General features: G+C 35.4%; 68 protein-coding genes and 1 tRNA gene. 55 read left to right on the top strand and 14 right to left on the bottom strand.

Annotated features, from left to right (window positions below; genetic code table 11):
* Window positions 1-731: 731 nt before the first annotated feature.
* The 3 genes from A8B35_RS21190 to A8B35_RS21200 form a co-directional block, all read right to left on the bottom strand.
* The gene (locus A8B35_RS21190; RefSeq protein ID WP_075603965.1) at window positions 732-1,862 is read right to left on the bottom strand and encodes an ATP-binding protein; all 1,131 of its coding nucleotides are present in this window, start codon (window positions 1,860-1,862) and stop codon (window positions 732-734) included.
* A gap of 264 nt (window positions 1,863-2,126) precedes the next feature.
* The gene (locus tag A8B35_RS21195; RefSeq protein ID WP_075603966.1) at window positions 2,127-2,555 is read right to left on the bottom strand and encodes a VOC family protein; all 429 of its coding nucleotides are present in this window, start codon (window positions 2,553-2,555) and stop codon (window positions 2,127-2,129) included.
* A 261-nt stretch (window positions 2,556-2,816) separates the two neighbouring features.
* Window positions 2,817-3,404, bottom strand: a complete 588-nt coding sequence (locus A8B35_RS21200) for a hypothetical protein (RefSeq protein WP_075603967.1) — start codon at window positions 3,402-3,404, stop codon at window positions 2,817-2,819.
* A 626-nt stretch (window positions 3,405-4,030) separates the two neighbouring features.
* Between A8B35_RS21200 and A8B35_RS21205 the strand changes: the two genes are divergently transcribed.
* Genes A8B35_RS21205 through A8B35_RS21215 form a run of 3 tightly spaced genes read left to right on the top strand, consistent with a single transcriptional unit; the run spans window position 4,031 to window position 6,587 of the window.
* Entirely contained in the window at window positions 4,031-4,828 is a 798-nt protein-coding gene (locus A8B35_RS21205) for a phosphocholine cytidylyltransferase family protein (protein ID WP_075603968.1), read from the top strand.
* On the top strand, window positions 4,829-5,968 hold the full coding sequence (locus A8B35_RS21210; RefSeq protein ID WP_222844201.1) for a pyridoxal phosphate-dependent aminotransferase: 1,140 nt from the start codon (window positions 4,829-4,831) through the stop codon (window positions 5,966-5,968).
* Window positions 5,961-6,587 carry a CDP-alcohol phosphatidyltransferase family protein gene (locus tag A8B35_RS21215; RefSeq protein ID WP_075603969.1) on the top strand — a complete coding sequence of 209 codons (627 nt, stop codon included), beginning with the start codon at window positions 5,961-5,963 and terminating at the stop codon, window positions 6,585-6,587. The genes A8B35_RS21210 and A8B35_RS21215 overlap by 8 nt, the downstream gene beginning before the upstream one ends.
* A gap of 457 nt (window positions 6,588-7,044) precedes the next feature.
* Here A8B35_RS21215 and A8B35_RS21220 read toward each other — a convergent pair whose 3' ends face one another.
* Both A8B35_RS21220 and A8B35_RS21225 read right to left on the bottom strand, forming a co-directional pair.
* Window positions 7,045-7,983 (bottom strand): alpha/beta fold hydrolase, encoded by a 939-nt coding sequence (locus A8B35_RS21220; protein WP_075603970.1) that lies wholly within the window; start codon window positions 7,981-7,983, stop codon window positions 7,045-7,047.
* Window positions 7,984-8,499: 516 nt separating this feature from the next.
* Entirely contained in the window at window positions 8,500-9,924 is a 1,425-nt protein-coding gene (locus A8B35_RS21225; RefSeq protein ID WP_075603971.1) for an MATE family efflux transporter, read from the bottom strand.
* A gap of 264 nt (window positions 9,925-10,188) precedes the next feature.
* On the opposite strand from A8B35_RS21225, the gene map reads away from it, so the two are divergent.
* Window positions 10,189-10,968, top strand: a complete 780-nt coding sequence (gene map / locus A8B35_RS21230; RefSeq protein ID WP_075603972.1) for a type I methionyl aminopeptidase — start codon at window positions 10,189-10,191, stop codon at window positions 10,966-10,968.
* 131 nt (window positions 10,969-11,099) lie between these two features.
* On the opposite strand, the gene A8B35_RS21235 is transcribed toward map, so the two are convergent.
* Window positions 11,100-12,872 (bottom strand): OmpL47-type beta-barrel domain-containing protein, encoded by a 1,773-nt coding sequence (locus tag A8B35_RS21235; protein ID WP_075603973.1) that lies wholly within the window; start codon window positions 12,870-12,872, stop codon window positions 11,100-11,102.
* 545 nt (window positions 12,873-13,417) lie between these two features.
* Between A8B35_RS21235 and A8B35_RS21240 the strand changes: the two genes are divergently transcribed.
* The 46 genes from A8B35_RS21240 to A8B35_RS21465 all read left to right on the top strand — a co-directional run bounded on the left by A8B35_RS21240 (window position 13,418) and on the right by A8B35_RS21465 (window position 91,780).
* Complete coding sequence (locus A8B35_RS21240; RefSeq protein ID WP_075603974.1) at window positions 13,418-14,692, top strand: patatin-like phospholipase family protein; 1,275 nt, start codon at window positions 13,418-13,420, stop codon at window positions 14,690-14,692.
* A 193-nt stretch (window positions 14,693-14,885) separates the two neighbouring features.
* The gene (locus A8B35_RS21245; RefSeq protein ID WP_222844202.1) at window positions 14,886-15,950 is read left to right on the top strand and encodes a saccharopine dehydrogenase family protein; all 1,065 of its coding nucleotides are present in this window, start codon (window positions 14,886-14,888) and stop codon (window positions 15,948-15,950) included.
* A 2-nt stretch (window positions 15,951-15,952) separates the two neighbouring features.
* Window positions 15,953-16,846 (top strand): DUF1338 domain-containing protein, encoded by an 894-nt coding sequence (locus A8B35_RS21250; protein ID WP_075603975.1) that lies wholly within the window; start codon window positions 15,953-15,955, stop codon window positions 16,844-16,846.
* Between the two features lie 126 nt (window positions 16,847-16,972).
* Complete coding sequence (gene amaB, locus A8B35_RS21255) at window positions 16,973-18,502, top strand: L-piperidine-6-carboxylate dehydrogenase (protein ID WP_075603976.1); 1,530 nt, start codon at window positions 16,973-16,975, stop codon at window positions 18,500-18,502.
* Window positions 18,503-18,719: 217 nt separating this feature from the next.
* The gene (locus A8B35_RS21260) at window positions 18,720-19,256 is read left to right on the top strand and encodes a hypothetical protein (RefSeq protein ID WP_075603977.1); all 537 of its coding nucleotides are present in this window, start codon (window positions 18,720-18,722) and stop codon (window positions 19,254-19,256) included.
* Window positions 19,257-19,510: 254 nt separating this feature from the next.
* Window positions 19,511-20,053, top strand: a complete 543-nt coding sequence (locus A8B35_RS21265; RefSeq protein WP_075603978.1) for a hypothetical protein — start codon at window positions 19,511-19,513, stop codon at window positions 20,051-20,053.
* A gap of 663 nt (window positions 20,054-20,716) precedes the next feature.
* Window positions 20,717-24,715 (top strand): hybrid sensor histidine kinase/response regulator, encoded by a 3,999-nt coding sequence (locus A8B35_RS21270; protein ID WP_075603979.1) that lies wholly within the window; start codon window positions 20,717-20,719, stop codon window positions 24,713-24,715.
* 729 nt (window positions 24,716-25,444) lie between these two features.
* Window positions 25,445-26,329: an AraC family transcriptional regulator gene (locus tag A8B35_RS21275; protein ID WP_075603980.1), complete on the top strand. Its 885-nt coding sequence runs from the start codon at window positions 25,445-25,447 to the stop codon at window positions 26,327-26,329.
* Window positions 26,330-26,411: 82 nt separating this feature from the next.
* The gene (locus A8B35_RS21280; RefSeq protein ID WP_075603981.1) at window positions 26,412-26,981 is read left to right on the top strand and encodes a hypothetical protein; all 570 of its coding nucleotides are present in this window, start codon (window positions 26,412-26,414) and stop codon (window positions 26,979-26,981) included.
* A gap of 115 nt (window positions 26,982-27,096) precedes the next feature.
* Window positions 27,097-30,015: a sulfatase-like hydrolase/transferase gene (locus A8B35_RS23100; protein WP_083634643.1), complete on the top strand. Its 2,919-nt coding sequence runs from the start codon at window positions 27,097-27,099 to the stop codon at window positions 30,013-30,015.
* A gap of 155 nt (window positions 30,016-30,170) precedes the next feature.
* Window positions 30,171-33,287 carry a glycoside hydrolase family 2 gene (locus A8B35_RS21295; protein ID WP_075603982.1) on the top strand — a complete coding sequence of 1,039 codons (3,117 nt, stop codon included), beginning with the start codon at window positions 30,171-30,173 and terminating at the stop codon, window positions 33,285-33,287.
* Window positions 33,288-33,388: 101 nt separating this feature from the next.
* On the top strand, window positions 33,389-34,933 hold the full coding sequence (locus A8B35_RS21300; protein ID WP_075603983.1) for a sulfatase family protein: 1,545 nt from the start codon (window positions 33,389-33,391) through the stop codon (window positions 34,931-34,933).
* Between the two features lie 355 nt (window positions 34,934-35,288).
* Window positions 35,289-36,923 (top strand): right-handed parallel beta-helix repeat-containing protein, encoded by a 1,635-nt coding sequence (locus tag A8B35_RS21310; protein ID WP_075603985.1) that lies wholly within the window; start codon window positions 35,289-35,291, stop codon window positions 36,921-36,923.
* 33 nt (window positions 36,924-36,956) lie between these two features.
* Window positions 36,957-38,501, top strand: a complete 1,545-nt coding sequence (locus tag A8B35_RS21315) for a hypothetical protein (protein ID WP_139314972.1) — start codon at window positions 36,957-36,959, stop codon at window positions 38,499-38,501.
* A gap of 88 nt (window positions 38,502-38,589) precedes the next feature.
* The gene (locus A8B35_RS21320; RefSeq protein WP_075603987.1) at window positions 38,590-41,721 is read left to right on the top strand and encodes a SusC/RagA family TonB-linked outer membrane protein; all 3,132 of its coding nucleotides are present in this window, start codon (window positions 38,590-38,592) and stop codon (window positions 41,719-41,721) included.
* Between the two features lie 34 nt (window positions 41,722-41,755).
* Window positions 41,756-43,426: a RagB/SusD family nutrient uptake outer membrane protein gene (locus A8B35_RS21325; protein ID WP_083634646.1), complete on the top strand. Its 1,671-nt coding sequence runs from the start codon at window positions 41,756-41,758 to the stop codon at window positions 43,424-43,426.
* A gap of 583 nt (window positions 43,427-44,009) precedes the next feature.
* On the top strand, window positions 44,010-44,552 hold the full coding sequence (locus A8B35_RS21330; RefSeq protein WP_075603989.1) for a hypothetical protein: 543 nt from the start codon (window positions 44,010-44,012) through the stop codon (window positions 44,550-44,552).
* 288 nt (window positions 44,553-44,840) lie between these two features.
* Window positions 44,841-45,350, top strand: coding sequence for a hypothetical protein (locus A8B35_RS21335; protein WP_075603990.1), 510 nt, complete (start codon window positions 44,841-44,843; stop codon window positions 45,348-45,350).
* Window positions 45,351-45,850: 500 nt separating this feature from the next.
* Complete coding sequence (locus A8B35_RS21340; RefSeq protein ID WP_075603991.1) at window positions 45,851-46,237, top strand: DUF6686 family protein; 387 nt, start codon at window positions 45,851-45,853, stop codon at window positions 46,235-46,237.
* Between the two features lie 5 nt (window positions 46,238-46,242).
* Window positions 46,243-46,377 carry a hypothetical protein gene (locus tag A8B35_RS23795; RefSeq protein ID WP_262507012.1) on the top strand — a complete coding sequence of 45 codons (135 nt, stop codon included), beginning with the start codon at window positions 46,243-46,245 and terminating at the stop codon, window positions 46,375-46,377.
* On the top strand, window positions 46,370-46,864 hold the full coding sequence (locus A8B35_RS21345) for a flavodoxin (protein ID WP_075603992.1): 495 nt from the start codon (window positions 46,370-46,372) through the stop codon (window positions 46,862-46,864). The genes A8B35_RS23795 and A8B35_RS21345 overlap by 8 nt, the downstream gene beginning before the upstream one ends.
* Window positions 46,865-47,686: 822 nt before the next feature.
* Window positions 47,687-53,503 carry a PKD domain-containing protein gene (locus A8B35_RS21350; RefSeq protein ID WP_075603993.1) on the top strand — a complete coding sequence of 1,939 codons (5,817 nt, stop codon included), beginning with the start codon at window positions 47,687-47,689 and terminating at the stop codon, window positions 53,501-53,503.
* A gap of 63 nt (window positions 53,504-53,566) precedes the next feature.
* Window positions 53,567-54,505 (top strand): PorP/SprF family type IX secretion system membrane protein, encoded by a 939-nt coding sequence (locus A8B35_RS21355; protein ID WP_075603994.1) that lies wholly within the window; start codon window positions 53,567-53,569, stop codon window positions 54,503-54,505.
* A 29-nt stretch (window positions 54,506-54,534) separates the two neighbouring features.
* Window positions 54,535-56,463, top strand: coding sequence for an OmpA family protein (locus A8B35_RS21360; protein WP_171973252.1), 1,929 nt, complete (start codon window positions 54,535-54,537; stop codon window positions 56,461-56,463).
* A 290-nt stretch (window positions 56,464-56,753) separates the two neighbouring features.
* Complete coding sequence (locus A8B35_RS21365) at window positions 56,754-57,674, top strand: WG repeat-containing protein (protein ID WP_075603996.1); 921 nt, start codon at window positions 56,754-56,756, stop codon at window positions 57,672-57,674.
* A gap of 386 nt (window positions 57,675-58,060) precedes the next feature.
* Window positions 58,061-60,304 carry a beta-glucosidase BglX gene (gene bglX, locus A8B35_RS21370; protein WP_075603997.1) on the top strand — a complete coding sequence of 748 codons (2,244 nt, stop codon included), beginning with the start codon at window positions 58,061-58,063 and terminating at the stop codon, window positions 60,302-60,304.
* A 101-nt stretch (window positions 60,305-60,405) separates the two neighbouring features.
* A complete protein-coding gene (locus tag A8B35_RS21375) occupies window positions 60,406-60,885 on the top strand; it encodes a gluconokinase (protein ID WP_222844203.1) in 480 nt (159 codons plus the stop codon).
* A 4-nt stretch (window positions 60,886-60,889) separates the two neighbouring features.
* The gene (locus tag A8B35_RS21380; protein ID WP_075603998.1) at window positions 60,890-62,236 is read left to right on the top strand and encodes a GntP family permease; all 1,347 of its coding nucleotides are present in this window, start codon (window positions 60,890-60,892) and stop codon (window positions 62,234-62,236) included.
* Between the two features lie 771 nt (window positions 62,237-63,007).
* The gene (locus A8B35_RS21385; protein WP_075603999.1) at window positions 63,008-65,617 is read left to right on the top strand and encodes a glycoside hydrolase family 2; all 2,610 of its coding nucleotides are present in this window, start codon (window positions 63,008-63,010) and stop codon (window positions 65,615-65,617) included.
* Window positions 65,618-65,714: 97 nt separating this feature from the next.
* Window positions 65,715-66,122, top strand: a complete 408-nt coding sequence (locus tag A8B35_RS21390) for a hypothetical protein (RefSeq protein ID WP_075604000.1) — start codon at window positions 65,715-65,717, stop codon at window positions 66,120-66,122.
* Window positions 66,123-66,136: 14 nt separating this feature from the next.
* Window positions 66,137-66,628, top strand: a complete 492-nt coding sequence (locus A8B35_RS23105) for a hypothetical protein (protein WP_139314974.1) — start codon at window positions 66,137-66,139, stop codon at window positions 66,626-66,628.
* 11 nt (window positions 66,629-66,639) lie between these two features.
* Complete coding sequence (locus tag A8B35_RS23110; protein WP_222844204.1) at window positions 66,640-67,008, top strand: integrase core domain-containing protein; 369 nt, start codon at window positions 66,640-66,642, stop codon at window positions 67,006-67,008.
* 773 nt (window positions 67,009-67,781) lie between these two features.
* On the top strand, window positions 67,782-69,389 hold the full coding sequence (locus A8B35_RS21400) for a glycosyltransferase family 39 protein (protein WP_075604001.1): 1,608 nt from the start codon (window positions 67,782-67,784) through the stop codon (window positions 69,387-69,389).
* A gap of 890 nt (window positions 69,390-70,279) precedes the next feature.
* Window positions 70,280-70,364: transfer RNA gene (locus A8B35_RS21405), tRNA-Ser, on the top strand.
* A 215-nt stretch (window positions 70,365-70,579) separates the two neighbouring features.
* Window positions 70,580-71,083: a hypothetical protein gene (locus tag A8B35_RS21410; protein ID WP_075604002.1), complete on the top strand. Its 504-nt coding sequence runs from the start codon at window positions 70,580-70,582 to the stop codon at window positions 71,081-71,083.
* Window positions 71,084-71,101: 18 nt separating this feature from the next.
* Window positions 71,102-75,031, top strand: coding sequence for a DUF3859 domain-containing protein (locus tag A8B35_RS21415; RefSeq protein WP_075604003.1), 3,930 nt, complete (start codon window positions 71,102-71,104; stop codon window positions 75,029-75,031).
* A 19-nt stretch (window positions 75,032-75,050) separates the two neighbouring features.
* Complete coding sequence (locus A8B35_RS21420) at window positions 75,051-78,668, top strand: DUF4132 domain-containing protein (protein ID WP_075604004.1); 3,618 nt, start codon at window positions 75,051-75,053, stop codon at window positions 78,666-78,668.
* 45 nt (window positions 78,669-78,713) lie between these two features.
* Window positions 78,714-82,535, top strand: a complete 3,822-nt coding sequence (locus A8B35_RS21425) for a hypothetical protein (protein WP_075604005.1) — start codon at window positions 78,714-78,716, stop codon at window positions 82,533-82,535.
* Window positions 82,536-82,554: 19 nt separating this feature from the next.
* Window positions 82,555-83,070, top strand: a complete 516-nt coding sequence (locus tag A8B35_RS21430) for a hypothetical protein (protein WP_139314975.1) — start codon at window positions 82,555-82,557, stop codon at window positions 83,068-83,070.
* Window positions 83,071-83,482: 412 nt separating this feature from the next.
* On the top strand, window positions 83,483-84,988 hold the full coding sequence (locus A8B35_RS21435; protein ID WP_075604007.1) for a hypothetical protein: 1,506 nt from the start codon (window positions 83,483-83,485) through the stop codon (window positions 84,986-84,988).
* Between the two features lie 60 nt (window positions 84,989-85,048).
* Complete coding sequence (locus A8B35_RS21440) at window positions 85,049-86,707, top strand: hypothetical protein (protein WP_139314976.1); 1,659 nt, start codon at window positions 85,049-85,051, stop codon at window positions 86,705-86,707.
* A gap of 414 nt (window positions 86,708-87,121) precedes the next feature.
* Window positions 87,122-88,069: a hypothetical protein gene (locus tag A8B35_RS21445; protein WP_075604009.1), complete on the top strand. Its 948-nt coding sequence runs from the start codon at window positions 87,122-87,124 to the stop codon at window positions 88,067-88,069.
* Window positions 88,070-88,228: 159 nt separating this feature from the next.
* Complete coding sequence (locus tag A8B35_RS21450) at window positions 88,229-89,053, top strand: alpha/beta hydrolase (protein ID WP_075604010.1); 825 nt, start codon at window positions 88,229-88,231, stop codon at window positions 89,051-89,053.
* 103 nt (window positions 89,054-89,156) lie between these two features.
* Complete coding sequence (locus A8B35_RS21455; RefSeq protein WP_075604011.1) at window positions 89,157-89,831, top strand: hypothetical protein; 675 nt, start codon at window positions 89,157-89,159, stop codon at window positions 89,829-89,831.
* Window positions 89,832-89,995: 164 nt separating this feature from the next.
* Complete coding sequence (locus A8B35_RS21460) at window positions 89,996-90,487, top strand: hypothetical protein (RefSeq protein WP_075604012.1); 492 nt, start codon at window positions 89,996-89,998, stop codon at window positions 90,485-90,487.
* A 123-nt stretch (window positions 90,488-90,610) separates the two neighbouring features.
* Window positions 90,611-91,780 carry an MFS transporter gene (locus A8B35_RS21465; protein ID WP_075604026.1) on the top strand — a complete coding sequence of 390 codons (1,170 nt, stop codon included), beginning with the start codon at window positions 90,611-90,613 and terminating at the stop codon, window positions 91,778-91,780.
* A gap of 126 nt (window positions 91,781-91,906) precedes the next feature.
* On the opposite strand, the gene A8B35_RS21470 is transcribed toward A8B35_RS21465, so the two are convergent.
* From A8B35_RS21470 to A8B35_RS21480, 3 genes are all read right to left on the bottom strand, one after another.
* Window positions 91,907-92,770, bottom strand: coding sequence for a hypothetical protein (locus A8B35_RS21470; RefSeq protein WP_075604013.1), 864 nt, complete (start codon window positions 92,768-92,770; stop codon window positions 91,907-91,909).
* A gap of 57 nt (window positions 92,771-92,827) precedes the next feature.
* Window positions 92,828-93,220, bottom strand: coding sequence for a hypothetical protein (locus A8B35_RS21475; RefSeq protein ID WP_075604014.1), 393 nt, complete (start codon window positions 93,218-93,220; stop codon window positions 92,828-92,830).
* Between the two features lie 149 nt (window positions 93,221-93,369).
* A complete protein-coding gene (locus A8B35_RS21480) occupies window positions 93,370-95,514 on the bottom strand; it encodes a biotin/lipoyl-containing protein (RefSeq protein WP_075604015.1) in 2,145 nt (714 codons plus the stop codon).
* Window positions 95,515-96,070: 556 nt separating this feature from the next.
* On the opposite strand from A8B35_RS21480, the gene A8B35_RS21485 reads away from it, so the two are divergent.
* Window positions 96,071-96,865 carry a hypothetical protein gene (locus tag A8B35_RS21485; protein ID WP_075604016.1) on the top strand — a complete coding sequence of 265 codons (795 nt, stop codon included), beginning with the start codon at window positions 96,071-96,073 and terminating at the stop codon, window positions 96,863-96,865.
* Between the two features lie 46 nt (window positions 96,866-96,911).
* Here A8B35_RS21485 and A8B35_RS21490 read toward each other — a convergent pair whose 3' ends face one another.
* The 4 genes from A8B35_RS21490 to A8B35_RS21505 all read right to left on the bottom strand — a co-directional run bounded on the left by A8B35_RS21490 (window position 96,912) and on the right by A8B35_RS21505 (window position 100,166).
* On the bottom strand, window positions 96,912-97,478 hold the full coding sequence (locus A8B35_RS21490; protein ID WP_075604017.1) for a hypothetical protein: 567 nt from the start codon (window positions 97,476-97,478) through the stop codon (window positions 96,912-96,914).
* 130 nt (window positions 97,479-97,608) lie between these two features.
* Window positions 97,609-98,217: an outer membrane beta-barrel protein gene (locus tag A8B35_RS21495; protein WP_075604018.1), complete on the bottom strand. Its 609-nt coding sequence runs from the start codon at window positions 98,215-98,217 to the stop codon at window positions 97,609-97,611.
* Between the two features lie 73 nt (window positions 98,218-98,290).
* Window positions 98,291-98,773, bottom strand: a complete 483-nt coding sequence (locus A8B35_RS21500) for a hypothetical protein (protein WP_075604019.1) — start codon at window positions 98,771-98,773, stop codon at window positions 98,291-98,293.
* A gap of 118 nt (window positions 98,774-98,891) precedes the next feature.
* Window positions 98,892-100,166: a replication-associated recombination protein A gene (locus tag A8B35_RS21505; protein WP_075604020.1), complete on the bottom strand. Its 1,275-nt coding sequence runs from the start codon at window positions 100,164-100,166 to the stop codon at window positions 98,892-98,894.
* A 41-nt stretch (window positions 100,167-100,207) separates the two neighbouring features.
* Between A8B35_RS21505 and A8B35_RS23455 the strand changes: the two genes are divergently transcribed.
* The 3 genes from A8B35_RS23455 (at window position 100,208) to A8B35_RS23235 (ending at window position 101,903) form a co-directional block, all read left to right on the top strand.
* Window positions 100,208-100,378 carry a hypothetical protein gene (locus A8B35_RS23455; protein WP_171973253.1) on the top strand — a complete coding sequence of 57 codons (171 nt, stop codon included), beginning with the start codon at window positions 100,208-100,210 and terminating at the stop codon, window positions 100,376-100,378.
* A gap of 35 nt (window positions 100,379-100,413) precedes the next feature.
* On the top strand, window positions 100,414-101,004 hold the full coding sequence (gene msrA, locus A8B35_RS21510) for a peptide-methionine (S)-S-oxide reductase MsrA (RefSeq protein WP_083634653.1): 591 nt from the start codon (window positions 100,414-100,416) through the stop codon (window positions 101,002-101,004).
* Window positions 101,005-101,696: 692 nt separating this feature from the next.
* On the top strand, window positions 101,697-101,903 hold the full coding sequence (locus tag A8B35_RS23235) for a hypothetical protein (RefSeq protein WP_139314977.1): 207 nt from the start codon (window positions 101,697-101,699) through the stop codon (window positions 101,901-101,903).
* A 391-nt stretch (window positions 101,904-102,294) separates the two neighbouring features.
* Here A8B35_RS23235 and A8B35_RS21515 read toward each other — a convergent pair whose 3' ends face one another.
* On the bottom strand, window positions 102,295-102,600 hold the full coding sequence (locus A8B35_RS21515) for a hypothetical protein (protein ID WP_083634656.1): 306 nt from the start codon (window positions 102,598-102,600) through the stop codon (window positions 102,295-102,297).
* Between the two features lie 166 nt (window positions 102,601-102,766).
* Here A8B35_RS21515 and A8B35_RS23115 point away from each other — a divergent pair, with 166 nt between their 5' ends.
* A complete protein-coding gene (locus A8B35_RS23115) occupies window positions 102,767-104,191 on the top strand; it encodes a tyrosine-type recombinase/integrase (protein ID WP_083634659.1) in 1,425 nt (474 codons plus the stop codon).
* Window positions 104,192-104,480 lie beyond the last annotated feature (289 nt).

Raw genomic sequence — 104,480 nt, forward strand, 5'->3', positions numbered from 1 at the left:
AGTCACTCTCGAAATTTCCAGACAACTTTAAACAACTTCATCCGGTAAAAATGAGAAAATGTATGCGGAAGAAGAGAAAATGTATATTAAACAGGAGAAAATATATGGAAGACGAGATTATGTATTTTAAGTAAGAGTTTTTGTATGCGGAGGAGGAGGAAGTGTATTTTGAACTCGAGATAATATTTGCGGAGGACGAGCTAATATATATTAAGCAGGAGAAAATATATACGGAAGGCAAGATGATGTATATTAAGTAGGAGTTTTTATATGCGGAGAGGGAGGAGATGTATTTTGAGCTTGAGATAATGTTTGCGGAGTAGGAGCTAATATATTTTAAGCTTAAGGAAATATATATTAAGAATTAGAGGGTAGAGGACTCTTGCGGTCAATTTAATTAAGTTAAGAAAATTCACACTTCATCTGTTGTTGTCTTTCAAAATCTTGGGCTTGTAGGTCTTTATACTTATCAACAACTCGCTTATATATTCAATTTGGACGAATTGGAATAGAGTGCTTTTTAAAAAGTTTTCTTAACTCTGTTATTTATTATTGCCATCTCTTTATCAGAAAAGAATAATTCAATTCTTAATAAACCATACGAAAGATTGGTGTTTACCTTATATTGAATATTTATAGGTTTGATTCTGATTTATTGCCTGAGTCTTATATTGTGGATTGTAACAAGGGCGATTAGCTTACTGGTCATCTACTAGATTATGGGCCGCCATTTATCTTTTAATTAGAATTTTCCAGTCATCATACGCTTGTCTTATTTTCATAAGCGAGATAGGATTTATTGGATAATTATAACCATGGTTTTTCATTACTTTATCCGCTCGAACCCATAATGCACTTGGTTCTTTTTGTTTTATATCCTCCTCATTCCTTATGAAATATTCATCAAATTGTTCTTGTTCAAACTTATTTCGGAAGAATAAAAATGGGCACTTGTCTCCTCTTGCTGATTTTTCTATTTCGCCATTAGTTAAGAATGTGTGAAAAATACCCTCCAGTTCTGATAAATCAAAGTAATAGTAAAAATCTTTATTTCTGTCATTTCTGATACAATGAGAATTAGGGGCACCAATATAAAGTCGCATTTCATCGACGGTTAGATATTCAAGTTCGAAAAGTGTTGTTGAATGAAACTTAAATGTTGCAGTTCCAAGGTATGAATTAGGATTTGTATATAGGAAACTGTAGGATTCATGTATTTTTTCTAACTCTGAGAATTCAATTCTAAATTCAGGAAATTGCTTGTGATAGGAATAATTTTTATTCCCTAAATCTTTAAACCACTCATTAGGTTTTTGAAGTAAATATTTCATTCTATTAAGCGGTGATATATCTATGCCAAATCTTTCCTTCCACATTTTTTCAACATGGTATATATCAGCCGATTTATCAATTGGTGTATTTGTGTCTTGTATTCTAGTGTAAATATAATTGGCTTTTACATTTTTTTCTTTGTCTCTAAAGTCTTCGGTTAAATAGTATGGTTTATTTGGAGTATTAATGATTTTAATAACGTCGATTTCATTTTCTTCAATAATCAATGTTGTAAGTTCTATTTCAGGTCTTAAGTCTCCTGCAAATTTCTTAGTTCTTAGTAGGTCAACAAGACCTGGCTGATTCTTTCTGTTTATCTGTTGTTTTTTCAAACCAACGATTTTGCATCCTTTATCTGGGTCTGATACGCCAATAATCAAAAATCTATCCCCATTGTGATTGCAATTTGCTAATGATAAGATATCATGTAAAAGAGATGCATTGTTTTCATGTGGAATAGCTTTAAAGTCCCAATAAGAGCCTTCTCTTTTAGAATGAATTAAATTTAATATCTCATTATATAACTTCATGCTGTTTCTGTTTTTTTTGGTTGTCCATAACGTTGATTGGATGAAGCTATAAGCAATTTGAAAATCCAAACCACCAAACTACCATAGAGCCAACATTTTTATTATTGTTTAAACTTACTCCTTTCTGGATACAAATGAAAATATTGGTGGCCTGTATTAATCCACGATACTTTATAATTTAAGCTGACGTTTGTTGTTTCATAGATTGTTAGGTTTTGCTTAAGTGTTTAAGATGTGTATGCGTTTATTTGAGAAATTGTTGTACTATTCTTTGTTTGTACAAACAATCTCATATTTTATATTTTCAGTGTCTTTAAAATATAAGGCATAATAATTTTCACTGTATTCCTTATGAATTTGAGGTCTAGAAACTATTTCAGCACCTATTTCACGCAATTTAAGGTATGCATTATCCACTTCTGACCGTGAACTTGCTTTAAATGCTAAATGATGTAATGCTCCAGGTTTTCGTCTGTTTATAGAATCATTCTTAAAAGCTTCTCGAGGCGAGGTTATCGCAAATGCTAACAACTCATGAGTATATTCAATTACATGAAAGTCATTTTCTTCAATAAATGCTTTTACTTTATTCTTAATATTGAATCCTAAAATCTGTAGAAATTGGTCGTAGAATTTTTCAGCTACATTTATGTCCTTTACGGTGATCTGAATATGGTCAATTATGGGTTTCATATATAATAAAATAAGGTTTATTTTTGGTTTGACATGGAAGCTAATGTTGACTGGATGAAGCGATTGGCTATTGAACGAAACCAACCTTCCGAAATCCTGCCGAGTCAAATCTTTTATTTGTTTTTATCTTTTCATTTCTAAAGCCAAATCAAAGATTTGGCGGTATTCAATTACCAAACTTAACAACTAGGTGTTAATAAACGCCAAATGCTTTATACTGGCGTGTTGTAGGGGGTATTTTATTTAATAATGTAGATTCCCCTAACTTTTTTTAATCATTTGTTTAGCTTTCTCAATATTTCTAACATGCTCTAAATATGCTTTCTCTAAAGCTTCTAACATAATATCAAGTTTATATTCATGTTGAAATTTTATTTCTGTACTTATTAAGTCTTTCTGCACCACAACAAATTTCAACAAAGCTTTTTTAATATTTTCTTCAGTTTTATGGTCTATATAGTCATTTTCTATAGATTCAATATATTCTGGGAATTCATGCTTAAATATTGATGCAGAAAATGAATAAAGTTCAATTGCCTTAAACATTAAACTTGAATCTTGTTGAAATGGACCAATCGATTCAATCTTCTCAATATTATTCCTACAAGAGTTTTCTATTTGTTTATACTGCTTTTTTAATCTGAAATAATTTGTAGAATCAATATTTGCTGAAGAATTGAATTTTGCTTTTAGTAACTGATTACCTTCTGAAATAGCTTGTTTACGATTTGATTCAAACTCTAAATAAATCTTATTAAGGTCATTATAGTATTTTGCCGCCTCTTCTTTATCACCGTTACACGAAAGTAAAACTGTAATGAATAAAAATATGCTAATTGTTCTTCTCATGTATTGTTTTTATATGCCCTACTACTTATCTGTATCCCATCATTTATGGGGTAAATCTTTATAGTAGTCTAACTATTAATGTTATGAAATTTCGTTTGTTATTTTAGCCACTGTGCAGTATAATCATGGTTAGGGTTTTAGATATTGTTTTTCTTTAGTTAACTAAAATAGAAAAAATAAGCCTTTGGGCACTGCTTTATCGTTGCTAGTTTAAGTTGGGTGCTTAATTTATAACAATGCTAAATTATGTATAGGTGGGTGCTACCATAAGCGGCACTCAATGTGTAGTGGCAGAGGTGTAGACTTATTAGAGCATGGCCATGAGCTCGAGTTGGGAGCAACGTATGTTACGTTGCTTTATAACAGCATGATAAAATAAAAAAGTTCGAACATTAGTTACTGCTATTTAATAGAGTACCTTTACAAACGGATTACTAATCTTTTAGTATCAATCATTCACTATCATTTTTGTTGATAAGCTTAGGAAGCAGAAAATACTACATCAGCAGACTTCATACTTATAGTTGAATTATCAGTAATGGTCCCAACATTGGAGTACTAATACTTAGTGCGCTGAATGCCTTAAGGGTGTTTAGTTTATTTCGATGATATCAATACATCTTTACATGAATACTGATATAAACAATTGTTGTGGTACAGAACGTATTACCACGGCATTGCTTCTTGCTGCTGGTACTGGAAGTCGCCTTTTTCCTCTAACTAAAAGCTCTCCAAAATGCCTTACTCTTGTTAATGAAAAATCTATTCTCGCCCGACTGGTTACCAACCTAAAAAAGCAAGGGTTTAAACGATTGGTAATTGTAACAGGCCACGAACAAAAATGCATTGTTGATTATCTTGGAGATAAATCGGGAGACTTGAATATTGAATATATTCACAGTCCACTATATAAAACAACCAATAATATTTATTCGCTTTGGATGGCTAAAAATATTATCAATGAGCCCTTTGTTTTATTTGAAAGCGATTTGGTATTGAGTTCTACCTTACTTGATGATATGGTTTATCCTGATAGGATGGCTGTTGCTTTAATGCAACCTTGGTTAAACGGCACCACAGTGTCTATCGACCAAACAAATATGGTTACACAATTTCAACAAGGAACTAGCGATTCCTATTCTGATATTAGGTATAAAACCGTTAATATATATAGCTTTTCGCTTCAATCGTGGCAGGCTATTGTTAAGCGTTTAAACCAATATATAGAAGCAGGTGATGTGAACTGTTATTACGAAACCGTTTTTTCTGAAATGGTTGATAGTAAAAGCCTCTCTCTTAACTCGGTTTCCTTCGACCACAAACCGTGGTACGAAATCGACACTATTGAAGATTTGGCAAAAGCTGAATTGTTATTTCCTGTGCCAGAGCAAAAGGTTGTTAGGCACGAAAATTCAATAGTATAATTGAAAGAAGGAACACAAGAAGTAATGAAGCATAAAAATACAATGGAGAATAAATACAATACGCAAGAAGAAAAATACGAATACATATCAAAGCAGCATGGTGGCTATTATAGGCACCACTTTACCGATCATGCTTATTTGTATAACTTATATTTCCCACCCAAGGAAATTTTTAGTCATTTAAAAGATAATATTCACAACCTTGTTCTGAATTATCCAATGGCACAAGATGCACTTGCCGAACTAATTGGCTGCATTATTAACCAACAATCAGAAAGAATTATAGTAGGAAATGGCGCTGCCGAAATTATAAAAATACTTTCAGGAAGTTTAGCAAAGAAAATTATAGTTCCTGTTCCCTCATTTAATGAATATGTGAATGCAGCCCCTGAAGGCAAGGCTGTTGAATTCCCCCTTGAATTTCCATCCTTACAACTTGATGTAGATAAATTTGCCGATGAAGCAATAAAAGTTGGTGCCGATATGGCTGTTGTGGTTACGCCCAATAATCCTACATCGATGTTAGTTCCAAAAAACGATTTGATTAGATTAGCTAAAAAGCTAGAACCAAGCAATTGCATGCTTATTATTGATGAATCTTTTCTGGATTTTGCTGATAATAATGAGCAGATAAGTCTAGAGCAAGACATTGACAAATATCCTAATATGGCAATTCTAAAAAGTATGAGTAAAGCCTTTGGTATTTGTGGATTGAGAATTGGTTACATGTTAACAGCAAATGCCGATTTTGCAAAAAAGGTTAGAGATGGCATACACATTTGGAACATCAATGGTTTTGCCGAAGAATTTTTAAGGATATTACCCCAATATAAACAGGAGTTTAAGGCGAGTTGCAATAAAGTAAAAGTAGATAGAGATATTTTTTACGACCAGTTGTGTTCCATTGAAGGAATGAACGTTTTTAAACCCGATGCTAACTACATTTATTGCCGTTTGCCAGATGCGGCTATAAGTGGCCCTGAAGTGGTAAAGCGTTTATTTATTAAGCACAATATTTACATCAAAGATAGTGTTGGAAAAACCCAACCCGATGCCCACCGGTATATACGTATTGCCAGTAGAACTCAGGAAGAAAATAATAAACTAATTGCTGCACTAAAGGAGGTGATGTATGAATAGTATCAAACAAAAAAGTGTATTCAGCTTTATCATCGATTTGCCAAATATTTGTTCTCTATTAGGTTTATTAAGTGCCGTAATAGGAATTTATTTTGCCATACAAGAAAATTTTTCAGCTGCAATAGTAGCGGTTTTGTGGGCTGTGCTGTTCGATTGGTATGATGGTATTATTGCACGTAAACTGAAAGGACGAACGAAGGTACAGGGTGAATTTGGCGCTCAGCTTGATTCTATGATTGATATTGTAAGTTTTGGTATTTTGCCTGCTATCCTACTTTTAAGTTACGGAAATTACAATGTTTGGTTTATACCTGGTGCATTTATAATTGTTGCATCTAGTGCTATTCGGCTAAGCTACTTTAATGTATATGGGCTTATCGATAGCAAAACCTATAAAGGTTTCCCTCTTGATAATAATGTACTTATTTTGGCATTTGTATTCTTATTTGAGGGCTTCTTTAAAACAAGCACCTTTTCTTTAATAATATATGCACTTATGATGTTTCTATCGGCACTAAATTTATCCTCAATCCCAACGGTAAAATTAGGAGGTAAGTGGGTTTATGTTTTGGACATATATGTTTTGGCGCTTACTTGTATATATATTTGGCTTTTATAGTTTCAATTATTGATTTGAAGTATGTTCTGTATGAAAGCCAAAGGTTAGCCAAATGAAGTGTATGGCGATTTCACAAATCAGACCTTTCAAACTTTCATGAAGCCAAATCACTGATTTGTTTTAGTGTTTTATTTCTAAAGCCAAATCGGTGGTTTGGCATTGCTAGCCGAAGTTTAGTGCCAACCAATAAACACCGTACTCTATACTGTGCTTAGTAAATAAAAGTATGTGCGCCCAAACTATAGAGAGGTGCATAGCTTAGGCGTGTTCCTTGGCCAGAGGCAAAGGGGTCCTAGATTGGTCTGATAATTCTCAAACCAACCTAAAACACAATAGAGCCGAATTTGAGTTTTAAACTTTGTTCTTTCAAAACTCAAATGAAAATATTGGAGGACTGCATGAATCCACGATACTTTCTAATATTAGATGATGCTTATGCTTTATCGGATTGCTGTACTTAGTTATTGATTTCGTTCAAGAATGTTTCAACTATTTCATTAAATTCTTGAGGCTTATCAATATTAGCACAATGGCCTGCGCCACTTAATATAGATAGTTTACTATTGGTTAATTTCGAGTCCCACTCTGTCGCCATTTTTTTATTAGAATCAAGGTCGTATTCACCAGTTAATATTAACGTACGAAAACGGGTTTCAGTTCTTTCTCTATCCTGCATTATTTTTATAATTCCAGGCATAACCATAGCTGATTTTCTTTCGTAATAACTAGCAGTATTATAGAATAAGGCTTTCCCTTTTTCAGTTCCACAGCACATCTCAGCCGCTTTCTGTCTGAGCGATTTAATTGAGAATATTGTGCGTATAATCATCCCAATATTTACAGATGCACTAATGTCGCTTTTCTTATTTATATCATAACCACCAAGAGCAGTTAACGACTTTACCTTTTCGGGATTATTGAGCGCAAAATATTGAGCAATCCATGATCCTAGAGATACCCCTACAAAGTGAGCACTATCGTAACCTTCAAGTTCAATAATTTTAGCAATGTGTCTAGAAGAAGCATCTAATTTATCTTGCGACTCATTAGTCTTTGATAACCCATGACCAATTAAATCGATAGTTATTGTCCGATAATTTTCAGCAAAAAAGTCTATCTGTTGGTCAAATGCCCTATGGTCTGAATATGCAGGATGTAGAAACACAATCAGATCGCTATTTTTTTTGCCTGATACATAATAATGTATATCATATCCATCTTGATTCAGTACTTTACTATCCACCAAACTATTAATCAGCTTACCTTCCAAATTCATTTTTCCAATACTATCTTCATAAATAGCATTTTCTACTCCAAAATAGGTTTTTAATACTACTACTGGAGATATGATAATTAATAAAATGATCAGAAATCTCTTTTTACGCTTGTTTTTCATTGTTTGTTTAATTTAGGGTATAAATTGTGTGTAATGACTTTAATAATGGCCTTTTGATTGGTTTAAAAAGCAAGCCTTCAACCTATCATAGAGCCAAATCTTTGTTTTGATTGTAGATTTATTATTTATATCAGCAGAGGAAAAGCTTCTGCGAACTAAATTCAAACCATTAAGTTGTAAACTATAGTTTCCTTTTTTTTTAATACATAATATGTGTCAATTATAGTGTATAGGGTATTGAATATTTAGTACTATAGGGAGTGTGGAAACAGCTCTTTAAGTAATATTGATTACTACTAAGTATATGAAGTTGTATGTGCTCTTTTAGCCGCTGCGAAGTATAATCATGGTTAGGGTTTAACTTGTTGTTTTTCTTTAGTTAACGAAAATAGAAAAAAATAGATTTAGGGCAGAAGTTTGTCTACGTTAATTTAAGGAGGTAAGCTAATTTATAATAATACTAAATTATGTAAATATGCGTATTGAAATGTGCAATTAATGCATGATACATATTTATTACTCCTGTTCAATTCTAATTTGTTGTCGTAATCTATTCGGAATACAACTAATCAGCTTACTCTTTAAGCCCGATGAACCGGAATTATGTTTCTTCAGTACAATTAAATACCAAGTCATTAATACCAGGCCTTTAATTATACTTGACAAACTAATGGCCCACCAGATACCAAACATGCCTAATAGCTTTTCCGATGAAAGTATAAGCGCAGCAGGTACTCGGGCTCCTGTAAATATGATACCAACAAGCGATGGGGGCACGGTTTTTCCAATGCCATTAAAGGCGCCACGCGTTATTATTTCAAGAATCATGAATATTTGAGATATAGCAAGGATTTTAAGATAATGAACACCCATTGCCAAAGCAGTGGTTTCTTTTAAGAAGAGGGAGAAAATAGGCTCTCCTAAAAATAAGAAAGCAAGCGTTATTATCCCACCTAAAACCACGCCAATACCAATTGTGGTAAGATATCCTTTCTTTATTCTGTCCCAATTACCAGCTCCGTAATTCTGGCCTGTAAAACTTCCCAATGCCGTAGCAAAGCCCGATGATGTCATCCACGAAAGTGCCTCTATTTGAGCACCGACACTCTGCACTGCAATGGGCGTATCGCCCCATTGGGTAATCATGCGCGCTAGGATTAATGCAAAAATAGCAAACAGACTACTCTCGGCAGCAATCGGAGACCCTAACTTAAATATAGATTTGGTAATATCTCGGCACAACTTAAAGTGTTTCAGTTGCGGATCCATAATCTCTTTCTTCCACACAAAGCGGATCATGAAAATGATAAAAACCACCAATTGAGCAATAACGGTTGCCGTAGCTGCACCTTCTATTCCTAGTTCCGGAATAAAGCCAAAACCAAAAATCAGTAAAGGGTCTAATATCATATTTAGTCCTAAACCCACCAATAGATAGTAAAACGGAAGTCTGCTATTGCCGACACCATTATAAATACCCTGAAAAGTAGGATTGATAAAGGTGAAAATAAAGCCCAACGAAACAATGCGTAAATAACTGATAGAACCGTTTTCAACTACACCTTCTGATAAGCGAAATACACTAATAAGCTCGGGGGTAAATATTAAAGCAATCAGCATTATGGCGGTTGATAATACTAGTGCCCAGAACAAGGAATGCCTAGCAAATTTACCTGCTTTTTCTTTATCCTGTTTACCTAAAGATTGCGATACACCAATTTCTGCACCAATGCGCGTTATAAGCAGAATTGACATACCAAGCCAAACGTAAAAACCTGCAGAACCAACAGACGCAACCGCATCGCTACCCAGCTGACCTAACCAAATCATATCGGTTAAGTTGTACGCCATTTGCATTAGCGAAGTGCCAATAATAGGAATTGCAAGGCTGAACAGTTGCTTAAATATCGGCCCTTTAGTTAAATCTATTGCTTTATTCATAAGCCGCAAAAATACAAAAAAATAGCTTGGTAATTATGAGTTTAAGCAGGAGTAAGGCCTTCCTAATTTTATTCTTTGTGCGTCAGAATAGGTTTGTATTATATTGGTTTTAATAGCTTCAGGCTGTTTATCAATACCAAAATAAGTACAATCTGACTTAAAACATATGTCAACACAAAACTATATAACTATCTTTGCGTTTCTATAAAGCTAAATGATATTATTACAGTATCCTTGGCATATTATATTTAGAAGGAGATTTAAATGGAAGAGATAATAATAAAAAATGCGGAGCAAATTGCGGGGATACGTAAAAGCTCTCAGTTGGCTGGTAATACACTTAAGTATATTAGTGACTTTGTTAAAGAAGGGGTTAACACCAACAAATTAGATAAATTAATTGAAGAATATATGCGTGATAATGGGGCAATACCTGCTACTCTTGGGTATCATGGTTATCCAAAATCGTGTTGTATTTCTTTAAACGATGTAATCTGTCATGGTATTCCTAACGATAAAACTATTCTTAAAGAAGGGGATATTTTGAACATTGACGTTACCACAATTTTAGATGGTTATTATGGCGATACAAGCACCATGTTTACCATTGGAAATATTTCTGAGGAAGCTGCTAAATTGGTTGAGGATACAGAAGAAGCACTTTATTTGGGTATTGATGAGGTAAGACCTAATAATAAGTTTGGGAATATTGGTTATGCGATTGATCAGTTTGCCAAGAAGAATAAATACAGTGTAGTGTATGAGTTTTGTGGTCATGGTATTGGATTAGAGTTTCACGAGGAGCCTCAGGTAGAGCATAGTGCTCCAAGAGGATCGGGTGCTTTAATGAAACCAGGTATGATTTTTACCATTGAACCAATGATTAACTTAGGCAAGCCTAAAGCTAATATTGATAAAAATGATGGTTGGACTGCTAGAACCATCGATGGTAAACTATCGGCACAGTTTGAACATACAGTATTGATTACAGAAACAGGATCGGAGATATTAACCGATGTAGGAGAGTACGATATATTTAAATAAGGAGTAATGCCGCATTGGCAACTGAAAAAAAGGAAAGCTCAAAGCCTAACGGTTTTGAGCTTTCCTTTTTTATTGTGATTATATTATTAAAATCACGTAGAGTTCACTATTAAACTATTACACAATAAGGACTAATGCTTAGCAACTTTAAACTGAAGTGTTTTCTGCTCAATATTGCCTAATTTATCTTTTGCTTCAACACTTACACTATATACCTTTTCTTGCTTAAATAACTCCATATGAGCAGGTGATCCATTACTTGCATAGTTTTTCTTTTCTCCGTTATCAATGCTGTAATAAATACTCTCAGTACCACAGTTTTTGTCTGTTGCACCAATATAAAGTTTAATAAATGGAGGATACACATTAATTGTTTTTCCTTCGAACTGTTCTTGACGTGTGGGTTTTATACTACAATTAATAAAAATTTCAGGGCCAATATTATCAACATAAACCCCGCTTTCCTTAAGGGTTTCTTTATTGTTCACATTATCTATTGAAAAGAACTTGATAGTATGCCAACCATCTTCTTGTATGGTGAACTCTTTACCTTCAATAAATTCTGTATCATTAATTTGGTACTCCGTACTTTTAACGCCTGAGCCTGCATCCTGAGCAAACAGCTTTACTTTGGTATTTTTATTAATAAAAAGGGTATCCCGATTAAAGAATATATTACCTTCAAAATCAATACCTGAAGTAGGTGCTTCAGTATCTGAAATTACAGATAATTGACCAACGTTTGAATGGTTTTCAACCACATCAAACGATTGATAATATATGGTTTGCGATTTTAATGTATGATCAAAAGCGAAAGGATCAGAATAGGTTTTATCCATCTCTAACTTATTGGGCCCATATATAATTTTGCTTATTACCAATTGGTTGTCTTTTGCATCTAATTTACACAAACTTCGTTCTGATACATAGATGTATTTTCCCTTATAGCTATCATTTATAATTTCTACTGAAGCTTCTGGCGGGTCGTAATCAATTACAAAAGAGAATGTAGCAATTTCAGAACCCGCACTTGAGTTTGCACTATCATTATTGCTCGATTGATTTCCAACATTGTCTACGGCCCAGAATTTAAACTCATGTTTACCTGAGTTAATTGTACTCAAGGCAATGGGTTGTTTGTAGGTTTTAATTTCATTTTCATTTAGTTGATACTGAATTTTTCTAAGTCCAGAACCTGTGTCTAGGGCAATTAATTCAATCTTAGATCTTGCCGAAACAATTTTTCCAGCTACATCACCATGCATTTTCCAACTTACTACAGGAGCAGAGGTATCAATAATAAATAACCTCTTCTGCACTAACTCTATGTTACCAACATGATCAATACTATAATATTTTAACTCATATTTCCCTTCGGTTTTAATAACTAAAGTATCTTCATAAATCTGATATGGTTCAGCATTAATACTGTAGTAAGTTGCCTCAGTACCCGAAGTTTTATCGTAAGTACTAAAGCTTATTTTCAAGCCATTGCTATAATATACCGTATCGCTATATGTATGCTTTTTTGCATTTGTAAAGTAACTTTTAGTTTGAGGAGCAATTCCATCTGCATACACTTCAAAAACAACATCTTTAATAGGATAGACCAATTCTTTTGTTTCAGGATCTACTTGTGAAGGTGTTCTAATTGTATTTAAACCTTCGGAATCAAAATAAAAAGGATTGGCATATTTAGGTCCGCTTTCGCTTTCAAGTTGCTCTGTGTCTCCAGTAGTTCCTGGTGATGTTGAAAGCATCAAATACATGCTTTGATGCTTATTGGCAAATAGACGGCCATTTTTATTGCGCCACATTTTTTGTGGATGGTTCAACTGCACTTGAGAGTAGCTAGCAGTATGAGCAGCAAATAATAGTATTGCTACTAGTAGGATGTTTTTCATAGAACTTAGAATATCAATAATTAACTAGCAATGTGTGTGAAATTGCCAGATGGTTTTTTAAAATTAATTATGTGAGTTAAGTAGAGTGTTGCTTATTTAGGTTATTGTTTACGATGTTTAATTTGTTTTGTTACTAGAAAAGGCGATTGTTTACAATTAATTGATGAATAGTTCGTATTACAAGGGAAAGCCTAAAGACTAGCAAAAATGTGTTTTTCCTCATTATAGAAAATAGATAACTTGAATAGATGTTATGTGAATACAGGCTTTACGTAACAATAGGGGTTTAATATTCTGATTAACATAGTAGTACGGCTTTATGGGGCGTTTCCTATAAATAATGTGCTCTATTTCATCAATTAATATCACTTTTAATTTTACTCATTATTTTTTCTGTTAAAATCAATTTTATCATATTTACTTATTGTTTAGTTAAAGAATATAAGTATAAGTTTGTGTTCTATTAAATGTAGATAACGGTTGTAAAAGAATTTAGCTTTTATGAGCAAATCTTCGAAATAAAACCTAAACATTAAATAATAACTATGAAGCAAAAAATTGGAATAGCCCTATCGGGTGGTGGTTTTAGAGCAGCAGCTTTCCATTTAGGAACTTTACGTAAGTTAAATCAAATGGGCATATTAGGTAAAGTAGATGTAATTTCAACCGTTTCAGGAGGTTCAATAGTTGGTGCTGCCTACACTTTAAATAAAGATAATTTCGAGGGTTTTGAAAAAGAATTTAAGGAAGGCCTGCAAAGAAATATGCTTAAAACCTCGTATGTGGTATTAGCCATTGTAGGACTTTTCGTACTTATATTGCCATTTGTTTTAGCATATTTTGCTTGGTATTTACTGTTTCTGTATTTACCGGTAATTGCTTTATTCCTCAAATTTCAATTTAATTTACTTCCTTTTAGTAAGATGATTGAAAAGCGTTATTCTCAGGTTTTTTATCAGAATAAAACACTAAAGGACTTACCACATAGTCCTGTTTTAGCTATTAATTCTACCAATATTGAGTCGGGCAGACCATTTACTTTTTCTAAAGAGAAGATGAATGATTCGTTTTATGAGTATTCACAAAATGGAAGAAAATCAATAAAATTCAGAAATGATAATTTTCCTATTAGTAGGGCTGTTATGGCATCATCATGTGTACCTTTTGCATTTACACCTATAAAAATAGCTAAGTCTTATTATCAAAACTCTCAGGACTATAAACTTATAAATCCTACATTAATTGATGGGGGAGTATACGATAATCAGGGAATTCACAAATTAACACATCACGGTTCAGTTTATGAGTGTGAAAACATTATTGTAAGTGATGCAGGAACAGGGTTTAAACCTCTTACCCAGATGAATAATACTTTGATGCTTTTAATACAGACTAGTGAATTATTTATGAATAGAATTAAGAATATTCAGTTTATAAATAATGTAATTTTAAATAAGTATTTGGGTAAAAAATCAATAGCCTATTTGTCTTTAGCTTACGATCCAAAGACGTGTTTATCCTATTTTGCGAACTATGTCAAAGGCGGACAGTTAACTTCTACTATTATTGAAGCACATGGATTAAGTGAGGAAGAAATAGCTAAGATGACTAAACAGGAAATTACAGCATATATGGAACAGCGAATAAACTATGGTGAATTACAGAAGTCATTTCCTATTGATAATGTTCTCGAAGTAGCTTTAGGAGTAGGTACTAACTTAACGGCTTTGAGTTATGAGCAAATAGAAGCTTTAATGGCAGTTGCCGAATCTTTAACAGAATTACAAGTGCGCTTGTATTGTCCTAATATTATAAAATAATTATGCTTTGTCTCATGCACAGTTCTATCATAGTTTCTTTTAATTTTTGAAATAAGTTAGGGTTAATCTGTTGGTTAACTCTGATCGTTTACTTTATTCCTTTCTAAGAATAAATCTTACCATCAAACTACTACATACCATCAAAAACTTTCTTAACTTATGGTTGAGAGTGGTAATTCAAAATATGGTGAGTATGATAAAAAATGTTGCAGTTGTAGGACTTGGCAAAGTTGGATCGCTAGTTGCCATTTTATTAAGTAAATCATTTAAAGTACATGGTTTCGATTCAGAACCTGTTACAGAATCTTTTCCATTTAAGACTTCTGTAGTTGATATTTCAAATCAACAATCTACATTAAAACAACTTGGGGAAGTTGATGCTGTGGTATCGTGCTTACCCTACAAGTACAATATTATTATTGCTAAAATAGCGCACACTTTAGGCATTCATTATTTCGATTTAACAGAGGATATTAAAACCTCAGTTGAGATAAAGAAACTTTCCGAAACATCCAAAGGAGTTATGGCACCGCAATGTGGTTTAGCTCCTGGTTATATTGCCATTGCGGGATGCAGTTTAATAAATAAGTTTAGTCGTCTTAGAGATGTTGAGTTGCGTGTAGGAGCCTTGCCTAGGTATCCTAATGGTTTATTGGGTTATTCATTTAACTGGTCGCCTGCGGGTGTTATTAACGAGTATATTGAAGATGCAGAGGTTATAGCAAATGGCAAAAGAAAGTATGTAAGCTCTCTACTCGGTTTAGAAACCATTAATATCGAAGGTCGCGAATACGAAGCTTTTTATACAAGTGGCGGTTTGGGTACGCTATGTAAAACTTTAGAAGGCAAGGTTGATACTTTAAACTATAAAACAATACGCTATCCTGGTCATGCCAGATTAATGCGGTTTTTATTATCGGAGTTAATCTTAAAGGATAAAAAAGAGCTCATTGAGGAGATATTAACCATTGCTAAGCCTCCTGTTAAAGAAGATATGGTGCATGTATATGCAGCCGTTGAGGGTTGGAAAGGAGATAAGCTTTTTCGCGAAGAGTTTTTTCATACTTATCTGCCTCAGCAGATTGATGGCAAGGAGTACAGAGCGATATCATGGACTACAGCCTCGAGCGTTTGTAGTGTTATAGAGTTGGTGCACAAAGGCATTACAGCTCCAAAAGGATACTTAAAACAAGAGGATATTAGTTTGGATGATTTTTTATCCACCACATATGGTCAATACTATAAAAATCAAATGTAATTATGGAAACGCTTCACCAAATTTTGTCTGGCTTAATGACTCGGTATCAACAGCGCGTTCCTGCGGTAAATAAAATTACTCAAACGCTTGTTGATGAAGGATTAATTAAAGATTTATCTGATATTGAAAACGATCATATTGCTTTCAGAACCATTGGAGTGCCTCAATTAGGTATTAAATCTTTAGAGAAAATTTTTCTGCATCATGGATATGAAGCTCGCGATGCATATTATTTTGAGAATAAGAAGATAAATGCCCGCTGGTATGCGCCTTCAAAAACTAATTTACCTCGAATATTTATAAGTGAATTACGAGTAAATGATTTCTCTGATGAGATTCAAACTTTGATAAAATCGTTTACTGATGAAGTGAAATCCGATCCTGTGGATACAATAAATTTAGATGATGCCGCGATGGTCGATAATTTTCTTCATTCGCAATTATGGAGAACACCCACTTGGGAAAACTATAAAACCTTAGCTAACGAAAGTGAATATGCATCGTGGACTATCTATAACAAATACTATCTAAATCATTTTACCATTAGTGTGCATAATTTAGAAAGCCCTTATAATACATTGGAAAAATTTAATCAATTATTGGTTTCGATAGGAATTAAGTTGAACGATGCTGGTGGAATAATAAAAGTAAGTAAAGATGGACTTTTATTGCAAAGCTCATCAGTTTCAGAGCTGATTGAAGCCACTTTTGCCGAAGAGGACATTCATAAAATACCCGGAAGTTATGTTGAGTTTGCAGAACGAAAGGTTTTGCCTCAATTCGCGGATTTACCTATAAACCAAATTACGCGAGCACAAAGAAGAGAAGGTTTTGAAACAGCCAATGCCGATAAAATATTTGAAAGTACCTACTCAAACCAAACAGGCAAGAAGTAAAAGAAATACCGTGCCTCGGAATATATTAGCTTGGTTTTGGGCAAGGCTTTAAGTTACTGTTTTAGATTAAAATTTGGCTTATAATATTGTGAATGTATTTAAGTATTAATCATTAAACTACTCGTTATGTTACAAGATGTTTTAGATCATTTTCAGATAGAAGAACTAAATGAAGGATCATGGATTGGTTCAGATTCAGTGCAATCAAGTACTTCGTTAATTGAGGTGTATTCTCCGGTTGATGGTTCTCAAATGGCATCAATAAAGCCTACCGATAAAAAAGCCTATCAAACTATTGTTGAAGAATTGAAAAAGGCGAGCGAAGTGTGGCGCAATATTCCGGCGCCCAAACGTGGTGAAATAGTTCGTCTTTTCGGTGAGAAATTAAGGAAGGAGAAGAATCACTTAGGTAAGTTGATATCCTATGAAATGGGTAAAAGCATACAAGAGGCTTATGGCGAAGTGCAAGAAATGATTGACATCTGCGACTTTGCAGTAGGTTTATCACGACAGTTATACGGGCTAACCATGCACAGCGAACGCCCCATGCATCGTATGTATGAACAGTGGCACCCTTTGGGAGTAATTGGCATTATATCAGCTTTCAATTTTCCCACAGCCGTATGGAGTTGGAATAGCACCATTGCTTGGGTGTGTGGTAATGTTTGTATCTGGAAAGGATCAGAAAAAACACCTTTAACAGCCTTAGTCTGTCAGAAATTAATAGCCTCTATTCTTCAAGAAAGGGGTTTGCCTCAGGCGATTAGTTGCCTCATTACAGGCGGAAAAGAAGTAGGAGAGTGGCTGAGTTTAGATAAAGATATAGCCCTTGTATCCGCAACTGGTTCTAGCCGAATGGGGAAAGCAGTAAAGCTTAACGTGGCACAACGGTTTGGGAAATCTCTATTAGAATTGGGAGGGAATAATGCCATGATTATTACTCCAAATGCAGACTTAGGTATTGCTATTCCGGCCACATATTTTGGCGCAATTGGCACAAGCGGACAGCGATGCACATCAACCAGACGTTTAATTGTGCATCAATCGGTTTTAGATTCCGTAATCGATAAATTGAAGAGTGCTTATGCTCAGGTTAAAATTGGAAATCCTTTGGATGCAAATAATCATATGGGGCCACTAATTGATAATGAGGCGGTACAGAATTATATGGCAGGTATTGAAGCATGTAAAAAGCAGGGAGGCACATTTATAGTAGAAGGAGGCATGCTTCAAGTGCCTGGTTTCGAAAAAGGCTCTTATGTATCACCTAGTATTGCTTTGGTTAATGCAGATATGGCAATTGTTCAAGATGAGTTATTTGCACCTTTATTATACATCATTGCATACAATGAGTTAAAGGAAGCTATTGAAATACAAAATAATGTTCCCCAGGGCCTTTCGTCTACTATTATGACAACTAATATGCGTGAAGCGGAATATTTCCTATCGCATTGTGGCAGCGATTGTGGTATTGCTAATGTAAATATTGGTACTTCGGGTGCTGAGATTGGAGGTGCTTTTGGAGGCGAAAAAGAAACAGGAGGAGGTAGAGAAAGCGGAAGCGATGCCTGGAAAAATTATATGCGTAGACAAACGGTAACCATAAACTATTCTGCCGACTTGCCGCTTTCGCAGGGTATTCAGTTTAAGGTTTAATATAACATGATATTTTTAATAGGTAAAAAATTCAGAGTATCTAAAAAAAAAGAACCGTAGAAACATAAAAAAGGCACACCTATAATTATCATAAGCCATATTTTTTTCTACTTTCATTGCCGAAAAAATAATAACCATATAGATGTATTGACATAAAAGATGGGATACAGAATAGTTGTGCTTAATTTCGGCCATTATCTAAGCAAATATTAAAGTTATGAACCTTAATTCTTTTTCAATCATACGACCTAAGCTCTCAAACAAGAAGAGGAATATACTAGGATTGTTGATTGGTTTATTTCTAGTCCCAATTAATGCCTACTTAGGTACTGAGATTATTAAAATATTTGTGGTAGAAATCGGAAATAAATATATAACTGTCGCATTCTTAGTGGTTTATACTGTCACAACCGTTTGTCTCGTTTTCTACTTAAATAAAAAGTATGTTCTAGCATATGTTAAAATAGGAACAGTAATTTGCAAAGAGGAAGGAATTGAAATTGTTCAAGGGGAATTTAGAAGAGCATTACGTTATCTGGATATTAGGAAAATGATTCTGAGGAATTCTTTAGGATATAAAAGGGGTTTGGAGAATTCAATATCATATTCGTGTGAAATAGAACTTATAACTAAAGAACAACTGAAACTAGAAATACTTAGGGATGGAGTAATTCAACCTGAGAGTTTTCGGAAACGTAGAAATAAAATATTTAATCTTTTAGATGAGAAGATGCCCCGCTATAAGGTCTACTAAATAATAACTAAGCACAACAAATTGGAATAAACAATGTGGGACAGTTGTTATTTGGAAAGCATTCTAGCGAAACAAGTTCCGCCAAACCTTTTCATTCCGTTTGGAATGAAAAGCTACAAACAAAATAACAAGCTTTGGCTCAGCTCAATTTGGAAAGTTAAGAAGGTTAAATTTCTTTACGCTCCATGCGGCAGGCCGTTGTAACGCATTAGGGTGCGATTGAGCAAGTAAGAAAATATACAGGAATAGGTATAATGAAAAATAGGATTCTTTTAATAATTTCAATATTAGCTCTGATTGGATTCATGGCTTTTTATTTAGCAGATAACCTATGTAAGCTAGAGGATAAATGTCATAATTGCCCAAAAGTCTCGAGAGACAAAGCATTCTCCCGGCAAATGGGAACTTATATTACTGACTATAAGGGTTCCATTCCTAGATATGAATTGAAATATCACAATGAGACTGTAAAATTAAATGATGTGTGGATTGAAAAGCAATGGTATTTTGACTATGAATCATGTTTGTGTCCAAGGTTAAGACTTACAGAAGGATTTAACGTTATCATCGACTTTGAAAAATCAAATGAGGATTCATTTTTATTTAGCCTAACACCAATCATTAATGGAAAAATATATAAAACTAGTGGTGGAATCGAAAAAGAGAGGAAAACAATGAAATTTGATTTTTTCCCTGATGAAATTTATCTACAATTAAAAGAAAAGAATCCAAATAAAGAAATTGGTTGGAATGAGGGAATAGTAACAGATACATTAATAATTAAATTGAATAAATAACGTGTTACAACAAAAAAATAAAGGCCATAGTCTGTCAGCATAAATTTGGGTAGTTTAGCTCTTTAAATTAGCCATCCATGCTCCATTTACACAATCCTATTGGGGATTCACTCAAAACCAATGGGGAAAAGTCTATTTTGATGGGGATTCATTGAACTTTAGTGGGGATTTAGCCAAATTGGCAGGGAATTATTGAATTCGATTGGGGATTTAGCCAATTTGGCATGAGAAAATGCAATTTTATTGAGATACGATGCCGACTAAAAAAAAGTCATAGGCTGTGAGTATAGTCCAACTATTTTAGTTCGTTTATATCAAAGCGCCAATTAAAAGTTTACCTGGCCTAACGATGTATGCAATATCTCAGAATTTAACTTCGATGAATATATTAATTTGTATTCTATTCTCTTAAATACAATATCTCACCTTTAAATATTTTATAATTAGCCTAATTCAATTACTACTATTAGGTATAGTCAGGCTCATAAAACCCTACCATTGGGGATTTCATTCGAATAAAAATTAAATAGCACTAAATATTGGTTAGACTTCTTTGTTTTAGATTAGAGAAAAATAGGGTTTGTAAATTTAAAAGTAGTAGTTTGGCCTAATATTAGTTATATAATTTATTCTGAATATTAAAATTTCTTTGTATTCATTTTTATGAAAGCACTTACTATATATTTATATTTCTCATTATGTTTTGTTGCTGTATTTGGTGCTCAAGAAGAAAAATACAGATTTGATTATTTATCGGTTGAAGATGGCTTATCACAAAATGAAGTAACTTCAATAGCGCAGGACGAAGATGGTTTTATGTGGTTTGGAACACAAGGAGGCTTAAACCGTTACGATGCCTATAATTTTAAGCATTATAAACCAACCTTAAACGATACCAATAGTTTACCTAAGCCATCTGTAGAAACTTTACTTTTCGATCAAAAAAAAGGTCAATTAAATCTTGGACTAAAGTCAGGAGGCTTTGTACCTTATGATGTTAGGTTAAATGCATTTCAAAAAAGTAAATTAAATGAATTTTACGATTTAGATAGAATTTTGTCATTTTATAATGATTCGGATGATAATCTTTGGATAGGTACTTGGAGCAAAGGTGTTTTGTGTATTGGTAAAGATACTACCATTCAGTACAAATCGTTTATGCAGGTACGTTCAGTTGCAGAGACTCCTGATGGATCAATATGGCTAGCTACAGCAACAGGTTTGTATCGTAAACAAAATAACGAGAATACATTTAAAAAGATTTTAAAAGGAAGTATTACTTCCATAGCTATTGATGAGCAATCTGGGGTAATATGGCTTGTGGGTTGGTCAAAAGATCTGATTAAATTTGATTATACAACTTTAACACAGCAAAGTATTAAGCTTAAAGCTAAAACGCAACCCATTTTATATACGCTGCTACTTGATAAAAAAAATAAGCTTTGGGTAGGGACTTGGGGAGAAGGACTTTATGCTTTAAACAGAGAAACAAATCAATTAGAAACGATAAAGGACCTAATTGATGAAAATAAACGAATACGATCAGGGCATAAGGTAATACGTACTCTTTTTGAAGATAGGTTAGGCGATTTGTGGATAGGGACCCATGCAGGTATCATTAAAATATCAAAGGGAAATAACTTTCATTATTTAGATAATTTCCAGAGTAATAATGTAGTTAAACCTCATATAAATAATATGTTAGTTGATAAGTTAGGTCGGAGCTGGATCGGCACTAATGGTGACGGTCTGTATTTTTCACAGAATAATACTGCATTCGTAAAAGTAAAATATCAATCTAGTGGTAGAATACATGATGAGGTTATAAAGCAAGTAAGCGAAGATGCACAAGGTAATATATGGGTTAGTATTGAGGAAGGCTTATTTGTCGCCGAGGTTTCAGCATCAGGATCTGTTCACCTTAAACCTGCAAGTCAGTATTTTAACAGTCCGGATTTAGAGGACATAAGAAAGGTACAGGAACTCTTTTTTGATGGAAATGATTTATGGTTAGGAACACAACAAGAAGGAGTTTATTTATGTCAAAAAAAGGACGGTGTATATTCAGTTAAAGATCATATAATTACGAATTCTAATTATGTAGGTAACAATAGGGTTACTAATATTACCAAAGATGCTGATAATAGATTGTGGTTTGCTACGTATAAAGGACTTTATTCTTATAATCCACAAGAATCTAAATTGCAATCGCTAAAACAAATGGGGCTAAAAACATCACTAGTCTGCGATATTATTTTATGTTTAGAAATTGATAAGCAGGGTAATTTGTGGTTTGGGACACCCTGTAGTCTTAACCGTTTAAATCTTAACAATAAGAATTCATTAAGTCTTGATACATACACCGTAAAAGATGGACTGCCCGATGATTATGTAAGTAGTGTAATTGAAGATGATGAAGGGCAGATATGGCTATCTACAAATGCCGGTTTATCATCAATTAATATAGAGAATAAGCAAATACTAAACTTCGATAAAGCTGATGGTATTGGAAGTTCGAGTTATTCAGAAGATGCATGTTTTAAGGATGATAAGGGCATGTTGTATTTTGGTGGAACTTCATCATTAACCTACTTTATGCCTTCCGAAATTAAGGCAAATACTTATAATCCGCCCATTGTTTTTAGTGATTTTTCAGTGCTTAATAGTACCGTTGAGGTTGCTGCAAATGGTCTTTTAAAGCAAGATGTTAATTTGCAAAAGAATATAGAGTTAACGCACAAGGAAGTGTCCTTTTCTTTCACATTAGCCGCGTTAGATTATAATGCACCACATAAAAACTTATATGCCTATCGTTTATTAAATTCCGATGATAATTGGAGCTTAATAGGAAACAAAAGGGAGATCACGTTTAATAATATAAAACCAGGTAAATATACATTGCAAGTTAAAGGAACCAACAGTAATGGAATCTGGAGTGATCAAATACGAAGTATTCAAATCTCAGTACTTCCACCACCATGGAAAAGTGTGCAAGCAATTATACTATACTTGATTTTAGTACTATTCACCATTTTTGTGATTATACGAACGGTAATAAGGCAAGAGCACTTGAAGAATATTGTAGCAATGGAGAAGTTACAAAACAAGCAAGCCAAGCAAATAAATAATTATAAATTAAATGTATTTACCAATATATCTCACGAATTTAGAACTCCTTTAACACTTATTTTAGCTCCTATTTCCGAACTAATGAATAAAGATTTAGCATTATCGAAGCCCGATTTCTATAAAGATCGATTGGGTATGATAAACGATAATGCAAGGAAGTTGTATAATCTGGTAAATCAATTATTGGAGTTTCGAAAAGGTGAAGCTGGTAAACTTAAATTATCAGTTAGTAAAACTAATTTACGAGATTTTATTACGCAGTGTAGTTCCTCATTCTACCAATTGGCAAAAATAGATAATATTCAATTTAAGCTTTCTTATAAAGCAGAATCCGAAGAGGTGTATATTGATTCAGAAAGGATAGCGATGCTAATCTCAAATTTATTGTCAAATGCGTTTAAGCACGTCACTGAAAAAGGGAAAGTTTCTATTGTGGTTAGTGATACTGCAGAAGAATTTAAAATAGCGATTTCTAACGATGGAAAAACTATTTCGAAAAGCGAATTAAGTAATTTATTTGAACGTTTTTATCAGGCTGCAGGCAATAGCTCAGTGAGCAGTAGTGGTATTGGATTGCAATTGGTTAAAAGATATGCCGAAATGCACAAGGGCGCTATCTCTGTGAAAAGTAACGATGGCGAGCCTATTACTTTTACAGTAACACTTAAAAAAGGATATGCACACTTTTCAGCAGATGAGCTAACTAAAAGTAAAGAATCACAGGTGTTGAATTTGAATACCATAGTTGCACCAACTAAAAAAACGCTTAACAATGGAACAAAAGGATCCAGGGTTTTAGTTGTTGAAGATAACGATGAGGTTCGAAACTATTTGTGTGAGCTCATTGGAAAAAATTATAATATTATAGAGGCTTGTGAAGGTTACGATGGTTTAGAAAAAGCCAACACTTACATCCCTGATTTAATAGTTTCTGATGTAATGATGCCCCGCATGGATGGTTATGAGTTATGTGAAAAAGTTAAAACTTCAGAGGTATTATCTCATATTCCAGTAATCTTACTTACAGCTAAGGTAAGTGAATCGGAACAATTATTTGGAACTCAAAAAGGTGCAGATTTATACTTAAAAAAGCCCTTTGTTCCTGAGATTTTACTTGAGGATATCAAACAGTTAATTGCATCAAGAAATGTGCTCAAGAAAAAGTTCTCTAATAAAATAGTTATAGAAGCCTCGGAGCAGGAAATTACTTCCGAGGAGGCAGGATTCCTCAAGAAAAGTATAAAAATTGTTGAGGATAATATGGCAGAAGCTAACTTTTCTTCTGAAATATTAGCGCAAAAAATGGCAATGAGTAGTTCTACTTTTTATAGAAGAATAAAAAAAGCGACAGATCAAACACCAGCATCCTTTATAAAAACTATTCGAATTAAAAGAGCAGCTCAATTACTAAAGGATACTGATCTTACAGTTTCTGAAATTATTGATAGAGTAGGGTATTTAGATTCTCGTTCATTCAGGAAAAACTTTAAAGAGATCTACAATGATGGCCCTACTGAATTTAGAAATAAATAGAAGCTATTCTAATATGAGACTATTAGGAAAGAAAAGTATCAGCAATTAAAGTGGAAATATTATGTTATATATTTTTATGGCTTATTATTGAAGGTATATTTCTCATATTTGATATATCTTATAAAAGCCATAAAAAGGAATTTTTTCCATTTTATGGCTTTTGTTCTTGAGAGTATCCAGCAAGAATAATATGCCATTTTTGTTCGCATTTTTATTCATTTACCGAAGACTTCCTGAAGTGTAATAACTTACTGTTTATCCCTATTGAATTTCTGTGCACACACTAAATATGGTAGTGTTTTTATTTCTTCTTTTAAGACTTTTACGTATCTGTTTAAGGTCACTTCTCTAGCATTGATTCTTTTATTTTTCTAATTAGCTTATACCTTTAATTAGTTATTTTAAAAATAACTTGTGTTTTAATTAACTGATTGGTATAGAGTGTTTAATTGCTGCTGTGTGAATAAATAATGTATATGAAATGATTAATATATGCATCTGAATTTGGGGTGAATTGCACCATCATATGATCAAATAATGCATTAACGCATTGGTCATTTTACGTCATCTTGCAAGTATTAAAATTTGTTATCAGATGACAAAAAATGATTCGATAGTTAAGAGTATACGAAAAGCTAAAATAATGATGTATTCTATAATATGTCTACTAATTATTTTCCTCGCTATACTGTTGTATATGTTTGTTTATTAAGATAGGGTGTAATAGTGATGAAACAGAATAGTAAATCTACAAGTAAAAATAAACTACTCGAGATAGAACGATTAAGTGCATTGCAAAAGCTTAATCAATGGCACTCTCATGATGAGTATGAGTTGGTATATTATGTAAAGGGAGAAGGTGATTGTGTTATTGGCGATAATTTGGCAAAATTTAAGACTGGTGACTTAATTCTTGTGGGAGAATCTTTGCCACATTTATGGAAAGATAATGAGCTATCGCGTTATAACGAATTAGATATTGTTACAGTTAAGTTCGATACAAGTCATTCAGGTTTAAGTTTGTTATCTGCCAAAGAGTTTTTAGGTATAAAAGATTTGTTGTCAATATCTCGTCATGGTATTTTATTCAGTAACGAAACATCTGATCGTTTACACGATTTATTTATTAGCATTACTCAAGCCGACGAGACATTACAAATAATATTATTGTTGCAAATATTAAATACCCTAACAAAATGTAATAAAAAAAGCTTGTTAGCAGCTGATAGGTTTGCCATTCAAAAATCACGATCAGACGTTGACCGGTTAAATAAAGTGATAGAGTTTGTTAATGCGAACTATACAAAACCTTTGTCGCTCGATAATATTTCAGAGAGTGTTGCCATGAGCCCCAATTCTTTATGTCGTTTCTTTAAAACAAGAACCAATAGAACAATAATTCAATATATCAATGATTTCAGGGTAGGGAAAGCGTGCGAAATGCTTATTACCGGAGATTTATCAATATCTGAAATTTGTTTCGAAGTGGGATTCAATTCATTAACTAGTTTCAATAGGGTATTTAAGGAGATAAAAAAAGAAACCCCTCGAAGTTATAAACGAAAATATCAGGTTTTAAATACAAGATATAGAGTAGAAGCTTATTCAGCATAGTAATTAAAGCCTGCAACATCAAACTAGTTGATCAGGACGTAATTAGTGTAATTGTTAAAACGAATTATAAAAAATAATATTTATGAAATTGAAAAATGTAGTTATAGTTTTATTTATGATCTTCAGCATAAGCAATGGTGTAAACGCAAATAGCAGTAACCATAACTTAATTGTTGGAAAATTGAAAGGTCAAACAATTGATGGCAAATGGATGTGGACGATAACTCAAGAGGATGGTACTCTATTAAAGATAGATTGGAAAGCGATATCTGATTCGGGAAATAAAAACAGTATAAAAACGATGAAGAATAAAACCGTAGCTATTGATGGTACTAAGAAAGGAACAAAAATAGTACGTATTAAGTCTCTTGAAATATACAATCCGAGCAAAGTTATAGATAAACCCAAAGCCAAAGCTGAAGGTTTGTGTGGTGTTATAAAACAACGCTTTATTAATGGTAAAGCACAATGGACATTAGAAGCTCAGGACGGAAAGATCTATCAATTTAATTGGCAAGCACTAAAGAATGCCGGATTAAAAAGTAAAATCAAAAACTATTCAGGTAAAACAGTACAAGTTGAAGCTGGTGAAACCACTGAAGAGAAAGGAAACTTCTATATCACTAACTTCAAAACTTTATCAGAACTTTAATATTTGACAGATATTTTCTCATATTATTACCGTTACATGTCATTTAGTGCAGAATTAAAATCACTCTGTTTTGTCGGTCTGAGAAATGCGTGTTAAATCACAATATTAGAATTTTATGAATTACATATTTCAATCATATAAAAGGAGCTGCATCTGGCAGGTGTTATTTATTGTCTTAGTAGCTAATCTATCCATGGTATTGCATGCCGAAGAGAAAACAAGCAAGCCGAATGTTGTTTTTATAATGTGCGATGACCTTAACGATTTTCAAGGCGTATTTGGTGGTCATCCGCAAGCTAAAACACCTCATATAGATGGCATGGCTGCCAAAGGCGTTAGGTTTATGAATGCTCAATCAAATGTGCCAGTATGTCAACCATCTCGTAACAGTCTGTTTACAGGGGTATATCCACATGTTTCAGGCGATTTTGGTTGGACAAAAAGAACCAAACAAGCGGTTCTAAAAAATAATAAGGCCTTAATTGGATTGTTTAAGGAGAATGGCTATTATACGCTTGGATCTGGAAAACTATTGCACAGCAATGAACGCGGCCTTTGGAACGAATGGGGCATGAATGATAAGCATAATTATGGTCCATTTCCTTTTGATGGTGAAAAGTTAATGCCCCACCCCGATGTACCTGCGCCATTTAACTCAATTGGTGCTATCGATGGGTCATATGGTCGTTTATCAACTTGTAGTAAATGGACTTATGGTTGGGATAAAAAGCCATTTCGCTATAACAGTGAGGACGATAGGGATTTAATGCAAGATGAGTTACACACCAAGTGGGCGACTAAAAAAATTAAGGAATTAGAAGCTAAAGATACAGATCAACCCTTTTTTATGGGCGTAGGGTATGTAAATCCACATACACCTCTATATGCTCCAGATCGCTTTTTCGATCTATTTCCAATAGAATCATTAGTGTTAAACGATTATTTTGAGACTGATGCAGCAGATACTTATTTAAAAGATAATATTGATCCTAATAGTAAAGGATATAAGTATTACCGTATGCTTTTAGAGTCTTACGATGGGGATAGAGAAGTAGCATTAAAACATTTTTTACAAGCTTACTTAGCCTGTGTCGCATTTGTTGATGAGCAGATTGGTGAAGTATTGAATGCCATTGAGGAGAGTAAATTTAATGATAATACCATTGTTGTTTTAACAAGTGACCATGGTTGGCAAATGGGAGAAAAGGATTACTTATTTAAAAATTCTCCTTGGGAAAAAAGTACACGTATTCCCTTGGTAATAAAAGCGCCCGATGCACAACAAGGGGCGCAAATTGAACAACCTGTTTCATTGGTCGATATTTATCCAACTTTAGTTGATTACTGCGAGCTAAAAGGCGAAACAAAACTTAATAGCAATGGCGGAGAGTTAGGTGGCTATAGCATGGTGCCTTTGTTTGATACAGATGAGAATACAAAGTGGCAAGGGCCAAATGGAGCTTTAAGCATTGTAGGTAATGTTGGTGGTAAAACTAAAGCCAACGAACAGCATTACTCATACCGTACAAAAGATTGGCGCTATATTAGATATGCTGATGGGAAAGAGGAATTGTATTACCACGTAAACGATCCAAATGAGTGGAATAATTTAGCTGATTTACCAAAATATAAGACTACTAAAAAAGGCTTATATAAAGAGATGTCTGCCATAATAAATCCAAGGCCTAAAATAGAAGTAAAACACCGATCAGCAACAGATAAGCCAAACTTAATAGTTGTAATGACTGATGATTTAGGTTATGCCGATGTGGGTTTTAACGGGTGTAAGGATATCCCTACGCCAAATATAGATCGTATTGCAAACGAGGGGGTTAGTTTTACAAATGCATATACATCATATTCGGTTTGTGGCCCAAGCCGTGCTGGTTTTATGACGGGGCGTTATCAACAACGTTTTGGTTTTGAGCGCAACCCACAATATCGCCCTAACGACCCCAATATGGGATTGCCAAATGATGAGATGACAATTGCCGAATCTTTGGTACAAGTAGGATATAAATCTACTGTGATTGGTAAATGGCATTTGGGGGCTAATAAAGAGGCACACCATCCTCTTAACCGTGGATTTACTGAGTTTTATGGTCACTTAGGTGGAGGTCATCGCTTTTTTCCAGAGGAGTTAACTATAGAGGATAGTTACGCAATTAATGGTGAAACCGATAGCTATAGAACTTGGATTATGCGAGACCATGAGCCTGTAAAAACAGATAAATATCTTACAGATGAGTTCTCTGACGAAGCTATTTCTTTTGTTGAACGTAATGCTGATGAGCCATTTTTCATGTTCTTATCTTACAATGCTCCGCATTTACCATTGCAAGCAACTGATGAATGTTTACAACGTTTTAATCATATAAAAGACCCAGAGCGAAAAACTTATGCAGCCATGGTAAGTGCTGTTGACGATGGGGTAGGCCGTTTATTAGATACGCTTGAAGATTTAGATATCGACGAAAATACTGTGATCTGTTTCTTATCTGATAACGGAGGACCTGAACGTAAAAATGCTTCTGATAACGGACCACTTCGGGAGGGGAAGAGTTCAAATTACGAAGGTGGTTTTAGAGTGCCATTTGCATTAAAATGGGAAGGCCAAGTAGCGCCAACAGTTTATGATTTTCCAATTTCATCATTGGATATATTTGCTACCATAGCAGACTTGTCTAATTCTCCTGTTAATGCAGATAAACCTTTAGATGGTGTAAATTTAATTCCTTATGTACAAGGTAAAAATAAGAAAGCACCACATCAATCTATTTACCTAAGAAAGTTTGATCAGAAAAGATATGCTGTTAGAAATGGAGATTATAAATTAGTGGTAAATGGTGAGGTGAAAGAACTGTACAACCTAAGCAAAGATATTGGCGAAAAGAACAATTTAGCTTCTAAAATGCCTGAGAAAGTAAAGTCTTTAGATGCTATTCTGATGGAGTGGGCTGATGAATTAATAGATCCAAATTTTTTAGGGCTAATGCATACCGAACAATGGAAATATAAAGGGAAGAAAAAGTAAACAGATGTTTGCTATAATGCACAATCCACTAATCAATATAGTTTATAGTTGTAGTATTATATTACAACTATAAACAACATTATTGTAAGGGTTCTCTAAAATGTGATCTCGTTATGCACACACACAGTTTAATGGCGAATATAAAATAGACGAAAATGAAAAGGTTAATATTAGTTCACTTATTGGTATTTATTGCCATAAGTGCTTTTTCTGCACGAAAAGAAAATTGGAATAATGTAGAGGTATTACAGGTTAATAAGGAGAAACCACACACTACCATGATGGTTTATCAATCAGAACAATCAGCCTTAAGTTTTGATCAAAATCAATCAGCCTATTATAAAAATATAAATGGGCAATGGAAGTTTAATTGGTCAAAGAATCCAGCTACGCGTCCTCAGGATTTTTATAAAACAAATTTCGATGATTCTAACTGGGGCACAATTCCTGTTCCTTCAAACTGGGAATTAGAAGGTCATGGAATGCCTGTTTATTTCAATGATAGTTATCCATTTGAGAAAGACGAATTAGAAGCGCCAAAAGATTGGAATCCGGTTGGTTCGTATCGTCATAATTTTACGGTACCTACCAATTGGGATGGCCGTAAAGTATATATTAATTTCGATGGTGTTCAATCCGCTTTTTATGTTTGGGTTAATGGCAAAAAAGTGGGTTATAGTCAAGGTAGTCGCACGCCAGGAGAATTTGATATCACGGAATATTTAAAAGAAGGGGATAACCAATTAGCAGTAGAGGTATACCGATGGAGCGATGCATCTTACCTCGAAGATCAAGATTTTTGGCGCTTAAGTGGCATATTTAGAGATGTTTACTTATGGTCTACACCAAAAACACATCTGCGTGACTTTAAAATTACGTCTTCATTAGACGAAACCCTTAAGGATGGAATATTTAATATTGAAGGAGAAATAAGTGGACAAACTAAAGATGCTGTTTCGCTTAGTTTTGAATTAAAAGATAATGAAGGTGCTGTAGTTTTATCAGGTGAAAAGGTTGTGACTGGTAATGATTTTAAGATGGATGAGTATTCGCTGAAAGATGTGAATACTTGGAATGCCGAATCACCCAATTTATACAATTTAATTATCACGCTTAAAAATGCCAATCAACAAGTTTTGGAATTAATACCTCAGAAGGTTGGTTTCCGTAAGGTTGATATTAAAGATGGCAAATTGTTAGTTAATGGTGTTCAGGTTTTATTCAAAGGTGTTAATCGCCACGAGCATCATCCAGAAACAGGGCATTACGTAACGCGTGAAGATATGATTAGGGATATCAAATTAATGAAGCAAAATAACATTAATGCAGTGCGTACTAGCCACTATCCCAATGTTCCAGAGTGGTATCAATTGTGCGATGAATATGGCCTTTATTTAATTGATGAAGGTAATATTGAAACGCATGGATTTGGTGTTAAAGCTGATAATAGATTATCAAATGATCCTAATTGGCAACAAGCTCATTTAGATCGTGTTCAGCGCATGGTGTATCGCGATCGTAACCATGCTTCAATTGTAATATGGTCCTTTGGTAATGAGAGTGGCGATGGTCCTAACGTAGCGCATGCTTATAAGTGGGTGCAAAAAATAGATCCATCCCGACCATTTCATTACGAGAGCACAACCCACGAAGAATGTCACAATACAGCCGATGTATATTCACGTATGTATGCCACACCAAAAGAGTGTGCAGAAATTATTAAAGATCATGCTGATATGCCATTTATTCTATGCGAGTATACACATGCAATGGGTAATAGTAATGGAAATTTGAAGGAATATTGGGATCAGATTTATGCTGATAATAACTTTCAAGGTGCATTTGTATGGGATTGGATGGATCAGGGCTTAAAGCAAGCTGTACCTAATAATTACAAAGCGAGTGCTCAAAACGATTTTTTCTACGCTTATGGTGGATGGTGGGAGACTCCAGCAGGAGTTTATCATGATGAAACGTTTTGTATGAATGGCCTTTTGGCTTCTGATTGGACACCACATCCGGGATTAAATGCTATAAAATACCACTATAGAAACCTACATGTAGAGCAGCTTAATGCAGAAAATAGTACCTACAAATTTACCAATTGGTACGACTTTACAAATGCGCAAGATATGCTTACTGCGCATTGGGAGTTGGTTGAAAACGGGGCCATAATAAAAACAGGAACCATTCAAGATTTGGATATTCCGGCACGAAGTAGCAAAGAGTTTACTCTTGATATTGTAAATTTTGAACCGAAGGCAGGAGCAGAATATTTTGTAAACTTTAAGTTTAAAACTAAGGATGCGTCTTTCTATGCACCTGCAGGACATTTATTGGCCTGGGATCAATTTAAATTACCCCAAAGTCAGTTGGTTAGTTTAACTGATGTAAAGGTGAAGGCTAAACCCGAGATGCGTGTTAATGGACGTAAAGTATTTGTTTGGGGTAATGAGTTTTCTATTGTATTCGATAAACTAACAGGTCGTTTAGAGAAATATTATATCGGCAATGAGCAGGTAATTAAGCAAGGTGCTCAGCCTGATTTTTGGCGTGCCTTAACAGATAATGATAAAGGCGGAATTAAAGGAGCTACCAAGCGAGTACCAAAATTATATACGTGGGAAAATGCGGCTACTTGGATTATTAAGAGTTTTGAGATAAAGGAAGTTGCCAATACGCTTGTTATTGAGGCTAAGGGACAGTTACCTGTAATAGGTGCAGATTATACACAAACGTATACTGTTTACGGCAATGGCGAAGTTGATGTAAATTGTAATTATTCCTCAAGTCGCGAAGACTTACCAATGATGATACGTCAAGGAACAGAGTTGGTAATTGCTGCCGGGTATGAGAATATAAAATGGTACGGAAAAGAAGGTCCAAGCTACAATGATAGAGCTGACGAATTGGTAGGAATTAATAAATCTACAGTAGATAAAATGTGGGTAGAGTATTCAAGTCCGCAAGAGAATGGTTATCGCTCAAACACACGTTGGTTTACAATGACTAATAGCTGTGGTAAAGGTCTTAAATTTACAGGAGACCCGCTTATTGGTTTTGGTGTAAGTCATTATTCAAAAGAAGAAATGCATCGTTCAGAATATTCGTTTGAAATGACAAAACACGCTGAAATATTTTTAAACGTAGACCATAAGCAAATGGGAATTGGAGGTACAACAAGTTGGTTGAATGATGCTTTTCCGCTTAAGGATTACCGTTTGAAAAACGAAGACTACGAGTATACTTATCGTATTTCTCCTATTCAATAAAATATAGAATTTAGTAATCATAGAAGTTGTTAAAGTTGGAATTGGATTTTTATAAATGACCACATTACAGCTTTCAGCAGTATCACTTAAAAACTATTATAATGCAAATTTTAAAAGGATTTCTATGTGTAATGATGGCAGGTTTATTTGCTTGTCATCCATCACAAAAAAAGGAAGAAAGCACTTCTACAAAACCAAATGTAGTAGTGATTTATCTAGATGACTTAGGTTACGGTGATTTAAGTTCTTACGGGGCAACAGAGTTATCTACGCCTAATATAGATGCTTTAGCAAAAGGAGGAGTGAAATTCACGAATGCTTATGCATCATCAGCCACTTGTACTCCTAGCAGATACGCTTTATTAACAGGAGTGTATCCTTGGAAAAATAAGAATGCAAAAATTTTACCAGGTACTGCACCATTAATTATAGACACGGCTCAGGTTACTTTGCCAAAAATGCTTCGTTCGCAAGGTTATCAAACGGCCTTAGTTGGAAAGTGGCATCTTGGTTTAGGCACAGGTTATGTTGATTGGAACGAGCCTATTTCAGTTGGACCAAACCAGGTTGGGTTTGATTATGCATATTATATGGCAGCAACACAAGATCGTGTGCCAACAGTTTACCTAGAGAATGGAGTTGTTGAAGGCTTAGATAAAAATGACCCTATTGAAGTGGATTATAAGAGTAACTTCAATAATCAACCAACAGGAAAAAACAACCCGGAATTATGTGATATGAAATGGCATCATGGCCATAATGCTACTATTGTGAATGGCATTCCTCGTATTGGTTTTATGAAGGGTGGTGAAGCAGCAAAGTGGAAAGATGAGGATATGGCAGATCATTTTTTAGCAAAAGCACAAAGCTATGTTAAGGCACATAAAGAAGCGCCATTCTTCTTGTATTATGCTATGCAACAACCGCATGTGCCGCGTACACCGCACCCTCGTTTCAAAGGAAAATCAGGTATGGGGCCACGTGGCGATGTAATTCTAGAAGCCGATTGGTGTATTGGTCAGTTTATAAAAACACTCGAAGAAGAAGGTATTCTTGATAATACATTAATCGTATTTTCAAGTGATAATGGGCCTGTATTAAACGATGGTTATTATGATGATGCTGTTGAGAAATTAGGAAAGCACAAACCAGCAGGAAAGCTTCGTGGTGGTAAGTATAGTTTGTTTGAAGCAGGTACTCGTGTACCATTTATTACCTATTGGAAAGACAATATTAAGCCAGGTGTTTCTGACGCTTTAGTTTGTCAGATGGATTTATTCGCTTCCTTGGCTACATTATTAGGAACTGAAGAATTAAGTACTGATAGTGAAGATATATTACCTGCCTTATTAGGCGAAAGTAAAACGGGAAGAAAGTCTTTAATTATTGAAGCAACAACTCGCACAGCGCTTCGAAAAGGTGACTGGTTAATGATTCCTCCGTACGATGGAGTAACGGTAAACGAAGAAGTAAATATTGAGCTAGGTAATAGCAAGAGTTACCAACTATATAACCTTAAACATGATATTGGGCAAGAACATAATTTAGCTGATTCTGAAAAAGAAGTTTTGGCTGATATGGTAGAGGAGTTTAAAGGTATTAGAGGTGCAGATTACTCTAAAACACAAAAGTTAGAGTTGCAATAAAGAGAAAGCGTTTTTAGTAGATTGAGTAGAAGAGGATGGTCAAATTTTGGCCATCCTTTTTTTGATCTAAATGCCGTGATTACAATTGTCTTGTTTGCTATTTATGCAAGGTCTATATACTTAATGTCCTGGTGTTCTGTAGTCTATTTATATTCCCAAATACTTGGGGTAAGATATGGTCAGTATTGGGTAGGAAATGGGGAGTTTAAGGAATTTACACAAATTATATTTGTTGTTAAGAATTTGTCATACTTCAATGATATACAGAATGTGTTGGTTGTTGGAAAGACATATAAACTATTACATAAAACAATAGATAAAAGTTGTTTTAGTAACAATAAAATTTCATCAGATAATGAAACAAATTAAATATTTATTGGTATTCGGAGTCTTAATATTTACCATGCCGTTAAGAGCTATTGAATATTACGTGAATTCAAATATTGGAAAGGATACTAATGATGGATTATCAGAGGAGAGTCCATTTAAGAGTCTTAAACAAGTTAATGAGTTAGGGCTTAGTGCTGGCGATAAAGTATTATTGGCAAATGGCTTTGAGTATAAGGGCTATATCGAAATAGAAAATAAAAGTGGTAAAAGCAAACGACCTATAATAATTGGTAATTATGGAGCTAAAGCGGATGCCTTACCATTGATAAACGCACAAGGGTATAGAAACGGAATTTTACTTACAAATTGTAATAATATTACTATACAAAATATTGCTATTACTGCAAATGGCGGAGGCGTTTTTGGAACAAAAAAGCCAAAGAATGATATGCGCTGTGGTGTGTTGGTTCGTACCACTAAAACTGGAGATTATAAAGGTATAGTTCTATCTAATTTAGATATTAAAGATGTTTTTTATGCTGAACAAGGGCTTACTCGAAGCTTCAAAGAAACGCATTCACCTAACGGAACTCAGGCCTATGGATGGGGGATACGCTTTATAAACCGAATTAAAGGGGCTACAATGCAGGATCTTAAAGTGCATTCTTGTAGTATTAGTAATGTAGCGCATACAGGCCTCAAGTTCACAGGGGTAAAGCAATCTATGAGTAATGTAGAGGTGCTTAATAATAGTATTTCACACACAGGGGGGCCGGGCATGCAAATGAGCGGTGTTGTAAATGCTTATGTAAGTAAAAACAAGGTTAACTTCTCGGGTAGTACAAGCGACTCACGAAAGTGGGGGCGTGGAAGTGGTTTTTGGACTTGGAGTTGCTCAAAAATGATTATAGAGCATAATTCATTTCGTAATGCCAACGGACCTGGAGATTCTGCAGGTTGCCATATCGATTACAACTGTAATGATATTATAGTTCAATACAATTTGAGCGAAAATAACGCTGGTGGTTTCTGTGAGATATTAGGTAATAATTACAATTGCGCATACCGTTATAATATTAGTATTAATGATGGTCATCGAGTAAAAAAGAAGGGTGTGGCCTTTCAGGAAGGAAAAATATTTTGGTTGAGTGGTTATAATGGAGAGGGTAAACCACACAAGGGACCGTATAATAGTTATTTCTACAATAACACTATTTATGTGCGCAAAGATATTGAAGCAAAGCTTGCTATAACACGTTCTGCAGAAGGTGTATTAATCGCAAATAATATATTCTATATAGAAGGTGAATCTAAGCTAGTACTAGGTGACCAATATAAGCCAGAAGAAGCAGGAGAATCGCTTATAGACAATGTGATGTTTAAAAATAATCTTTTTCTAAATGAATCTAATTGGCCCAATAATGCACCTATCCAAGATGAATGCCCAACGTTTGGAGATCCTGAATTCAATAATGTAAGTGGAAAAAACGCTATCGACTTTAAGCCCCAACAAATAGAGTTAATTAAAGATAAAGGGATTCAAATAAATCCTTTGCCAGGTGATAAAAAAGGCCTCTTCAAAGGCACAAGACTAAAGCACGATATTTTAGGTAATACCATAAAAGGTTTGCCTGATATGGGAGCTATTGAATTGAAATAGTAGTTAAGTATAAAGGTTTTAATTAATATAGTTATGTTTAGAAGTAGAAAAATAGTAATGACACTTTTTGCCGCCATACTCATTGTGTGTGCTTGTGAAAAAAGCTCATTTATGGCCAACTCAGACCCTAATTCTCATTTTGCACCAACCAATCTCAGTTATTCTAATATTTTAAATGCTCGCGAGTTTGATGAAATAAAAAGTAACGTTCCCACTATAAATAGTGGTGGTATCCCTTGTTTTTATAAGGTGCTTAGTGTGAGAGATACAATCGCACAGCTTGATGATTCGTATTTAGATTGTGTATCTATTGCAAGTGCTTATTTTGATACGATTTATTCAGAAGGGATCGATGAAAATGGAGATTCAGTTTTCTTTGAAACACCAATTATTAAACCAAATAATTGTGGTCAAATCACCATTACAGAAAATGATAAATATGCTCAAGGCGATTATTATTTTACAATTGAGGCTACCTCGCATAAGAATGGCGATTCACTTAAAACGGTATTTGATGATGCCTTTTATTTAAATGTAGTTCCTGAACTACCCACCAAAATATTGTATTCTCCATTCAGTCAGAATTTAGTGGTTGGTGAAGATATGAGTACAACAGAAGCCTATGTTCCAATGAATGATCCAGATGTAACATTTGTGCTAACAAATCATGAAGATAAGTTAATAGTAGACTCAAGTACAGGTGCTTTCTCTCTAAATCCATCATACACTGTTACGGAGCCTGAGACTGTGCGTCCATCATTAAAACTGATTATTAACGCAAGTCAAGAAGAAGTGAGTTTTGAATCAGGGTTTTTAGATATTGTTATTTCAAATACGCCAATTGATTTGCCTGGGAGAGAGACCTTTTTCTTTTATCCTAATTTACTGTACGGGAATAATACACAGTTCGGTTACCTTAAATATACATTTAATCAGGAGCCTTTACCAAATAATAAAATATGGAATAATACGAACACTCTTCCACCATTAGCTTTAGAAGAGAGACCGGATACCATTACGGATAATAAATCAATTTTAATGGATAATCTTGCTTGGGGCGGAGGAGCTAATAGCTACCCTGTAGATTCTTGGGTGGTAATGAATGCACAAGATATCAGTCAATATTCATATGGTTATGATGTGCGGGCTGTATATCACTATAAACAAGCTGAAGTAAGATACTTGCCTAGTGGGGCCACTCCTTCTGATTTAGAAGTGTATATAACCAATTCATTTACAGGTGATGTTGCAACAACCGAGTGGACACAAGTAAATGAAATACTCAAATGTAAAATCACAGATCAGGAAGAAGAGTTTATTGGTACTCCTTATCCAGGTGATAACGAGGGGCCAGATCCTGATGGTAAAAAAGACCTTACAAGGGTAGCACATTACAAATGGGTAAGATGCGAATTAGATTTATCACCTTATAAAGATTGGACACAATTTACATTGGCCTTTAGGTATGCTCCATATCACAAGCAAGCCTTAAACTATAAAAATGGCGTTGGTAGTAGGTTCGGGAATTACTGGATCTCAGATGTAAATTATAAAGCAACAGAAACAGAAATGGATTAATGAAGCCTAAATACATTGTAGTGGTAGATATTTCTGGTACTACAATGTTTGGATATAAAGCAAATTAACCAAAATAAAAATATTTAAGATGAACAAAAGTCTAGTATACATTTATTTAATGCTATTGGTTCCTCATATTGTATTTGCACAAAAAACGGTCACAGGTAAAGTTGTAGATGAGAATATGTTAGGGTTACCAGGTGTATCAATTATTATAAAAGAAACGGGTACAGGAACTATTACCGATTTTGAAGGTAATTTTACAACGAGTAATATAAAGCCAGAAGATGTTTTAGTTTTTTCTTTTATTGGGTTTGATAGTCAAGAAGTTTTAGTTGGCGATCAAGATCATTTCGATATTCAATTAAAACCCTCTGATTATACACTCGATCAGGTTGTTGTGGTAGGATATGGAACGGCCCGTAAGAGTGACTTAACAGGAGCTGTTGCCTCTGTTTCAAATAAAGAAATCAATATTGCACCAACAGCCAATTTTGATGAGGCACTTACCGGTCGTATAGCCGGTGTTACTATTACCGGAAGTGAAGGTACGCCGGGAGCTCCGGCAAATATAACTATTCGTGGAGGTAATTCAATAACAGGAAGTAACGAACCGCTTTATGTGGTTGATGGAATACCAATGGAATCATTTGATCCATCCACCGTTAATTCAAAAGATATTAAAAGCTTTGATGTATTAAAAGATGCTTCGGCCACCGCTATTTATGGTTCAAGAGGAGCAAATGGTGTAATTGTAATTACCACAAAAGGAGGTAGAGAAGATGGTCTTACAGAAGTAACATTTGGTGCTTCATATGGAGTGCAGACCATACCAACACGACTAGAGGTAATGAGCCCGTACGAATATGTGAAGGTGCTTGAGATGCAATCAAGTGGTAAAAATGATTGGCAGGGTGCTGATGATAAGTTTTATAACACATGGGTAGATCCTGAGCTATATAGAGATGCTGAAGGTGACGATTGGCAAAATCAGATATTTCAAGCCGCACCTATGCAAATCTACGATATCTCTATAAGTGGAGGTAATGACAAAACAAACATTTATTATTCAGGTAACTATACAAAGCAGGATGGAACCTTAATAACCACAGGTTTTCAAAAGCTAGTAAATAATTTACGTGTTAAGCATACTATTAACGATCATGTAACTTTAAATACAGCGCTTCTTTATTCTAATTCCGTTAGAACAGGTCCATCCATGCGTGAAAATACCTATTCAAGCGTTATTAGGGATGCTGTTAGGTTTAGACCAGTAGGTCCTGTTATTTCAGATGGATTAGGAGAAGGTGGTTTTGATCCTGATGATCCATCAATGAATGTAATGTATCCGCCTGTACCAAACCTGGAGAATACTGATTCTGAAACAGTACAAGATGTTGTTAGAGGAAACATGGCTTTAAACATAAAGCTGGCAGATGGTTTAACGGCCCGTTTATCGGGTAACTATCAAATGCGATTTGGTAAATCCACTTATTTTGCTGGAGAGGATACTCGATCGGGTTTATTTGGTACCGATGGAGTCTATGGTCAAATAGAACAGCAAAGAAATCAAAACTTATCAACATCTAATATTGTCACATATAAGAAGAAAAAGAATAGACATAAGTATTCTGTTATGGGAGGTTTTGAGGCTTCTCAGAATCAAACTACCTATAGCTATTTAAAGAATTCGAAGTTACCAATGGACGATTTTGGTATTGATAAAATTGATATTGGTACGGTAGCTAACTTAGCAACCACATCATGGACTGCAAACTCATTAATGTCGTATTTTTCTAGAGCAACTTATTCTTATTCAGAAAAATATTTGTTTACGGCTAACATAAGAGCCGATGGAAGTTCTAAATTCCCAGACGGTAATAAATGGGGTTATTTCCCATCTTTTTCCGGAGCTTGGAAGATTGGTCAAGAGGACTTTTTAGAAGATGCAGAATTTGTGTCGTCATTAAAAATTAGAGGAGGATGGGGTTTGTCTGGTAACAACCATATTGGAAACTTCTCGGCGCATAATATTGTAAATATTAGTAAATGGAATGCTTATGCATGGGGGCAAGGTGAAGATTTTAGCTCAGGAGCAATACATACAGGACTTGCAGTACCTGATTTAACATGGGAAACTACAGCCCAAAGTAATGTTGGTATAGATTATTCTTTATTTCAATATAGAGTACAGGGTACTGTTGATTTTTATAAAAAGAATACTACAGATCTTCTTTTGGGTGCCGATATGGCTTTGAGTACAGGTTTTGATAGGGTTACGCAAAATGTTGGAGAAATTCAGAATCAAGGTCTCGAATTTTCACTTAACACCATTAATATCGATAAAAACTCATTTAGGTGGAATACCTCTTTTAATATAGCATTTAACGAGAATAAAGTGATCTCATTAAATGATGGGCAAAATGAAATTTATTCTTCATCAGGTTACAATGTTATGGTAAAAGGCGAAAATGATTACATAACCAGAGTTGGTCAGCCTGTAGGAATGATGTATGGTCTTGAAACGGATGGCTTATATCAGGTTGAGGATTTTAATTGGGATAATAATACCCAAACATATGTACTTAAAGATGGTATGGCTGATAATGGAGGAACTGTTGCTCCGGGGAGTATAAAGTACATTGATCAAAATGGTGATGGTACAATTGATGAGAATGATAGGGTAATAATAGGAAACCCACACCCGAAACATTTTGGTGGTATCTCCAACGATTTTAAGTACAAAGCCTTTGATCTTAGTATCTTATTTCAATGGTCATATGGTGCCGATATTTTAAATGCCAACCGAGTAACAATGTCTAGTCCATCACCTAGTGCTAGCTTCAATGGATTGTCACAAACATCAGATATGTGGACGCCGTGGAATCCGGATACCGATGTAAATACAAGCTACTATGCAGGAGTTATTGGTAACTCTAGTGTGGGTAATAGGACTGACGATAGATTCATTGAGGATGGCTCGTACCTAAGATTAAAAACAGTTGCAATTGGGTACACCTTACCAAAACATTTAGTTGAAAGATTAAGGATGAGTAAATGTAGGGTTTATCTATCAGGCCAAAACCTTTATACTTGGACAAATTATACAGGCTACGATCCTGAAGTTAGTATTTATAATAGTGCCCTAACCCCTAATGTTGATTACTCTGCTTACCCACGAAGTTTAACCATAATGGGTGGTATTGATATTACATTTTAAGTAATTGGTTTTGAATGTTATTAAATATTATAAGATGATTAAAAAATATATAAAAATATGCTTACTATCACTAGCGTTAGTAAGCATGAGTTCCTGCAATGATTTTATTGATTTGGATCCGCAATCAGAGTGGAAATTAGAAGATTTTTACGAAACCTCTAGTCAAATAGAGGTTGCATTTGCAGGTATGTATGGGAATTTAAGAGGAAGTAATCTATTTGGAAGTGGTCTCTCCATGGAGATGGCTTATGGTACCGATGAAGGATCCTATAATAGAGCTTACGATGAGTTATGGCGTGTTTCTTTAAATTTGCACAATAGTATGGATAACGATATTGCGGGTGCTTGGAAATCTCTTTATACAATCATCCATAATGCAAATAATATGATTACTTATACTGATCCTGTTAATTTTGAGGATGAGGAGTATAAAAATATAATAGGCGAAGCTCGGTTTTTAAGAGCATTTTGTCATATGACTTTAACTTATTGGTGGAACGAGATACCTCTTAGAGATAAACCAACTACTGATCAAAGTTCAAATGATATAGAAGTATCTAGCCTAGAAGATATTTATGATTTTATTATTGCTGATTTTGAATATGCATGTAGTAACTTACCACATGTTACAAGCGAAAATTATCTTGCTGGTCGAGCACACCAAATGGCTGCACACGGAATGTTAGCTCGTTTGTATCTAAAAATGGCTGGTTATCCTCATAAAAATACTGAGGGTTTTGCTAAAGCTTTAGCGCACTGTGATACAATAATGATGGAAGATGGTTATCATCAATTAAGAACGAGTGCTGATAGTTTAGGATATGAAAATTTATTTCGTAATATGATTGGCGGTGACCAGTATGATTTAGAAGAGAATATGTTCGAGATTACATTTACTAATAACCTAGATATAGGTATGGGTACAATGGGTAGCAATGGAGTTAATAACGGATTATTGTTCGGAGAGATGGATGGAGTGAATCATCCTACAACAAGACAGTTTTTTGTGCAAGCCTCGCCATTGTTCAATATCCTTCACCTTGAGGAGGATAAACGTAAATTATGGAATGTTCCTGCCATGAGTCGCCTTGAAACGGGTAATAACGTAAGGGTAAAAGGACCATTATCTTGGGCTTATGCTCCTGGTAAATTTAGAAGGTGGGAACCTGCTGATTATGCAGACCTAGATATTTGGAAAGCAGATCAACCTTATGTCTTATTAACAAATGAAACTAATATTAGTATAAACCAGTCGCCTATTAACTTCCCTATATTAAGGTATGCCGATATCTTGTTAATGTATGCTGAAGCGGCCAATGAGGTAAATGGAGGTCCTACAGGTGAAGCCATTGCTGCTTTAAATCAAGTACGACAAAGAGCAGGTCTAGAAATAATAGAGCTTGGTGAGCCAGAGGCCCTTGGAGGTAAAGATGCATTTTTTAATGAATTGGTAGATGAGCGCTTCAGAGAGTTTGCTTTTGAAGGAATTAGAAAGCACGATTTGATAAGATGGGAGCTTTATGAAGAGAAGTTACAGACCTATGCTAGCGCAATTGAAGGAGAACCAGATTATGATGAATTTAATCATGCTCATTATCTAAGAAGCGTTCGTAATTTCGATATAAATAAGCATTTATCATTACCTTATCCATTTCAAGAGGTAACCATTAATAAGTTGTTAGATCAGAAACCCGAATGGAATTAATATATAGTTTGCGATTCTACTACAAACCACAGATGCTGCAATTCAGAGCATATATAGCAGCATTTTAAGTGGAGTTGCCGAGCGAAATACCCTTTAATAATTAATATATTATATAACCCGCAATACATTTTCATGCATATTGCGGGTTTATATTTTGATAAAAAAAATCGCATCTAAAATAGATCACCTTTTTCACTAACCATTCTTATCAGAAGTGTGCCATGTAGTATGCAATCACTTAATCAAGGCGCCTCGTCTGCCCAAGGCATTAAGGAATCTCAAGGAGCCCCTTGAACTCTACATTACCAAGCTCCAGGTTTTCACTCTTTGGCACATTTGGGTGCAGTTTTGCTATACATATATAGCTTATAATTTACCCTTTATCACTTAAATGTGGCAATCACTAAATATAAATAAGCGGATAAACATTAAAAAGGCACTCCTATAATTATCATAAGCCATATTTTTTTCTACTTTCATTGCCGAAAAAATAATAACCATATAGATGTATCGACATAAAAGATGGGATACAGAATAGTTGGCTACAAGGCGAAAAAAGGAGCAATCATAAATTAAAAGACATATGACTAAAATACTAAGACTAAAAAGTTGGCAGACTTTTGGACTCATAATAATTTTGCCAATTATCTTTATTATACTAGGAGCTATTCTTTCAATAATAACAGGAATAAAAGCTTCCGTAATTCTCTTATCTTTTATTGCTGCGATAACAATGATGATTAGCTATTATGGGTGGATTTGGACTGCTGGTATAGCTATGTATAAACAAGGTATTACCTATAGTAAACGTAAATTGAATGTGTTCAAATTATTATTTGTTCTTGCATTGTTCTTTAGCTTATTCATAATCCCGATTTTGAAGACAGCATTAAGTGTAGAAAGCTTGTATTTAATCCAAATAATTGGATTAGTACCATTAGTTTCCTTTTTCTATTGTATATATTTCACTGCAAAATCAATCCGAAATATAGAAATGCAGAGAAAAATAAGGACAAGTTACATGTTTTTAGACTTCGTACTAATTTGGATTTTACCAATTGGAATTTGGATAATACAACCAAGAGTTAACGAAATACTTTCAAATAAGGAAGAGAAAGCCCTGTAGCCAACACTCTGTAAAAATAATAGCCGAATCAGTTGATGTTTGGAGGTTAGGTTCACTTTGGGAACACCGCCGAAGCTATTGCTTCGACTAGCAATAATTCTTAAGTTAGCAGCCAAAACAATAGCTTCGCCTAAGTAACGGTGGACAAGAATTCAGCCCGAAATCGGCTACTATTCTTACAGTTCAACATTAAGGCACAAAGTATAGGGCAACCGCACAATCATATTAATAACAATAACAGACAGACTTAACTACCTATAGAATTCAGGAACATAGTTTTTATATAAAATGTATATAGAACAACTAACAGAAATAGACATACAAACATTGAATGACTTTAAAAAACCTTATCGTGATTCTATGACAATAAGCGTTACAATGATTGGAATATTGTCTTTGTTAATAGCTGGGGTATTCTTTATTGATATTTATGAGGAGAGTTTTCTTTTTAGGATGTTGCAAATACAATGGACTTTTCCTGTCGTATTTACGACTATTGCGTATTTATGGTATAAATTAAAAGTAAGAACTATAAATGTAGACCTAAAATCTGGAACTAAAAGAATTGAGGAATTTGTTGTTGAGTCAAAAGGAACTGAAAAATATGGTACTTATTCGACTGGTAATTATTTTGCCTCAGGGTCTTCTAACAGGCACTATTTGAAATTTGGAGCCTTTAAATATAATTGTTCAAAGGAAGAATTTGAAAATTTCAAAATAGGGGATAAATTAAAAGTAGCTATATCTCATAAAGCAAGTATCATATTGATGATAGAAATGTTAATGCCTAACAAATAAAGGCCATAGTCTGTCAGCATAAATTTGGGTAGTTTAGCTCTTTAAATTAGCCGTCCATGCTCCATTTACACAATCCTATTGGGGATTTACTCAAAACCAATGGGGAAAAGTCCATTTTGATGGGGATTCATTGAACTTTAGTGGGGATTTAGCCAAATTGGCAGGGATTTATTGAATTCGATTGGGGATTTAGCCAATTTGGCGTGAAAAAATGCAATTTTATTGAGATACGATGCCGACTAAAAAAAAGTCATAGGCTGTGAGTATAGTCCAGCTATTTTAGTTCGTTTATATCAAAACGGCAATAAAAAGTTTACCTGGCCTAAGGATGTATGTAATATCTCAGAATTTAACTTCGATGAATATATTAATTTGTCTTCTATTCTCTTAAATACAAAATCTCACCTTTAAACATTCTGTAAATAGCCTAATTCAATCACTACTATTAGGTATAATCAGGCTCATAAAACCCTACTATTGGGGATTTCATTTGAATAAAAATGTCGATTAATTTGTATAGTCAGTTTAAAACAAATGATGCTTTTATGGTCACATATAAAGAAACACTTAACGGAAAAGTTTTTAAATGCTCAAAATGTAATTTGATACATGTTGAGTATAAAAATATAAATATCAACCTGAGTAAATCGCAATTTCAACAGTACGCAGATTATTTAGATACGCTTGATGGGGCAATGTGGGAAACGCAAAATACGAAGGCAGCATTTAGTCGCAAAATAATAATTCCAACAAGTGATTCTCATATTCGAATTTTATTGAATAAAGAAGAACTGAATGAATTAAAATATCTTTTTGGCTGCAATGAATGCTTAAAAATATTGAAAACAATACCCGAAGAATTATTAGTCGCAACTTATTTAAACTAACAACCATGACAACTTTAAAAACTAAAATCGACAATCAGAGTACCCGTGTTTTTATGATAGGAGGCTTTTCGTTACACGATGAAGATTGGATGAAAGAGAAAACGAAGAAGAAATCTAAAAACAGTAAAGACAATGAGTGATATAGGAATTTTTTACGGCTCAACAGGAGGTAATACTCAGGATGCAGCCAAAGAGTTGGCAAAGTTATTAGATGCCGATGTACACAATGTTTACAAAGCATCTGTTGATGAATTAAACAATTACGAAACAATAATTCTAGGCTCTTCAACATGGGGAGTGGGCGAATTACAAGACGATTGGGAAGACTTTTTGCCAAAGCTACAATGCCTAAAATTAGAGGGTAAAAAAGTAGCATTATTTGGCTTAGGTGATGGAGAATCATATGCCGATACTTTTGTTGATGCCATAGGTATAATACACAATGCCTTAAAGGAGCAAGATTGCCAATTTATTGGCAAAGTAAGCACTGATGGTTATGAGTACGATGAATCGTTAGCTGAAATAGACGGTATGTTTGTTGGCTTACCCCTTGATGATGATAATCAGTCCGACTTAAGTCCGCAAAGGTTAATACAATGGGCAGAGCAGCTTAAAACAGAATTATAATAATTTACTCTGGTTATATAAAAGGTGGGACAAAAGTTTATACGACATGTACTTAGATATTTACTATTGACTAGATAAAAGATATCCAGTCCCACCTTTAATTTTACATCAATAACAGAAACTTATTCATTTCAATTCTATTAATAAAGAATGCTATATCAATCAGAGAGCGCTTTGAAGGAAGGCTTAACTCTCTAAGTATTTTGTAAGTTATGGAGTAGTTACACAAAGGTAGCTACTCCATTTTTTTTGCCTTCTTAATTCAATGGCTAACAGGTATAGTAGTAAGAAATCCTTTTATGAGAAGCACGTATTTGGTGGTTGTAATATCATACAAGGTCACCCGTAATTCATTCAGAGGCATTAATAAATGGCATCAGGTTATTAATTTAACTGATTCTAATCAGAAGTAGATTTCATAAGTATTATTGAATAATGTGAATCAAGGGTTAAAAAGCTTTTATTTAAAGCGCCTCGTTTTATTGGCCTCATTTTTAAATAGCTTTTGTTTGTGATAAAACTTTAGTAAGACTGGGAAGCAGAGAGCTTTGCTCGATGGTCACCCAGCCGCACTTAAGTTTTAGCATAATAAAAAGGCTATTTAAAAAGCAGCCTTGATTTTCTTTGCTTACTTTCTTTTATCAAGAAAAGAAAAGTAAGTCAGGGTTTAAGGGATGAAATCCCTTAGTGTTAACTAATACGCTCAACTCTTGATTCGCATGAATAATAATATAGAATTATTACATATAACATAATTTATTTTTTATAATAAACTGAAATGTTAACTTCGTAACCTGAAAACATACCTATTCTTCAGGACCTATGATCTTATTTTTTGAAGCAGGAACTCAATCGCGTTGTCGGTTTAGTATACTTGCCTTTATTCTTTTGCCATTTATTAGTTTTAGTCAACTATTTTCTCAAAAGGCAAATTTCTATGCTAATATTACAGAGGGGTGTAACTCTTTAAATGTTCAATTTACCGATGATTCAGAAGGTGCTACTTCGTGGAGGTGGGATTTAGGTAATGGAAACATATCTACTTTACAAAACCCATTGGTAAATTATATACAGCCAGGTGAATACACCGTTAAATTAACTATTAATGGAACCGTTTCTGCCGAAAAGAATAATTATATAAAGGTGTATAATAATCCAGCACCTGATTTTACCTCAGATATTAGTTCAGGATGTGTTCCTTTGGAGGTGCAGTTTTCAGATAGAACCACAGCATCTGATGGAGCAATTGAAAGCTGGGTGTGGCTTATAGATGGGGCTTCTTTATCAGAAGAAAACCCAACTTTTACATTTAATAGGGCAGGTAGTTATAAGGTTACCTTAATGGCTATTGATGAGCATGGTTGTTATGGCAATACCTCAAAATCAAAATTTATATCAGTAGGTAAGTTACCAAATGTAGACTTCAATATAAGAGGAAGTAAACCCTGTGAGCTTCCCTATCACCCATCATTTAAAAACACTACTACTATTGATGGAGTTGATGAACCGTTTGTTTATATAAACAATTGGAAGTGGAAAATAAATGACGAACTTGTTTCTGAAGAGCAGGAGTTGAATTATGTTTTTGATACCAATGGTGATTATACTATTTCCTTAGCGGCCCAAATGGGTGCATGTACCGATTCTATAAGAGTGGAAAATGCAATTAACCTAAGTGTTGATTCATTAGATTATTCAATTATAAAAAGTGGTACAGGTGTTAAGGATAGTATACATTTTAGGATTAATAATTCAAGTGTTGCTTATGTTGAGTGGGAGTTGGGTGATGGGAGTGTAAGCAATAAAAAAGAGTTCAATTATTGCTATGCCGATACTGGTAGGTACGAGGTAAGCATAAACGCAATTTTAGGCAATGGGTGTAATCTGTATCGAACCAGTCAATTAGTGGTTTTCCCCGCTCCATTGGCTAACTTTAGTTATAAGAGAAAGAGTTTTTGTAATCCTCCGTATTTAGTAGAATTTACAAACACTTCTAAAATGACAGATAACGTTATTTGGGATTTTGGAGATGGAACTAGCTCCGAATCATCTGTTACAGTAAATCATACCTATAATAGCACTGGGGAATACTTTGTAAAGTTAATTGCTTATGATGGTGCAAAAACGGATACTGTGCTTAAAAATATTAAGTTGTACCCGCCCGAAACTATCCCTATTCAAGTAAGCCGTAATGAGGGATGTGTACCACTTGAAGTTCAGTTTAGTAAAGAAGAAAATATTGATAATTTAACTTGGGATTTTGGTGATGGTCAAGTGTCTACTTTACAATCTCCGATTCATACATTTACTGATGAGGGAGTTTACAAGGCCACTTTAAACTATACAAACGATAAGGGATGTTCTGTAAGTTCTGAAGTTGTAATATCTGGAGGCGAAAAACCCATTGTTGATTTTGAGGTGAATCAAACAGATAGCTGTAACCAATCGTCTATTGAGTTGGTAAATAATTCATCAAATTATCAACTAGAGGAGTGGAATATTGGAGATTCTTATATTATAAATTCTGCCGGAGATTATCATTTGCAGTTTATTTCATCAGGATATAAATCGGTTGAACTAAAGTTAGATAATTACGGTTGTAAAGCTTCACAAAAAAAGGAGGATGATATTTACATTAAACCTCCAGTAGCCTTTTTCTTTATGGATAATCCTTTGTGTGAGGCTCCTGCGCAAAGTTATATCAGCAATTATGCAAACCAATATGATGCCATTAACTGGAATTTTGGCGATGGCACACAAACTCAAACCACGCCTCTAAGCCACATATACCAAAATGTAGGTAACTATTATGCCTACCAAACAGTTGAGAATTACACCACAGGCTGCAGCGATTATATGATGCAAGCCATTCATGTATCCATAACTGATCCTGATTTTGCTGTGGAAGGAGCTAATGAAGGCTGTTTGCCATTTGAAGTTTCTTTTATTGATAAAACAAGTACAACAGGTACAATATCCAGATGGTATTGGAATTATGGAGATGGGCATATTGATACCACATATGTTGGAGAAACAAGCCATGTTTATACTTCAGCAGGAGAGTTTGATGTGAAATTAACCGTAAAGGAATACTACGGATGTAGAGAAGTTATTGTAAAGGAAAATGCTGTAAAGGTAAATACATCGCAACCCAAAATAAGCTTTGTAAAGGATGAAGTTTGTGTTGATGAAATATTTGAGCTTAGAGATATTTCTACTTCCACCTCCAATATAATCGACCGTACTTGGTTTTTTGCTGATGGTGTATCTAAAAAAGAAGAGATAGTTCAACATGCTTTTAGTTTCCCAGGAGAGCAAGAGGTAGTATTAAGCGTAACAGATGAAAAAGGATGTAGTTACTCTGATACATTAACTTTAAACGTTTTAGTTTCGGAGTCAATATTTATTCTCGATGATTATGCTTGTACCAATTCTGAATTACAAATTCAAAACATATCATTGGGTAACAAGCTCAGCCATGCATGGGATTTTGGAGATGGAGGTAGGTCTACTGCCTTGGAACCTCAACATATTTATAATACCGATGGTATTTATGATGTTAGCTTAACTGTTACCAATGAGAACGGATGTACAAGCACCTCGCATCAAAGTGTAGAAGTAATTACACCAAAAGTTGATTTTGATGCTTATAAAACAGAATTAGGATGCGCCCGTAACGCATTACCAGCAGTGTTCTACGATCGCTCTTCTGACGATATTTATATGTGGGAGTGGGATTTTGGCGATGGCGAAGGAGCATCATCGTCATATCAAAATCCTCAATACTTATATAATCAGCCGGGGTATTTTGATGTTACTTTAATGGCTACTAGTAAAGGAGGATGCACCATCGAAGTTAAAAAAGAAGACTTTATACATTTAACCGGTCCAGTGGGGTCTATTATTACTGATGTTTCCTCGGGCTGTGTGCCCCTTATTGTTAATTACTCTACAACTACTGATAGTGAAAACGAAATTTCGTGGGATGTTGGAGATGGCACAAATGATTATAACAACCAGTATAGCTTTAGTCATGCCTACAACGAAGCGCGCAGTTTCTTTCCTTCAATTATTCTTACTGATAAGGATGGTTGTACAATGGAGTATGAAGGAGACCCTATTGTGGTAGATAATTATCCTGATTTATCATTTACTAGTGAAAGTGAAGAGGTGTGTGAAGGAACAGCACTTTCATTTCAGGGCGAGATTAACTTAAACTCCTCGCAGTTATCTCAGGTAAATGAAATAGTTTGGAATTTTGGCGACAATGCTTATAGTAATAATACCGAATCACCAAGTCATGTTTATCAATCGCCCGGAACTTACGATGTTGAGCTATATATAAAAACCTCGATAGGATGTAGCGCTAAATTAAAGAAAGAGAATTTTGTTACGGTTTTTAAATCAACGCTCCAGGCAGATATCATCTCATCTAAACAAAATGCATGTTTAGGCGAGAGTATACTATTCACCAATAATAGTGAATCTGACTATTCGATTAACGAGGAGTATTGGGATTTTAATAAAGAAGATTTTGCTCGAATTTCACCTGTTACTTATGCTTATAAAGAAGCTGGTGTAGTACAAGCAAAATTAACCGTTGTTGATGAGCAGGGCTGCATTGATAGTACGTTTAAGCAAACTGATATTAAAAATATTGAGGCTGCTTTTACCTTAGCTCCAAAGTCAGGGTCTAATCCGCTCAATGTTCAATTTACCGATCAATCCTTATCGGATGGTCAAATACAAAACTGGGACTGGAATTTTGGCGATAATACAAGTTCTATTGAGCAGCACCCAAAACATACATTTATCGGTAACCAAGTAGGGTCAGAATATCAGGTATCGCTTACTGTTAGCGATTCTAATAACTGTACATCAACTAAAACAGATACGGTGTACGCTATTAATCATTCTCCTGTTGCATTAAATGATACCATTATTGTTCAAGAAGATAATGTGGCCTATGCCAATCTTTCAGATAATGATTACGAGCCTGATGGACAATCTCTAATTTATAATTCGCAAGCAAGTGTGGCTCCTAGTAATGGTGAGGTTATCATTGCCGCCAATGGTCAGATTACCTATACACCTAACGCCAATTATTATGGTGCCGATAGCTTAGAGTATACAGTTTGTGATAATGGAAACCCTGTAATGTGTGCATCCGCAAAAGTAATTATAGAAGTATTGTCGGTAGTGGATTTACCTCCTGTTGCTGTGGTTGATAGATTTGATGTGTACGAAAATGAAACCTTCATCGGAAGTAGTGTTTTATTAAACGATATTGATAACGAAGGCATGGGCTTAAGTGTACAGTTTAGTAATGCATCAATGGCTTCAATAAACGGTAATGTTGTTTTAAGTAATGATGGTACTTTTACTTATACTCCTCACAATAATTTTGTAGGTAAAGATTCTATCCAATACTTTATTATAGATAATGCAGTACCACCACAAGCAGATTCTTCATGGATTGTATTCAATGTTTTACATAGAGATCAAGCTCCAATAGCTAATACAGATGTATTTTATACAGATGAGGAAGTGCCTGTTGTCCTTTCAGGTTTAGCCGATAATGATACCGATAGAGAGAACAATATTGATGTTAGCTCTATACAAATTCTTGAACCGGTATTGAATGGTAGTATTTCTAGTATAAATAATCAATGGGTATTTACTCCTGAAAAAGATTTTTATGGAATGACACTCCTGTATTATAGCATTAGTGATTATACCTTCTTAACTGCCACTGGTGAAATTATTGTGTATGTTAAACAGGTGAATGATCCGCCCATAGCAAACGATGATTATGCTTATGGATTTGAAGATGTACCGCTAGATATAGATATATTAAGTAATGATGTAGACCCAGATAATAACATTGATCCTTCCAGCTTTAAGCTAATAAGTAGCGAAGTTTCAGATAACGTTTCGTTTAATATTGAAACAGGAATTCTTAGTTATTATCCTGCTAAAGATTATATAGGTTCTGATGTACTTCGCTACGAAATATGTGATTCAGCAAAGCTTTGCTCTCGAGCCAATATTTATATTACGCTTGCAGAGTCCTTTGACGATGCACCTGTAACCAAAGCTGATACAATATGGTTAATTCAGGGCTTAAGCGATACAATAAATGTTTTAGCTAATGATACAGACTTAGAAGATGATATTGATAAGGAATCGCTTTCTGTACTCATTCATCCTGCCTCGTATCCTGATGTAACTGTTTTAGGAGATGGGCAAATTAAGTGTGATTACGCAGCAAATTCTACTTTTATTGGTTCTGATTCTTTGATTTACGAAGTATGCGATTTGCACAATAACTGCTCCCAAGGAACATTGCATATTGTAGTAAAACCATATAAAGAAAGCATATTCATTCCGCAGGCAATTACGCCAAACGGAGATGGTAAAAACGATCTTTTTGTGATTAAGGATATTAATAAATTTCCTAGTAACCGATTGTTGGTTTATAACAGATGGGAAACTGAAGTGTATAGCGCAAAAGCTTATGATAACAGTTGGGATGGAACAACAAATGGTAAGGCCCTGCCTGATGGAACCTATTATTACCTATTGTATTTGTTTGATGAGGATGAACCTATAAAAGGTTTTATATACATATCAAGGTAGATAAAAGTGAAAATAGTTTGGTAAAGCTGAATGTTGTTCAATCTTTAATTTGAATTTAATACTATGAAATATATAAGAATACTATTGTTGCTCATTTGTTTACAGCCATTAACTTCAATATGGGGGCAACAAGAAACTCAATTTACTCAATATACATTTAATCAGGGCCTCATAAATCCGGCCTACATGGGAAGTATTGATTATACCAATTTGCAGCTTTCTAATAGAAACCAATGGCTTGGATTTCCGGGTGCACCAAAATCTAATGCCATCACAGTTGCTTATCCGTTTAAGTATTTTTCTTCAGCTGTAGGAATTACAGCAATGCAGGATAAAGTTGGACCTTTAAGCAATACTATGCTTACTTTGGGGTATTCGTATACTATAAATGTAAGTAGTAAATTACGCTTAGCCATGGGCTTAAGAGGAGGTGCAAATTTGTATTCTGCTAATTTAGATAAGTTGCAAACAAACGATAGTAACGATGGTGTTTTGCAGCAAGGTACAGTGCAACATTCATCTTTTACTGTTGGGGCAGGTCTTTTTCTATATTCTTCAAAATGGTATATAGGTGTATCGGTTCCAAAACTAGTAACTAATAGTTTTTCGTTTAGTGGCAATGGAGTTGATGATGATGTTTTTAATTTAAAAGAACGAAATCACCTTTACTTAATAAGTGGATACGTTTTTTCACTTAGTGGAGAAAATGTAAAATTAAAACCCTCGGTGTGTCTGAAGAAAGTACAGAATGTAGATCCTACTATTGATATAAGTTTGGCAACCATGCTCTACAATACCTTTTCGATAGGCGGAGGAATACGAAACCCGGATACGTTTTTTGCTTTTCTGCAAATAGCAGCAGGAAAAAATGTTAAAGTGGGGTATGCTTATGATTTCTCAAAATCACAGCTAAGTAATTTTTCAAACGGTTCTCACGAGATTATTTTGGGTTTAAACTTATATCGTGATGCTACTAAAATTCATTCTCCAAGATTTTTCTAATAATTATGCAAGCTTTAAAATATCAGAATATGAAGGCAGTTTTAAGTAGTTTGTATGCTAAAATTACTTCGCCCATCCAAGGTAATAGTATCATTGAAACAACTAGTAATAAAGGCAGCTGTAAATATGGTATAGTACTGTTGCTTCTTTTATTTGCTGGATTAAAACTAAATGCCCAAAATGTAAATAAGAAATTAGGAGATAATTATTTTAATCATATGGCATACGTAAAAGCCATTAAAAGTTATGAGAAAGCTTTAAGTAAAGATAGTTCCGATGTTCATGTATTAAGGCACTTGGCCCAATCCTATAAAAACAGTGGCAACTACTCTAAGGCCGAAGAGCTTTATAATATTCTTATGATTGAAAACGATAGTGCAAGCATGGAGTCGTATGCGCGCTTATTAGTATATAATAATAACTATAACAAGGCTGATAGCATAATCAGTACCTATCAATTATTACTAAGCTCGTATCAGCGTAGTTTTGTGGATACGCTTAAGAACGCCGATCCCAAATTTAAGGTAAGTACTACAAATATTAATACAGCTTATGCCGATCATAGACCCTGTTTTTATAAGAATGATGTCATATTTTCTACAGCACGAGACACTACTAAAAAAGAGTATGAGTGGAACGGACAGCCCTATTTGAGTTTGTATAAGGCAATAGTTTCTGATAATGGTAGTTTAAAAAACGCAAAACCATTTAGTCCCATCGATTCACGATATCATATCAGCTCGTTTCAATATGTGTATAATAGAGGACTGGCTTTTTTTACAATTAATAATGCATCGGCTTTTAGTACAATAAAAGATGCCAATAATGAAGTTAATTTGGGTATCTATACTTCCAAATATACAAAAGGTACTTGGCAAAAACCTAAACCATTAAAGAATATATCAAATGGCAATTTTTCTTCGGCACATCCTTATTTTTCGGCATCTGAAGATAGATTGTATTTTTCATCAAACCGACCAGGAGGCTTTGGAGGAAGCGATATTTATTACGTTGAGGTATATTTAGAGGGTACAAGTGAACCAATTAATTGTGGAGCTTCTGTTAATACCGAAGGCGACGAAATGTATCCATTTGTATCTGATGAGGGTAAATTGTATTTCTCTTCTGATGGGCATCTTGGATTGGGCGGTTTAGATATATTTAGTTCAGATATTAATGATGATGAATTCGGAGAAGCAATTAATTTAGGAGTTCCTGTAAATAGCTCTCGAGACGATTTTTCGATTGTTTTTAAGGAAGGAGAACCTTTTGGGTATTTTGCCTCAAATAGAGAAGGAGGAATGGGAGATGATGATATTTATGCGGTAAGTATGCTTAAAAAGCAAAATAAACAAATAGAAGAGAATCACGAAGAGCCTAAAGATGAAGATGTAGTAAAATTGACAGAAGACTCTGTAGAAGTTGATAATACGGAGCTTATTGCTGTTAATAGTGCTGCTGCACCATTACCAATTGTTTCAGCAACGGCCGCACAAACAAATCCAATTCCTGAAGAGGATTTAACCCTTGAAAGCTTATCCAATATCCTTTTAGAATCAAAACGAACGGGAAGTGAAATAAACAAATCTCAGTTTAAGGAAGTGAAATTAAGACTCTACAATATTAATTTCGATTATAACTCATGGGAGATCAATGATGAAGCAGCGCTTGAACTTGATAAACTGGCGAATATGATGAGGAAGAACACCACCATGACAGTTGAGTTAAGTTCGCACACAGATAGTAGGGGGAACGATGATTATAATATGGTTTTATCGCAAGCTCGTGCCGATGCCGTTTTAAAGTATGTTTTAAAAAAGGGTATAAGTATTTATCGATTAACAGCCCATGGTTATGGCGAAAAAAAACTACTAAATCATTGCAGTGATGGAGTATCTTGTTCTGAAGAACTCCATAAAGAGAATAGGAGGGTAGAGGCATTGATTACTAGTTATTAAATCATGTGTTTTTTATTATTTATAAATACAATTGTTTTTAGATGAGGATGTAATTAGTTGATAGAGCATTTGGGTAGGTTTAATCTGACAGGGGTTTAATTCCCCGAGGCTTGCCCCGAGGTGGTTCACTAAAGAATGCTATATCAATCAGAGAGCGCTTTGAAGGAAGGCTTAACTCTCTAAGTATTTTGTAAGTTATGGAGTAGTTACACAAAGGTAGCTACTCCATTTTTTGCTGTTTATACATTGTAATTTACTATCTTTGGGCTTCCTAAACTTTACATAAATACATGTCAAATACTAAACTAATTTTTACCGTAGGATTCTTCTTTTTTATTACAATCCATATTTTGAATGCGCAGAATAGCGTAACATCACATTCTTTTTTATATCAAAACGAATATTATTACTTAACAAATAGGAGCGGTAAAGTAAACGAAAAAATAGAGCCGTTTACATACGCCGATTCTTTTAGCGAAGGCTTGGCCTTGGTTTCTGAAAGTTTATTATTTGGATATATAGATACAACAGGTAGTAAAGTTATTGATTGTTTGTTTTACGATGCAGGTTCATTTAATGGAGGTTTGGCTTATGCTTCGCTTGAAGATAAATATGGATATATCAACTATAAAGGAGAATTCGTTATTGATCCAAGCTTTGATTTGGCATGTGATTTTAATGGTAAATATGCGCGTGTAGTTAAGAGGAATAGTGACTTTGAGAAGTATGGCTTAGTTCGTTGGCTTGAAGGAATCATTAACACAAGCGGAACACTAATTTCTGACAAATATTTTGAGTCGATTACCTTCAAAGAGCATGGAGTGATTAATGGTGTTGTAAACGATTCTATTTTTGTTCTTTCTCACGATGGTGAATTTGTATTTGAAAAATTGAAAGTATATACTAATGGAAAAGGTGAAACTATTATGCCGCATTTTTATGGTGGTGATTCTGCCATGGGTGCATTTATAAACAGAAATGTTCGTTACCCTCCTTCTGCTAGAGCATATGGAATTTCAGGAAAGTGTTTTGTAAAATTTGTAATTGATGAGAAGGGGGATGTTACAGATGTGATGCCAGGAGATATATCACATCCAATATTATTGAAGGAATCAATGCGAGTAATAAAAACAATGCCACAATGGGTACCTGGAATAACCAATAACAGAAAAATGCGAGTAAGTTTTACTGTCCCAGTAAATTATAGGTAATTCAAGGTCATCCGTAATCCGTTCAGAGGCATTAATAAATGGCATAAGGTCATCAGCAAATCTCTCAAGGTCTTTAGGGAATTACACAAGGTCATTTAGTAAAAGCTCTGGGTCACTCAGAAATGATTTTAAGTCATGTTAGAATGACTCTAGGTCATATAGGAATGCCTCCCGGTCGCTTAGGAATCATTTCAGGTCACGAGGAAATCATTTCCGGTCACTCAGGAATCATTCAAGGTCACACAAAAATGGCTTCAGGTCATTATTGCGCTAAACAGCATAAAGTCTAAACAATCTTTTAGTCAATGCAATAACTAACATATAATTTGTATTTTACAGATCAAATCTACATTTCCATTTTTTGTGGTTAACTAATTTTATCTGTAATGAATCAACTTATCAGGCTTTTAATTATCGCATTGGCTTTTGTTTCGTGCCAAAAAAAATCCAGTAAATCAGATTATATCGAACAAAGGGTAGAAGAGATTCTATCCAAAATGTCTTTACAAGAAAAGGTAGGACAAACAAGTTTGCGGGGTACTTCATCCAGAGTAAAAGGAGACCTATCCGAAGACTTAAAGAACGCAGTTCGAAACGGAGAAATTGGCGTCTTTTTAAATGTAATGAATCCCAAATATGTGGATGAGTTGCAAAGAATTGCCATAGAAGAGAGCCCCAATGGAATCCCACTTATTTTCGCGCGTGATATTATACATGGCTATAAAACTATTTTCCCAATTCCTCTGGGTATGGCGGCATCTTGGAATGCTGAGGTAGCTGAAACTTCCGCAAGGGTTTCAGCAATAGAGGCGGCGGAAAGTGGCATTCGGTGGACCTTTTCGCCAATGTTAGATATAGCCCGCGATGCACGTTGGGGCAGAATTGCCGAGTCCCCGGGCGAAGATCCTTATTTGGCTTCGGTTTTAGCTACAGCATTTATAAAAGGGTATCAGGGCGATAGTTTGAATTCAGAAAATAGTATGATTGCCTGTGCCAAGCATTTTTTGGCCTATGGTGCTGCTGAAGGCGGACGCGATTACAATACAACCATAGTAAATGAGGAGTTATTGCGTAATGTATACCTCCCTCCATTTAAGGCTGCTTTTGATGCGGGTGCACAAACTGTAATGAGCTCGTTTAACGATATCAATGGAGTTCCGGCAAGTGGTAACAAGTTTATCCTGAAAAAGATATTGCGCGATGAATATAACTTTGATGGTTTTGTGGTAAGCGATTGGAACTCGGTAACCGAGATGATCCCACATGGTTATGCAAAGGATGATAAACATGCTGCAGAGCGGGCCATTACAGCGGGTTTGGATATGGAGATGACGAGTACTTCCTATGAAGATTACCTATTAGCGTTGATGGATGAGGGGAAAGTTACCGAGGAGCAATTGAATGATTTTGTTCGTAATATTCTGCGTGTAAAGTTGCGTATGGGATTATTCGAAAATCCCTATCGAGAAAAGGTAGATGCATCAAAGTGGTATGCACAAAGTCATTTAGAGGCTGCTAAAGAAGCCGCTATTAAGTCTACTGTTCTACTTAAAAACAATAAAACTTTGCCTTTAAATAAAAACCAACGGATTGCCCTAATAGGTCCATTGGCAGATGCGCCTGTTGATCAATTGGGTACCTGGACTTTCGATGGTGATGGTAATTACTCCCTTACACCCAAGCAGGCCTTTGCAGAAAACAAATCTAAGTTCGTTTTTGCTGAAGGGTTAAAGTATAGCAGAGATAAAAGTTCAGCAGGTTTCAAAAAGGCCATTGCTGCCGCAGAAAAATCTGATGTAATTGTGTTTATCGGAGGAGAGGAAGCCATTTTATCTGGCGAAGCTCATTCGCGTGCAGATATTAGCTTGCCAGGAGCACAGGAGCAATTAATTGATGCATTACACAAAACCGGGAAGCCTTTGGTATTAGTTATTATGGCAGGGCGACCTATTGCCTTGGGTAATATTATGGATAAGGTAGATGCTATTGTTATGGCGTGGCATCCGGGAACTATGGCCGGACCTGCGCTTTATGATATATTAAACGGAAAGGCTCAGCCCGAAGGCCGACTGCCTGTAACTTGGCCCAAACAAGGTGCACAATGTCCTATCTATTACAACCATCCTAATACTGGCCGACCAGCTAGTGCGGATAGTTTCGTGGGCATTAATGATATACCAGTTGGAGCTTGGCAAAGTTCTTTGGGTAATAACTCCCATTATCTCGATTTGGGTTTTGAACCTCACTTTCCTTTTGGATATGGCTTAAATTACGGTGAAATAGAATATGAAAAAACCATTGTATCATCCAATAAATTGCGCAGAAATGAAACCATACAAGTAAGCTGTACCCTCCATAATAAAGGAAATTACCCTATCACTGAAACGGTACAATTGTATATACAAGATGTTGTTGGAGATATTGTGAGGCCTGTAAAAGAACTAAAAGGCTTTAAGAAAATACGAATTGCAAAAGGGGAAAGCGTAAGTGCAGAGTTCACCATTTCTACTAAAGATTTAGAATACGTAGATTCTTCGATGAATTATGTTGTTGAGGATGGCGATTTTAATGTATGGATTGCCCCTAATTCTGCCGATGGGATAAAGGCCAGTTTTGAACTTATTGAATAGTAAATGGCTTAAACTTTCGTGCGTAATAATTTAGCCACATCATACATATTGAAATCATGATGGTGTGCCGTGTTTTTTAATTCAACTTAAAACAAGCATTTATGGTAATAATAATGGGGGTAAGTGGAAGTGGAAAAACAACCATAGCCCAACAACTTTCCAAAATATTGAATTGTCCATTTTACGATGCTGATGATTTTCATCCACAATCAAATAAAGATAAGATGGCGAATGGAAATCCCTTAAATGATTTAGATCGATTGCCTTGGCTACAAAAATTAAACGAGCATATTATGCACTGGTCTAACAACGGGCAGGCAATTCTGGCCTGTTCTGCTTTAAAGGAGAGCTATCGTTCTATCCTTGAAAAAGGAAATAAGGATATTAAGTGGGTTGTTTTAAACGGAGATTATGAGCAACTGAGCAGTCGATTAAACGAGAGGAAGGGACACTTTTTTGAACCAAAATTGTTGCAGTCGCAGCTCGATACCCTTGAAATGCCTAATTATGGCATTCACGTTTCCATAAATCAAAGTGTTGAGGCCATTGTGCAATATGTTATCAGTAAACTAAAAGCCTAATTTAATGATCGATTATATTTTACTAATATCTGTACTTACCGGAGTGGGGGCATTGCTATTAATGATTCTGTATTTTAAAATACAGCCCTTTATGGCCTTATTAATTTCAAGTATCATAGTGGGTATTATTGCCGGGGTAGCGCCAATGCAAATAATAGCTACCATAAAAGAAGGGATGGGTTCTACACTGGGCTTTGTGGCTGTTGTAGTAGGTTTAGGTAGCATGTTTGGCGCCATACTCGAATACTCAGGCGGGGCAGAAGCCTTGGCGGGTTTTCTATTAAGTAAATTTGGCGAAAAGAGAGCCGACTGGGCACTTGTTCTAACGGGTTTCTTTATTGCTATACCCGTATTTTTCGATGTCGCTTTTATCATTTTAGTTCCTTTAGTGTATTCGCTTCAGCGCAAAACAAAAAAGTCGCTACTACTATATGCTATTCCATTATTAGCCGGTTTAGCAATAACGCATGCCTTTATTCCACCTACGCCAGGTCCTATTGCTGTGGCAGATATTTTAGATGCTGATTTGGGTTGGGTAATATTATTTGGCTTCATTGTTGGTATTCCTACGGCCATGGTATGTGGCCCTATTTTTGGTAAATACATTGCCTCAAAAATATATATTGAAGCTCCAAGCGAAAGCGCTTCAGAAGAACGCAAAGATTTTCCACCCATCGGATTAATTCTTTTAATAATCGCATCGCCCATAGTATTAATAGTACTTAATACCATGCTCAATAGTTCATTGTCGGATGGTTTAGGAATAAGTGCAAATGCCAAGTTATGGATCAGCTTTATTGGTCATCCATTTTCAGCCTTGATTATTGCAAATATATTGGCATGGTATTTCTTGGGCTTAAGGCGGGGTTTCTCCAAATCAGAATTATCTAAAATTACACAGGCGTCTTTAGGACCGGCAGGTATCATTATCTTATTAACCGGGGCCGGCGGTGTGTTTAAACAAATGCTGATTCATACTGGTACAGGTGAAATGTTAGCCCAATACTTCGCTAGCATAGGACTAAGTTCACTCATGTTTGCCTTTGTGGCCGCAGCATTGGTTCGTATACTTCAAGGTTCTTCTACCGTTGCCATGATTACAGCAGCGGGCATTACCTCTTCTTTATTAATAGAACCCATGGGCGAGATGTATAAGGCTTTATTGGTTATAGCCATTGCCGCGGGTGCATCTATAATGTCGCATGTAAATGATAGTGGTTTTTGGTTGGTGAGCAAATATTTAGGCATGAATGAAAAACAGGCCTTTAAAAGCTGGACGGTTATGACAACCATTCTCGCTTTTATGGGAATAAGTATGGTAGGTATCCTTTCTATTTTTATTATAGATTAATTTACCGATTTCATAGAAGTATAGTTGACCCCTTTTTATCTACAAAAGATGATAAGGAGCTCAAAGTACTGTAGGGTTTGTTGGCTGATTTTATGCAGAATTATAGAGTGTCGCTTCTATTGAATGTTTGTTTCTATAATTAATCCGAATCAAGGGTTAAAATATTATATTTAGAGCGCCTCGTTTCATTGGCCTCATTTTTAAATAGCTTTTGTTTGTGTTAAAACTTTAGTAAGACTGGGAAGCTGAGAGCTTTGCTCGAAGATCACCCAGCCGCACTTAAGTTTTAGCATAATAAAAAGGCTATTTAAAAAGCAGCCTTGAATTATTGCCGTAAGCGAAAGCAGTATCAAGTTCACTTGAATAATGCTGAGTGTGGCAATAATCTTGCAAAAGTTTCTTTGCCCTGCCTTTGCCGGCAGGCAGGTTACTTTCTTTGATCAAGCAAAGAAAAGTAAGTCAGGGTTTAAGGGATGAATTAAAAATCTATGTTATACAAAAGACTATAATAATTGAATAACATAAAATCCCTTAGAGTATACTAATAAAGTTCAACTCTTGATTCGCATAATTAATATTGGTTTATATAATTGTCACCAAAAAATCCTCGTATGCACTATTTTTATAGTTAAAACTTAAAAAAGGCCATATTGAGGTAAAATGAAGCATACACAACGAAAAAGACCACCTAAATACACATATATTCTACAGGTATATTAAATTTAAATAGTATAATTTTCCACAAACAAATAAATCAAATATACAGTATACATGAAACAGTTATTGTTTGTAGGAATTTTATCATTCCTTATTTTCTCGTGTAAGCAAAATGAAAATCAGTCTCGCGAGACCATTGACTTTAATGGTCATTGGAAATTTTATCTCGGAGATGAAGAGAAAGCCTTAGAAAAAGATTTTAATGATCAAGCTTGGCGCGAGCTTCGTTTACCACACGATTGGAGTATAGAAATGGGGTATGAAGAGCCGCTTGCCATTACCCAAAAAGGCGAAGTGAAAAAATCGGCCAATAACAATAATTTACCATCAAACATTACAGCCGAGCAAGCCAACGAGTATCGCAAAACGGCAAGTAGTACCGGTTTTGTTCAAGGAGGAATAGCTTGGTATCGTAAAACATTTCGTCTGAATAAAGGCGACGAGAATAAAAATATTTCTATTGAATTTGATGGTATTTATACCCGATCAACAGTTTGGATTAACGGACATCTATTGGGATATAGACCCAATGGATATATCAGTTTCGATTACGATTTAACGCCTTACCTTAATTTTGGAGGCGATAATGTAATTGCCGTTAAAGTTGATCATACCAACTACGTTGACTCTCGTTGGTATACCGGATCAGGAATTTACAGAAACGTACGTTTGGTAAAAAAATCAAATATTAATATTCCAACTTGGGGCGTTCAAATTACTACGCCTAATATAAGTGCTAACAAAGCAGATGTACAGATTAGTACTGAGCTGAAAAATATAGAAGGAGTAGCATCAGATATTAAGCTTGTTGTAGATATTAAGGATGGGGAAGGAAATATTGTTACAGGTGCAGAAAGTGTTATTACCTTGGATAAAGAAGCTAAAGTAATTAGTAAAGTAAGTATTGATAATCCGCGCTTATGGGAACTTGAAGATCCTCATTTATACAAGGCACATATAAAGGTGTTTAAAGCCTCTGTTTTAATGGATGATGTTGTTGAGAAGTTCGGAATTAGAACAGCTGAATTTACAGCGGATAAAGGTTTCTTCTTAAACGGAAAATCAGTAAAAATTAAAGGAGTGAATTTACATCACGATGCAGGTGCCGTAGGAACAGCTGTGCCCGCAGATGTTTGGCGCCGAAGAATTCTGCAATTAAAAAGCATTGGTTGTAATGCCATTCGTACTGCACACAATCCTTACGCACCTGAGTTTCTCGACCTTTGTGATGAGCTAGGGATATTGGTAGATGCAGAGTTTTATGATGAATGGAGCCAAGATAAAGAAAAACACACCACACGTTTAGGTGCCAATGATGCTCCAGAGTCGTTTACCGATGGTTACTCATCGTATTTTAATGAGTGGGGCGAAAGGGATTTAAAAGATTGTATTCGCCGCGATTTCAATCATCCATCTATAATTATGTGGAGTATTGGTAACGAAATAGAATGGACGTTCCCCTACTATTCGCAAACCTACAATGGGGTAAATGGTAAGGTGAAATATTACGAGTATATCCCCAATTATGATTCTATCACCAACCGAAAAGCATTTGACAAATACAGTCCTGAAGCAGATTCTTTAGTAATTATTGCTAAGCAATTGGTATCATGGACCAAAGAAATGGATACAACACGCCCGGTTACCATCGGAAGTGTATTGCCCGTGGTTGGCCTTGCTAGTGGCTTAGGGCAATCTGTTGATGTATTAGGTTTTAATTATCGTGCTGTGGAGTATGATGGTGCGCACAAGCAATATCCCGATCTTAAGATTCTTGGTTCTGAAAACAACGGAACTTGGGAAGAGTGGAAGGCTGTGGCCGATAGAGATTTTGTGGCTGGTATCTTCACATGGACAGGTATTGCCTACATGGGCGAAGCAGGCCCATATCCCCGTAAAGGCCTAAACTTATCATTCTTCGATTATGCCTGTTTTAAAACCCCACGAGGTCACTTTTATGAGTGCCTATGGAAAGATGATCCGAAGGTTTATATTGGTACGGCAGCATTATCTCAATCAGAATACACTTACGATAAAAACAAAGGATTTTCGATAGAAATGCGAACCGATTGGCTACGCCGATGGACGTGGTATGATATTGATGATACTTGGAATTATGCCAATGATGAGGCTGTGGTAGTTCAGGGATACACCAATTGCCAAGAAGCTGAATTGTTTTTAAATGGTAAGAGTTTTGGTAAGCAAAGGGTAAATGATAATGAGGATCATGTAATTAAATGGCTTGTGCCTTTTACCAAGGGAGAGTTAAAAATTGTGGGTTACAATAATGGTGTTGTGGCCGATGAATATAGCTTAAAAACAGCCGGAGCATTATCTAGTATATCCATTAGTTCTGATGTGAACGAGCTGAGAGCAAACCACTACGATGTGGCTCATTTAGAAGTAAACCTCTTAGATAAAAATGGCATTATTATCCCTAACAAGGATGTTGAAATCGCATTTGAAGTGAGCGGAGCCGCAAACTTGTTAGCTGTAGATAATGGATGGGAATATAATGTGCAAAGTCACAAAGCCAATCACTTGATTACCCACAATGGTAAAGCACTTGGCATTATTCAGGCTGGTTCAGAAAGTGGTACCGTAAGTATCAGGGTTAATGCCGGTAATATACAATCAGAAACACTCACTCTAAAAGTAAATTAGAGTAACAACGCATCTTCTTATATTAAGCTGATGTAAAACATATAATAGAGGGTGTCTGTCCTACACTAAAATAGCTTGACACAAAAAATAAGCTATTATGGCAAATAGATCTCCAAATTTAAGTGACAACATGGAAGGATTTCATGTTGAGCAAAATGATTACACAAAATATGAAATCAGCTTTAGGCGTTGGCTTGTAGCAGAGATCGATTCGGGAAAGATGACAATAGAAGAAGCCAAAATAAGGTTTAGCCTTCCTGTTCACTTTTCTACCCTGTATAAGCAAAACTGGCACCCAAAGTACAGTGATGAAATTCATTTATCTTTGCAAGCTATGAGCAGTAAAGAAAGAGCAGATAACAAAGCCCTAGAAAAGCGCATTAAAGAACTAGAGAAGCAATTAGAGCTTGCTCAGATGAAAAATGTGGGCTTAAATACTATGATTGATATAGCTGAGCAGGACTACAAACTTGAAATCAGAAAAAAGTCTGGCCCCAAACAGTAGACGTACTGGCACAGATGTATCCTTTATCTACAAAATCGGTCATTTGTGGTCTGTTTGGGTATAGCCGTCAGGCTTGGTACGACAGTAAAAAACGCCATTCTCGTTTTCAAATGGAAGAAGTTTTCATTCTTAAACAGGTTAAAGTCTTGCGTCAGGAACATAAGCGCATGGGAGGTGAAAAGCTACATCTCTTACTAAAGCCTGTATTTGAAGAACACGGAATTAAGTATGGACGAGATAAGTTTTATAACTTATTAAGCGAACATGGTTTACTGGTGAGGCGCCGAAGGCGCAACCCAAGAACCACCAACTCAAATCATTTTTATCGTAGGTATCCCAATTTAATAAGAGACATGGAATTATATAGTTCAGGGCGCTTATGGGTAAGTGATATTACCTACATCAGAACCACCAAAGGCTTTGTTTATTTATCACTTATAACAGACGCCTACTCGAAGAAGATGGTTGGTGCTTATGGCCTAGTCTTTCTAGTGAAGGCGCTTTAAATGCCCTTAAAATGGCTGTATCGGCTGAAGGTGCAAGGGCAGGGCTTATTCATCATTCAGACAGAGGTATCCAGTATTGCTGTAATGATTACGTGAACTACTTGAAAGGCGCGAAGATTGATATATCAATGACAGAGAATGGTGATCCATATGAGAATGCCATAGCAGAACGAATTAATGGCATTCTAAAAGATGAGTATGAATTAGCAGAAACTTTTTCGGATTATCAATCAGCCTTAGAGGCGGTAAAAACAGCCGTTTATAAATACAATAATAAACGGCCACATCGTAGTGTAGATATGCTATTTCCTATAGATGCACATGAACAAAAGGGACTATTAAAAAAGCATTGGAAAAAACGTAGTTACAAGCAGAAGTAAGAAACAGGAATAGATGAGAAAAGTGTGAGAATAAACCAGGAGGAAGAAAAAAATGAAAAATATAGTAGTCATAAAAAACCGAGCTGTTCTTTGTTTCGGGCTTAAGCCCGAAACAAAGAACAGCTCTCAGGAATAACCTTATCACATTTAATTAAACTTAGTAATAAGAAATTTATAGATTTGTAACCAAGGAGTAAACAAAACAACACTCCATTTCTATACAAATAAAGTATAAATCTGTCAAGCTATTTTAGGGAAGGTCAGTCAATTGGGCTTGGCACCCTCTTTTTACAAGCATACCTTGCCTTTTTACAATCATACCTAGCCTTTTCATGACAAGGAGTCACTTTTAACCGTAGGGAATTGCCTTTTTACGATTGGGAATTGCCTTTTCGCCTATGGGAACAGCCTTTTTCTGACAAAGAGTCACCCTTTCACCTTGGGCAGTACCTATTTTACCCTAGGCGCAGGCTTCGCGGCTATAGGAGGCTTGTTTATGCTATAAGGCACATCAAATTTTAAAGTAAGCAGTGCATTTTCATTTCTAAATTAATGTGTAACGTTGAACACAACAGAAGTTTTTGCTATTTTCACATTATGCATTCTTACTTAAGGGTATACCTATATTGAGGGTGAGTATACAGAATGTATTTTTGTTTTTGTATAGGAGGGTATAAAGTAGCTGGTAACAGGTTTAAATGAACACCTGCTTTATTTAAACCAGTTAATAAATTAAACTCTTATTAGACCTAAAAAAATAGAAAAGTATTAAGATGAATAAGATCTTTCAAAGAAAAGAATACTTGGTAATTTTTATTTTCGTATTAGTAAAACTAGTTATTCATACTATTATCAATAAGAATGCGGGTTTTGATGGTGACGAAATATTGCATATCGAATCAGGGAATCATCCTGCTTGGGGATATATGTCTATTCAGCCATTAGTAGGTTTTTTAGGGTGGATACAAAATTTATTTAACACTGAATCTGTTTTTATTCATCATTTGTTCGCTCATATTGCATCAATACTTATTGTTATAGTAAGCGGACTTACAGTAATAAAACTTAGTGGAAGCTGGAAAGCAGTATTATTAACCTTGACATGTATTTTGGTTGCACCTGGTTTTACGTTGTCTCATCATATATTCACACCACTCGTATTTGAGCAACTTTTTTGGCTTTTAAGTTTTTATATTCTAGTCTCGTATTGTAAAGAAAATCAACCTAGGTATTTAATTTATCTTGCAGTTTCACTTGCGCTTGGGTTTATGGCTAAAATTTCAATTCTTATTCTAATTGCAGGAGTTGGTGTTTCAATATTACTTTATAAAAGAGAATTATTCACTCAAAAAACTTCTTGGCTTGCGCTCTTTGTTTTTCTTATAATTATTTTACCAAATCTTATTTGGCAATATCAACGCGATTTTCCATTTGTTCAACATATGATGGCATTGCATGGTAAAATGCTTGTCAATATTGATTTTATTGATAATCTGAAATTACTTTTTTTAACCACCAACCCATTTACCGTTTTCGTATGGGGAATAACAATTCTATTTGGCCCATTTATCAGATACACAAGAAACGTTAGATGGGCTGTTGTAGCACTGTTTTCTTCGTTTATTATTTTAGTGGTGTTCAGAGGACAATTTCACTATTATTTTCCAAGCTTGCTTATTGCATTTTGTGTTGGTAGCGTGATCATTGAATCTTTTCTAAAATCAAACGATAAATTGTTGTGGATTTATATTCTAATTTTGCTTGCTTCTGGTGTATTTCTAACACCGAAGGTTTTGCCAATACTACCATTAGAAAAATATATTCAGCACCTTAATCTCAACAATAAAAAACATAGCAAGAGCGAACAACTATTTTTTAGCCAACAATCTATTACTGATAATAAAACAGTTAATAAAGATGATAGAATTCCCATTAACTTTGAAGCATATTATACACACAACGACTGGCTAAACCTAAGTAAAGCAGTTAATAATATTTACCAATATTTGCCTGTTGAAAAGAAAAAGAATTGCTATATCTGGACACGATGCTATACTCAAGCAAGTGCGATAAACTTACACGGAAAAAGATATAATTTACCCGAAGCATTTAGCCAACACGGAAATTGCTACGAATGGATTCCGACATTTGACACTAGTGCTACAATCATAGTAATAGCGAATGCCGAGTCTCCTGCTGATTCATTAGGAATAGGTTCTTTTTTTGCTCCTTCATTTGAGAAACTAACCTGGAAAGAAGCTGTTTTTTGTCCTTATTCCCGAACAAGCACGAATGCCTTCTATATGCTATATCTAGGCGAAGGATTAAAGTATGATTCTGATAGTTTGAAATTGATGTATCAGCATTATATATTCGAGTAGCAATGTAAAGGATAAAACTCCGCGATATACGATAACTCTTAAATTTACCCTTAGGTTATTTTGTTATATAATAAACAGTAATTATATGCGTATACAAACTTAAGCCTATATAGCTCAATATGAAAAATAGAACTTTAATTATAGTTATCGTAATTATTGGGGCAATAGTCTCACTAAACTCAATTATGATTTTTGTGTGGATTATTACTCCAAAGGAATTATCCATCTAATGTAATCACGATGAAAATTGAACGAATACCGTTTTAAGCCTAGAGGATATTGACGAATTACATATTGGGCTCAATCATACTCACATTTGGGTTAGTATTTGTAAAGAAAAGAATAAAAATAGTAGCGCATAAAAGAATCTTATGTTCAGACCTTTATGTGTGGAATGAGCCTGTATTAAAATAATATTCTTTCTCAGGTGACACTCTAACACTTGAACTTATTGAAAAGTGGCTTGAAGTAACAAGACTTCTAAGGATAAAGGTTTCAAATACAAAAGAATGATTTGCGGGAATCTAATCTTATAATTGCAGGCATTATATCTATTTATATTAGCTGACCTTTTTCCTACACCAATACGCCTCGCTATAAAATTTCATAATAAGGATTGTGTTTCAGTAATTGCACTTACTTTTTAAACAATACAAAGTAATAACAAAGTCACTATTTAAGCAATCTCTTAAAAAATACGCTCGCCAGTTATTTAGGCCCTGAAATACTTGTTTTATCCATTGTATTGAGGGAAAATGGTTTAAATAAAGGGCCTAAAAAAAGGTGTAAATTACCCATAAATTTGTTTTGGTAATTCAAAACAATACTCTATACTTGCACCCGTTATCACAAGCGGATAGCATGCAGAAACACTGTTTCTGTATAAGTAAGGAGAGTTGGCAGAGTGGTCGAATGCGGTAGTCTTGAAAACTATTGTGCGGCAACGTACCGGGGGTTCGAATCCCTCACTCTCCGCTGAAAAGGTTCTATAAGTAATACTTATAGAACCTTTTTTTTGTCTTGTTTAGAATGCACTAACCCCATACTTAGTTGAAGTTTTGTGCGGTATAAATAATACCTCTAGGGTTAGGAGTAATTCTTAACAGAGATAGATTTTTCTACGTCTTATACCTTACAAATAGTTAATGCGAATGATTACTGGGGTTGTACAAAATTTGTTCATTAAATAAATGATAGAAATAAAAATCAGTAAACCTCTTTGGTGGAAGGCACTATGCCTATTGGCTTATCTTCTATTTCTTACAAGTTTTATTGTTTCTCTCTCGAAGAAGCAAGGCATAGGAGACCGGATTGTGATTCCCGCAATCTTTATATATGTAACGTATCTACTTTATAAACTCCTCTTTTCAGGGCCTATCATCCAGATTACCGCCGACCAACTTGTGATTAATGGAAAGCCTCACCCCTGGAAAGGCATTGAGAAAGCTTATGCCGTACCGCATAAAGGAGGCTGTCAGATTCATATTATCCTTATGAAAGGATATAGAAAGACTTTTAATGAAGGAAAGTGGAGTTTCAAGGTCAAGCTAAAAGAGCTTATGTATGCATCAGATATAAAACTGGTTCCAAAGCGTGGAGTCAAAAGGGCTATCAAAGTGGCTAATCTGATTGATGCAATGGCGCGAGCAAAGAGAGACAGTGAGAAGCGTAAACAACTAATGTCAAAATATTAACACATAGAATTTAACACTATGGCATACGAAGAGTACGATGCAAAACAGATAATCCCTTATACTTTGGGGAATGTAGAGTCAATGCGTAAGGCATTAACAGAGTATGGTGAATTGATTGAATCTGGTAGAGGATTTGAAGATCGCTACTGTGTGGTTCAGTTTAAACCGGATGTGGAGGAAATCAAGCTATCCAATTTTGAAGATAATCAGGCAATAGTCAATTTTGCTACCAACAATATTATTGAAAGTTCTGACGATAGATCGTCTGTGAACTTAATTGATAGCTGCCTAACTGAGACACTTTTCTTTATGTGTGCAATGATGCACGAAGAGCTACGACCAAATGTAAAGTCAGCCTGTGAATCGATTGTCTCCTACGCAAGAAAGATTAACGACTCCTCAGAAATGTGGATCACTTGTGAGCAGCCATTTGGTGAGGAGCCACTGCTTTTGTGTGCAACGGTTTGCCCTGAATATGGATATCTGTTAGCTGGTTTTTTTGTGGCGTATTGGGATGATGAACACATGCCCGAATCATTACAGACTCTCTCTAATTGGGCGTCTGGCAGAGGAGTAAATGCAGATACTATTAAAGCATTTTGTTATTGCGACAATAGCTCCGCTCGTTCTTATATGCTAGGATATGATCAGATGAATAGTGACGAAGTGTCAATTGGGAGCGATTTCGATTTGATCTCTCACTTTAGGAATAAACCTGACGACTATCAGCTATTTAAGGATATTATGCTTGAGCGATTCCAGCAGCAATCATACCTACAGGAGCATGATGATGATGAGCGATATTATAATCTGAATCCTATTCAGAGCTGGGTTCTGGATATGATGTTTGTCCATCACCCTTATGATATTTGGGATGATGGTTTCGATAAAGACAATTATCTAACTCAGACTTTTGTGTCTACTTCGGCAGAGCAAGAGATCGATGCAATTAACCTTTATATAAGTGGGAGATTAGGCAGACCGATTGTCCCTTCTTTTATAGAGTGGCAGAAGTTAAAGCTAGAGTCACAGCAGGCGGCTAAAAGTGAAACTGTAGTTTTGTCTTCAGCATCCCTTTTGAACGACTGGAAAGAGCTTATTACACTGAATATTACTCCCCGCAGAGTAGCTGCTAATGCTTGGGATTATATAGAAACAGGCGAAAAGTCATACATACTAGATAAGTTTACTCCCGTCGATGAATTGGAGGAATTTGAGAGTCTCCACAATTCACTAGCTGACGATATAGAAAAGAATGTCTACTCGGTAGAGGATTTTGCCCTTGGGATGCATCAGCCACTTCAGCTCTTATTTCAAGCGGTTCTGAATAGAGAAGAGCTTAGTGAGGACGATAACAAGGCCACTCTTCTTCGTTTAATGGATGTCATTCATTTGTTAACTCTCGATACTGTCAGGAATTCGAATGTAAAGAATCTGCTTGTTGAGAAATTTGCTCTTTGTAATGAGGATGAGTACAATTCGCGCTATCGCATCGACTGGTATAAGACTTTGGAAAAACATATCAAAGAGTTCGACGATTATTCGGACTATGCCGAGCGAAAGGACTTAGATGCCTGTTATCAGATCATCAATGAGAATCGAGGCGAGGCTTTGGATACTCTAAATTCGAAGCTATTTGTTGTGCCCGACCACAATGCGGGGTTTAATATTGAATCTTTAAAAGACTATGGAACTGTGCAGGCATTGGTTGTGGCAGCTATGGTTATCTCGAAAGATCGAGAGAGAAATGTATGCGATGACATTACGAGCGCTGCAAGGCATTTTATCGAACAGCATGCTACTAAGACAATCCTTGATAATATGTTTCAATACACTTCGTTACCTGACTGTGGAATGGAGACAATTATTGTAGAGAATAGATCTACACATATTCAACAGGCAGAAATCGAGGAGGCAAAGGAACTTCTGATCTTCAAGAACCAAATAAGGAGCTATTTCATAACCGGTAGAATTAACGAGGAGACCTCAGAACATCTGAGTACTATTGAGACTCGAAAGATTCTTGAGCGTTACTTGAAATATAATTACGAGGATATATCGATACATCAGAAGAGTATCAATTGGTTTAGTGGGAGCAACGATGATTTTCAGAAGTTGATGTATGTCGCTTATGCATCGTGCTCGACTGATGATATTGATAACATTGATGCCCTTAAGCGAATCCTGCGCATGGCATTTACTTTGGCTCCTATTCGTACAACGCACTGCCTGAGTAAAGCTTTCAAATTGCATGCTAAAAGAACAGACGCGTATGGACAGATGGAAGAGGTGCTTAACAAGTTTCGCTCCTATGGTTTATGTGCTGCTGGCTATTGGGGGTATATTATGGGTGAATTGTCAGGTCGTAATCGTGGAGAGGAAGAAGCTTATAAAGCAATATTGGCGGAGCTAACCCTTAATCACAGAACCAACCCACCTCTATTTATATCGGGTGCTTACAATAGAGAGCTGAGTGGCCTAAAGGATGGGATAGAGATGTTGAGAGATCGCAATCAACTAACTATCGTAGACGATATAGCCAAATATTATCCCGATAATGATGTTACCAAGATTTACGATTCGTTGCTTGTTCGTACCATTCAAAAGCTTCTTGTTTATAAAGACACATTGCTTGATCTACCTAAATATTTTGCCAATCGATTAAGAAACGAAGGTCACTATTGCGAACTAATTGATTGGACCGATTGGCATAACCACGAGGAGCTTCTCAATACGGTGATGAACGAAGTTTCAGTAAGTAAACCTTCAGAGTTAAGCCAAGATGAAGCTTATCAGACTATACTTGATTCTGATAAGTGTAAGTATATAGTATTGCAAAAGCAAGGTGACAAATTGGTTCTTGTGTATGGCGATGAAACTTTAGCCTTAATTCAAAAAGGATTAAACGCAGACATAATTGATGTAGCCAAGTTGCGTTGTATCTTGATTGATTCTTCGGCTCCGCAAGCCAATTACGACGAGCTGATCGCATGGTCGAACATCGATCATCGTGAGCTTTGGACAGATAAGATTGTACAATATATAAGCACACAGTCCTCTATTACCGAGGTTGAGAATATTATCAGAGGTGGGATTCGTCCTTATATCTTTGAGAATAATTCAAGCTTAAACGATATCTCATTGCCTAGCATTATCCATAAGGTAAGTGAACCAGTGCGCCAGTTCACCCTTCGACTTTTGGGGATGATCTCCTATGAAGCCCTAGGAAGCGCTTTCAATAAAATAGATGGCAATACACTTGATACACTAATAAAACATAGGGTTGATAGTCGAAATGTCTTTAATCTATTGGTCAAAGAGAAACAGCATCTACTGATACCAAACTTAGCGATTAAGGTAGATATCACTCCGTTTGTGAATGACGCCAGAATCTCAACCAAAATAGCAGTATTGCCACTTCTTGCACATTTAGCACCTTACCATCCACTTATCATCAGACTTGAGGATGATAAATCGATGAAGTTGAAGGAGTGTGTCAAGAATTTGATTACGCTTCATAATATTAAGTCTGCCCAACCATCTACATTCAAGGTGGTCGACTATGGTCTTTACTCAATGGAAGGTAATACTGATCCAGAGAGTGGGTCCTCGCGAAAAACGGCAAGAGAGCCTCACTGTATAAATCAGACCAATCAATTTAAGGGAGTGGTCGGAAGCTACTTTGGCTTACGATTCACAACTGTCGATCCACAGAATGCTCCACAGATATCTCAACACACTGTCACAGTAAAACACCCTACACGAAACGGTTCAGGAGAGATTGTTCAGGCACAATCGCAATGGGATCAGAATGGTTATAGCCGTTCAAATATCTTCATGGGATGGTATTTCGATCCTGCAGAAGAGTTAATTCCTGGGAAATACCACATGGCTGCTCACGACACAGATGGAGTTATGCTTGCAGAGATGGAGTTTGAGGTACAATAGATATTAAATAAAATACCAAATGATAGATTACGATAAGCTGGTTGCTCCGGTTATTGAGGAGGACAGCCATGAACGTGGAGAGGAGAATGCGAAGGCCATTGTTGCTTACTACAAGGGCGAGCTGAGCGAAGAGGATTTGAATCAGGAGTTAGAGAAGGGGTATGACAGGCCGCAGTGGGCGCAAAAAGGTAAGAGTGATATGGTTATCTTCTTAGAGGAGATGGATCAGCAGATTTGCGAGCAGGGTACCGATGGCATAGACATGGAGGCTTTACAGCGAATTTATTCGTTACATGCAAAGCATGCTGGAAGTTACATCATCGAGCATATGAAAGGGTTTTCTTCTAATGGACTAGTTCGATATATGAAGGAGTTCTCTAATGGAATGGAACAGATGAATGACAGAATGTTTGATTACATTTATTTCGAAGAGTATAATAGGAATTTTGAACCTTCAAAGTTTATACCTGAGTTTAAAGATTTAAACCTTGTTAAGCAGCTGATATTGAATATTCCTAGACTTAAGCAAAACGGAAAGTGGTATGGTTTGAATAACCTTGAAGCACTCCTGAAGATCTCGGAGATTGGTAGGGCTTTAAAAAATGAGGAATTTGATAAACTAAACGAGATGTTTGTCGACACTGTTTTGGTGTTGTGTGATGATTACTGTAAAGAGAGCTATTTGTTTGGAGAGAGTTCTCTTATAGAGCCAGATATTGTGAATCTGGAGTATCGCCTTAGTATGTCGGATGACGAGAAAAAAACGATGAGCGATCTATTGTGTGGTAAAATATCAGTAGAAGATGCATACCAATCTTTGATTCAGACATTCCATTCCACAACATGTACCACGTATGGTGATACTAAATATACATTTTTCGATGTGGATAAGGACGTAAAATCATTGTTGTCTTTGACCGAAGATACAGATCTTGCTAATCATTCACCTGCTTCGGCAAACCTAAATGCGCTCTTCAAAAAAATCAATCCTTATTATTTTGCCACGGAGGTAATTCGTAGTGAGCTTCGAGGTGAAAAATGGTGTGAGCTGCGACCTTATGTTGAATTTGTCGAAAAGTATCCTGTCATTTTAGAGCAGAGTTCAGATAGAGACAACATGGTAGAGGCTGTGTTTATTTATGCTATTCTTCACATAGATTGTTGGAACGATGAACCAAATCATATGCGCATCATCCAATATCTAATAGATTGTCATGGTGAGGAGTATATTGTTGGTATAGTCGACAAGATTCATCCAGCCGAATTAGCAAATAGAGCCTATGCCGCTTTGCGTCTAATAGTGAAAAGTTCGCTTGTAGAAGATGTTGTAGCCAAACGGGACGAAGCTTACATTAAAAGGTTTGCGAAGGACAATGCGGTATGTGAAGAGAGCCAAGCTGCTATTGAAGACTTCCTTAGGGGTACACGTGATGAGAATATTGATATAAATACCTTACTTGTTGAACCTTCTAAGATTACAGGGATAGATCAAAAGCTGCTTACCAGTAGTACTTTTGCCAATTATTTCGAATTAATAGCTAAAACAGGCGATAGAGGGCTAATTGCTTCGCGAATTAAAGCTTCACAAGAGAAATACATTCCATCGAATCAATTCCATAAAGTACTGGAGCTTTTCTTAGAGAAAGGACTTGATGTTGCACCAGCTTTTGATGTATTGTGCATACCAGAGCTAAAGTATAAGGAAGAGCACGAGAGATGTTATGAAGGAATAACTCTTCTTCATAACAGAGGCATTAACTGCTTTGCATTAGCAAAAACGTTTCATGCCGATTGTAAAATTAAACTACTTATGGGGCTAGCTAATGCATCGTCTCCAACTCGAGATGTAGATGCTATTATAGAGTGGTTTGGAGCAAAAGAGAAGGGCGTACAGCAGCAACTACAACTGTTTGTTCGCAATGCTAAAAACAACACATCCGAAGAGGATCGTATTCAATTTATTGAAGCTTTAAGCAATGCCACTATTAAAGCTAAACGCACAAAAGAGCAAGGTTTAGTGCAGGCAATTATTCACTTTAAGCCTAGTCGCGAACAGTTGGATAAGATATTTAAATCGTTAACTGAAGCAGTATCGCGCGAGTTAGTACTTGATTACTTAGATATCTCAATTGAAGAGATGGAAGGGGAAGGTTTCAACTTCGATAGCTATCTTAATGATGTTCACAATGCGAAGACCAAGTTTGCTGCCGGAATATTTGATATCCAACTACCGCAGCGTAAAGATGGGGCAGATGCTCGTTTGGCTACAGAAGTATTGCTACAATCTTATATGGCCTGTCGTGAGGATCGTCTGAACAAAGAGGGGATTCTTATTGCAGAATATCTTGACCAGGATAGCTTGGCAAAGTTTACTGCAGCGCTTTATAAGTTGTGGATGATAAAGAAAGATGCCAAGTTAAAATGGATGATGGTTCCAGCAATGATCCATGGCGATGGAGAGATGGTTGGCCAGATTATCAAAGATATCATTGAGTTTGCGGATAATAAACGTGGTAAGCTAGCATCATTTATGGCCATGTCTGCCTCATTGAGAGGTGACCGTCAGATTTTAATGGGGGTAGACAAAATACGTCGAACCACAAAGTACAAATCTTTGCGCCATTCGGCTATCGAAGCGCTTGAGTTGGCAGCACGCGAGCGTAAGATTTCGCGTTATGAGTTAAATGACACGCTATCGTGCGATCATGGGTTTGAGAATGGACCTGCTACGCTGGAGCATGGAGACGAAACATTGAAATTCCACCTTCAGCCAGACTTCACCCTTATTATTGAACGACCAGATGGTAAGCTTATCAAATCGATTCCAAAGGCAGATGACGCTGCGACTTTAAAGCAGAGCAAAACATTCTTTAGCGAACTGAAGAAGACCATAAAAGAAGAGGTTACAGTACAGACCTCTAATTTAGAAGAGGCTTATTGTAAGTTCAGACTGTGGGATGGTGCCTATTTTCAACAGTATATCGAGAAGAATCTTTTTGTACGTCAATTGGCGCAAACATTGGTGTGGGGAGTTTACTCCGACTATCTTCTTAAGGATACTTTCTATATAAATGATGGCTTTAAGACCATTGACGATGAAGAATTCGTGATTCCAGAAGATGCTCGAATTGCTATTGTACACCCTGTCGATTTCGACCAAGCTGCCAATGCACAATGGCAAGCAAAATTGAATGGCCTAAATGTAACGCAGGTATTCGATCAGTTAGAACGCGAGATTATTACAATCGATAATCCAGACGATTTTCAAATAACCTATCCATTCTCACGTAAATCTCCATCAACCGTCATAGAGCGCCTGCGCAAGAAAGGATGGAACATGGGGTCAGTATGTGATGGTGGATCTTTTCATGAGTTTTTTACCGAGATTCCAGAGTTAAATCTTGAGGTAGAAATGACATTCGACGAATATGCTAACCCCTCAGAATATGGTTTTGAAATGGATACGGATGATGGTTTGGCCGGAGTGAAAATGGTAGAGTTTTACAAGCCAGGAAGCGTTGAACGAGGCAGCTATATCTACGATGAAATTAAAGAGGAGAACACTTACCGTCCGTCGGAGCTGATACCTCGTGTGGTGAATGAAATGATGGCTACAATTAAGAGAGCTTTCGAGTAAGAGTGAATAAACCGAATAAAAACAAACAACATAATTTTTTTAAGAATGAATAAATATGATAAAACACACATCATTTACCTGAAGGTTGGTGATGTGGATACTATAAGAGTAGCTTTAAAGCAGTACCAAACACTGCTTAACTCGCGTGAAGTGATCTGTGTTACGGAGGGGATTTGGGATGTGATATTTGTGGATAACTCAGGCGAGAAACCGCGTCATCTGAATATTTCTGATACCAAGAATATTGAGCTTCTTAGAGAGGCGATGTCTATCACTTCAGAGATGGCATGCTGTATGACCCCAGAGTTTGTTGCTGAGGAAGATACATTTGAAATCATCTCAGAGCCAATTCTATTCGCAATGGCTTTGGAGTATCCTGAATTGAAAGAGGAGTTGGTTACAACAGCTAAAGCAATTGTTGCATGTAGTCGCCACTACAATTGTGTCAGTAATATGTGGACTGATGATTTGGATATCTATGGAGCTGATGCTTTATACATGTTGGCGCGAACCGACTTGAATTACGCTTATCTGTTATCCTTATTCTTTACCCGTTGTTGGGATGGTGAGCAAGATCCAGAATACAGCGGACTGCTGTTCGATTTGGTTAAGCGAAATGGGTGGTGTCGCGAACTAATAAAGGCTTATATATATTGCGATAGCGCCACTTTCCGTATGGGAATGTTTAGAGTAACTTCTTACGGAAGGAATGCTGAAGAGGATAGTATCTCACTTGGTGATTATTTAAAAGCCAATCCCAACGAGTACAGCTATTTTAAGCAGACTATCAAAGAGCGATTTGAAGATGAACCGATGCTCTATTGGTCTAATTGGGGTGGAGATGAAACGGAGCCTATATTAGAGATTTACAAGGGACTTGGCGATTTCGAAAACAGGCTTGATATTAATGAAGAGCCACTACAACTTCACTTCATTGAAGATACTTTGGAGAACGAGGCGATGGACCTTCAGAAAAAACTGGAGGCAGAGCTTGATACTCCATTGATAAGCTTATCTGCAACTGGTTTAAAGCAACAAGAGGTAAAAAAGTATACCAATAATGATAACCGCTATTATGGTGATGGCGTTATGGAGATACGTGAGTTTATTCTTGCACTCGATAATGGCGATCAATTGTGGGAATATGTGGAGACTGGCAATCAAAAGGATTCTTTGGGTGCTCTTGAGGAGATTGATGTGTTAGGGTTTGCACAGAAGCATAGCCCGAAATTCTATCACAGAACCAATTCCCGCCTAATGGGTAAATATGGTAATGCTAAAATCTTAGAGTGGATGCATTATTGTTCCAATGATATTCAAATAGACCTGATTAGATGTGACAATGAAACATTCTCTGTACCTAATATTCCTCAGGCCTTTAATCCACCACTGGCAGAACGTAAAACGGTTCGCTTAAATCAAGCACTTCGTATGTTTGATATTCTTTTTATCCTTCTTGGTAAGCAGACCTTCAGTGCCAAAATGTGTAAGGTATTCACTGCCAAAGAAGGTTCGTTGATTAATCAGAAAGAATTCTATAAAAGATACAGTGTTCAAGAAGAGGTGATCAAAGAGTATGGCATGTCGCAAAGGCAGCTTAATCTCTTGAAGGACATAATTGAAGATCTTGGATCAAGTGGGTATATGTTTCCCAGATTCAGAGATATTTTCAAAGACCTGATTTCAATAGTTAGTGAAGCTCCTGCTGCTGGTAGACCCTCAATGTGGGGAGTCAGCAGTTCTGCAACAATGCTAATGGCTGTCGTTATTCTTAATAATGATCAAGAGCAGGGCACAAGCAGTGAGTATACTAATGACCTTTATGATTATATTACTGAACGATCATGGAAGGCCGCTTTTAATGGGCTTGCTAGGCAAGGTGAGTTTTCCGATCCGGTTGATGAAACACTCTTTGCCACTGTTGAAAATTATATTTGCAATCCTGGCGAACCCTCAAGCTCGAAAAAAGAAATTGTCGAGATTTTGAATCAGATAATGCCTTTGGATGAAGTTATAAGATATAGATATGATTACACTTTCCCAAAATTTTCTGAAAAGCAGAAGAGTTATTCAGCACTTTGTCCATATGTTGGTACTGTAGCGCTTGTGACTATCTTTAGTTTCTTTGCTCAAAAATTACCTCAATACAACGACCCTCGGGCGCAACGTTTTTGGGATTTGATAGTAGCTCTTGCCCCACATTGGGCCATTAGTATTGTAACTAAAGCATTGATTGGAGATTCACATAATTATAAGTTCAAAGATCATACTGACCAAGAAAACTATTTCCAGTCAATTATGGACTCTGGAGTTGATGCACATCTTCTGCTTGGATATCAGTTATCGAGGTTTCAGGGGAAATTTACCTACAATAAAATAAACAATGTAGATGAATATCTGCAATGGCTTCAAGCCTTCTCAATTGTGAATAATAGTAGCGAAGGAGATCCAATGGCAATGATGTATAAAGAACGTGTTGATGCACTTAAACGGGGTTTACCTTACCTTGATGATAGTAATCGTATTCGTTTTTATCACGACTTGGCAATGTTCAATCCTACAAATGTTTTTGATCATGATGATGAGTTGGAGCGCTGCCTGCGTTATTTTGTATGCTACTTTAAAGCGTATGAAGTTACCAGCGGATTGGAAGAGCTAAGTGCTCAGATGATGAAATATATTAAAGGTGAGGTTTCTTATACTGATATTGAGCCTCAATTCTCTTCATTAATTAGTAAAAACTTAGGATCTAGCTTACCAGAGTGGAGCATGATGTCCCTTGCTCAGTTTTTTATGGCAATGGATAAAGAACGACAAGATCGCCTTTTGATTCTACTGCTGAATCATACTGCTAAAGGTTATGCGGTGATCTCCGATGTGATTGGAATGGCTTATCAGGATGATTTGATTAGAGAAGGTGAACTTAAGTTAATATCTCGACTAGAAAATCCTTTAACTAATAAGAAATCTGAAGCGTATTGTAAAGCGCAGGCTGCATTCATACAACGCGTTGAGGGGCTTGGTGTTAATCAGGTGTTCCTTGTAAGGTTTTGTATAAACAGTGCAACTCAGGCCGATGCCGACTACTTGGCTAAGCTGTCGCGCCGAGGACAACTCTCATCTATAATAGATAAACTAAACTTTGACGCTCGTGAGAATCTTATTAACCTCTGGGAGAATCAGTCAGGGAAAGCGAAACTCCTGGAGTCATTCTTAAATGATCCGTCTCGTTTGATAAGAGATCGCGCGGCCCAGATCTTGGAAGAGATAAGTGTTGAGATTGATGAGGAGGAGCCAACAGGTTCTCATATTGTCGATTACGGCAACAATACAGATGCCGAAGAAACAAGCACTGTAGTTTTAGAAAGTGCCTCAAGTGCTGCTTTCCTCAGTAGTTACGATAGTTCAGGTGGTAAGTATTTCTTATTGAAGCCGACTATTGATGATTTAGGAATCGACTGTTCACAAGGCGAAGAGCACCTAGAGAGTTCAAGTGTTGTCTCTCTTCTAAATCCAGTGGAGTTTGATGCATACGGATATTCTCATAATGAGCTAACTGATTACATCGGTGCTGATTATACTTTAGTAAGCCCAGGTTTGGCTGCGATACTGGCTCAGGTGCGTGCATTAGGATGTCACTTTATCCCTGCCGTGGTAAATACATCTGACGATAAGTCGGAACGATACTATGCACTGAAAGCCCCACTATTTGCAGAGGATACTGCACATGTTGAACTGCCACTTCAGAGTCGTCTCCTATTCCTTACAGGGGATAGCAATAAGGCAATTGTATGTCATCATACTGCGATTGATATTATCAAAGAGAATATGGGAGAGTTGTCAGGATTTACTATCGAAGAGGTTTAATAGAATTTACAGAAGAAGAATGAGCAATAGAATATGGAAGAGTTGTCAGGATTTGCTATCAAAAAGGTTTAATAGAACTGACATAAGCAGAATGAACAATAGGAGATTGATAAAGATTACTGCCCATAATTGGGAGAACTATTTTGCAGATGCCACAAGGCGTGCACTTAGGTGCGAACCAGAGTTGTTAATCGACCATACCCCAGCAATAAATCTATACTTGTTTGATTATGGCCGAACAAGTAAGTATATCCATTACTTTGTGGGGTGCGAACTAAGGCCTGCTGAAGTAGAGACAAGAGCTAACAGTATGGTTAGCAATGTGCGACATGTACATATTAACCATGCACTGCCTACAGATACCAGAGCGATAGATGAGAATCTGTTTGAGTTCGACAATCACTTTGATCTAGATGAGGTCCACCTCTTCTATGCCCCATCCGATATTTATAGTTTCTATATTTCAGAGGAAGCCATAAAAGGGATGCGCCTAAGCGAGGACTCTATGGATGATATGGAGTGTAGAGGGATATAGATTGTCTCTAAAATAACCATGTCCGATTGATGTGTGAATATCAGTCGGACAGAGTTATTAAATGAATAATATGAACAGAAATATAACATAGAATACTTGGAGCAATAGTTATGATTTGCTGTTTGACATTTTGTAAAAACAGTGAGTAGTCAAATATCACATTAAAGGATAAAACACCGTTCGTACAGCTTTTTGAGTTGATAACCTGTACAATTGATAAATAGAATGATGCATCTAAGGATACCCATTACACTTTTGATCTAGAGTTGACTCCAAAGGGTGTAATAGCAGGGTATTATGGTTTTGATGCATCTATCATTGACTTTACATTTAATGCAAAGTAGGACAATGAAGAGAGCATTTGAGTAAGAGTAAATAAAACGAATAAAAACAACAACATATATTTTTAAGAATGAATATATTTGATAAAAAAACCATCATCTACCTGAAGGTAGGTGATGTGGATACTATCCGAGTTGCTTTAAAGCAATATCAAACACTGCTTAACTCGCGTAAAGCCATCCGCACTGTTGCATTCACTAGGCACTATGATGTCGAATTTAAGGATAACTCTGGCGAGAAACCGCGTCGACTAAACCCTTCTGATACCAAGAACATCCAGCTTCTTAGGGAGGCAATTTCTATCACTTCAGAGAAAGCAGGCAGAATTACCCCAGATTTTGTTATTCAGGAAGGTATGCCATATTACTTATCAGAGCCCATTTTATTCGCAATGGCTTTGGAGTATCCTGAATTGAAAGAGGAGTTGGTTACAACAGCTAAAGCAATTGTTGCATGTAGTCGCCACTACAATTCTATCTCAGATATGTGGATTGATGATATGGATATTTATGGTGCTGAGGCTTTATACATGTTGGCACGAACCGACTTGAATTACGCTTATCTGATATCCTTATTCTTTACCCGTTGTTGGGATGGTGACTACGCATTAGGCTACAATATGCTGTTGTTAGATTTGGTTAAGCGAAATGGGTGGTGTCGCGAACTAATAAAGGCTTATATATATTGCGATAGTGCCCTTTTCCGTATGGGAATGTTTAGAGCATATCCTGACGAATGTAAAACTGAAGAAGATTATAGCTCACTTGCCGATTATTTAAAAGCCAATCCCAACGAGTATACCTACTTTAAACAGGCTATTAAAGAGCGATTCGAAGATGAACCGATGCTCTATTGGTGTAATTGGACTGAAGATGAAACGGCTCCTATATTAGAGATTTATAAGGGACTTACCGATTTAACAGACTGCCATGATGAGAATGAAGAGCCACTAAAACTTCACTTCATTGAGGATACCTTTGAGAACGAGGCGATGGATCTCCAGAAAAAACTGGAGACAGAGCTTGATACTCCATTGATAAGCTTAACTGCAATTGGTTTAAAGAAAAAAGAGGAAGAATTATATACCAATAATAATGGCCGCCAATATGGTGATGGTGTTATGGCCATACGCGAGTTTATTCTTGCACTCGATAATGGCGATCAATTGTGGGAATATGTGGCGACTGGTAATCATAAGGATTCTTTGGGTGCTCTTAAAGAGATTGATGTGCTAAAGTTTGCACAGAAGTATAGCCCGCAATTCTATCACAGAATCAAGTGCTACCTAAGCGGTAATTGTGGTAATGCTCAAATTTTAGAGAAGATAGATTATTGTTCCAATGATATTCAAATAGACCTGATTAAGTGTGACAATGAAACATTCTCTGCACCTAATATTCCACAGGCCTTTAATCCACCACTGGCAGAGCGTAAAATGGTTCGCTTAAACCAAGCACTTCGTATGTTCGATATTCTTTTTATCCTTCTTGGTAAGCAGAGCTTCAATGCCGAAATGTGTAAGGTATTCACTGCCAAAGAAGGTTCGTTGATTAATCAGAAAGAATTCTATAAATGATACAGTGTTCAGGAAGAGGTGATCAAAGACTATAGCATGTCGCAAAGGCAGCTTAATCACTTGAAAGACATAATTCAAAAATTTGAAAGACATGAGCTTGGTTATCGCAGATTCAGTAGTGAGACTTGCAAAGATCTGATTTCAATAGTTAGTGAAGCTCCTGCTGCTGGTAGAGCCTCAAAGTGGGGAGCCAATAGTGCTGCAACAAAGCTAATGGCGGTAATCATTCTCAATAATGACCAAAAGCAGGGCGCAAGCTGTGCGTATACTAACGACCTTTATGATCATATTGCTGAAGGACCTTGGGAGGCTGCTTTTCAGAAGCTTGTTGAGGAGGGTAAGTGTTCCGATCCGGTTGATGCAACACTCCTTGCCACTGTTAAAGATTATATTTGCAATCCGGGTGAACCCTCAACTTCGAAAAAAGAAATTGTCGATATTTTGAATCAGATAATGCCTTTGGATGAAGTTTCAAGATATGATTATACTTTCCCAAGATTTTCTCAAAAGCAGAAGAGTTATTTAGCGTTTTCTCCATATAATGGCCCTGTAATACTAGCGACTATCTTTAGTTTTTTTGCTCAAAAATTACCTCAATACAACGACCCTCGGGCGCAACGTTTTTGGGATTTAATAGTTGCTATTGCCCCACATTGGGCCATTAATCTTGTAACTAAAGTATTGGTTGAGGATTATCATAACTTTAAGTTCAAAGATCATACTGACCAAGAAAACTATTTCCAGTCAATTAAGGACTCAGGAGTTGATGCACATCTTCTGCTTGGATATCAGTTTTCGAGGTTTCAGGGGAAATTTACCTACCATAAAATAATTAATGTGGGTGAATATCAGCAATGGCTTCAAGCCTTCTCAATTGTAAATAATAGTAGTGAAGGAGACCCAATGGCAATGGTGTATAAAGAACGTGTTGATGCACTTAAACAGGTTTTACCTCACCTTGACGATAGCAATCGTATTCGTTTTTATCACGACTTGGCAATGTTCAATCCTACAAATGTTTTCGATCATGATGATGAGTTGGAGCGCTGCCTGCGTTATTTTGTATACTACTTTAAAGCGTATGAAGCTACCAGCGGATTGGAAGAGCTAAGTGCTCAGATGATGAAATATATTAAAGGTGAGATCTCTTATACTGATATTGAGCCTCAATTCTCTTCATTAATAAGTGAAGACTTAGAGTCTCGTTTCCCTGAATGGAGCATGATGTCGCTTGCTCAGTTTTATATGGCAATGGATAAAGAGCAACAAGATCGCCTCTTAATTCTATTACTGAATCACTCTGCTAAAGCTTATGCGGTGATCTCCGATGTGATTGGAATGGCTTATCAGGATGATTTGATTAGAGAAGGCGAACTTGAGTTAATATCTCGACTAGAAAATCCGTTAACAGATAAGCAATCTGAAGCGTATTGTAAAGCACAGGCTACATTTATACAGCGCGTTGATAAGCTTGGTGTTAATCAGGAGTTCCTTATCACGTTTTGTATAAAAAACGCAACACAAACCGATGCCGACTACTTGGCAAAGCTTTTGCGTACAGGACTGTTTATCGATATTTTCACAAAACTAGATACCGATATTCGAGAGAAACTGATTAAACTATTGGAGAAACAAGCAGAAAATAAACAATTGTTAAAGCTATTTATCAACGACCCTTCGCCCAAGTTGAGAGATAGAGTAGCAGAATTTTTATCATAGATTACAGATTTAATCTCCGTTTGCCCGATATAGGAATCATGTATATCGGGCAGACTATACCAATTTTATATTGGATGATTTTTTCTTTTACTAAAACCCTCGTAATTTTGTGAAGGGCTTTAGCAAAAGAAAAAATGCTGGTGACACAGTTTATTGAATAGACCCCGCAAATCTGCTGCAAATCTGCAGGAAGCTTGCGTCAGCGATGCAAATCCGCTGCACGGTTGCAGGAAGCTTGCATCAAATAAGACCCAAGGCGCCTGACCAAATGGGAACAAGCCCATCACTCTAATTTTTGAATTACTTAAAGCGGTAAACGTTTACTAAATGTTTATATATTTGGTTTTTGTTAAATATATCACATACTAGTGGGATATATATTAGTTGAACTAAAGCTAAAAAAACATACTGCATATGAAAAAAAACATACTGATTATTACAATTGCTCTTTTTGCATTAAGCTGTTTATCAGATGGACAAAAGAGTAAAGTTGACATTGAAGAACAGATTAAGAAACATCAAGAGGATTCAAAACAAAATCGTGAGACTATTTCTGATTCTGATGCGATTACCTTGAAATGGAAACTTAAACCTGATGAGACAATCGGCTATAAGACCGCAATGGAACAAGTTGAGAGTTCTGATTTTGAGATTGACTTCGGAAATGACAAAAATATGCCCAAAGAGGAGTTTAAGGAAATATTCGATGGATTAAAAAAGGAGTTCGAAAAAACCTCATTCATTACAACAATGCAATGGAATGGTAGAGGGAATATTGAGACAAAAATGTTTACAGAAGGTTTCAATGATAAAGAAACCAAACCAATTGACCCTCAAAACTTCAATCCAGCGAGCATGATGAAAGGGATTATGCTAAGAGGAGAAATTAATGAAGGAGGACAGATTGAGAGTTTCTATTTAAAAGGAGCACAGAAAAATCTGATAGCAATGTATTTTGAGTTGCCAAACAGACCTGTAAAAATTGGTGATACATGGAGTTTAAATGTTAGCTATCTAATGTTTGACCAATCTTTTGTTTGTAAATCAGCAGATAAGGTAAATAATGTTGAGTTGATAGATATGCTTAAGGATAAAAATGATACAATTGTTGTCATCAAATATGACATTTCAGAGTCAGCAAGTGGATACATGAAGAATCCGATGACTAATGAAAAGATTGAGACTTCACTATCAATGAGTTTTAATGGGATTGCCGAATTTTCAGTAAATAAAGGACGATGGGTAAAATATAACGGGATTTTAGAAACGACTCAAAAAGGTATGATGTCTGGAAGTAGTAAACAGAAACTTGTATTGATACCTTTCAATGATTTGACTAAAGAAATGATTGACATTGAATAAAGCCAGCGTACAATATTTTGTATAAGTAATGGTAGGTAAAGTGCTAAATATCAATGTTTGTATTCCGCTCGAACTGCGTAGCGGTTTGACAGGAAACTACCACGAAATCTGCCACTACTCATATATTTTACCGTTAACTACAATAAAAACAAGCTTAAAATGAAAACTTTCAATTTAATATTAACACTTCTAATCCCTTTTTTATGCTTTTCTCAAAATAAAGTAACAGATCTTACTTTTGGGAAGAAAATAACTATTAACTCAGAAATATTATCAGATTCAATCGAATGTTGGGTTCGTATACCTGAAAGATTAAATCAATCGAACTCAAAAATTGATTCAGTATCCTTACTAGTTCTATTAGATGGAGATGAATATTTTAAAATAGCATCTGATATAGCAGAACTTTATGAATGGTCAGACAAAATGCCATTAACTATTATAGTAGGATTGCCAAGTACTGGTGAAAGTAGATATAAATATTATACACCAACCAATGTAAAAAATTTAAGTAGTAAAGAGGATAGTATTTTATATTCAAAAACGGGTAATTTTAATCTTTTTGAATCCTCATTATCACAAGAAGTCATACCAAGTTTGGAACATTACTTACAAGTAAATTTTGTAGAAAAAACAATATTTGGTCATTCTAATGGTGGATTAGGAGCTTTATCATTTTACATATCACAAAATCATTTGTTTGATCATTATATTGTGGCAAGTCCAGCAATTCTTTGGGATAATTATTATATCCAAAAAAATATCTCTAATGATTTTCGCTATGAATCTATTTATTTAAGTCTGAGTAATAATGGTTGGGACTATCCATTAGAGTCATATAGAATATTAATAGAAGTCTTAGAAAAGACTAATAATAGGTTTACGTTTAAATTAAATGAAGAGGAAAACCATGCAACTAATGGCTTACGAACTTTACTTGATGGTTTAATCTATGTCAATAATAAGAATAATAAAATACAGTAGTTAACACTAGCTAAAATAGCAAGTCTCGGCCGACGCGTCCTCGCATGCAGTTTAGCAATTTCGTTGTAGGGTATTTAAGAAAAACTGAGCTAACTAATTAAACATGAAAAAATATTTAATTTTTATTCTGAGTGCGTTTTTAATAACAAGTTGTACATATAGACCAAATCAAGATAAATTAACCAACTTTAAAAGTAAGGACAAAAAAGTAATAAAATCATTCTATAAAATAAGTAGTGACACAATATCTTTTGCACGGTTAGTTACAAAAGGAAATGATTTATTTTTAAGCCGAGGGAAAATTTTTTACAATCAAGACTACTTGACAGAACAGACACTTGATAAAGTTGTAAAAGAAACAAATAATGAAAGGACTATAGACTCTTTAACGAACTATTTCAATAAGGAAAAACTGTTGGAAATTAGTGAACGAGAAGAATTAGTAATGTTTGTTCAAATAATCCCAGATTCTGCGATGACTTCATTACAATACTTTAGATTTACGAACTTAAGGCATAAAATAGAAGGAAAAATTGAGAATGAATTACAATCTTTAGGAATTGGACAATGGATTGCTGGCGATATGGGGGCTGGAGCAAATATGCTTTTTACCACAAGAAATTGGGAATTAGCATTCAGAACTGTTCAAGAAATTTTATCAAAAGAAAATTTAATTGACCATGTTTTAATAACCAAAAGAATAATAACAGCAGAGGCCGATTGGAATTATGAGATTGTATACCCAGTTGAATATGAAGGAGTATTTAATTCAATGTAAACAAAAATACCCCACAATATATTATAAACGTAATACGGGGCGAAGTGAGTAAATTGAACGAAAGTAAGATAAATAACGATAGCGGTAACTTGATAGGAAAGAGCGTTAAAACCCGCACTACGCATATTCGAGCCGTTGTAGCCTATTAGAAAAGACAGAATAGTATGTTTCCATTTGTTATAAAATATAAAAAGACACTTAATTCAAATTTTGATTTGATTGAAAATGAAGTTTTATTGAAAAGCTTTAAAGAGAAACTGAAAAGAGATGGTGTAGATAGAATATTTATAGAAAACAATTCAAGCCTGAGTTATAAAAATAATTTTTTTGCAATAAGACCAGGATTAAACCACAATATTTGGGCAGGAATAAGTGGTGGACAAATTGAAATAATAAAAAGTAAAGAGAAGCGTAAAATCAGCTATTTGTTTAATACGTCAAGGTTTTTTATTGTAGGTGGAATTGCAGGGATTGCATTTGGACTTTTTTCAAAAATGATTTTAGTAGGACTTTTTGCTTTTTCATCTCTTGGAGTTTTAAACTGGATTATTTCAATTTCAAGACATCGAGTCAATCTTTCGAGTTTATTGAATGAAGTAATTAGAAATAACAAAAACGCACTACAAAAAAAAACAAAGCCCATAGGCTGTGAGTAAAATTTTGGACGTTTAGTTCCTTCAATAAAATCGCCGAAACTTCTGGTGTTTGCTTGGTTTGGTTTTTCAAATTGCTTACCGCTTCAACCAGTCAATGTTAAATGCAATGAAATAATATTATTTGTGAAACAGTCTAAGTTAATACTTCCGATAATTGTAATTTCTCAGTTCTGTTGCACATCACTCTGGTTTGCAGGCAATGGTGTGATGGGCGATATGATGGTAGATTTTAAGCTTAAAGAAAGTGCTTTAGGGCATTTAACCTCAGCTGTACAATTCGGCTTTATTTTAGGCACACTGATCTTCGCTATTTTAGCTATTGCTGATCGATTTTCACCCTCAAAAGTCTTTTTAACGTGTGCATTGCTCGGCTCGCTATTTAATATGGGGGTAATATGGGAAGAGAATAGCTTATCGAGTATTCTTTCACTTCGTTTTATTACAGGTTTCTTTTTAGCAGGTATTTACCCTGTTGGGATGAAAATAGCTGCTGACCATTATGAAAAAGGCTTAGGTAAATCATTAGGTTTCCTAGTTGGAGCTTTGGTACTTGGCACTGCATTCCCGCATTTAGCAAAAGAACTAACCACAGCTTTTCCATGGAAATATGTAATCGCTTTAACTTCATTTCTTGGGGTATTAGGAGGTTTATTGATGTTTATTATGGTGCCTGATGGTCCTTACCGAAAACCCGCAAACAAGCTAGAGTTATCAGCTTCTTATAATGTATTTCGAAATCATAAATTTCGTTCTGCGGCTTTTGGTTATTTTGGTCACATGTGGGAGCTATATGCCTTTTGGGCATTTGTACCAATTATGCTAAAGACTTATGGTGCAAAACATCCTGAAGCTGCACTTAATATTCCAATATGGTCTTTCTTAATTATTGGAATTGGTGGATTGGCCTGTGTACTCGGTGGGTATCTCTCACAAAAATTAGGAACTAAACGAATCGCATTTATAGCACTGCTCTTATCTTGCGGATGCTGCCTTATTTCTCCCTTGATGTTCTTTACTGAATCTGAAAGCCTTTTTATTGCTTTTCTTCTTTTTTGGGGAATGGTGGTTGTTGCAGACTCACCTCTTTTCTCAACCTTAGTTGCTCAAAATGCCTCAGTAAAAATGAAAGGAACTGCACTTACCATTGTAAATTGTATCGGTTTCTCAATATCTATAGTTAGTATCCAGCTTCTAAATGTTTTGCAAGCAACAATGAATCCTATAAATATTTATCCAGTATTAGCTCTAGGACCAATATTAGGTTTGATAGTATTGTATGAAAAAAAGAAATAGCATTTAACTATGTCAGGTGCAGTTTAGGCAAAACCTTACTGTTGATATTAAGGCAGACTGTATGTTAGCCTGAGTTCAATATAGGATTTGAACAAGCTATCTTAAATTGAACTCAGGCCATTTTGATTAGTTTGTAATATATCTATCCCAAAACTTAGCATTATCATCGGCCAACTCGCCAATGTTAAAAATCCACCAATTTTCAACGCAGTCTGAATAATCTACTCCATTATGATGTATGTACGACCATTCCTCCGGAAATCCATCCGGAAACATTTCTGTAATTATTCTATCAGCTTCAACCCATAAAGCCCCTGCCTTTTTGTTAGCAGATGATTTAGCCAACTCAATCCACTTGCTATCCTTACTTCGGTACTCAGGAGTAGAGTAGGAGCCACGATCACCCCAATCCGCATCAGGAGCAGCATTGCCATCATCTAGTGCAAAATAGCTAGTTTTGCTTTTTACGTAGGCCAAGTCCGTAGAGTCTGTTTTATCTTCGTTCCAATTACTATGCTGAGCAACTATAACATTAGATTTTATGATATCCTCAGGAAATAAAGTGAGTAGTTCCTTAATCCAATCTGCAGTTATATTCGATTGTCCGGCTTCTTGCACCCAAACTTTCCCACCTTTTTTTAATATGGGAGCCACCTTATTAGTGATTTTCTGCACAGAGCCTTCCCAATCTGTATGAGCATCGGTCCATTTTTTGCCAAAAGCCATATTAAATAGCTCTTCCGAATCGATATACTTCCCATTCTGAATTCCAACAGCACCAGCAACGGCATAATAATTCACTCCTTTTAGATCTTTATGCAATAGCATGCAACCTAAAGCAGCCTGAGCATGAATATCATCCGGATCTGGTTTACTATCGAATTGAGCAATCAGAATATCCTTCTTTTTATTAAACAATGGTCGAGAATAACCACTTGCAATTACTAGGTTAATAATAACAACAGCAGCAATAAATCTTTTACTTATCATAGGTCGTATTTTAATGGAAGTTGTAAATATCCTTTGTTGGCTTCTTTTGAACTGTGCTTATATGGCGTCTCTTTCTGCTTCTACAATATTCTGGAAGGTTGGCAAATTCTCAGTAACGCTGGCAGCTCCTTTTTTATTAATCTTAAAAAGAAGATCTTTTGTAGTAGTAAATACAATAAGCGAAGTAAATGGCTTGCGCAAGTGCGATTGCAATATAGCCTTAGCTTCTTCCAAAGTCATTTCAGTTTCTTTGTCCTCCATTTCTCTTAACCTATAGCGGTACTTAAGAAGTACTCTAAAACTACTTTCAGAATAAACAGGTCTGACAAAAATATTTTTTAAATCGGGCTTACCAATGGTTTTAGCCATAGTTAGTTTGGCAAAGGTTCCCTCTTCTACACTTTCTTTTACTTGTTCCCACAGCTGAACAAATGCTTCTTGATATGGCATAAACTAGCGATTAATTTTGATGTTTATTAATAATGCGAAAATAATACAAAATTAGACACATTAATAGAACGTTTGAGTGAATTTGGAGAATAAAAAAAGCCTTTGCAAAATAAATTGCAAAGGCTATATACTCGAATGTTATATTCTACTTATTGTACTAAGTCAAATACTTTTTGATCAGCAGCAACAGTGTCGCCAACTTCAACAAAAATTTCGTTTACTGTACCAGCAAAGCTAGATGTAATGCTATTCTCCATTTTCATGGCTTCAAGTGTAATAACTACTTGATTTTTAGTAACAGCATCGCCAACGTTAACTGCAATGTCAAGAATTTTTCCTGGCATTGGAACAGTAACTGCTTTAGTAGGACCAGTAGCAGCTTTAGGTGCAGCACCGTTAGCTTTAGGAGCAGCAGCTACAGCAGGAGCTTCAGCAACAATATCCATAATAGCATCACCAGCAGCTAATGTATCGCCTTCTTCAGCCATTAGAGTGTTCACATACCCAGCATAATCAGAAGCAATGTTATTCTCCATTTTCATAGCCTCAAGAACAGCAACTGTTTGTCCTTTTTCTACTTTATCACCCGGTTGTACTTCGTAACGGAATACTTTACCTGGCATTGGAGCAGTAACTTTTTTACCAGTTGCAGCTTTAGCAGCCTTAGGAGCAGCGGCAGCAGCTTCTGTTTTAGGAGCAGCAGCTTGTTTAGCTTCCCATGCAGCTTTTTTAACACCTTTAAGGTATCCTTTAGCAACCATTGGGAAGAGCTCTAATAATAAAACTTCTTCTTCAGTTTCTGCTAATTTAACACCACCACAATCTTCTAATACTGGATTTGGTTGTTTTTTGTATGTAGAAATATCAAAATCTCTTTGATCTCTGTGTCCACAAATCTTCTCACGGAAGTCTTCTTTCACAGGAATTGGCGTTTCACCATACTCACCTTTTACAAGGCTAATAAATTGGTTAGAAACGTTTGTGTACATTGGAGATCCTTTTTTAAGGTCCATTGCACAGTTAACCGCTTGCGCACCTACAATTTGAGAAGTTGGTGTTACCAATGGAGGTAAACCTGCATCCATACGTACTGTAGGAATTAATTTCATAGCATCCTCTAAAATATCTTCAGACTGAAGCGCTTTTAATTGAGCCACCATGTTAGTATACATACCGCCTGGGATCTCAGCATCTTTAACCAAGTTATTTGGTTTTGGGAAGTTGAAGTAATCTTCAATTGCATGACAAGCAGTTAATAAAGCATCGTCATCACCAGCTTTAACAGCAGCAATAGCTTTATCGAATTCTGCATCAATATTAGCAGGTACAGTATCAGTTAATGGGTTAAACGGATTCGGGAATTGTTTTACACCATCAACATCATGTAATTCTTTACGAATCTCAAGAAGTTGCTCGTTAATTTTTGCTACAGCTTCCATATTGATATCCATCTCAATACCTAATTTCTTAGTGAAAAGATAGATTAACTCAATTGCAGGAGCAGCAGGACCACCAGCAAAGTTCCATATGTTAGTATCAACCACATCGGCACCAGCCATAACTGAAGCTAAAACAGCCGCTAAACCATAACCTGGAGTACAGTGTGTATGGAAATCAACAGGAACCTTAACAGCTTTTTTAAAGTCAGAAACTAAAGAGTAAACGCGTTTTGGTGGAATAAGACCAGACATATCTTTAATAGTAATCATGTCGGCTCCTAAACCTTCTAATTGTTTTGCTTTATTGATGAAATACTCATCAGTAAATACATCCTCTTGACCTTTTTCGCGAGCACCGAATAAACCAGCTAATCCTTTTTTCTTAGGAGGAGTAGGGTACGCAGGGTCAATAGTATAACAAACAGCACAGTCGGCCATACCGCCATGTTGTTTTACATATTTGATTGTCGATTTTACGTTATTGATATCATTTAAGGCATCAAAAATACGCATGATTCCTAAACCTGAATCAATTGCATTTTTACAAAAACCATCGATAATTTCGTTGGTATAAGGAGTGTATCCAAAAAGGTTACGACCTCTTGATAATGCAGTTAGTTTACTTACATCACCCACTGTCTTCTTAATAGTTTGAAGACGAGTCCATGGGTTCTCGTTTAAGTAACGCATTACTGAGTCGGGTACAGCACCACCCCATACTTCCATTGCATAAAAATTGGCATCTTTATACATTGGTAGCACTCTATCAATTTGTTCTTGGCGCATACGTGTTGCGAAAAGCGACTGTTGCCCATCTCTTAAAGTAAGATCGCGAATCAATAATTTTTTTGACATGTTCTCTTGGTTTGCTACGTTATAAAATATTTCTTTTTCTTGGTTACAAAAATAGAATTTTGTTTTAATAATAATAGCCTTAGAAGTAATGTTTATAGGTATTCTACAACATGAATTTTTTTATAAAGAAAAATTTCTTTAATATTACACTGCCTATGAATATATAGGCCCGAAATGAGCCTTTTTTGTGATATATATCGTGTTTTTAGACTCATTTAAAGAAATAATTCTTCAATTTTCCATTTGGCTAAATATCATCTAGTCGAAATTCTTCAAAATTAACATACTTTAAGGGTGTAATAGATTCACTTAGCTTATCGAAATTGCGTTTAGATATGTGCAGGCTTGTAATTTTGTAGGATATTATGCTGTTTTTATAAAACGAAGATTTTTTAGTGAGGTGTATTGTCTCAAATTCCACATTTATTCAATAAATGTTTTCATAAGTTTATTTATAAACCATTTGCAATATTATGTGTTTGTAAATTATTAACCCATAAGCCATTGTTTTTTTAGATAAAGAATGAACCGTATTTATTATAAATAACACTAAACTATGAACAGACGAATAAAGATTTTGTACTCAATATTATTAGTAGCTTCGGGTATTATGCAAGCACAAGATAAAAGTGATGGAGAACTTGCAAAAGCTACACAAAACCCTTTGGCGGCAATGATTAGTTTGCCTTTTCAGAACAATACAAGTTATAATATTGGACCACATAAACGGGCTCAGAATATCCTGAATATACAGCCAGTAATTCCTGCAAGTATAAGTGAAAAATATAATCTCATCAATCGCGTTATAGCGCCAATTATTACCCAACCATCTTCATTTGAGGATAATAGTACTTCTGGTTTAGGAGATATTAATTATACAGCATGGGTATCTCCTAAAAAGGCTGGTAAAATAATTCCGGGTATTGGGCCTGTTTTTCAGTTGCCAACAGCCAGCTCAAAAAGCTTGGGAAGTAAAGAATTCGGTATTGGCCCCTCAATTGTTGCCTTATCTATGATTGATAAATGGGTAGGGGGAATTGTAGTGAATAACATTTGGACTTTTGGAGATGTGAGTGAAAATAAGTTTCTGTTTCAATATTTTGTAAACTATAATTTACCTAAAGCTTGGTACCTAGTTAGCGGACCTATCATTACTGCAAATTGGAATGCTACAGAAAGTAATAAGTGGATTGTTCCATTTGGTGGAGGAGCAGGCAAGGTGTTTAGAATAGGGAAGCAACCTATCAATATAAATGCGCATTTATATTATAATGCAGTTAGACCTGATGGTTGGGCTAAGGTTCAGTCTCGACTACAAGTTCAATTCTTATTTCCAACAAAGAAAAGTTAGTGATTATAAAAATTGAGGAAACCTAGTACAAGGTTTCCTCATAATATTATTCAAAGTTTACTGAATCAGAAATCGGAAATTGTAAGTTATATCCTTTGGGTATGGTTATATTTCCATCGCCAGACAAAATACTAACAGCACCCATTGTAGCAGCGCCTCTTCCGGCACCTGTGCCTTTATTAAAAGCTGCTCCTGTAGCTGCTCCCACACCAACATTTCGCGCAGTTTTCTTTCCTTGAGCTTCTCCTTTAACACTTAAAGCTTCTGTTTGTATGGCTACATATTTATCGCCTTTCTGTATTTTTGTTAATACCATCACAATTTCTGCCTGACCGGCTACTCTTCCTGCTGTTTTAACAGAGATTACTTTACCCATTACTTTAGTGCCTGCAGGAATAAGTATTTTATCTACACTTAAAACATCTAAATCGATTACACCTCCAAATTGAAATTCAGGTTGAACTGCTTTTGAGGCAATAGATCGATCAACATTGATTGAAATATTTGTGCCTTTGGGAATGGTACATGTTTCATCAGCTTTTAGTGGTGATGAAATTAATAAGCCTATTATAAGAGATAGGTTTAAGATAAATGGTTTACTTAGAATTTTCATGACTAATATATTTACGTTTCTATTTTTATGACCATTCAAAATTGACCATATTTCAGCAATAGATTTAATCCAATACGACTTATGATTAGCCTAAATGGTTAAATCTATTACTACGTAAATATCGGAGGTATTATAGTCGGAATATTATCCCACCGCCAATATCGCCTTGTATAAATGAGGATCCTGCACTAAAGCCTGCACCAGAACCACCAGTACCAGCAGTAAAGCCAAAACCTCCCCATTGTATAGGTACATACATATGGGCATGTAATTTAATTCCAATATGGTCGGATAGGAATAGTTTAACACCTCCTTGAAGCGTAAATGCAAACTTTAATTCAGATGAGTATGAGATGCCTGTAACATTACTAGGACTAAAATTAGCAGCGCCAACGCCCAAGCCAGCATAGGGTACTATATGTTCCTTTGCAATTATGTTTTTGGTTCCAACAAGTTGATACCAATCATTATTAACATCTCCGGTTCCAATTTTTTGGCCTCTGTAATCGTGCGTAAATGTTGTTGATTGTCGTATGTATTCGAAACCTATGCCAACGCCGTTAGGTAAAATATAGTTAGCTGAAATACCATAATTATCGCTATCGGTAAATTTAATTTGTTCAGAACCATAGTTGATTTTACCACCAAAGTGATATGCATAACTAGGAGCAATCTCAAAAGACTGAGCTTTAGTGTTAAATGCCATTATAATTAAAAGAAAAAAGATAATTTTTTTCATAAACAAGTGTTTTTATATAAAAATGCCCCTTTCAGTTATTGAAAGAGGCATCATATAATATTATGTAATATGATTATTTAATATGATCCTCATTTATATAAGGAAGACTTTCAACTATCATAATGTTTAATAAGCTTTCGAAATAATTTTCTAATTGATAGAATTGGCTTGCTGTTTTAAGGCCAACAGACTTAGATATTTTTTTGAAATATGACTTCTGAAGTTTATCCATCTTATCACGAGTTTTCATGCTCGAACTCATCGCTGCTTTCAACTCTTCATCAGTAATGTTGTCATGAGACTCAACGTACTGATATAATAAGCTTATCCATTGTTTTCCAATTTCCGTTCTTTGTAGCTCGTAGGCATCATATAAAGTCCAAAAAGCCTCGGTTTTTGAATCTTCAATTTTAAGAAAGTTTTGTAAAACAGCTTTCTTTTCCATTCCATAAATGGATTGGTATAATTCGATTTCAGCTTTATCAAAAGTTGATTGAGCGAAGTTAACTCCTGCAGCACCGATAAGAAAAAGTGCAATAAATAATAATTTTTTCATCTGTTATGGTTTATTGTTTATTCTGACTTATTACTAATCTCAATAGTAAATAATAGTTTGTAATTAATTCTTTTGTTAAAGGATTATGTTGGCATTTTGTTTAACAGCAGTGTGAATTTTAGTAACGTTTAGGCCATAATCTTTTCAAACGGTCTAATACTTTAACCTCTTGAGGGTTGTTTTGAGGTGTGTATAATTGTTTGTTTTTTAGTTCTATGGGTAGAAATTCTTGTTCTATAAAATTGTTTTTTCCGTCGTGAGAATATTTGTAATCTTTTCCGTAACCAAATTGCTTCATTAATTTAGTAGCAGCATTTCTGAGTGCTAAGGGTACAGGTAAATTGCCCGTTTGTTTTACCAATACCTGAGCATCTTTAATTGCCTTATAGGCAGAGTTACTTTTGGGGCTTGTTGCCAAATATATGGTTACCTCAGAAAGAATTATTCTACCTTCGGGCCAACCTACTTTGTTAATGGCATCAAAACTCTGGTTTGCTAAAAGAAGTGCATTCGGGTTTGCTAAACCAATATCTTCGGCAGCAGAAATCACCAATCTGCGTGCAATAAATTTAGGGTCTTCACCTCCTTCTACCATTCGTGCTAACCAATATACAGCCGCATCCGGATCACTCCCTCTAATACTTTTAATAAAGGCTGAAATAATATCGTAATGTAACTCTCCATTTTTATCATAAGCAGCAGGGTTTTGCTGTAGATTTTTGGTGACCTTTTCGTTGGTTATGGTAATGTTAGTTTCAGTATCGGCATTAACTACAAGTTCTATAATATTCAGTAGTTTACGTGCATCGCCTCCTGAAAAGCGAAATAAGGCATCTTCCTCCTCAACTGAAATGTTTTTATTTTTTAGCAGCTCATCAGTATCTAAAACTTTATTAAGTAGCTTTTGTAAATCCTCTTTACTTAAATGTTCGAGGGTATAAACCTGGCAACGCGATAAAAGCGGGTTAATTACTTCAAAAGAAGGGTTTTCAGTTGTGGCTCCAATTAGAGTGAAAATACCTTGCTCAACAGCACCGAGTAAGGAATCTTGTTGCGATTTGCTAAAGCGATGTATCTCATCAATAAATAGGATGGGGTTTGGACTATTAAAGAATTTGGCTTTTTTGGCTTTTTCTATTACCTCTCTAACATCCTTAACACCAGAATTGATTGCAGATAACTCGTAGAACGGTCTGTTTAATTGGTTGGCAATTATTTTGGCTAAGGTTGTTTTTCCTACTCCTGGAGGACCCCATAATATGATTGATGAGAATACTCCAGACTCAATCATTTTTCGGAGTACTGCATTTTTACCCACAAGATGTTGCTGGCCTATGTATTGCTCTAAAGTTTTTGGTCTTTGGCGTTCTGCCAATGGGGGGTATCCGTTCATAAGTAAAATTTTCAGCTACAAATTTACAAATTCAGCTGAGAATGTATTCATATAATTTTATTATCAATGCTCAATCCATAAAGCCCTTATTGGTATTAGATTACCATACAGAGTTCAATGATTGGAAGAAATTAGATGAACCTAAAGTGTTTTTAATTGGTTTAGATAACAAGTTATTTAAAGTTGTGCGTGATTCGATAAGAAGCCAATAAGCGTAAACAACTTTGATATATAAATGTAATGTGTTATGAAGAAACTTATATTTGCAGTAATATTATTTGTTAGTATACATATGGAAGGAAAAAATATAGAAAAAGCTACATTAGGAGCAGGTTGTTTCTGGTGTGTAGAGGCCGTTTTTGATCAACTTGAGGGTGTGATTAGTGTAGAATCGGGTTATATGGGAGGTGCTTCAAAGAACCCTACTTATAAAGAGGTTTGTACTGGAGAAACAGGGCATGCCGAGGTAGCTCAAATTACTTATGATGCGGATGTAATTAGTTTTGGAGATATTCTGGCGGTATTTTGGACGGTTCATGATCCTACTTCCTTAAACAGGCAAGGTGGTGATGTAGGAACGCAATATAGGTCAGTTATTTTTTATCATTCAGATTCACAAAAAAATATAGCCAATGAGCAAATTAAGATAGTTGATGCCGAAAAGTTATACGATAAACCTATTGTTACAGAAGTGTCTGCAGCCGAAACTTTTTATATAGCTGAAAATTATCATCAGGAATATTACGAAAACAATAAGAATGAATCGTATTGTCAGTTTGTGGTACGTCCCAAGGTGGAAAAATTCCAAAAGATGTTTAAGGATCAATTGAAGAAGTAAGAAAATATTGCTGTTTAGTGTTTGGATACCAAAATTGGTTGAGTCGTACTAAAATAGCTTAAAAGTAAATGATATAAATAGGAAGGAGCTGTAAGGCTCCTTTTTTTATAGAAGTTGTGTGGAATATCTCTAAAAATAAAGCTATTACACTTGAAATTCTCAGGTGACATTAAAAAGCTACATATTATAGTTGAGAACTATGTATTAAGTTAGAGGAGGTTACTATTATATGATTTGCTGTTGAATAATGATCACCATGTTATTTTCTGACGAAGGCGCATTTCCATAATCATAAGCAAAGTAAAACACATTTTTATTTTGCTACTCCAAGTATATGATAGCAATATTTTGATAACGTAATTTTTCCTTGTTTACAGGTATTATTAAAGTTACTGTTAGAGCGTAATGTTTATTAATGAATCTTATTTAGGGCTATAATGTAATCGTAATTTGATTGTGTTAAGTATTCCTAAATAACTTATTGTATTATTTTTATTCCTCTCAGCCAATATTTGGTTTTTTATGGTATGTGCAGAAATTAATATGGTTTTGGAAAAAAACTGTTTCTGCTCTTTAACTAAAATAAATACATTAAAATATGCCTTGGTAATTATTGGGCGAATTTTAAATGAAATTATATTTTGGATGCTTGATGCCGTTCTGCTCTATTATAGGTCAAATTTGCGCTTAAAATGCATAAGATGTTTGGGGTTTTTGAAATTGAGCTTTGGTGTTTGGTGCCTTTCGGTTTGAGTCTGAGTCGTACTTGGGTTGTGGCACGTTCGGATCTGCCTCGGGTGTATAGGGCCAATAAACACCCAATAAACACCCGAAGCGGACCCAATGATGCCCCAACTGAGGTACGACCAAGCCTCAACGCCATATCGAACAGAAAATAGAGTTCATCCAAGTACATAAAAATAGGAGCCAAAGAAGCTAATTTTTATACCCAAAGAATAAGAGCCGATTAAATGGGTAAATAAGGTAATAATTGTAATGTTTAATACGCCAAATTGTAAATAGTTTATAATCAATGGCTAATTATAGATTATGTACAGTGTGGTACCATGAATAAATTATATGATCTATATAATTAGTATTGAAAGACTATGAGTAATCAATTTATTTAAATGCAGTAGCAGTTATCATTTGATACAATATTAAATCGAAGTCTTGTTGCTAAAAACCAATATGTCACTCTCGAAATTTACAAACAACTTTAAACAACTTCATTAAAAAGGACCTATTAAGTTCCCATTTCGGTATGTTTTAAAAATGTTGGTAAAATTGTTAATCAATATCTGCTTTCATGTAAGTTTGCCAATTAACAATTAGCACTTTTTCTTCATCTATAAGTAAGCATCCATATTCGTAACAAAAGCGATATTTTGCACCTTTCTCACTAGTATATGTATGTGTATGAAACCGAAAGTCGTAACCCATTTCAATGAGTATATTTTTACGTATAGTGGATTTTCCGATAGGATTAAGTCGTTTGAGAATTGTTCTGTTTTTTCTCAAACTTTTATTGGTTGAGATAATTATTCGGTCGTTTTCTTTAGTCCTCTGATTGCCATACTTATTTTTACAATCCATGTCGCAAAACTTTTTATCTGATCTTCCAATTAAGGCTTTGTTACAATGTAAGCATGTATGTTCCATTTCTTAATCGCTTATATTCGTTTATTAATCGACTTTAATCGATTAATATATGACTTTATTCTTGATTTTTTAGGTTTTTTACAAAAAAGTAAGTGTGGACATGAAAACTCAAGTAATAATAAAACAATGTGTGTACCAGAATAGGTCATTTATATCTTGTCAGTTTGCACCTAATCAAGATATTGAGCGCAGTTTGAAAGTAGATATGTTAGCGTTTAAACCTCCAGGACAGGAGGTCTATTTGATAGATTATACACCTTCTAATTATACCTTTTTATTTGAGCTGCTTGAAGGTATAGCAGATGTTGATACCCGATTTTTTAATGAAGCGAAAAATCTTAGGACTAGTGGTTTGTACTCTTTGGGCGCTAAGAATGAAGCAGAATGCATGTTATCGTTTAAGGCATCTGTATTAATGCTTCCAGTACATTATCAACTTAAACCATATATATGGTTAAAATGCAGTACAAAGTCTTTGTTTTTTGACATTAAGAATCAAGGTTTATATGATGTTTTAAGTGATGAAAACCAATTGTTACTGCACTTTGATGTTGTCCGTATTAAGCAAGTAGTTAGAGCTTTGTATCAATCTGTGTTTTTCAAGAGGAGTACTGATTTAATTTTAAAGGATATTGACTTAATAAAGTTTTTTATGGATCAGCAGAATATTCATTTAGGCTTACCATGTCCACCTAAAGAATACCTAAGTGCTATGTTGATGGAAGGTAAAAGTATGAATACGATTAGTACTTATTATAATTTAATGTTAAGGTTTATAGTGTATAATAAAAGAAAAGGTATTACAAATATAGATGATTTAACTGTAGATCAGCTTAGGGATTATCATTTGAGAATGCATCAAGAAGAGCAGTGTTCTTTTTCGAAGGTAAATCAATCGATTAATGCTGTAAAGTATTATTATGCGAAGATACTGAAACGAGAATCGATAGATTTAAGCATACAGCGCCCTGCAAAACAAAAGCAATTACCGAAGGTAATACCTAAAGTTGAGCTACAAAATATTTTGAATTGTGTAGATAATAGTAAGCATAAGTGCATGTTATTTTTGCTTTACTCGTCGGGTCTTAGAATTGGTGAGCTACTTAACTTGAAGCTAACGGATATTAAGCGAAGTGAGATGCAAATTATTATTAAGGCAGGTAAGGGGCGAAAGGATAGGAATGTAATACTCTCAAAGAAAGCATTATCACTTTTAGAAACTTATTATATGAGCTATAAACCGAAACTATGGCTTTTTGAAGGGCAGTACGGAGGTAGGTATTCAGTTACTAGTGTTTCTAATGTGTTTAAAAAGGCTCAAAAAAAGGCAGGAGTAGTTGGTCGTTATACTCCGCATTGCTTGCGTCATTCATTTGCTACTCATTTATTAGATGAGGGTATTGATTTACGTTATATTCAAGTTTTATTAGGACACTCAAGTTCAAAAACTACAGAAATATACACTCATGTATCTAATCGGGATTTAAGCAAGATAAAAAGCCCTGGGGATTTACTAGAATTATGATTATTATAGAATTAGAGTTGATAAATTGTTGAATGTGCGTAAGCACCATCATTTTTTTATTGATGTAGTCTATATTTAACAATAGGGATTTAATGTTTTTATATAGTCGTGAATAGTAGGATTGTTTCCCCTTATTATCTCTGAAAAACTAAGTATTTTGATTAATATAGTACAAATATGGAGAACATAATGATTAAATATTTATATTTAAAATTTAAAACAGAAATACGAATATTTACCGCGATGAGGATAGAAGAAATAAATGCAAGTGGAGTGATAATATTACGTA

It is taken from the genome of Saccharicrinis aurantiacus (genome assembly GCF_001660705.2).
GTDB lineage: Bacteria > Bacteroidota > Bacteroidia > Bacteroidales > Marinilabiliaceae > Saccharicrinis > Saccharicrinis aurantiacus.

Coding starts and splice junctions, on each gene's coding strand:
- A8B35_RS21515 (WP_083634656.1), bottom strand. CDS start 102,600: ATGGATTGTAAAAATAAGTATGGCAATCAGAGGACTAAAGAAAACGAC.
- A8B35_RS21495 (WP_075604018.1), bottom strand. CDS start 98,217: ATGAAAAAAATTATCTTTTTTCTTTTAATTATAATGGCATTTAACACT.
- msrA (WP_083634653.1), top strand. CDS start 100,414: ATGAAGAAACTTATATTTGCAGTAATATTATTTGTTAGTATACATATG.
- A8B35_RS21250 (WP_075603975.1), top strand. CDS start 15,953: ATGGAAACGCTTCACCAAATTTTGTCTGGCTTAATGACTCGGTATCAA.
- map (WP_075603972.1), top strand. CDS start 10,189: ATGGAAGAGATAATAATAAAAAATGCGGAGCAAATTGCGGGGATACGT.
- A8B35_RS21270 (WP_075603979.1), top strand. CDS start 20,717: ATGAAAGCACTTACTATATATTTATATTTCTCATTATGTTTTGTTGCT.
- A8B35_RS21475 (WP_075604014.1), bottom strand. CDS start 93,220: ATGCCATATCAAGAAGCATTTGTTCAGCTGTGGGAACAAGTAAAAGAA.
- A8B35_RS21365 (WP_075603996.1), top strand. CDS start 56,754: ATGTCAAATACTAAACTAATTTTTACCGTAGGATTCTTCTTTTTTATT.
- A8B35_RS21325 (WP_083634646.1), top strand. CDS start 41,756: ATGATTAAAAAATATATAAAAATATGCTTACTATCACTAGCGTTAGTA.
- A8B35_RS21350 (WP_075603993.1), top strand. CDS start 47,687: ATGATCTTATTTTTTGAAGCAGGAACTCAATCGCGTTGTCGGTTTAGT.
- A8B35_RS21260 (WP_075603977.1), top strand. CDS start 18,720: ATGAACCTTAATTCTTTTTCAATCATACGACCTAAGCTCTCAAACAAG.
- A8B35_RS21280 (WP_075603981.1), top strand. CDS start 26,412: ATGAAATTGAAAAATGTAGTTATAGTTTTATTTATGATCTTCAGCATA.
- A8B35_RS21430 (WP_139314975.1), top strand. CDS start 82,555: ATGAGCAATAGAATATGGAAGAGTTGTCAGGATTTGCTATCAAAAAGG.
- A8B35_RS21330 (WP_075603989.1), top strand. CDS start 44,010: ATGACTAAAATACTAAGACTAAAAAGTTGGCAGACTTTTGGACTCATA.
- A8B35_RS21275 (WP_075603980.1), top strand. CDS start 25,445: ATGAAACAGAATAGTAAATCTACAAGTAAAAATAAACTACTCGAGATA.
- A8B35_RS23115 (WP_083634659.1), top strand. CDS start 102,767: ATGAAAACTCAAGTAATAATAAAACAATGTGTGTACCAGAATAGGTCA.
- A8B35_RS21245 (WP_222844202.1), top strand. CDS start 14,886: ATGATAAAAAATGTTGCAGTTGTAGGACTTGGCAAAGTTGGATCGCTA.
- A8B35_RS21215 (WP_075603969.1), top strand. CDS start 5,961: ATGAATAGTATCAAACAAAAAAGTGTATTCAGCTTTATCATCGATTTG.
- A8B35_RS23105 (WP_139314974.1), top strand. CDS start 66,137: ATGTATCCTTTATCTACAAAATCGGTCATTTGTGGTCTGTTTGGGTAT.
- A8B35_RS23100 (WP_083634643.1), top strand. CDS start 27,097: ATGAATTACATATTTCAATCATATAAAAGGAGCTGCATCTGGCAGGTG.
- A8B35_RS21505 (WP_075604020.1), bottom strand. CDS start 100,166: ATGAACGGATACCCCCCATTGGCAGAACGCCAAAGACCAAAAACTTTA.
- bglX (WP_075603997.1), top strand. CDS start 58,061: ATGAATCAACTTATCAGGCTTTTAATTATCGCATTGGCTTTTGTTTCG.
- A8B35_RS21390 (WP_075604000.1), top strand. CDS start 65,715: ATGGCAAATAGATCTCCAAATTTAAGTGACAACATGGAAGGATTTCAT.
- A8B35_RS21470 (WP_075604013.1), bottom strand. CDS start 92,770: ATGATAAGTAAAAGATTTATTGCTGCTGTTGTTATTATTAACCTAGTA.
- A8B35_RS21265 (WP_075603978.1), top strand. CDS start 19,511: ATGAAAAATAGGATTCTTTTAATAATTTCAATATTAGCTCTGATTGGA.
- A8B35_RS21460 (WP_075604012.1), top strand. CDS start 89,996: ATGTTTCCATTTGTTATAAAATATAAAAAGACACTTAATTCAAATTTT.
- A8B35_RS21340 (WP_075603991.1), top strand. CDS start 45,851: ATGTCGATTAATTTGTATAGTCAGTTTAAAACAAATGATGCTTTTATG.
- A8B35_RS21240 (WP_075603974.1), top strand. CDS start 13,418: ATGAAGCAAAAAATTGGAATAGCCCTATCGGGTGGTGGTTTTAGAGCA.
- A8B35_RS21220 (WP_075603970.1), bottom strand. CDS start 7,983: ATGAAAAACAAGCGTAAAAAGAGATTTCTGATCATTTTATTAATTATC.
- A8B35_RS21450 (WP_075604010.1), top strand. CDS start 88,229: ATGAAAACTTTCAATTTAATATTAACACTTCTAATCCCTTTTTTATGC.
- A8B35_RS21485 (WP_075604016.1), top strand. CDS start 96,071: ATGAACAGACGAATAAAGATTTTGTACTCAATATTATTAGTAGCTTCG.
- A8B35_RS21455 (WP_075604011.1), top strand. CDS start 89,157: ATGAAAAAATATTTAATTTTTATTCTGAGTGCGTTTTTAATAACAAGT.
- A8B35_RS21400 (WP_075604001.1), top strand. CDS start 67,782: ATGAATAAGATCTTTCAAAGAAAAGAATACTTGGTAATTTTTATTTTC.
- A8B35_RS21410 (WP_075604002.1), top strand. CDS start 70,580: ATGATAGAAATAAAAATCAGTAAACCTCTTTGGTGGAAGGCACTATGC.
- A8B35_RS21295 (WP_075603982.1), top strand. CDS start 30,171: ATGAAAAGGTTAATATTAGTTCACTTATTGGTATTTATTGCCATAAGT.
- A8B35_RS21490 (WP_075604017.1), bottom strand. CDS start 97,478: ATGAAAATTCTAAGTAAACCATTTATCTTAAACCTATCTCTTATAATA.
- A8B35_RS21380 (WP_075603998.1), top strand. CDS start 60,890: ATGATCGATTATATTTTACTAATATCTGTACTTACCGGAGTGGGGGCA.
- A8B35_RS21480 (WP_075604015.1), bottom strand. CDS start 95,514: ATGTCAAAAAAATTATTGATTCGCGATCTTACTTTAAGAGATGGGCAA.
- A8B35_RS21415 (WP_075604003.1), top strand. CDS start 71,102: ATGGCATACGAAGAGTACGATGCAAAACAGATAATCCCTTATACTTTG.
- A8B35_RS21300 (WP_075603983.1), top strand. CDS start 33,389: ATGCAAATTTTAAAAGGATTTCTATGTGTAATGATGGCAGGTTTATTT.
- A8B35_RS21420 (WP_075604004.1), top strand. CDS start 75,051: ATGATAGATTACGATAAGCTGGTTGCTCCGGTTATTGAGGAGGACAGC.
- A8B35_RS21425 (WP_075604005.1), top strand. CDS start 78,714: ATGAATAAATATGATAAAACACACATCATTTACCTGAAGGTTGGTGAT.
- A8B35_RS21315 (WP_139314972.1), top strand. CDS start 36,957: ATGTTTAGAAGTAGAAAAATAGTAATGACACTTTTTGCCGCCATACTC.
- A8B35_RS21310 (WP_075603985.1), top strand. CDS start 35,289: ATGAAACAAATTAAATATTTATTGGTATTCGGAGTCTTAATATTTACC.
- A8B35_RS21225 (WP_075603971.1), bottom strand. CDS start 9,924: ATGAATAAAGCAATAGATTTAACTAAAGGGCCGATATTTAAGCAACTG.
- A8B35_RS21205 (WP_075603968.1), top strand. CDS start 4,031: ATGAATACTGATATAAACAATTGTTGTGGTACAGAACGTATTACCACG.
- A8B35_RS21375 (WP_222844203.1), top strand. CDS start 60,406: ATGGTAATAATAATGGGGGTAAGTGGAAGTGGAAAAACAACCATAGCC.
- A8B35_RS21235 (WP_075603973.1), bottom strand. CDS start 12,872: ATGAAAAACATCCTACTAGTAGCAATACTATTATTTGCTGCTCATACT.
- A8B35_RS21355 (WP_075603994.1), top strand. CDS start 53,567: ATGAAATATATAAGAATACTATTGTTGCTCATTTGTTTACAGCCATTA.
- A8B35_RS21195 (WP_075603966.1), bottom strand. CDS start 2,555: ATGAAACCCATAATTGACCATATTCAGATCACCGTAAAGGACATAAAT.
- A8B35_RS23235 (WP_139314977.1), top strand. CDS start 101,697: ATGCATAAGATGTTTGGGGTTTTTGAAATTGAGCTTTGGTGTTTGGTG.
- A8B35_RS21200 (WP_075603967.1), bottom strand. CDS start 3,404: ATGAGAAGAACAATTAGCATATTTTTATTCATTACAGTTTTACTTTCG.
- A8B35_RS23110 (WP_222844204.1), top strand. CDS start 66,640: ATGGCTGTATCGGCTGAAGGTGCAAGGGCAGGGCTTATTCATCATTCA.
- A8B35_RS21360 (WP_171973252.1), top strand. CDS start 54,535: ATGAAGGCAGTTTTAAGTAGTTTGTATGCTAAAATTACTTCGCCCATC.
- amaB (WP_075603976.1), top strand. CDS start 16,973: ATGTTACAAGATGTTTTAGATCATTTTCAGATAGAAGAACTAAATGAA.
- A8B35_RS21385 (WP_075603999.1), top strand. CDS start 63,008: ATGAAACAGTTATTGTTTGTAGGAATTTTATCATTCCTTATTTTCTCG.
- A8B35_RS21500 (WP_075604019.1), bottom strand. CDS start 98,773: ATGAAAAAATTATTATTTATTGCACTTTTTCTTATCGGTGCTGCAGGA.
- A8B35_RS21435 (WP_075604007.1), top strand. CDS start 83,483: ATGAATATATTTGATAAAAAAACCATCATCTACCTGAAGGTAGGTGAT.
- A8B35_RS21345 (WP_075603992.1), top strand. CDS start 46,370: ATGAGTGATATAGGAATTTTTTACGGCTCAACAGGAGGTAATACTCAG.
- A8B35_RS21445 (WP_075604009.1), top strand. CDS start 87,122: ATGAAAAAAAACATACTGATTATTACAATTGCTCTTTTTGCATTAAGC.
- A8B35_RS23455 (WP_171973253.1), top strand. CDS start 100,208: ATGTATTCATATAATTTTATTATCAATGCTCAATCCATAAAGCCCTTA.
- A8B35_RS21190 (WP_075603965.1), bottom strand. CDS start 1,862: ATGAAGTTATATAATGAGATATTAAATTTAATTCATTCTAAAAGAGAA.
- A8B35_RS21335 (WP_075603990.1), top strand. CDS start 44,841: ATGTATATAGAACAACTAACAGAAATAGACATACAAACATTGAATGAC.
- A8B35_RS21320 (WP_075603987.1), top strand. CDS start 38,590: ATGAACAAAAGTCTAGTATACATTTATTTAATGCTATTGGTTCCTCAT.
- A8B35_RS23795 (WP_262507012.1), top strand. CDS start 46,243: ATGACAACTTTAAAAACTAAAATCGACAATCAGAGTACCCGTGTTTTT.